The 95651-nt window shown below is 40.4% G+C and carries 89 protein-coding genes and 2 riboswitches; of the genes, 43 read left to right on the top strand and 46 right to left on the bottom strand.

What is annotated here, in order from left to right; genetic code table 11:
• Positions 1-189: 189 nt before the first annotated feature.
• Together H9631_RS22590 and H9631_RS10415 are read left to right on the top strand one after the other, a co-directional pair.
• Positions 190-312, top strand: coding sequence for a hypothetical protein (locus H9631_RS22590; protein WP_263600711.1), 123 nt, complete (start codon positions 190-192; stop codon positions 310-312).
• A 114-nt stretch (positions 313-426) separates the two neighbouring features.
• Entirely contained in the window at positions 427-549 is a 123-nt protein-coding gene (locus H9631_RS10415) for a small acid-soluble spore protein P (RefSeq protein WP_191812508.1), read from the top strand.
• A gap of 497 nt (positions 550-1046) precedes the next feature.
• Here the strand turns inward: H9631_RS10415 and H9631_RS10410 are convergent, their stop codons facing one another.
• The gene (locus H9631_RS10410; protein ID WP_191812506.1) at positions 1047-1859 is read right to left on the bottom strand and encodes an arylamine N-acetyltransferase family protein; all 813 of its coding nucleotides are present in this window, start codon (positions 1857-1859) and stop codon (positions 1047-1049) included.
• Between the two features lie 265 nt (positions 1860-2124).
• On the opposite strand from H9631_RS10410, the gene ectA reads away from it, so the two are divergent.
• The 6 genes from ectA (at position 2125) to H9631_RS10380 (ending at position 7355) form a co-directional block, all read left to right on the top strand.
• Positions 2125-2652, top strand: coding sequence for a diaminobutyrate acetyltransferase (gene ectA, locus H9631_RS10405; RefSeq protein ID WP_191812516.1), 528 nt, complete (start codon positions 2125-2127; stop codon positions 2650-2652).
• A gap of 28 nt (positions 2653-2680) precedes the next feature.
• Positions 2681-3961, top strand: a complete 1281-nt coding sequence (gene ectB, locus H9631_RS10400) for a diaminobutyrate--2-oxoglutarate transaminase (protein WP_191812504.1) — start codon at positions 2681-2683, stop codon at positions 3959-3961.
• Positions 3962-3977: 16 nt separating this feature from the next.
• On the top strand, positions 3978-4364 hold the full coding sequence (locus H9631_RS10395; RefSeq protein ID WP_191812502.1) for an ectoine synthase: 387 nt from the start codon (positions 3978-3980) through the stop codon (positions 4362-4364).
• Between the two features lie 134 nt (positions 4365-4498).
• Entirely contained in the window at positions 4499-5527 is a 1029-nt protein-coding gene (locus H9631_RS10390) for a LytTR family transcriptional regulator DNA-binding domain-containing protein (RefSeq protein ID WP_191812499.1), read from the top strand.
• Between the two features lie 275 nt (positions 5528-5802).
• Positions 5803-6651 carry an ABC transporter ATP-binding protein gene (locus H9631_RS10385; protein WP_191812497.1) on the top strand — a complete coding sequence of 283 codons (849 nt, stop codon included), beginning with the start codon at positions 5803-5805 and terminating at the stop codon, positions 6649-6651.
• A complete protein-coding gene (locus H9631_RS10380) occupies positions 6648-7355 on the top strand; it encodes an ABC transporter permease (RefSeq protein WP_191812495.1) in 708 nt (235 codons plus the stop codon). Before H9631_RS10385 ends, H9631_RS10380 begins: the two co-directional genes overlap by 4 nt.
• A gap of 157 nt (positions 7356-7512) precedes the next feature.
• On the opposite strand, the gene H9631_RS10375 is transcribed toward H9631_RS10380, so the two are convergent.
• A complete protein-coding gene (locus tag H9631_RS10375) occupies positions 7513-8787 on the bottom strand; it encodes an ArgE/DapE family deacylase (RefSeq protein WP_191812493.1) in 1275 nt (424 codons plus the stop codon).
• Positions 8788-9067: 280 nt separating this feature from the next.
• On the opposite strand from H9631_RS10375, the gene H9631_RS10370 reads away from it, so the two are divergent.
• The 5 genes from H9631_RS10370 to H9631_RS10350 all read left to right on the top strand — a co-directional run bounded on the left by H9631_RS10370 (position 9068) and on the right by H9631_RS10350 (position 14258).
• Positions 9068-9859: a hypothetical protein gene (locus H9631_RS10370; RefSeq protein WP_191812491.1), complete on the top strand. Its 792-nt coding sequence runs from the start codon at positions 9068-9070 to the stop codon at positions 9857-9859.
• 57 nt (positions 9860-9916) lie between these two features.
• Positions 9917-10034, top strand: a riboswitch (SAM riboswitch).
• A gap of 198 nt (positions 10035-10232) precedes the next feature.
• Positions 10233-11069: a MetQ/NlpA family ABC transporter substrate-binding protein gene (locus H9631_RS10365; protein WP_191812490.1), complete on the top strand. Its 837-nt coding sequence runs from the start codon at positions 10233-10235 to the stop codon at positions 11067-11069.
• Positions 11070-11649: 580 nt separating this feature from the next.
• A complete protein-coding gene (locus H9631_RS10360) occupies positions 11650-12687 on the top strand; it encodes a methionine ABC transporter ATP-binding protein (protein ID WP_191812488.1) in 1038 nt (345 codons plus the stop codon).
• Positions 12662-13333, top strand: a complete 672-nt coding sequence (locus H9631_RS10355) for a methionine ABC transporter permease (protein ID WP_191812486.1) — start codon at positions 12662-12664, stop codon at positions 13331-13333. The genes H9631_RS10360 and H9631_RS10355 overlap by 26 nt, the downstream gene beginning before the upstream one ends.
• An 85-nt stretch (positions 13334-13418) precedes the next feature.
• A complete protein-coding gene (locus H9631_RS10350) occupies positions 13419-14258 on the top strand; it encodes a MetQ/NlpA family ABC transporter substrate-binding protein (protein WP_191812484.1) in 840 nt (279 codons plus the stop codon).
• Positions 14259-14478: 220 nt separating this feature from the next.
• On the opposite strand, the gene H9631_RS10345 is transcribed toward H9631_RS10350, so the two are convergent.
• The 4 genes from H9631_RS10345 to H9631_RS10330 all read right to left on the bottom strand — a co-directional run bounded on the left by H9631_RS10345 (position 14479) and on the right by H9631_RS10330 (position 19626).
• A complete protein-coding gene (locus tag H9631_RS10345) occupies positions 14479-15258 on the bottom strand; it encodes an IclR family transcriptional regulator (RefSeq protein WP_191812482.1) in 780 nt (259 codons plus the stop codon).
• 150 nt (positions 15259-15408) lie between these two features.
• Positions 15409-17061 carry a thiamine pyrophosphate-dependent enzyme gene (locus tag H9631_RS10340; protein ID WP_191812479.1) on the bottom strand — a complete coding sequence of 551 codons (1653 nt, stop codon included), beginning with the start codon at positions 17059-17061 and terminating at the stop codon, positions 15409-15411.
• A gap of 58 nt (positions 17062-17119) precedes the next feature.
• Positions 17120-18283 carry an aminotransferase A gene (locus tag H9631_RS10335; RefSeq protein ID WP_191812477.1) on the bottom strand — a complete coding sequence of 388 codons (1164 nt, stop codon included), beginning with the start codon at positions 18281-18283 and terminating at the stop codon, positions 17120-17122.
• A gap of 83 nt (positions 18284-18366) precedes the next feature.
• Positions 18367-19626 carry a dicarboxylate/amino acid:cation symporter gene (locus H9631_RS10330; protein WP_191812476.1) on the bottom strand — a complete coding sequence of 420 codons (1260 nt, stop codon included), beginning with the start codon at positions 19624-19626 and terminating at the stop codon, positions 18367-18369.
• 741 nt (positions 19627-20367) lie between these two features.
• Here H9631_RS10330 and H9631_RS10325 point away from each other — a divergent pair.
• A complete protein-coding gene (locus H9631_RS10325; protein WP_191812474.1) occupies positions 20368-21270 on the top strand; it encodes an acetamidase/formamidase family protein in 903 nt (300 codons plus the stop codon).
• A 90-nt stretch (positions 21271-21360) separates the two neighbouring features.
• Positions 21361-22704 carry an APC family permease gene (locus H9631_RS10320; RefSeq protein ID WP_191812514.1) on the top strand — a complete coding sequence of 448 codons (1344 nt, stop codon included), beginning with the start codon at positions 21361-21363 and terminating at the stop codon, positions 22702-22704.
• A 42-nt stretch (positions 22705-22746) separates the two neighbouring features.
• Here H9631_RS10320 and H9631_RS10315 read toward each other — a convergent pair whose 3' ends face one another.
• The gene (locus H9631_RS10315; RefSeq protein ID WP_191812472.1) at positions 22747-24090 is read right to left on the bottom strand and encodes a DUF4910 domain-containing protein; all 1344 of its coding nucleotides are present in this window, start codon (positions 24088-24090) and stop codon (positions 22747-22749) included.
• A gap of 247 nt (positions 24091-24337) precedes the next feature.
• On the opposite strand from H9631_RS10315, the gene H9631_RS10310 reads away from it, so the two are divergent.
• Complete coding sequence (locus tag H9631_RS10310; RefSeq protein WP_191812470.1) at positions 24338-24907, top strand: biotin transporter BioY; 570 nt, start codon at positions 24338-24340, stop codon at positions 24905-24907.
• Positions 24908-25110: 203 nt separating this feature from the next.
• Here H9631_RS10310 and H9631_RS10305 read toward each other — a convergent pair whose 3' ends face one another.
• Positions 25111-26514, bottom strand: coding sequence for a vWA domain-containing protein (locus tag H9631_RS10305; protein WP_191812468.1), 1404 nt, complete (start codon positions 26512-26514; stop codon positions 25111-25113).
• A gap of 118 nt (positions 26515-26632) precedes the next feature.
• Here H9631_RS10305 and H9631_RS10300 point away from each other — a divergent pair, with 118 nt between their 5' ends.
• Together H9631_RS10300 and H9631_RS10295 are read left to right on the top strand one after the other, a co-directional pair.
• Positions 26633-27058: a protein-tyrosine phosphatase family protein gene (locus H9631_RS10300; RefSeq protein ID WP_191812466.1), complete on the top strand. Its 426-nt coding sequence runs from the start codon at positions 26633-26635 to the stop codon at positions 27056-27058.
• A 236-nt stretch (positions 27059-27294) separates the two neighbouring features.
• Positions 27295-28149 carry a LysR family transcriptional regulator gene (locus tag H9631_RS10295; RefSeq protein WP_191812464.1) on the top strand — a complete coding sequence of 285 codons (855 nt, stop codon included), beginning with the start codon at positions 27295-27297 and terminating at the stop codon, positions 28147-28149.
• A 39-nt stretch (positions 28150-28188) separates the two neighbouring features.
• Here H9631_RS10295 and H9631_RS10290 read toward each other — a convergent pair whose 3' ends face one another.
• The 8 genes from H9631_RS10290 to H9631_RS10255 form a co-directional block, all read right to left on the bottom strand.
• On the bottom strand, positions 28189-29211 hold the full coding sequence (locus H9631_RS10290) for an ABC transporter ATP-binding protein (RefSeq protein WP_191812462.1): 1023 nt from the start codon (positions 29209-29211) through the stop codon (positions 28189-28191).
• A complete protein-coding gene (locus H9631_RS10285; RefSeq protein ID WP_191812460.1) occupies positions 29189-30208 on the bottom strand; it encodes an ABC transporter ATP-binding protein in 1020 nt (339 codons plus the stop codon). The genes H9631_RS10290 and H9631_RS10285 overlap by 23 nt, the downstream gene beginning before the upstream one ends.
• A complete protein-coding gene (locus tag H9631_RS10280) occupies positions 30201-31121 on the bottom strand; it encodes an ABC transporter permease (RefSeq protein WP_191812512.1) in 921 nt (306 codons plus the stop codon). The genes H9631_RS10285 and H9631_RS10280 overlap by 8 nt, the downstream gene beginning before the upstream one ends.
• A gap of 54 nt (positions 31122-31175) precedes the next feature.
• On the bottom strand, positions 31176-32126 hold the full coding sequence (locus tag H9631_RS10275; protein WP_191812458.1) for an ABC transporter permease: 951 nt from the start codon (positions 32124-32126) through the stop codon (positions 31176-31178).
• Positions 32127-32301: 175 nt separating this feature from the next.
• Positions 32302-33867, bottom strand: a complete 1566-nt coding sequence (locus H9631_RS10270) for an ABC transporter substrate-binding protein (RefSeq protein WP_191812456.1) — start codon at positions 33865-33867, stop codon at positions 32302-32304.
• 116 nt (positions 33868-33983) lie between these two features.
• Entirely contained in the window at positions 33984-35105 is a 1122-nt protein-coding gene (locus tag H9631_RS10265; protein ID WP_191812455.1) for a C45 family autoproteolytic acyltransferase/hydolase, read from the bottom strand.
• A gap of 222 nt (positions 35106-35327) precedes the next feature.
• Positions 35328-35888, bottom strand: a complete 561-nt coding sequence (locus tag H9631_RS10260; RefSeq protein ID WP_404801729.1) for a hypothetical protein — start codon at positions 35886-35888, stop codon at positions 35328-35330.
• Positions 35889-35915: 27 nt separating this feature from the next.
• Positions 35916-37091: a ParM/StbA family protein gene (locus H9631_RS10255; RefSeq protein WP_191812451.1), complete on the bottom strand. Its 1176-nt coding sequence runs from the start codon at positions 37089-37091 to the stop codon at positions 35916-35918.
• Positions 37092-38260: 1169 nt separating this feature from the next.
• On the opposite strand from H9631_RS10255, the gene H9631_RS10250 reads away from it, so the two are divergent.
• From H9631_RS10250 to H9631_RS10235, 4 genes are all read left to right on the top strand, one after another.
• Positions 38261-38947 (top strand): Crp/Fnr family transcriptional regulator, encoded by a 687-nt coding sequence (locus tag H9631_RS10250; protein WP_191812449.1) that lies wholly within the window; start codon positions 38261-38263, stop codon positions 38945-38947.
• 355 nt (positions 38948-39302) lie between these two features.
• Complete coding sequence (locus H9631_RS10245; protein ID WP_191812447.1) at positions 39303-39425, top strand: cytochrome C oxidase subunit II; 123 nt, start codon at positions 39303-39305, stop codon at positions 39423-39425.
• 22 nt (positions 39426-39447) lie between these two features.
• A complete protein-coding gene (locus tag H9631_RS10240; protein WP_191812445.1) occupies positions 39448-39936 on the top strand; it encodes a cytochrome c oxidase subunit II in 489 nt (162 codons plus the stop codon).
• Positions 39933-41585: a b(o/a)3-type cytochrome-c oxidase subunit 1 gene (locus H9631_RS10235; RefSeq protein WP_191812443.1), complete on the top strand. Its 1653-nt coding sequence runs from the start codon at positions 39933-39935 to the stop codon at positions 41583-41585. Before H9631_RS10240 ends, H9631_RS10235 begins: the two co-directional genes overlap by 4 nt.
• 173 nt (positions 41586-41758) lie before the next feature.
• Here H9631_RS10235 and hprK read toward each other — a convergent pair whose 3' ends face one another.
• Complete coding sequence (gene hprK / locus H9631_RS10230) at positions 41759-42673, bottom strand: HPr(Ser) kinase/phosphatase (protein WP_191812441.1); 915 nt, start codon at positions 42671-42673, stop codon at positions 41759-41761.
• Between the two features lie 803 nt (positions 42674-43476).
• Here hprK and H9631_RS10225 point away from each other — a divergent pair.
• A complete protein-coding gene (locus H9631_RS10225; protein WP_191812439.1) occupies positions 43477-43935 on the top strand; it encodes a DinB family protein in 459 nt (152 codons plus the stop codon).
• A gap of 129 nt (positions 43936-44064) precedes the next feature.
• Here H9631_RS10225 and H9631_RS10220 read toward each other — a convergent pair whose 3' ends face one another.
• Together H9631_RS10220 and H9631_RS10215 are read right to left on the bottom strand one after the other, a co-directional pair.
• Positions 44065-45915: an SLC13 family permease gene (locus H9631_RS10220; RefSeq protein ID WP_191812436.1), complete on the bottom strand. Its 1851-nt coding sequence runs from the start codon at positions 45913-45915 to the stop codon at positions 44065-44067.
• A 158-nt stretch (positions 45916-46073) separates the two neighbouring features.
• Positions 46074-46781, bottom strand: coding sequence for an MOSC domain-containing protein (locus H9631_RS10215; RefSeq protein ID WP_191812434.1), 708 nt, complete (start codon positions 46779-46781; stop codon positions 46074-46076).
• 176 nt (positions 46782-46957) lie between these two features.
• On the opposite strand from H9631_RS10215, the gene H9631_RS10210 reads away from it, so the two are divergent.
• Positions 46958-47167: a hypothetical protein gene (locus H9631_RS10210; protein WP_191812432.1), complete on the top strand. Its 210-nt coding sequence runs from the start codon at positions 46958-46960 to the stop codon at positions 47165-47167.
• A 751-nt stretch (positions 47168-47918) separates the two neighbouring features.
• Entirely contained in the window at positions 47919-48206 is a 288-nt protein-coding gene (locus H9631_RS10205) for a hypothetical protein (RefSeq protein ID WP_191812430.1), read from the top strand.
• Positions 48207-48248: 42 nt separating this feature from the next.
• Here H9631_RS10205 and H9631_RS10200 read toward each other — a convergent pair whose 3' ends face one another.
• The 5 genes from H9631_RS10200 to H9631_RS10185 all read right to left on the bottom strand — a co-directional run bounded on the left by H9631_RS10200 (position 48249) and on the right by H9631_RS10185 (position 52358).
• The gene (locus tag H9631_RS10200; RefSeq protein WP_191812428.1) at positions 48249-48731 is read right to left on the bottom strand and encodes a hypothetical protein; all 483 of its coding nucleotides are present in this window, start codon (positions 48729-48731) and stop codon (positions 48249-48251) included.
• Positions 48732-48749: 18 nt separating this feature from the next.
• Positions 48750-48884: a hypothetical protein gene (locus H9631_RS22585; RefSeq protein ID WP_263600710.1), complete on the bottom strand. Its 135-nt coding sequence runs from the start codon at positions 48882-48884 to the stop codon at positions 48750-48752.
• A 101-nt stretch (positions 48885-48985) separates the two neighbouring features.
• Positions 48986-49585 carry a class I SAM-dependent methyltransferase gene (locus H9631_RS10195; protein WP_191812426.1) on the bottom strand — a complete coding sequence of 200 codons (600 nt, stop codon included), beginning with the start codon at positions 49583-49585 and terminating at the stop codon, positions 48986-48988.
• Between the two features lies 1 nt (position 49586).
• Entirely contained in the window at positions 49587-50204 is a 618-nt protein-coding gene (locus H9631_RS10190; RefSeq protein WP_191812424.1) for a class I SAM-dependent methyltransferase, read from the bottom strand.
• 93 nt (positions 50205-50297) lie between these two features.
• On the bottom strand, positions 50298-52358 hold the full coding sequence (locus H9631_RS10185) for an ATP-binding protein (RefSeq protein ID WP_191812422.1): 2061 nt from the start codon (positions 52356-52358) through the stop codon (positions 50298-50300).
• A 231-nt stretch (positions 52359-52589) separates the two neighbouring features.
• On the opposite strand from H9631_RS10185, the gene H9631_RS10180 reads away from it, so the two are divergent.
• Positions 52590-53294 carry a response regulator transcription factor gene (locus H9631_RS10180; RefSeq protein ID WP_191812421.1) on the top strand — a complete coding sequence of 235 codons (705 nt, stop codon included), beginning with the start codon at positions 52590-52592 and terminating at the stop codon, positions 53292-53294.
• A gap of 198 nt (positions 53295-53492) precedes the next feature.
• Positions 53493-53630 (top strand): anti-repressor SinI family protein, encoded by a 138-nt coding sequence (locus H9631_RS10175; RefSeq protein WP_404801731.1) that lies wholly within the window; start codon positions 53493-53495, stop codon positions 53628-53630.
• Positions 53631-53749: 119 nt separating this feature from the next.
• Here H9631_RS10175 and psiE read toward each other — a convergent pair whose 3' ends face one another.
• Positions 53750-54211: a phosphate-starvation-inducible protein PsiE gene (psiE, locus tag H9631_RS10170; RefSeq protein WP_191812417.1), complete on the bottom strand. Its 462-nt coding sequence runs from the start codon at positions 54209-54211 to the stop codon at positions 53750-53752.
• Positions 54212-54541: 330 nt separating this feature from the next.
• Between psiE and H9631_RS10165 the strand changes: the two genes are divergently transcribed.
• A complete protein-coding gene (locus H9631_RS10165) occupies positions 54542-55156 on the top strand; it encodes a superoxide dismutase (RefSeq protein WP_191812415.1) in 615 nt (204 codons plus the stop codon).
• A gap of 126 nt (positions 55157-55282) precedes the next feature.
• Here H9631_RS10165 and H9631_RS10160 read toward each other — a convergent pair whose 3' ends face one another.
• The 3 genes from H9631_RS10160 to H9631_RS10150 all read right to left on the bottom strand — a co-directional run bounded on the left by H9631_RS10160 (position 55283) and on the right by H9631_RS10150 (position 58598).
• The gene (locus tag H9631_RS10160) at positions 55283-56734 is read right to left on the bottom strand and encodes an alanine/glycine:cation symporter family protein (RefSeq protein ID WP_191812413.1); all 1452 of its coding nucleotides are present in this window, start codon (positions 56732-56734) and stop codon (positions 55283-55285) included.
• 211 nt (positions 56735-56945) lie between these two features.
• Positions 56946-58307 carry a PFL family protein gene (locus H9631_RS10155; protein WP_191812411.1) on the bottom strand — a complete coding sequence of 454 codons (1362 nt, stop codon included), beginning with the start codon at positions 58305-58307 and terminating at the stop codon, positions 56946-56948.
• A 15-nt stretch (positions 58308-58322) separates the two neighbouring features.
• Positions 58323-58598, bottom strand: coding sequence for an ACT domain-containing protein (locus tag H9631_RS10150; RefSeq protein ID WP_191812409.1), 276 nt, complete (start codon positions 58596-58598; stop codon positions 58323-58325).
• Between the two features lie 99 nt (positions 58599-58697).
• A riboswitch (glycine riboswitch) is annotated at positions 58698-58776 on the bottom strand.
• 484 nt (positions 58777-59260) lie between these two features.
• On the opposite strand from H9631_RS10150, the gene H9631_RS10145 reads away from it, so the two are divergent.
• Complete coding sequence (locus H9631_RS10145; RefSeq protein ID WP_191812407.1) at positions 59261-59905, top strand: 3D domain-containing protein; 645 nt, start codon at positions 59261-59263, stop codon at positions 59903-59905.
• 370 nt (positions 59906-60275) lie between these two features.
• On the opposite strand, the gene H9631_RS10140 is transcribed toward H9631_RS10145, so the two are convergent.
• The 7 genes from H9631_RS10140 to H9631_RS10110 all read right to left on the bottom strand — a co-directional run bounded on the left by H9631_RS10140 (position 60276) and on the right by H9631_RS10110 (position 69054).
• Positions 60276-61037 carry an SDR family oxidoreductase gene (locus tag H9631_RS10140; RefSeq protein WP_191812405.1) on the bottom strand — a complete coding sequence of 254 codons (762 nt, stop codon included), beginning with the start codon at positions 61035-61037 and terminating at the stop codon, positions 60276-60278.
• Between the two features lie 38 nt (positions 61038-61075).
• Positions 61076-61612, bottom strand: a complete 537-nt coding sequence (folE, locus tag H9631_RS10135) for a GTP cyclohydrolase I FolE (protein WP_404801730.1) — start codon at positions 61610-61612, stop codon at positions 61076-61078.
• 219 nt (positions 61613-61831) lie between these two features.
• Positions 61832-62704 carry an agmatinase gene (gene speB, locus H9631_RS10130; RefSeq protein WP_191812510.1) on the bottom strand — a complete coding sequence of 291 codons (873 nt, stop codon included), beginning with the start codon at positions 62702-62704 and terminating at the stop codon, positions 61832-61834.
• Positions 62705-63126: 422 nt separating this feature from the next.
• Positions 63127-65004 (bottom strand): molecular chaperone HtpG, encoded by a 1878-nt coding sequence (gene htpG / locus H9631_RS10125; protein WP_191812401.1) that lies wholly within the window; start codon positions 65002-65004, stop codon positions 63127-63129.
• A 357-nt stretch (positions 65005-65361) separates the two neighbouring features.
• Positions 65362-66801: a polysaccharide deacetylase family protein gene (locus H9631_RS10120; protein ID WP_191812399.1), complete on the bottom strand. Its 1440-nt coding sequence runs from the start codon at positions 66799-66801 to the stop codon at positions 65362-65364.
• A gap of 269 nt (positions 66802-67070) precedes the next feature.
• A complete protein-coding gene (locus tag H9631_RS10115) occupies positions 67071-67574 on the bottom strand; it encodes a DinB family protein (RefSeq protein WP_191812397.1) in 504 nt (167 codons plus the stop codon).
• 52 nt (positions 67575-67626) lie between these two features.
• A complete protein-coding gene (locus tag H9631_RS10110) occupies positions 67627-69054 on the bottom strand; it encodes a S8 family peptidase (RefSeq protein ID WP_191812395.1) in 1428 nt (475 codons plus the stop codon).
• Positions 69055-69241: 187 nt separating this feature from the next.
• Here H9631_RS10110 and H9631_RS10105 point away from each other — a divergent pair, with 187 nt between their 5' ends.
• The gene (locus H9631_RS10105; RefSeq protein ID WP_191812393.1) at positions 69242-69664 is read left to right on the top strand and encodes a DUF1801 domain-containing protein; all 423 of its coding nucleotides are present in this window, start codon (positions 69242-69244) and stop codon (positions 69662-69664) included.
• A 40-nt stretch (positions 69665-69704) separates the two neighbouring features.
• Here H9631_RS10105 and H9631_RS10100 read toward each other — a convergent pair whose 3' ends face one another.
• The 4 genes from H9631_RS10100 to codB all read right to left on the bottom strand — a co-directional run bounded on the left by H9631_RS10100 (position 69705) and on the right by codB (position 73661).
• Positions 69705-70319, bottom strand: coding sequence for a hypothetical protein (locus tag H9631_RS10100; protein ID WP_191812391.1), 615 nt, complete (start codon positions 70317-70319; stop codon positions 69705-69707).
• Positions 70320-70441: 122 nt separating this feature from the next.
• On the bottom strand, positions 70442-70735 hold the full coding sequence (locus tag H9631_RS10095) for a hypothetical protein (RefSeq protein ID WP_191812389.1): 294 nt from the start codon (positions 70733-70735) through the stop codon (positions 70442-70444).
• Positions 70736-71129: 394 nt separating this feature from the next.
• A complete protein-coding gene (locus H9631_RS10090; protein ID WP_191812387.1) occupies positions 71130-72398 on the bottom strand; it encodes a cytosine deaminase in 1269 nt (422 codons plus the stop codon).
• 3 nt (positions 72399-72401) lie between these two features.
• Entirely contained in the window at positions 72402-73661 is a 1260-nt protein-coding gene (gene codB, locus H9631_RS10085) for a cytosine permease (RefSeq protein WP_191812385.1), read from the bottom strand.
• Positions 73662-73978: 317 nt separating this feature from the next.
• Here codB and H9631_RS10080 point away from each other — a divergent pair, with 317 nt between their 5' ends.
• The 4 genes from H9631_RS10080 (at position 73979) to H9631_RS10065 (ending at position 78562) form a co-directional block, all read left to right on the top strand.
• Positions 73979-74665: a response regulator transcription factor gene (locus H9631_RS10080; RefSeq protein WP_191812384.1), complete on the top strand. Its 687-nt coding sequence runs from the start codon at positions 73979-73981 to the stop codon at positions 74663-74665.
• The gene (locus H9631_RS10075) at positions 74666-75667 is read left to right on the top strand and encodes a sensor histidine kinase (RefSeq protein ID WP_191812382.1); all 1002 of its coding nucleotides are present in this window, start codon (positions 74666-74668) and stop codon (positions 75665-75667) included.
• 200 nt (positions 75668-75867) lie between these two features.
• Complete coding sequence (locus H9631_RS10070; protein ID WP_191812380.1) at positions 75868-76629, top strand: ABC transporter ATP-binding protein; 762 nt, start codon at positions 75868-75870, stop codon at positions 76627-76629.
• On the top strand, positions 76619-78562 hold the full coding sequence (locus H9631_RS10065) for an ABC transporter permease (RefSeq protein WP_191812378.1): 1944 nt from the start codon (positions 76619-76621) through the stop codon (positions 78560-78562). Before H9631_RS10070 ends, H9631_RS10065 begins: the two co-directional genes overlap by 11 nt.
• A 48-nt stretch (positions 78563-78610) precedes the next feature.
• Here H9631_RS10065 and H9631_RS10060 read toward each other — a convergent pair whose 3' ends face one another.
• From H9631_RS10060 to H9631_RS10045, 4 genes are all read right to left on the bottom strand, one after another.
• Positions 78611-80386: a sodium:solute symporter family protein gene (locus tag H9631_RS10060; protein ID WP_191812376.1), complete on the bottom strand. Its 1776-nt coding sequence runs from the start codon at positions 80384-80386 to the stop codon at positions 78611-78613.
• Positions 80386-81249, bottom strand: coding sequence for an alpha/beta fold hydrolase (locus H9631_RS10055; protein WP_191812368.1), 864 nt, complete (start codon positions 81247-81249; stop codon positions 80386-80388). Before H9631_RS10055 ends, H9631_RS10060 begins: the two co-directional genes overlap by 1 nt.
• A 122-nt stretch (positions 81250-81371) precedes the next feature.
• Positions 81372-82541 (bottom strand): TraB/GumN family protein, encoded by a 1170-nt coding sequence (locus tag H9631_RS10050; protein ID WP_191812366.1) that lies wholly within the window; start codon positions 82539-82541, stop codon positions 81372-81374.
• A 35-nt stretch (positions 82542-82576) separates the two neighbouring features.
• Positions 82577-83302 carry a Fic family protein gene (locus H9631_RS10045; protein WP_191812364.1) on the bottom strand — a complete coding sequence of 242 codons (726 nt, stop codon included), beginning with the start codon at positions 83300-83302 and terminating at the stop codon, positions 82577-82579.
• Positions 83303-83497: 195 nt separating this feature from the next.
• On the opposite strand from H9631_RS10045, the gene H9631_RS10040 reads away from it, so the two are divergent.
• The 8 genes from H9631_RS10040 to H9631_RS10005 all read left to right on the top strand — a co-directional run bounded on the left by H9631_RS10040 (position 83498) and on the right by H9631_RS10005 (position 90625).
• Positions 83498-83932, top strand: coding sequence for a hypothetical protein (locus H9631_RS10040; RefSeq protein ID WP_191812362.1), 435 nt, complete (start codon positions 83498-83500; stop codon positions 83930-83932).
• On the top strand, positions 83920-84216 hold the full coding sequence (locus H9631_RS10035) for a DUF2653 family protein (protein ID WP_191812360.1): 297 nt from the start codon (positions 83920-83922) through the stop codon (positions 84214-84216). Before H9631_RS10040 ends, H9631_RS10035 begins: the two co-directional genes overlap by 13 nt.
• A gap of 397 nt (positions 84217-84613) precedes the next feature.
• Positions 84614-85459 carry an ABC transporter ATP-binding protein gene (locus tag H9631_RS10030; protein WP_191812358.1) on the top strand — a complete coding sequence of 282 codons (846 nt, stop codon included), beginning with the start codon at positions 84614-84616 and terminating at the stop codon, positions 85457-85459.
• The gene (locus H9631_RS10025; protein WP_191812356.1) at positions 85410-86327 is read left to right on the top strand and encodes an iron-hydroxamate ABC transporter substrate-binding protein; all 918 of its coding nucleotides are present in this window, start codon (positions 85410-85412) and stop codon (positions 86325-86327) included. The genes H9631_RS10030 and H9631_RS10025 overlap by 50 nt, the downstream gene beginning before the upstream one ends.
• Positions 86328-86394: 67 nt before the next feature.
• On the top strand, positions 86395-87402 hold the full coding sequence (locus H9631_RS10020) for a FecCD family ABC transporter permease (RefSeq protein WP_191812355.1): 1008 nt from the start codon (positions 86395-86397) through the stop codon (positions 87400-87402).
• Entirely contained in the window at positions 87399-88409 is a 1011-nt protein-coding gene (locus H9631_RS10015; protein WP_191812353.1) for a FecCD family ABC transporter permease, read from the top strand. Before H9631_RS10020 ends, H9631_RS10015 begins: the two co-directional genes overlap by 4 nt.
• A gap of 193 nt (positions 88410-88602) precedes the next feature.
• Positions 88603-89925: a sodium-dependent transporter gene (locus H9631_RS10010; protein WP_191812351.1), complete on the top strand. Its 1323-nt coding sequence runs from the start codon at positions 88603-88605 to the stop codon at positions 89923-89925.
• Between the two features lie 76 nt (positions 89926-90001).
• Positions 90002-90625 carry a DUF1269 domain-containing protein gene (locus H9631_RS10005; protein ID WP_191812349.1) on the top strand — a complete coding sequence of 208 codons (624 nt, stop codon included), beginning with the start codon at positions 90002-90004 and terminating at the stop codon, positions 90623-90625.
• A gap of 220 nt (positions 90626-90845) precedes the next feature.
• Here the strand turns inward: H9631_RS10005 and pdxS are convergent, their stop codons facing one another.
• Positions 90846-91730: a pyridoxal 5'-phosphate synthase lyase subunit PdxS gene (pdxS, locus tag H9631_RS10000; protein WP_191812347.1), complete on the bottom strand. Its 885-nt coding sequence runs from the start codon at positions 91728-91730 to the stop codon at positions 90846-90848.
• Positions 91731-91851: 121 nt separating this feature from the next.
• Between pdxS and pdxR the strand changes: the two genes are divergently transcribed.
• Positions 91852-93255 carry a MocR-like pyridoxine biosynthesis transcription factor PdxR gene (pdxR, locus tag H9631_RS09995; protein ID WP_191812345.1) on the top strand — a complete coding sequence of 468 codons (1404 nt, stop codon included), beginning with the start codon at positions 91852-91854 and terminating at the stop codon, positions 93253-93255.
• Between the two features lie 56 nt (positions 93256-93311).
• Here the strand turns inward: pdxR and nhaC are convergent, their stop codons facing one another.
• Entirely contained in the window at positions 93312-94721 is a 1410-nt protein-coding gene (nhaC, locus tag H9631_RS09990; protein ID WP_191812343.1) for a Na+/H+ antiporter NhaC, read from the bottom strand.
• Positions 94722-94762: 41 nt separating this feature from the next.
• Entirely contained in the window at positions 94763-95446 is a 684-nt protein-coding gene (locus H9631_RS09985; protein WP_191812341.1) for a GntR family transcriptional regulator, read from the bottom strand.
• Positions 95447-95651 lie beyond the last annotated feature (205 nt).

The following is a 95651-nucleotide window of genomic DNA, read 5'->3' as shown; positions in this document are numbered from 1 at the left end:
TGCATAAGGTAAGAATCAGTTTTCATTCTAGACGGTGGCGACGAGAAACGTCGCCCGATTGTTTCCTCTGAAAATCTTTGGCATCCGCCGGAGGCTTTAACTTTATTCAGCCGGGGTTTGAACACCCACTGAATGGAATACCAATAGGCATTCATCTCACCACTTACAGAAGTGGGAGACTTCTGCTGAATGAAGTTAAAACTAGCAATAACATTTGAAAGCGCTTTGTATAACAGTCTACGTGAACTAGTTGTGAGGTTCAAACAGCATATAATTGATTTAATTACGGTTATGCGGGCTCTCGTTGCATGAGGCTGATTTAGCACATGAGATACTCAACATTCATAGAATATGCTCCCATTTCCTAGTAGATATCCCAGATTAAAAACAGCCTAAGCAGACATACTAATGAATGGAGGTGTCACAATGGGAAAAGAATCAAAAGAAAAGAAACAGGAAACAAACCAGCCCAAACCATTAAGCGGCTCTCATAAAGTAAAAAACAGAAACCATTCGAGACAAAACAAAAATCCCGGACATGGAATGTAAAAAGGCGGGGGCCCGATTCGATGAGGGTAGCTCCTCATCCGGATAACATCTCGTACGTTATGTGAGAAAAGCGACAGGCGCGAGACAAATTTCGAAAAGGCGGTTCTCCAGCCATCATAGCAAAGCTACTCATTTCAATTCATCGTAAAAAGCTTCCTTAAGTCGCTTCATGCAGCTTTGCAACGAGGGATATATATGCTTTCTTGAATAGGCTGTGCCGCCAAGGGCATATCTTCCTGAACCAACTTTCGTGTGACTTGATCCTGGCACCGCCGGCAAAAATACTTCCTGTATGTCGTAACTGAATAAAGTTAAAGCTGCCTTTGATTAAAATCTTTCATCATTCACTAAAAGCCACGCTCGTCCAAAAAGATCGTGGCTCTCTTTTTATCAGTCACCCTAGAGATTAATAATATTTGATTATTTCAAAAATATTAGAGTGTTCACCTCCTCGTTTCAGGAGAATCAACGAAAAACTCTTATACAACAATTCGAATTTATTTCGAGTTTTGAAAACCTTTTCTCTGTACATATTGAACAGCCGCTTGGTAAATTGGCTCATTAAAGTTGCTTTTAATATTTTTCAGCATCTCTTGATCCGTGCTAAACAAAATTCTTTGGTCTTCTCCTTCAATTCTCTTTATTTGAAGACGCTCTTCATTCACGGAAAGCGTTGCCTTCGGCAGTAGTCGAGCTATCAATAATTCCCGATTAAATGCAGATTTTGAACTCGTATGAATTTCTTTTTTTATTCGGTCCAAATCATCCCATTCAGCCTTCTCAGGAAAAAAAGCATAACGTGTATTCCATCCTTTATTTATTTTCGTCTGAAGTACAATAGTGCCTTTTTCAGTTTCACTTGTTCGAAGTCGAAAGCTCCCGGCCGGCGAAGTCACAGATGGCCCGTCCAATTCTACAGGCTGAAGCGGCAGGTTACTCCCAAATCCGCTGTCAATTAAGTAAAGCTTTCCTTCCTTCCAGAAAAGATTCATTACATGGGTACGATCCGTTGCCCAGCCAGTTTCAGCTGCAACAGTGGCAGATGTCAAATATACATTAAAGCCAAGTTCTTTTAAAAGAAGATGCTGCAGCGCATTCAATTCATAGCATAACCCCCCACGCCCCTTTAACAGCATTTTTTCTTCAATGAATTCAGGCGTAATGGAGTCCTCCACTTTTAACAGAACATCCAGATTTTCGAATACAAACCGGTCAGCCAAAAACTCTTGAACTTGCTTTATACGATGCAAATCATCTTCAGCTGAAAAATAATCCTTTTCTTTTAAAAGCTTAGCTATTCCACCACTCAATACGCTTCTCTCCTTTCCATTTTAACTCATCATACTATTCCTAAGACTTTATGGGGAGAGAATTGTTTCTGCATTTGAAATCAATTCTGATTGGGGACTATATCAGACCATATGGAAGGAATTTGCAGGAAACCGGTCATTATTTCCAGCAGTCCGTGACTCATTACAAATAAATCGTTTACAACATGCCTGGCTGGCTTTGATTTTACATAATGCTCCCGATATGATTATATACATCTTGCGAAAGTGAGGAGGTGAACAAACAATCGGTAAGGTAAAAGAAAAACCTTCTGTCAGGGATAGGAAAGCAGCCACGATTTACTTTCGGGAACCTACTGCCGATGATGGCAGTGAGATATTTGAGCTTGTCAAAAAGTCAAAGGTTCTCGATGTTAATTCATCTTACAGTTATTTAATGTGGGGCAAATATTTTAATAAAACATCCATCGTAGCAGTGGTCGACCGTAAAATTGTTGGCTTCATATCCGGATTTCTCCAGCCAACCGCGCCAGACACATTGTTTATATGGCAGGTCGTTGTTGACCAGTCCCAAAGAGGTAAAGGATTGGCTACAACATTATTGCTGAAACTAATTAAAAGGCTTGAAAATACAAACATCCGTTTCTTGGAGGCTACTGTCACTCCTACAAACAAGCCCTCCAATAACCTGTTTAAAGGACTGGCAAACAAACTAGAAACTGAGTATACGAAGTATGAATGCTTCAGCGAAGATCAATTTCCAGATCCTTCCCATGAAGCAGAAATTGCATATCGAATTGGGCCATTGAAATAAAAAAATTTCTGGAGGTATGTGTAGATTTATGTCGACTATTACTGACAAGCCCGCTATTGCCATGGATGTTTTTGAACTATTTGAATCGAAAGTCCGAAGCTACAGCCGAAGCTTTCCCACCGTCTTTAAAAAAGCTAAGAACTACAAATTATGGGATATCAATGATAAGGAATATATCGACTTTTTTGCTGGTGCAGGTGCCCTCAACTATGGACATAATAATAAAAAAATGAAAAAGCTCCTTATTCATTATCTTGAAGAGGACGCCATCACACACAGCCTGGATATGGCTACGGTTGCTCGGGGAGAATTTCTTCAAAAATTTAATGAGATCATTTTAAAACCGAGAAACCTAGATTATAAAATAATGTTTCCTGGCCCAACAGGGACCAATACCGTAGAGAGCGCATTAAAAATTGCAAGAAAAGTTACTGGCCGGAATACAGTCATCAGTTTTACAAACGGATTCCACGGGATGACTATCGGTTCCCTGTCTGTGACAGGAAATGCGTCGAAAAGAAACGGAGCTGGCATACCACTAAACAATACTGTTTTCATGCCATTCGACAATTATGTGGATAACACTAGCTCTATCGACTATATTAAAGCCTTTTTGAAAAATAGCAGCAGCGGTGTCGACCTTCCAGCAGCCATAATTTTAGAGACTGTACAAGGCGAAGGCGGAATCAATGCTGCAAGCTATGAATGGCTGAGAAGTATAGCGAAAATATGCAGAGAATTCGATATATTGTTGATCATTGATGATGTGCAAGCAGGCTGCGGCAGAACTGGAACTTTCTTTAGTTTCGAACCTGCGGAAATCACTCCAGACATCGTCTGCCTGTCGAAATCTATAAGCGGCTATGGTCTGCCCATGGCTTTGACCCTTATCAAAAGTGACTACGATATTTGGGAGCCTGGCGAACATAACGGAACTTTCCGCGGAAACAATCTGGCTTTTATCGCGGCCACAGAAGCATTGAAATACTGGGAAACAAACAAATTCTCTCAAGAAATAGCCCAAAAAGCGGAAATGGTCACCTCATTCCTAGACTACATCATCCATGAATACCCTAAACTGAATGCTGAAAAAAGAGGACGTGGCCTGATGCAAGGGGCAGCATGTGAAAATGCGGAAATTTCGGAACTTATATGCCAAGAGGCGTTTAAAAGAGGATTGCTTATGGAAACTTCAGGACCTGTAGGAGAGGTATTCAAGTTTCTGCCTCCTCTAATCATTGACCAGGAAGGACTCGAAAAAGGCTTTCATATCGTAGAGGACAGTATTAAAGCTGCTCTAAATAATTAAAACAGGGTGATAGAGAATGATTGTTAGAACATTGGAAGAAATAATTGGAACAGATAATGAAGTTAAGGCTGATAACTGGGTAAGTCGCCGCCTGCTGTTAAAAGATGACAACATGGGCTTCTCCTATCATGACACAATTATATACGCTGGAACGGAAACACATATTTGGTATAAAAACCACCTGGAAGCCGTCTATTGTGTCGGTGGCGAAGGTGAAATTGAAACCATTTCAGACGGAAAAGTATATCCGATCAAAGATGGAACAATGTATGCTCTTGATAAAAATGATGAGCATTATTTAAGAGCAACAAAAGACATGAGAATGATCTGCGTGTTCAATCCACCGCTTACTGGAAGAGAAACTCATGATAAGGATGGAGTATATCCTTTAGTAGAAGATTAATAGAAAAGTGACAGCGCCGTTTATCGATATCAAATTTCCACATCTTTTACAGTCCAAGCTGAATCTATCGGCTTGGGCTGTTTCTTTTTTTGATATAATGCGATGTATATAGTTTGAAGAAATGAGGATTTGTAATGAAATTACAATTTATGGATGCTGAAAAAAGAGTGAATGATACAATCATCTTTCCTTCCTTTAACTTGTTAGTCACTCCAGGTCAAGTCACTGCCCTCTATTCCAGCGTGAATGTAAGAGAACAGATAATCAATCTGCTGCTTGGCAAAACGGTGCTTTCTCATGGAGAAATCCACATTGATCAACATCCTTTGAAGCATCCCTCCAAGGATATCGGTTTTTTATTTTTAAATGTGGCATTGTATGAACGTCTTTCAATTGAAGAAATGCTCCATTTTATAAAAAATTTATATGCATCGAATCAAAACATTGACCAAGCAATAAAAGCAGTTCATCTTGACCATAAAAGGAAATTAAAGATTGATAAATTATCATATTCAGAGAGCAGAAGAGTTCAGTTTGCCTGCCTCCTCTTGCAAAACCCTGCCATTTATATTTTGGAAGAGCCCGATCAAAACCTGGATTTGGAATCAAAACAAATATTTCTTTCTCTCCTTCAAAAGCTCCGACACTTAGGCAAAGCAGTCCTGATTCTAACTGGCAATATGGAAAATGCAGTTACGGCTGCAGACGAGGTGTATAAACTTGACGGTAGCGGATTATCCCCCATTCAAATCGAAAGCGATGACTCCAAAACCTCTGAGTACCACCTTGAAGAGGAACAACAAACGGATATGGAGCAGCCCGTTCAGTTCAAAAAAATCCCAACGAAAGTCAAAGATAAAATCGTTCTCTTCAATCCCCCTGAGATTGATTATATAGAAAGTAGGGAAGGACAATCCTTTATACATATAAAAGGCGAAGCATTCCCAAACGACTTTACTCTTCAGGAATTGGAAAATCGATTATTACCTTTTGGCTTTTTTCGTTGTCATCGTTCCTATATCGTCAACCTGCAAAAAGTTCGTGAAGTGATTACTTGGACAAGGAACAGCTATAGCCTTGTTTTGGAGGACACCAACAAAACAAGCATTCCCCTTTCGAAGTCAAAAATGGCTGTATTGAAAGAAATGCTCGGACTCAAATAATGTAGAAATACTTATTATTTCTCGGGAAATATGTCGATTCACTTTTCTATTGAACTGTCATTTTAGCTTCATCCAGCAGCAGTGTCCTACTTCTGTAAGTAGGGAAATGAATGCATATTCTTCAGCTAAACTCACAAAGGAGAAAAATTTTAACATCCTTTTTGCTCCACTCACCTCATTTATAACTCCTTTCATCCGTTTTTTAATGCTTGGTGCAATATTTCCTTGTAACCTGAATATAGCAAACGGATGAAATTACGTTTTGAGGTGAAAATATGGAAAATATTATCGAAGTAAAGAATCTGGTTAAAACTTTCTCAGATCAACCTGCTCTTGAAGGTGTCGATTTTCAAGTAAGAAAGGGAGAAATTTTCGGCTTTTTAGGTCCAAGTGGATCGGGAAAAACTACAACCATTAAAATTTTGACAGGACAAATGAATTCTACCAGTGGGTCGGCGACAGTGTTCGGCCAACCTGTCTCTAAATTGAAGCTATCAGACTATCGAAAACGATTTGGTGTATTGACTGACAACAGCGGTTTGTATGATAGATTATCAATCAACGATAATTTACAGCTTTATTGTGATTTATATGATGTTAACCGTTCAAGAATTGAAGAAGCTCTTGCAACTGTTAATCTGACACAGGATCAAAAGAAAATAGTTTCTACATTATCCAAAGGAATGAAACAACGTGTTATTTTGGCACGTGCGCTTCTTCATGAACCAGAACTTCTTTTTCTGGATGAACCAACTTCAGCCTTGGACCCTACAAATACACTTCATATATATGAGGGCTTGCGAGCGCTAAATGCCAAGGGAACAACTATATTTTTAACCACTCATGATATGTATGAAGCCGATACCCTTTGTGATCGCGTTGCATTTTTAAATAAAGGGAAAATTCAGTTACTTGATACACCTGATAGCTTAAAAAGGAAATATGCTAATGGAACAATAACAGTAGAGATGTCAAATGAGCAGAAGATCATTGTTCCGATAGGTGCAGAAGGTGCACAACAACTATATGAATTAATGAAAACAGAGAAAGTGGCAAGGATTCATTCAAACGAACCCACTTTGGGAGATATTTTCATACAAGTGACAGGGAGGAAATTGGCATGACCTTTTCATGGAGGCGTGTAAACGCAATTTTAAAAAAGGACTACAAGGATTTTTCTCGGAATTATGCTGTATCCATCGTTATATTTTTGCCACCGATCCTTGCAGCACTTTATGGTCGCATGGGTATTGACTCAATTGAAGTACATTATATGATTTTCAATATGGCATTTGCAATGGTTGGAGCCTTTGTTCAATGCTGTCTGATTGCTGAAGAAAAAGAGAAAAATACATTAAGAGGATTAATGTTGTCACCAGCAACCACCGCAGAGATTTTAAGCGGAAAAAGCTTATTATCTTTCTTTTCAACCATTTTAGTGATCACATTAAGTGCTTTCTTTGTAGATTATTATCCAAAGAGCATTGGAATTATAGCAGTCGCATTTATACTATCGACTCTTTTTTATCTTGGCTTAGGGACATTATTAGGTCTGTATGCAAAATCAGTTATGGAAGCTTCCGTCCTGATACTTCCATTCATCGTCATTTTTTCAGCAGGAACATTTGTCACTTCATTGGCGAAAACCTATCCGATATTAAAAGTGGCTAAATACCTTCCGAACACCCAACTCTTAGAAGTTGCGACAAAAGTGGAGAACAACGCTGGTTTTGCAGATGTCATTTTAAACTTAGGGATTATCTTTGTTTGGATTATCATAATCTCCGCTTTGGCTGTGATCGTCTTTCGCAAGCGGATGGTAGACTAAATAATGAGGGGGACTTTATGATGAAACAATTGCGAAGTTTTGTAGTAGCTGTGGCCCTTGGAGCCACAGTGGTCTTCGTCCTTAAAACATTTCTTATTTAAGCCGGCTCCTTCCCCTTTAAATAGCCCCTGACAAAAAAGTCAGGGGCTATGCTACATCAATCTTCTTCCACGCCGCACCAATCAATGATGTGAGCAGCGAATACTTTGGCTGTGTCGATGACACTGTCAATTTCAACATACTCGTCTGGACCATGCATATTGGAGCATCTTGGGCCAAAAACAAGTCCAGGTTTATCAAAATATGGAGTAAAACGGGCATCGTTTCCGGCAGCTCTTCCGCCAATTTCAACTTCTCTATCCAATACACCTTCGGCAGTCTTTTTAAAGGCTTGTACATAAGGGGCTTCCGGATCCTGATTCCAGGCCTCTGTCGTCCAGCCGTACCACTCTATTTCCGGAGGATGCTGTTCAAGCCATTCATCGCCCTTTATCGCATCCTGTACCGTCTTTTCAATTAGTTCTTTAATTCCGGCACGTGTTTCAGACGGAATAAAGCCGATCCTGCACTCAAGCACTGCTTCACCAGGAACATTAGATACCCAGTCTCCTCCAACCAGCGTTCCAAGGTTCATGTGGACAGATTGCCCTGAGCCTTTATGGAAAAGCTCAAAATAGACCTCTTTCGCCCTCTTTTCCGAGAGCTGTTCAAGAGCATTGTAGACCTTATACATTTTGCTGATGGCATTCACTCCTAAATGTGCCATGCCCGCATGAGCTGTTTTTCCAACCACTTTCACCCGAAAATACAACACACCCGCATGAGCCACGGTCAGTCTTAAAGAGTGAGGCTCAGTCGCGATGAAACCGTCAGTCAAAAAGCCGGCCTCCAAACACGAAAGTGTTCCACCTGCGCCTCCTGCTTCTTCCTCTAACACGCTCTGCAGCAGAACTTTGCCTTTTGGCTTGATGCCTATGTCTAATAACGCTTTCAAAGCGAACCAATTAGCCATAAGCCCAGCTTTCATATCACCTGAACCGCGCCCATACAATTTATTCCCTTCGATTTCGCCGCCCCATGGATCTTTCGTCCAGTTTTCGACTGGTTCTGGTGAAACAACATCCATATGACCATTTAATGTTAATGAAGGAGCATCTTCATTACCTTCCCAAACCCCAATAATGTTTTTTCTGCCTTCGAATGGAAGTCCAGAGCTGCAGAATGCTGGATGGTCTTGAACCTTTTCATATTCAGGTTGAACCTCGACAACCTTCAAACCGATTTCTTCATACTTTTTCTTCATATATTCTGCCATGGCATTTTCATCGCCAATGACGCTCGGAATTTGAACCGCTTTGACAATGGCCTCGATGAGTTCATCTTTGTTTTCTTCAATGTAGTCTTGAACTTTCTTCTTAGTATCAGTTATCAATTTGGTACTCCTTCCTACAATGATGTATATAAAAATAAAATCAAATTAAATATATCCATATACATTATAAATCAAAATACAAAAATTAGTTAGGAATTTTTCTGTATGCCAACCGGTCGGTTCAGTAAAAACCACTGACTTATAAGCAATTTCAAAAAAGGAAACAAATCATTTTTAGTCAAAAACGGTTATTTTGAGTCATTTTTGACTGGAAATTGGCTCCAAAACTTATAATTGGGTAAAATCATTTTTATATAGTCGAAACGTGGTGCACATATATATGGTAAATATCAAATTGTTTAATGATTATTTTCTCGCTTCACATATCGCTGTTCCCTTGCTAACCGTCAATAACCAAGACACTCATGATATCATCCGGATGTTTTTTGAAACATATAATTTTAATGTTGTCGGCTTCAAAGAAGAGAATAAAGTAATTGGCTATTTGGATCGTGAACAATATGATTACAACTCAAATACCATTGAAGAAAGCCTTATTAGCATCAATACTAGTGACATAGTCGCTGCAAATACTCCGTTAGTCGATATATTCGCATTGATGGAGGGTAAAGAGCGTCTTTTTTTAATGTCGGATTCTACAATTGACTTACTTATCACGAAGGCTGATTTGCAAAAACCGCCTGTCCGAATGTTACTCTTCGGCTTGGTAACCCTTTTGGAAAGCGAAATGGCAGATGTTATTCGAGTACATCATCCGTCAGGAGAGTGGAAAAACCTATTAACAGAAGGACGCGTAAAGAAGATAGAGGCCCTTTATGAGAAGCGCAAAGAAAAAAATATAGAGATAGACTCAATAGATTGCACGCAATTTGCGGACAAGAAAACAGTAGTCTTGGAAGATACTTCTCTAAGAGAAAATTTATTTACATCCTCCAAAAAATCAGCAGAGAAATGGATGCGGAAAGTGGAGCTGCTACGAGATGACCTTGCACATGCACAGTCATTGACCAATTGGTTTGAAACAGAAAATACCGTTTTGTTGGTTATTGAAATCCAGAAAATGATCCATAAATTAGGACTGCAAAAGTTCGAAAAAATTATTTCGAAATAGCATTGACAATTCTTAAGTATGGGTATATTATCATTGATAACAATTTCATTTGGAAATCTCTTATTAAGAGCGGTGGAGGGACTGGCCCTGAGAAACCCGGCAACCATTCTTGTTTATACTAAACAGGAACAGGTGCTAAATCCTGCAAAATACGTTGTATTTTGAAAAATAAGAGAGTGCGTGAATGCTTTCGTGTCTATCCATGCCTCTCTATGCGAGAGGCATTTTTTTAATTCACAGAGATTTCCACTCGAAACACTGAAGGGAGGAGCATGGAAGCACGAAAGATCATATGAATTGGAATCAAAAATGTTTTCGGATTGAAATAAACTTGATTAAAGAGATTAGTATACAATGAAAAGAGGAAATCAATATGAAAAAGTGGTTATTATCCAGTTTACTGATATTGGCAATCGCCGCTCTTGCAGCCTGCGGCGGAGGCAATAAAGAAGAAGCTAGCGGAGACAAAAAAGCGGAAGGCCTTCTCAGCGACGGAAAGCTGACCATAGGGGTTACAGCCGGGCCGCATGAGCAAATCCTGGAAAAGGTAAAAGAGCTTGCAGCGGAAAAAGATTTGGACATTGACGTTAAAGTTTTCACTGACTATCCAATTGTCAACGAAGCCTTGGCACAAAAAGAATTAGATCTGAACGTTTTCCAACATGTTCCTTATTTAGACCAATTTAAAAAAGACCGCGATTTAGACCTTGTTGATGTTGGAAATGCTGTAAACTTCCCAATGGGAATCTATTCTTCAAAAGTAAAAGATGTAAAAGAGTTGGAAAAAGGTGCTAAAATCGGTTTGCCTAACGACCCAACAAATGGTGCACGTGCCCTTATTTTGTTTGAACAAGCAGGCTTGATTAAATTGAAAGACGGCGTCGGCGTTTCTGCCACCGTCAAAGATATCGACGAAAACAAAAATGACTATGAATTTATCGAACTTGAAGCAGCACAAATTCCAGTTCAATTGGACGAGCTTGATGCTGCTGCGATCAATACAAACTTTGCCATTGAAAAAGGCTTCACACCATCTGAAGATTCAATTTTTATCGAACCTAAAGATTCCCCATGGGTGAATGTTGTAGCTGTAAGAACAGAAGATAAAGATGATGAAGCAATCAAGAAATTTCTAGATGTGTATCAGTCTGATGAAGTGAAAGAATTCATTGATGAAACATTCAAAGGTTCAGTAATTCCAGGGTGGTAATTAGAAAAGCGGAAGCGCCTTGATCAGCCCCGACAAGCACAGGTCGATTCCCGAGGAGGCAGTACTTCAGCCACCACAGGGAAGCGGCTTGTGACCTCGAGGGGCTAGGCGCTGAAGCTGGACATGTGAAATGTGAAAGCGCCTGTTTATCGACGTACAGACTGGAGTGCCTTCGACGAGATAAAGGAAACACGCGGAACGAAGTGGAGCGATGTTGACTTATCGTAGGAGGAGGTGCGAAGTCTGCTAGGCGATAGGCGCTGGAACTGGACATTAGAAAAGCGGAAGCGACTGTTTAGCGTCGTACAGACTGGAGTGCCTTCGACTTATGATTCCAAAGGCTAGACGTTTTAGCTAGACATAGAGCGACTCCTGACGTGATAATAGAGAAGGAAGCTTGATGGATCGCTAAAGCCCAGGGTGGGAAAGTATCCTTTTATACCTGCCTAAAAGTGTCACGGATGATGCTGTATCATAGCAACACCGCCTTTTTATAAGGCTTTGGGATTACACTAGAATCAAGACTATCCATCAGATGATACTTTTTTTCGTTGATTTTAATGAAAGGAGCAAGACCAAAATGATTGAACTAGTGGGGATCTCAAAGACTTTTAACGGTAAACAGGGAGCTATTCATGCATTGAAAGATGTATCCCTCTCCGTAAAAAAAGGTGAAATATATGGCGTAATCGGTTATAGCGGCGCTGGAAAAAGTACACTGATCCGTTGTGTGAATTTGTTAGAAAAGCCTGATATAGGATCAGTTTTTGTAAAAGATGTTGATCTGACAAAGCTATCAACAAGTAATCTCCGCAAAGCACGCGGTGATATCGGAATGATTTTCCAAGGCTTTAATCTTTTAAAAACAGCTACCGTGTATGATAACATCGCCCTACCATTGAAGCTTACCGGCCTAAGCAAAAAAGAAGTGGCAGAGCGCGTTGAAAAATACTTAAAAATCGTCGGCTTGGATCAAAAGCACAAAGCCTACCCCTCTGAATTGTCTGGGGGACAGAAACAGAGGGTAGCTATTGCAAGAGCCCTTTCCCACGAACCAGAAATTCTTTTAAGTGATGAAGCGACAAGTGCCCTTGATCCTGATACAACAGAATCCATTCTGGATTTGTTGCTAAAAATCAACAAAGAACTCAGAATCACTATTTTATTGATTACACATGAAATGAATGTCATTCAGCGAATTTGTGACCATGTTGCAGTGATGGAAAACGGAGAAGTGATTGAAGAAGGAAAGACAAAAGATATTTTCACAGCTCCGAAACATGCAACAACAAAGAAATTTGTTAATAGCCTGTTTTCCCATAAGATTCCTGCTGATATCCTTGTAAACTTAAATAAAACCGGCCAGGTTGCCACTCTCTCCTTCTTTGGAGAGTCATCTGGAGAACCTGCGCTTGCTCTGGTAAGCAAAAAATTCGACATTTATCCAAACATCTTATCAGGGAATATTACTCAACTGAAAAACGAAGCGTTCGGACAACTTATGGTCCACTTTAAAGGGGATCCCGATGAAATTAAAAAGGCCATTCAGTTTTTGGAAAATGATCAAGTGAGAGTGGAAGGTGTGAAGATCAGTGACGCAGATACAAGAGTTTCTTGATAATTGGGGAGAAGATATTTGGGTAGCCATCATTCAAACCTTCCAAATGACTGGAATCTCGCTTGGAATTGCGATTTTGATTGGCCTTCCTTTGGGAATCCTCCTGGTCTTGACAAGACCAGGTAAAGCGTTAAGCAATAAATTTGTTTTCGGACTTTTGAATATCATTATTAACATCATCAGGTCCGTCCCATTTATTATTTTATTATTTTTCATCCTTCCTTTTACGAAGTTTTTAGTTGGCACTTCAATCGGTGTAAAAGGTGTGATCGTTCCACTAGTCATTTACACAGCACCATATATCGCCAGATTAATGGAAACTGCCTTGCTAGAGGTTGACCGAGGTGTGATCGAAGCATATGAAGCGATGGGAATCAAAACGCGGCATATCATCTGGCACGTACTTGTGAGAGAGTCTCGCTCTTCTATAGTTCTTGGCCTAACAATTGCGACAATCTCCCTGATTGGTGCAACAGCAATGGCAGGACTTGTCGGTGGAGGCGGACTTGGTGACCTGGCATATCGATACGGACACCTTCGTTACGAAGTCGATGTCATGTATGTAACAGTTATTCTTTTAATCATTCTTGTACAAGGATTGCAGTCTTTAGGCAACCGATTGGCTGCTTCCATGAAAAAGGACTAAAAAAGGAAAGCACCTGTATTATCTCTATATGCTATTATGTTTCATTGAAAATAGATCATCATACTAAGAAAAGAGGAATTGAATCATGAAAAAGTGGGTATTATCCAGCTTATTTATTTTATTGATCGCAGCTCTTGCTGCATGTGGCGGAAGCAAAAACGAATCTGCTGATAAAGACAAAAAAGCCGCCGAAGGATTGCTTAGTGACGGAAAACTGACAGTAGGTGTAACAGCCGGCGAGCATGAAGAGATTATGGAACAAGTGAAAGAACTGGCTGCAAAAAAAGATTTAGATATTGAAATTAAAACTTTCTCTGACTATCTAATCGTAAATGAAGCATTGTCTCAAGGAGACCTTGATCTAAACGTATTCCAACACGAACCTTATTTGAACGAGCAGAAAAAAGACCGTAACTATGATATTGTTCCAGTCGGAAACACAATTACTAGCCCAATGGGTATTTACTCCAACAAGGTAAAAGATTTAAGCGACCTTAAAAAAGGTGCAAAGCTAGGACTTCCAAACGATCCCTCAAACGGTGGTCGTGCCCTTCTTTTATTTGAAAAAGCAGGTTTGATTAAACTTAAAGAAGACGTTGGAGTAGCACCAACTGTCAAAGATGTTGTAGAGAACAAAAACGACTATAAGTTTGTAGAATTGGAAGCCGCACAAATTACGCACCAATTAGATGATTTGGATGCTGCTGCCATCAACTCCAACTATGTAATTGACAGTGGACTTGTTCCTACTGAAGATTCCATCTTTATCGAAGAAAAGGACTCTCCATGGGTTAACGTTGTCGCTGCTAGGGCAGAAAACAAAGACGATGAAGCAATCAAAAAATTCGTAGATACTTACCAATCAGATGAAATCAAGAAGTTCATCGAAGATAAATACGAGGGTTCTGTCATCCCTGGGTGGTAATTAGAAAAGCGGAAGCGATCGTTTAGCGACGTACAAACTGGAGTGCCTTTGACTTATTGTAGGAAGAGGTGCGAAGTTTCCTAGTCGCTGAGCTGGAGCTAGACAATTAGAAATGTGGGAGCTCTCGTTTAGCGACTGACATACAAAAAGCATGGTCCATTCTTTTATAGAATGTGCCATGCTTTTTCTTGGTTCATCCTAATTTTATAAGTGCTTTTCCTCATGTCTTATATTCCCTATTCAGCATATGACCAAGATCAGTTGAAATTTTCGTTGCTGCTTCTTTCGTTTTTACTTTCATATGCTTCCTGCTGGCTCCATGAAATCGCGATGCTGGGCCACTTACATTTAAAGCTGCTACTACACGATCCGTATGGTCATAAACCGGATAGGAAATACCAAATGTTTCGGCATCCTGTTCACTATAACTTAGAGAGTAGCCCTGTTCTCTAATGTCTTCAATTTTCTCATACAGGTCTTTCTTATTCATGATTGTATTTTCAGCCACTTGGTGAAAGTTCATTTTATTAATGATTTCTTCACGTTCCGACTTTGATAAATAAGCCAGCAGCAGCTGCGGGCCAGAGCCAAGATACAAGGGTGACCTTCTTCCTACCCGTGTATATAGTCGTACAGCTTGATTACTCTCCACTTTTTCAATATAAACGGCTTCATCTCCATCTCGAATAACGAGATGGACTGTTTCATTAATCTCGGATTGCAGCAATTGCATATGTGGAAGAGCACTCTTTCTTAACTCCAACCCATCCGCAACAAGCCCTCCTAATTCTAAAAGCTTGATTCCCAACTGATACCGTACATCATGTATACTGTTCTTACTTTTCGTTAAAAAGCCCATATATTCTAAAGACGATAGCAAACGGTATACTGTCGGTTTCGGCATTCCAGACCTTTCTGCAAGTTCATTTAAAGTTAGTTCCAAGTCATTCTCAGAAAATAAATCCAGTAATGTTAAAGCCTTCACTACGCTTTGATTCATGAAACCCCTCCTTCTGAAAACAGTAATAACGTTCATAAAGTCAGTTTAATAATTATATCACGAAAAACAGGCAATACAGTTTCCAACCAATACTAAAAACACCAAGTGGACTTTTATTTTTCCACTTGGTGTATCTTTGTTGTAAAAATCTTATTGAGTTGCTTGCGTTTTTTGCATTGCATCACTTGCTGATAGCAGTTTTGGATCTGTAATAACTTCAATTAATGCGGGCTTCCCGCTGTCAACAGCTCTTCTAAACGCAGGAAGAAAATCCTCATTGATTCGAACCTGTTCTCCATGACAGCCGAAAAGTTTTGCCATGTCTGCAAAATTCGGATTTGTTAGCCCTGTAGCCACAACCCTTTGCGGAAAATGCTTTTCTTGGTGAGCACGTATGGTTCCGTACATATTGTTGTTTACTACAATTGCTATGACAGGGATATTGTTGCGGACAGCTGTTTCGAGCTCTTGCATTGTCATCATGAATCCGCCATCACCAGAAAATGAAATCACTCTTTTATCAGGACATGCTACTTTAGCTCCAATGGCACCCGGAAGACCGTAGCCCATAGCACCTGAGGTAGGACCGATATATCTATTTCCATTTGTGAAACGGAAATATTTAGAAATCCATCCGAAAAAGTTTCCAGCATCACTTGTAATAATAGTGTTTTCCGTCGCTTCCCCCAACAATTCAGCTACAACTGCATTCATTTCTGCATAGCTTGCGCTCTCTGTTGACTTCGGAGGGGTAGAAGAAAGCAAATAAGCTTCGTGACAATCTTTCACCATCTTTTCTCTCATCTCATCTTCCACAGACTCTATGAGATCCAAACATTTTTGCAAAAACCGTTTGGCATCAGAAATAATGCCCAGCTTCGCAGGATATGCCTTACCAATTATACTTTGATCTATATCAACCTGAATAATCTCTGCCTGATCCCCAATCAATGTATAATCTTGGGTTGTCACCTGAGAGAAGCGGTTTCCAATAGACAGGACAACATCCGCATTCTTAATATAGTTCATAAGCTTTTTATCTGACCCAAACCCAAGCCAGCCAGCATAGTTTGCATGATCATTAGGAAATGCATCGAACCTGCGGAAAGCTGTGGCTACAGGTACATTCATCAACTCAGCAAAACGAGCAAGTTCTCCCGATGATTTTGATGCAATCACGCCGCCGCCCGCGATAACGATCGGTTGCTTAGCATCGTTAAGCTTCTCGATTACTCTTTTGACAACTTCTTCTCTTGCCTCTGGAGCTTCATAATCATATACAGTCCCTTCTGCATATTCCATCGTATCTTCTAACATATCATGTGGGAGCGATACAACCACAGGGCCTGGACGGCCGGAACGGGCAGTATAAAAAGCCCGATGGAGTATCTCAGGAATCCTCTCCACAGAATCAATTTCCACGGCCCATTTGCAGAGATGGCTGAAATACTCGGAGAATTCAACCTCCTGAAAGGCCTCCTTCCCTTTAAACGGACGTTCTACTTGACCAATTAACGCAACAAGAGGAGTAGAATCCTGCATAGCTGTATGAAGGCCGATTGATAGGTTCGTTGCACCAGGCCCCCTTGTCGCCATACAAACCCCTACTTTTCCGGAGGCTTTCGCATAAGCTTCCGCCATGAATGACGCGCCTCCCTCGTGACGGGTAGAAATAAGCTCAATTTCCGGATGCTCATAAAGCGCATCAATCACACCTAAATAACTCTCTCCTGGTACACAAAATGCTTTTTTCACGCCTTCTTTTTTCATTACCTCAACAACTATTTGACCACCTGATAGCATGGATTTTTCACTCTTTTCTTCATAATATTAACCATCATTTTCGCAACCCTATCGAACATTATCTATTGTTAATCTTTGTTATAAAAGCTTCCATCCGATCAAGTCCTTTTTCCAAATGCTCCATCGAATACGCATAGGAGATTCTGACATACCCCTCTCCATATTTGGAGAAGGCATTTCCCGGAACAACCCCTACCTTCGCCTCGTCTATCATTTTGACAGCAAAGTCATAAGAGTTCATTTTTAAATGTTTAATAGATGGAAACATATAGAAGGCACCTTCTGGATGTACGGTTTCAAGGCCCATGTCTGTCAGCCGCTTAAACGTGTATTCTTTTCTTTTTTCATATTCATTCCTCATCTCAATTGCATCATCTATTCCATCTGTCAAAGCTTTTAAAGCTCCATATTGGCTAATTGTGCTGGCGCAAACTGTATTAAAGTAGTGAACCTTTACCATTTGTTCTGTTAAATATGAAGGCGCATATGTGAATCCGACTCTCCAACCAGTCATCGCATGGGATTTAGACAGTCCATTAATTGCAATTGTCCTCTCTCGCATATGGGGCAATGTCGCAAAGGAGACAAAATGATCGCCATATGTTAATTCACTGTAGATTTCATCAGTAATGACAAAAATATCTTTATCTCTGATATAAGCAGCTATTTCCTTTAATTCCTCTTCCTTTAGCAATACACCCGTCGGGTTAGATGGATTTGTTAGAACAAGACATCTCGTTTTGTCTGTTATATGCTTTTTCAGTAACTCTGGCGTAACCTTAAAATCATATGGGGAGGTATCCATAAAAACCGGAACAGCACCACTTAATGTAACCAATGCTTCGTAACCCGGGTATACCGGAGCTGGCAGAAGAACTCCACTGCCTTCATCCAATATCGTTCTAAAGCTGATATCTAGAGCCTCACTCGCTCCATTCGTAATGATAATTTCACTTTGAGGATCATAATCCAATCCATATTTAATCCTGCCATAATCACTGGCAGCTTTCCTTAATTCAAGTATACCTGCCTGATTCGTGTAAGTTGTTTTATTATGATCGATGGCTTCCTTACCAGCTTCCTTAATATGCGCTGGCGTTAGAAAATCAGGCAGCCCCACTGTAAGATTTATCACCTCCGGATAATCTGACAACATGTTAAAAAATTTTCTGAGCGTAGGTATCTCCACATTTTTTACTTTTTTACTTAATAAAGATTCCACTTATTGAACCCTCTTTCCCCATTTAAATATAAATTCAGTTGGGTAAAACTTATCAATGCATTTTTATTTCATCAAAGATTTCATTATGATACGTCTTGAAAAGTAGTAATATCTGCATCTTCACTTTTGCTTTCGGATTGGTCAACAACAGCTGCTCCAACAAGGTCACCCGTGACATTACACATTGTAAAAACCATATCAGTTATAACATTTACACCGGCGGTCAGCCCTACAATTTCAATAGGAAGACCCGCTTGGGTGAAGACAATGGACATCCCGATCAACCCTGCCCCTGGAACGCCTGCTGTTCCTACAGATGCCAATGTACCTGTCAATATGATGGCTACAATTGCTCCCATGGTCAGATCATAACCAACGATTTCGGCAGCTAATACAACGCCTACACCAAAGTGAATGGCTGATCCATTCATATTAATGGTTGCACCAATCGGTAAAGTGAAGTTGGCCACCCTGTGGCTGATCCCTGCGTTTAATGCAGATTTAATCGTGATAGGCAATGTTCCCAAACTACTGCAAGTGACAAAAGCAGTCATGATCGCTTCGCGTGTTTTTATGAAAAATTTCAATACAGGTACTCTGAACAGTAATAATAAGATCGGGAAGACAATAAACATTTGTATTGCTACTCCTAGGTAGGAAGCACCTACATATTTTGCAAGGGAACTAAGCGTTTCCATTCCTTGATTTCCTATGGAGTTAGCTGTGATACCAAGTACACCTATTGGGGCATATTGCAAAATACCATTTAAGATACGGAATGTAACCTCACTTCCAGCCTCCGTGAACTTTAACAGCATGTTTCCCCAGTCTTTCATTTGTGACTCAGCTGAATTTCGCATAAATGAAATAGCAAAACCAGTAATGAGAGCCACAAACACGATGCTCAAAATATCGCCATTTGCCAATGATTCAAAAATATTGGATGGAACGATTTGCAATAATACATCTATCATGGATGGGGCTTCAGGTACATCTAGCGTCGCGTTTTCGGGCATTTTTAAGCCTTTGCCCGGATTGATCAGCTTCGCAATCGCAATTCCAATAAACACTGCGATAGCGGTTGATAATAGATAGTAAGGAAAAATCTTACCGCCAATCCTTCCCAATTCCTTTGGATTGGAGTGATTTACAGACACGATTAATGTAAACAAGATTAACGGAACAACAATCATTTTAAGCAACCTTAGGAATAAGTCACCCAAAGGCGATAATATACCTGCTGCGGGTCCAAAAATAAGCCCAATGATAATCCCTAATATAAAACCAACAGTTATTTTTAATATAAATGACTTTTCATAATACCACTTCCATAGCCTTAACATAAATGCCCCCCTGATTCTTAGGTTGTTGTAAACAAAATTTTGGTTAAGAAGGGACAAAACTAAGAATCCCTATCAATTCAAGCTCTATAATTGCCCTTATAACCCATATTCTTAGGTGGATCCTTTTTGTTTCATTAAATGAAACGTCATTTCAATTATTCGCTTTAAAATTAACTTCAATAAAAATTGAAGTTGAAAAACAGCTTTTGCTATAAATTAAATAAGATGAACAACATTCATTGAGATCGTTTACATATTCCAACAACCGAAACCTTGCTACCGCTTTCAAAATTAATTCGTATTGTTCTTTGACCACCTCGACCTTAGTTATGTAGACATGATATTTATATATGTTATTACAGCAGTCCCCATTCAGTCAACACGTTTTTTATAAAACTTTTTTCAATGTGAATTTAAATACCCTTCTACGCTTTTATTGGCAGGAGCAAGGATTACATGAAAAAAATACTGGGAATACAACACCAGCCTTATGGTGTCTGTTCCCTATATATTAAAGAGGGTTCCATTTTTTGAGTCCTTGTACGGCTTGAAAATAGCTAAAATAAATCATTAGACCTACACGACAGAAGATTTCCAACAAAAAATCATTTACATCTATAATTAATCTAAGTATAATTGTTTCATTATTTTAAAGAGTTCAAGTAAGTTGATTGGTATCAAAATAGTTACATGTTACTATTGGTCCTAGTATCACATTATGTAGAGAAAGGCAGGAAAAAAATGACTCAAATTATACCATTGGGTAACCCTATCTACTCTTTCAGTAAAGAACACGAACCTATTGCTAAGGTAGAAGCGGGAAGCCGCTTGCTCGTTGAATCTTATGATTGCTTTGAGAACCAAATAAAAACAGATGATACGACAATGAACAGCATCGACTGGGAAAGAATAAATCCAGCCACCGGACCTATCTTTGTTAAATCTGCACAGCCAGGTGATATTTTAGCAGTCACTATCCATGGACTTGACATTGGTGAACAAGGGGTGCTGGCCACTGGGCCGGATTTGGGAATCATGGGCCACAGAATTGATGAATTTACAGTAAAAGTGCTCCCCATTCAAGGTAAAGAAGCTGTTTTTAATGAAAAGGTTCGAATTCCACTCAACAAAATGATTGGAGTCATAGGAGTTGCTCCCGAAAATGAAGCTATTTCTTGTGGAACTCCAGGAAACCATGGCGGAAACCTTGATACGCTTCTCATTGCTGAGGGCGCTACCATTTATTTCCCTGTATTCCATGAAGGGGCATTGTTTGGGCTTGGAGACATGCACGCAGCAATGGGAGATGGAGAAATTGGGGTATCAGGGATAGAAGTTGCCGGAAAAGCCGATTTAACTTTGGACGTTTTGAAAGGTAGGAGCATCTACCACCCAATCGTTAAAAATAAAGATGGATTATACATTCTTGTTTCCGCCAAAACTCTTGATGAGGCTGCTAAAATGGCTGTTGAAGAAATGGTCGACCTTCTTCTGCCTCATACGGACCTTGAACTTAGTGAGTTAACTATGTTGTTGAGCGCGATTGGACATGCTCAAATATCACAGATTGTCGATCCGATGTTAACAGCAAGATTCTTTGTACCACAATGGTTTTTAGACACATATAATATTGACATTTTTTGATAAGTTGCTGGGGGGACTTCCCCCATCCCTTAACAAATGTCTGATAAATCTAAAAATAAATAAATGGAGGGATAATGTTTGAAAGAAGAAATGAAATCGAGCGGCTCAGCACCTGAATATAAGCAGGAGCTCAAGCGCGCCCTTACTTTTTGGGACTTAATCATCTATGGATTAATATTCATGGTTCCAATTGCACCATTTGGAATATATGGTGAAGTTGCAACCGGAGCAAACGGAATGGTAGCCCTTGCCTACATGATAGGTATGGTAGGGATGATTTTTACCGCACTCAGTTATGCCCGCATGTCCGAAGCTATTCCGTACTCTGGATCAGTCTATGCATACGCTCAGTATGGAATAAATGAAACAGCCGGATTTTTTGGAGGATGGCTTATCTTACTTGATTATATTTTTGTACCTGCCCTTCTGTACCTGGTGAGTGCCGCAGCTTTGGCAGATATCGTTCCTCAAGTACCGATCATTGTTTGGCTGATAATCTTTATCGGCATCAATACCGTAATCAATATAATGGGAATTGAATTTACGGCAAAAACGAATAAAATTATACTTGTTTTTGAACTGATTGTTTTAGTCATATTCGTTGTTGCTGGTATTATGGCAGTGGCTCAGCACGTAAATGGTGCAGAATTCACCTTCAAGCCTCTCTATGATCAGAATAACTTCTCCATGGCGACTGTCATGGGAGCCGTTTCAATTGCTGTTTTAAGCTTTCTTGGATTTGATGCAGTATCCACTCTTGCCGAGGAGTCCAAAGGAGGCAGCAAAGCCATTGGACATGCCATCATAGGTTCGCTACTTGTAGTAGGAGTTTTATTCATTATCCAAACTTGGATAGCTGCTCTTATCTGGCCTGATTATACAACGTTTGAAAATGTGGATACCGCCTTTTATCAAATAGCCGAAATTGCAGGAGGACCTTGGCTGAAATGGTTAACAATCATTGCCACGGTCATTGCATGGGGGATTGCGGACGCTCTAGTAGCCCAGGCAGCTATTTCCCGCATTCTATTTAGTATGGCGCGTGACCGTAAACTTCCACACATTTTATCCAAAGTACATCCTAAATTTAAAACGCCGCACGTAGCCACGTTTGTTGTCGCTGTCGTTTCGTTTATTGTTACTATGTTCTTTGCTGCTCAGATTGGACAATTGGCATCTGTCGTAAACTTTGGTGCACTTTCTGCTTTCTTGATTTTACATGTATCCGTCATCAATTTTTATATCCGAAAGAAGAAAAGTACTAATTATTTCAGTCACTTGGTTCTACCTGCCATCGGTTTTCTGATTATTGGGTATGTATGGATTAATCTAGATTCCATGGCAAAAACTCTCGGATTCACCTGGCTCGGAATCGGTATTCTTTATTATCTTTATTTGAAATTTATCCGAAAAGATATCGGTTTATCAGAATAGTAACTGAAGCAGAAACCGCCCAAAATAGCGGTTTCTGCTCATTTATTTTCTTACTAAGCTATAAATGGATGCTCCAACCAGTTCTCCTGCCTCTTGAAGGCGTTTCTTGCTAATATGTTCAACGGTATCTTGCGGCGTGTGGTAATACGGTTCTAGATTAGCCGTTCCCGGCTCCCTCCTAATAAAGTTAATCGCCGGTATACCCGCATCATGAAAAGAAACATGATCTGACGATCCTCTCTGATACAATATCAGCTCGGAAGGTGTTCCTATTCTTCTCGCTGTTGCCAAAGCCGTGTCACTTACTATATTTGCCTTACCGTCCACCGCGTTTAAAAAGATGGCAGTAGCTTTTTCCCAGTCCGTTCCGACCATATCCATATTGACATTCGCTATGCTCCGTTTAATCTCATTTTGACTCAGTTCGCTAACATAATATGCTGAACCGACGAGACCAATTTCCTCTGCACCAACAAATACAAAGCGCAGTTCCTTATCAATAGGATAGCTTTTCAGAATACGAGCTATTTCCAAGGCAACCGCAGTTCCTGAAGCGTTATCATTCGCACCCGGGGAAAACGGAACGCTGTCCATGTGAGCCGATACATGAACGATTTCATGCTCCGATCCTTTTTTAGGCGCCCTTGTTGCAATAATATTTTGCGATGTAGCACTTCCTAGCTTTTCAACCGTTAATGTTACTGTTTTTCCCTGCAAAGCAATATCATTCAGCAAAGAAATCCCGCTTGCTTTCGATATTCCGCCTACTGGAACCGTTGTTTCCCCGCCGATGGATGGGTTTAAAGGAGCTGACTGATCACTATTATCATAAATAAGCACACCTATGGCACCCGCCGCCACTGCATTTGCAACTTTTTCTTGGAAAGTAAATTCTCCTCTGGAAATAAGAGCAATTTTACCGGCTGCTTCCGCTGTAAAATCTTCTGGACTCCCCAGCTTTGCATCATATAATTCTGCGATCAGTCCCTTTTTCGCCGTTGCAGCAGAACCCGCTGGGATATTAATGTCAATTTGATTTCCACCTGCCGTTAAATGACCGATCATTTGATCAGGAATACTGAATTTCTGCGTTTCGACCTTGTATCCATACGATTTGAGTCGCTTCTTAATAAACTCTGCTGCCTGCTTCTCCTGTTTCGTTCCAGTTACCCTTGGCCCAATGGTTTCAGAGAGATAATGAATATCCTTATATATTCGTTTTGAGTCAACTCTTGCGATGACTTTTTGATCAAATGCTTTGGAGCTGGAAGCCGCTTTTTCCGGCGCTGTCTGAGCATGCGCAGCTTCTGTAGAAAAAAAATAAAAACTAGAGGCTAATAAAAGTACTGAGAGGAAAAGGGAAATTCTCTTTCTTCCTTTTTTCAAATCTATTACCTCCTTGGCTTTTTCAATTCACAACAACTATATTCTCTCTTTGCGCTTTCTTTCCTTTTCCTTACTAGTAAAATGAATCCATTCACCTATTAACTCTTAAAAAAAGCGTGACATACCTCTCACTGATTTCCCTCGCCTCCTACAAAAGCATCGGAAAAATAGTTTGACAAATCGGCCATTTAATAATAAATTAATATTGTTAACTACATTAAATAAAAGTTAACAAATGGAGGTCAATATGCTTCAAGAACAGCAAAAACTAAGAATGATGATTATAACTGCGCTGTTTGCAGCCATTATCGGTATATTGGCTCAAGTCACCATTCCATTACCTCTCGTTCCAATTACGGGACAGACGCTGGCTATCGGATTAGCCGCAACAATTTTGGGATCGACTTATGGTACAATCTCTGTTCTTCTTTACATATTGCTTGGTGCAGTCGGCATTCCTGTATTTGCCGGACTTTCTGCAGGAGTTTCCGTCATTATTGGACCAACAGGAGGGTTTATCGTCGGGTTCATCCCAACTGCATTGTTCATCGGATGGTATTTAGAGAAAACATCCTTTAACTTTGTCAGTGCCATGGTGGCCAATACAATAGGTATGCTGATTACATTGAGCTTCGGAGCGGCTTGGTTAAAGGTCGCTGCTGACTTGAGCTGGGGCGCAGCCCTTCTCGGAGGATTTGCTCCTCAATTCATCGTTGTAGGGTTGATTAAAGCGGCACTTGCTTCATGGATTGGGGTATTAGTACGGAATCGGTTGGCTAGCGCCAATATTTTATTTACAGAAAAAAAGTCAGCATAAGACGCTGGCTTTTTTCTATTACTTAGAAAAGCACTGTCAATATTTTGCGAAATGTCTCCAAGATGTTTCTCAGCTCTGCCTGAGAGTTCTTTTTCTATGCACGCCAAAGTGTCATTTTGCGCAGTCATTCCATGCCTCTAATATCCCAGTTTGTTGGCGTTAAGTGGCGATAGATAAAAAACAAAGGGATTCCCCCTTTGTTTTTATAGATCCAAATCCTTGGTTACATGGTCAACTTTCTCTTTCAAACTGTCCGCTGTATCAAAAATTTCATTATGTTTTTCTGATATAACCTCATTTGCATAATCTTTGATGGCAGCTGTCCGTTCATATAGAATATCCGAGATGGCAGTCTCCGTGTCAAAGTCAATCAAATCATTGCTCAACAATAAGGTCAAGGCAGCATTCATACGATCAAGCTCCCTGTTGCGCGAAGTGATATGATCGTTCTCCAGGTCTCGGAGTTCATTGGACATTCCAACAGATGCCCAGTTGATGTGATTGATATTACCTGCCAACCAAAAGCGCCAGGTGGTTTTGCTCAGGCGCTCTTTCCAATTTTTCGTGATTTCTTCGTCCAGTTCCTGCTTATTCTTCACTGATGTATACTCTCCGCCGCCTGCACTTGCCACTTCTTTTAACTGGCGGTCAGCTTCGTTATCAACATCAAAACCGATGATATTAATTTGCAAGTCTGTCATTGCTTTCTTGGCGTCCTTCGCCACTTGAACAGGATCTCCATCACAAGTTTCCACACCATCACTTACAACATATATAAGTGTTTTTGTCTGCTCACTGCTTGCAGCTTTCAGCTCTTTTTCTGCATGCTGTATGGCTGATGCAAGCGGCGTCCATCCACTTGCATTGAATTGATCCAATGCCTCAGTAAATTTCTTTTGATTAAAAGGCTGTAATGAGTATACCGTTTCAATATTTCCACATGACAGCTTTTTGTCCTGATCTGAACCTGTCCCTTTATGCCCAAAAACAGACAGGGATACATTGACATTGTCGGCTAGGCTTTCGGAGAATTGTTTGATACTTGATTTTGCCAAGGCCATTTTATTTCCACCCGGAACATCAGCATTCATGCTTCCGCTGGCATCAATCAATACAGCAACGTTAACTTCCTCAGCCTCTTCGTTAAGCTCTTCTTCACTGACATCCTGGAGAAGCCTTCCGTCAGGCAACTTAAGTTCGTTATACTTTACTTTAAAATCTTTAACCGGCTGTAGGGTTTCCTTTACATCAGTACGAAGATTCACAATGATTGATTGTGCCCACTCCTCGGCGCTCCACTCTTTTGTATCCTGACTTTTTATTCCTTTTATATATTCGGCGACGGCTTCATCGGCCGCTTTAGAATACTCATTGTCATCACTCAATTCTTTTTTGCCTATATGCTTTTGAAATAATTCCCCAGCCGGCTCTTCTTCTATTTCCTTACCAATTAAGCTGTAGGATGGTTCAGTTTTTTCTGTAGGTTTCTTAGCGGTTGTTTCAACAATTTTTTCTTCCTTCTTTTGTTCACTCTTTTTCTCGGTCTGTTGACAGCCTGCTATTGTCATAGAGATTATAAATAGCAAGATAAAAGCCTTTTTAGTCATTATTATTCACTTCCTTCTCTTGAATAGTATAATGATTTCTATAAGAAGCCGCATTAGACTTTTATCCCATCTGAAACAACTACCGTAAGCTGGTATACTTTTAAACGAGGTGATTGATATGGCAGAAAAGAAATATGAAGAACTCATCCCAGGCAGGATTTTTATTGGCGGAGTAGACGCAATTGAAGAGCTACTAGAAAATGAAAAGATCGACATCATCTATGATTTACGAGCCAAGCTGAAGGACGGGCTTCCCAGCGAATTGAGTGTCCATCAACCAATCGTGGATGAAGTAGAAAACCAAGCGGAATCTATTAAAGCAGCCATCAATGCAGTGATAGATTCCTATGAAAATGGAAAAAATGTTTATTTCCATTGCAATACCGGGCGCGGAAGAGCAGGAACCATTGCAACAGCAACATTACTTGAATTAGGCCTAGCCAGTACGGTCGATGAAGCGGAAGAAAAGGCGAAAGCTATCCGTCCAAATATTAATGTTAGGCCACAATTTAAAGATGCGTTAAAACACATATACGAACAATAATACTCGAAAACACAGCACCAGTATTCTACCAAAGCAGCAGCGATGATACCTGCGACTTCTATATCCACTTCCTATAAGAAGTCTGTTAAAAAATTTGATGACCTGTACATATCTTATTAAAAGGAATCTCTTAGTCTCAGGTATACTCTCGTGGCCTAACGCGATGATTGTATTTGAAATGTAAGCTCTTGATGATAAGGTAATCATATAAGAATAACAGAAAAAGAGTGATGTGAATGGATGAAAAAGATTGCTATTTATTAAAGTATGTACATGAAGAAATGAATTTAGGACGGGCGGCTTCAAGATTGTTTATTACGCCGCCCGCCCTTACTTACCGAATTCAGCAATTAGAACAAAAATTTGGCGTTCCTCTCTTAAGAAAGAATGGTAAACAAATATACTTCACTCCTGAAGGTGAACATTTAGTTCAATATGCCAATAAAAAAATTACAGAATTACAATTACTTAAAGATTACCTTTTGGATATCAATGCAACTTTAAGAATCGGCGCTTCCACAATTTACGCAAGATATCGGCTTCCTGAAGTTTTGAAATATTTCTTAAATATGTACCCTCAAGTAAAAATACATCTAAATGCGGGACTAACAAAAGAGATCTTCCAACTGCTGTCTGCTGAGAAAATCCACCTTGGTATTGTACGCGGTGAATTTAACTGGCCGGGATACAAATACCTTATTGAAACTGAGAATATTTGCATCATCTCAAAAGACAAAATTCATTTCGACGATTTGCCGAAAGTCCCTCGGATTCACTATAAGTATCCCTCAAATTTTAACCGAAGAATCGAGTCATGGTGGTATGAGAATTTTGAGACACCGCCACTTATAAATACAGAAATCGATGATTATGAAACGGTCAAAGCTCTCGCTAAGGTCGGATATGGGTACGCAATCATTCCTAGCATCTTCCTTAATGATCAGGATGACTTTCATCAGCAAAACATCGTGTTTAAAGACGGCACTCCCATGACAATCAACACATGGCTTATGTGCAGTAATGAATCCAAAGAACTTGTTATCGTAAAAAAACTGATTGAATATTTCCAATCAGCTCCACCGTTGTTATAAAATGTGGTTTAAAATAGGTGGTGTTAAGAGTTTTCGTTGCTATTCTTTATATAGGTGACATGCTACATAGTGACCTTCGGTGATCTTATGCTTTTCAGGAGCACTTTGTTTGCATTCCTTTTGGGCAAACGGACATCTAGTATGGAATTTGCAGCCTGCTGGCGGGTTCATCGGGGAAGGCAGCTCCCCCTTAAGCACAATTTCTTCTTTTTTCCTTTCAATATCTGGAGAGGGGACTGCTGAAAGAAGGGCTTTGGTGTATGGATGCATTGGGTTGGCAAATAGTTCTTCTGTTGACGCTTCTTCCACCAATTCTCCCAGGTACATCACACCAATCCGATCAGCCATATATCGAACCACACTCATATCATGTGAAATAAACAAATAGCCCAAGGACATATCCTTTTGTAATTTTTTCAGTAAGTTAATGACTTGTGATTGAATAGAAACATCTAGCGCCGAAACAGGCTCATCCATTATTAACAATTTTGGATTCAGCACTAATGCTCTAGCAAGTCCGATTCTCTGCCTTTGCCCACCTGAGAATTCATGCGGATACCGATAATAATGCTCTAATTGGAGGCCCACTTTACTTAAGGTGTCCATCACGATATCAGAACGCTCGTTAGCGATGCCCATTTTGTGAATAATCAAAGGCTCTTCTATAATTTTCCCAATTCTTTTCCTGGGATTAAGAGAAGAATAAGGGTCTTGAAATACCATTTGGATTTTCTGACGAATATCCAGCATATCTTTTCTAGATGCATTTAAAATATCCTGGCCATTATAAAGAACCTGCCCATCAGTAGGCTCTATTAATCTTAATAATGTTCGTCCGACTGTACTTTTTCCACATCCCGATTCACCAACTAAACCGTATGTTTCACCCTCATAAATGTCAAAGGTAACATTATTTACGGCTTTTACTGACATCTGCTTCTTTCCAATATTTAAAAACCCTTGTTTCACGGGAAAATGTTTCTTTAAATTTTTTACTTCCAGCAGTTTATTCTTCTTATTTATAACTCTTTCTTTATACTCATTTTGCATTTTCAATTTCATGAGGAGCCACCTCCTTCATTTCCTGGATCTCCTTATAGCGCCAGCATTTCACTTTTTGTGAATTGGTCTCTGTGTATGTAGGAGGAGGAGCATCAAAGCATTTTGTACTCGCATATAAACAGCGGTTTGCAAAACGGCAACCTTCAGGAACCTGAGATAATGAAGGTACAGTCCCTTTAATGACATGTAATTCCTCAGAGCGGTCACCGTCAATTTTCGGTATAGATTGGATTAAGCCTTGTGTATATGGATGTAAAGGGCGGGTAAACAATTCCTGAACACTTGCTTCTTCTACAACTTCCCCCAAATACATAACAATGACCCTTGAACATAGTTCTGCGACCACTCCAAGGTCATGAGTAATAAAAATGATTCCCATATGCAGATCCTCATTTAGATCTTTCATTAGCTTCAATATTTGGGATTGTATCGTAACATCCAACGCAGTAGTTGGTTCATCAGCCAGCAAAAGCGAAGGCTTACATGCGAGGGCAACTGCTATCATGGCTCTTTGCCGCATACCACCTGAAAGCTGATGCGGATATTCATTGATCCTCGCTTCTGGATTAGGGATTCCAACCAATCGCAATAAATTTACAGCTTCCTCTTTTGCCACCTTTTTAGATACTTTTTGATGAATCATTATGGGCTCCGAGATTTGTCGGCCAATAGTTTGTACAGGATTTAATGAACTTAATGGATCTTGAAAAATCATAGAGACTTCATTGCCTCGGATCTGTTGCATTTCCCTTTTGTTACAATTCAACAGATTCTTTTCCTTATAGTTCACTTCCCCTTCATATACGACTGACCTTTCGTCCAATAATCTGAGAATGGATTGTATCGTCACGCTTTTTCCACAACCTGATTCACCAACTAAACCGACGATTTCTCCTTTACCTACTTCAAAGGTAATCCCGTCAACAGCCGTTACCATGCCTCTCTCTGTATGAAAATGGGTTTTTAATTTGTCCAGCTTCAAAAGAATATCAGTCATTCTTTTCTCCCCTATTAAGCTTTAATCTAAATGCCTTTTTGAATCTAATTTTTTTATAATGCGGGTCCATGATGTCTCTTATTCCATCGCCTAAAAGATTCAGCCCTATTACAGCCATAATAATCATAATCCCTGGAAAAACTGTCATCCACCATGCATTAAATATGACAAGTTTCCCATCATACAATATATTTCCCCAGCTTGGATTTGGTGTTGGAACGCCAGCTCCTAGAAAGCTTAATCCCGCCTCTGTTATAATCGTATCTGCAAAAATGAATGTTGCCTGCACGATAAGCGGAGATAATACATTTGGCGCAATATGCCTCCAAATAATACGTGTTGAGCTAGCACCTTGAGCTTTCATTGCTTCAATATACGTTTGTTCCTTGACAACTAGGGCCGCCGATCGGACAACCCGTGCTACATAAGGTGTAAATACAATGCTTAAGGCTAAAACAACGTTTTCTGTACGAGGGCCCAAAGCCGCCATTAAGGCAATGGCGAATAAAATACCTGGTATAGCTATCAAACCGTCACTGATTCTCATAAGGATGTGATCCAGTGTCTTATAATAGCTGGCATACAGGCCCATAACTACCCCTAGCATAGAGGTGATGAAAGCTACCAGAAAACCTACTCCCATTGAAACGCGAGCTCCATAAATAATCCTGGTCAATAAATCTCTGCCATAATTATCAGTACCAAGCAAATAGATGGAATTTGGGCCATCTAACCTCTTCTCCACGTCCATTTCAAATGGAGTATAGTTTGTAATAGCAGGGCCGACCAAACAAATAGTGATTAAAAAGCTTAAAATAATTAAACCTATCATCATGGAGTTATTTGAAAAAAACCGTCTTTTTAAAAGAGACCGTTGTTCATTGATCAATTTTTTCTTTGTTGCTGTTAGCATTTCCTTTGCTTCAGATCCATTCAAAACTCACGCCCCCTCTTACAAAAATAAATATTATTTTTCATCCAAGCGAACTCGTGGATCCACAACACCATATAGCAAATCAATTAATAAATTCAGCATGACGTATATAAAAGTCACAAATAGAACGATTCCTTGGATGACAGTGTAGTCTCTTCTCTCTACTGAGTTAATGATCAGTTGGCCTAATCCAGGAATATTAAAAATGGTTTCCGTGATAACTGCTCCGGTTACCAATGCACCAAATGTCTGTCCGATTACAGTTAAGATAGGGAGAAACGCATTATGAAGAGCATGGTTATAGATAACTTTTCTCTCACTAACTCCTTTTGAACGCGCCATATTAATATAGTTGTTGTTCAATACCTCAAGCATAGAGGAGCGTGTCATCCTAGCAATAAGGGCCGCTTGAATAGAACCTAATGATATTGCAGGTAAGATTAAGTATTTTAGGTGATTCCATACCCCGCTGCTGAGAGGCTGATATCCTGCTATGGGAAGCCATTGCAAATGAACTCCGATCAACAAAACTAGAAAGAGAGCCAATAAAAAACTTGGCACAGCCATACCTAGTAGTGATAATCCCATCACTGCCTGATCCACAATCGTTCCCCGCTTAATAGCGGCGATAATTCCAAGTGGAATGGCAATGAACAATGCAATCACCTGGGCAAAAATTGCAAGAGACAAAGTAGGAGTAACATGGGAAAAGATAGCTTCTAAAACGGTTGTATTCATATGAAACGAGACCCCAAAGTCTCCTTTCAGTACATTTGTAATCCAATGAAAATATTGCTGATAGATAGGTTGGTTTAACCCCATCTCTTCACGTACATTATTAATCTGTTCTTCAGTCGCTTCATCTCCCAACATATAGGAAACAGGATCACCCGGTGTTAAATGTATAATGAAAAATATCACTAGGGACACGATGAACAGTATTGGGATTAAGGATAAAGTTCTTTTTAATATATATGACCACAAAGTCTGTCCCCCCAAATCTTTAATAAAGCACCCCGATCATTCCATTTAAATCGGTGATCGGGGACTCTCTCTTTTTCAATAGAGTGGCATATGAAGCACGTATCAAAAGAAAAGCTGTAACTATTCTGGTAAATTATCCAGCGCTTGAAACTACATATATTTTATAAAAAAGTAATTATTTGGATTTCGTGACATTCCAGTAAATAGCCCCATCCACATATTCGATTTCTGAAATATTATCCCTCGAAGCATAGATAGAATTTACATCGCCAATTTTAATGATTGGGATATAGTCGATAAACCAGGCCTGTAAGTCATTATATTTTTTTTGGGCCTCCTCCAATGATGGAGCCCTGCGAAACTCCTCCAAAATCTCATTCAATTCTTCACTGTCTGTCCAACCAGTAAAATCAGATCTCATAAACGCAAGAGAAGATGGCTCCGGCTTCGCAGTATTAGGAATGATCGTAATATCATAATTATCCGGGTTGTCCCGTTTATCTACAAAAGTAGGCCAATCATAGACTTCCACTTCAGCGTTAATTCCCATTTGGTTTAATTGTTCCTGCAAAACAACGGCGGAGCTATACACATATTCATAATCTCTGGTAGCCATTATTTTAAGAGTTTCCCCATTGTACCCAGCCTTTTTAAATAGTTCCTTGGCCTTTTCTGCATCATGAATGTTGTATTCTTCTTTCCCGATATCGCTGGACCACTGACCTTCTTGATGGTACATCATCATATGATGAGTTTTTTCGTAATTTTCCGAATTACCAAAGGAAGCCTTTAAAATAGCCTCTTTGTTTATACCAGTGGCAAGCGCTTTCCTTGCGCTTAAATCTGAAAACAAGCCCTTCTTTTTATTCAAGTAAATGTTCAATATTGTATTTGGCGAAGAATATAATTTGACGTTAGGATTGCTCTTAAGTTGATCCGTGCTATCATACGGAATACTATGTGCCACATCGTATTCTCCGGACTGTATTCCAGCAAGTCTAGTAGAGGAATCGGCTACAAAATTAAAATACAAATCATCAACTAGAGCTTCCTTCTTTCCTGACAATCCATCAGATGCTTCCTCTCGACTTGAATAATCTTTAAACTTCTTCAAATGAATCTGTTGATCCTGTTGCCAAGACTCAAGTTGAAAAGGCCCAGTCCCTATAAATTCAGTTAATTTGTCCCCTTTAATGTTTTCAATAACAGACGCTGGCATAATACTCGCTAACTCGCCTCCAGAATAAGCAAGTACAACTAAAGCAGTTGAGGTCGGCTGTGACATTTCTAACTTAACTGTATAATCATCAATCTCTGAGAAGGAGGCATCATCAAATGTTTCTTCCGCTGAACTAGAATTTTCAAGCCACCGGTTCATTGAGGCAACAACATCTTTAGCTGTCATTGTTTCCCCATTATGAAATTTGACATCCTTACGCAGTTTAAATTCGATAACGCGTCCATCCTCTTTTAATTCCCATGAATCAGCAAGCATTGGCTGCACACCATAATTAGAATCCATAGTAACTAATGATTCGAAAATATTCTTTCCTATATTTGACGTTGCAGTTGTCGTATTGGTATGAGTATCCAAGGATGGCGGCTGGCTAGGATAGGCCACAATTAATTCTTTATCCATATCGAAATCCGAGTTTGAATTTGTGTTGGTTGATTTACAGCCGGCGACCAAAGCAATAATGGATAATATACATACCATCCATACCATTTTACTTGCTCTCATTACTTCATCCCCTTTTCATTTAATTGCAAGCGAATACATTTTTAAATAAACTTGGCATACTGCTTTTATTTAGAGAAAGTGGTAAACTTCACCACCTCCATATAGCAACTATTTATTCAACGTGTAAAGGAATAAAGATGGTACTCATATTCATTTGGCGGCCCCATTGCAACCCACATTCTTCCCGCCTCAGGTTCAGCAATTACTGATGCAAATGTAACAATATCCCCTCCGTTGTCTCCAGGTGCCTGCATGCTCTCATCCCCAGGAGCTTGACATAAACAGTTCGGATAGTTCTCTCTGTCCCGCATGATCTCTTTCATTATCTCCACAGTTATTTCGCCTTTTTTCTCTAGCAATAATTGCTCCATTCGCTGTTGCCGTATTTTAGAGTTATTCAAAAGGTAACCTTTAGACCGTTCTTCGTTCAACAATTCCTTAGAGAGATAATGATTGGCATGTGCCAGAATCCCGTCCTTTGGCTTTAATAGAGCATCATCCGTAACCGTTGTTTCCATATTTGCTATTACTCCATTTTTATCGGACATGATTAAATTACGTGATGAGGCACGAGGAAGACTTCGAAGGTCCTTTACTGCTTCTTCTACGCAGTCATGTGTCAATGCAAACCTAGAGAACAGGTAGCGTGGATAGCCTTCTCTCCATCCCTCACATTCTAGAAAATTTGCAAAAACACCCATCCCAGCATTATTAATGCCTATGTAAGACACTTGGCCCGCGGGAGTCAACATTAATGTGGCTTTTCCTTCTTCCGGCTCTACTTCTTTTATAATGGATATAGAAGAATAAAATTCCGGAAGATCAGCGTTTTGACCAATAATGGTAGTACCTTCTTTTGTAGATTCAGGAGCCGCTGCAAAAGTTGTACACTCATTGTCTGTCTTGAAACAACGATTAATTTCTGCTCGTACCTGAAGCAAATAGGCTTCTTCAATGGAAATATTTGCTCCTTTAGCAATCCCGACAATCTCATCATCCAAAAAAGGAGAGTGCTCCTTTACGTATTTTCTATATTTCAGTGTCTCCTCCAATATTTTTGGCAAAGCTATATCATGCTGCCTTTGAAGCCTTTCAACTGCCAGATATAGATGGCGCTCAATTAAGCCCCTGCATGCTTCACCATGCTGTAAGCCAATTTCATGGTGAGTTCCCTTAAATCTATAAAAAGGGAACCTTTGATTGGACCTTTTATTGACTACCGCTTCTTTGTTGTTCATGAAAACCTCCTGTATTTAGCTAACTTATTATTTATAAAAAAATTATAACCAGCTAAACACGTTAAGTACATTTGAAGTATTTTAAGAATATGTTCAATTTTTTTTAATGAACAAACAAGAAGAGGAACTTGCCTTCTATTTTTCGTATAAGTAATGAAAGAAATATAAAGAAGGCTGCCGAAATATTCGACAGCCTAACAAGAGAATGATCTTCATTTTCTCTCATTTATTCATCTGCGCCAGAAAATCCGCCAATGGATCATCTTCTAACTCGTCTTCCTCCGCATCCTGGGATTCTTCATCCATTTTGATTTGACCCCAATCAAGATCATCTAAATCGTCCACATCAGATGAGTGGCTGTTACTGACTGTAAACTGATCTTCCTCAGGATATTCCATTTCACCATGTTCTTCTATCGTTGCTGCTTCCTCCTGCAAGTACAGAGCATCGTCGATTTCCAGCGCATTGCTGTTGAGTGATGCAAGGATGGATACAGCTCTAACAGGATCGGATAATAATTGGTAAACGATATTTCCGAGCAACGCTTCCGAATGCTCGTGCTTTAGCCAGTCGCGCTGTTCCTTCGTCAGCCCTCGTGGCAGCGGAATCGTGAGCGTCTCCCTTTGCTTTGTCAAAGTTTCGCTGACTCCACTCATTACGATGGAAGCAATTTTGCTCGAGAAGTTTCTCCGCTCTGTCTCTTTTAATCTTTGCAGCTGCTTCAAAATGTGGTCAGGCGTATCGGAAGGGATCCTGAATGTGATTGGTTGCCCCCTCTTCATCCCCGTTTCCTTCATGGTATCACCCTATTAATTTTTAACCGCTTTTTTCTCTTCTTTTATCTCTTTTTGATTCTTTTTAGCAAAATCGGCGATCAGCTTATAGTATGCATTTGCCATCATCCAAACACTTTCTTTTTCATCTTCAAAAAAGTCAATATTGTACCCATCTAGATTATTGTTTAATGCCTTCAAATAATCTTTCAAAACGATGGAACCCCCGCCAATAAAGTAAGCAATCTCTGTTTGAGAGTTTCTTTGCCAAACATTTCTTAAGTGGCGGTATTGTTTTTTAGCCAGTTCCAAGAGAATGCGGTCAACAATCTCATGGACGCTCGTCCGGCTACCTTTGACCATGATGTGGTTTCTATCATTCTTTTTCGTGATGACCTCTACAACATCCCTCCGGCTGTCGAGTTCAACACCATATTTTGAACGAATCTCCTCCCGAATTGCATCAAGGGATTCAGATACACCAAGGTTGAAGCCCTGCGCACGGTCATCATCCACTTTCCTATTCTTAATGACAGCAATATCTGTTGATAAGCCGCCAATATCTTGGATGATGATTCTTTTGTCAATCAAGTCCTTGTTGATGATTTTTAAATCATTATCCATGACTAAGTTGATGAAGGCAGCAAAACCTTCAGGGTATATCTTTACTTCTTCGAATTTAATATTGACTTTGATCCCCTGATATTTTGGAGTGACCAAAAACTCTATCTGGTGTACAGAACCCAGCAATTTAGAGCGGTAACCCACGTCTTTTCCTTCCTTCACTTCTCTTAAAGGAAGCCCAGTGCCTAAACTGTAAGTTGCTTCAACAACATTGTTACTGCGTTTGAACACCTTCTTATTCTCTTCACGCACCGCGTCAAGAGCCAGCGCTGCAAACAACATAACCAGTGTCTGATCTTCTTCCGATTTACTACTTCCCGGATCTAACTCTGTAGCATTCCCGCTCCGCGTCGCCAAATGTCCTACACGGTAAACTGCTCCATTGTCTTGTAATGAAGGGGAGTGTAAACGTATATGTAATCCATCTAATGGTTCTTGATTGTCCAACTCTTCCAATCCAATAATCGGACGGTCTTCTACATCTCTTGCAATGATATTGGGGATATTGATCTCATGCTCCATTTCACCAAAGATACCTTTTAAGGAATCATTTCCAACATCAATCGCTGCAAGTCTTGTTTTTTCCATATATAACTATCATCCTTTCTTTTGCGAAACTACCAATTGGAAATTTCTATAAGTATGATTAAAGATTACCTGAATTTCTTATTGCGGTCAATAATGCTTTCATTATTGTTTTTCTGTACACGTGTATCGTTTACTTGTATACCTGTTTACTTAAATTGTACACATCCTGTTAAATCAATATGTTTACTGTTTTGTATACATGTATACGTGTGAAGTAAACAAGATGCTTTTATTTGTGTACATGTATACAAATTTGTTTTCTTTCCATTTTCGACATTATTTCAAGAGAATCTATCGCCAGTAAAACAATTAAAAACTAGACGGGCTAAACTACTATTCATTCCCTTATGAAGAGTACAAACAGTAAATTGAACTTTTAGATTCTACGTTAAACCGCCAATGAAAATTGAGCCCATTTTATAGCAAAACTCGCGAAACTAGCCTAAAAAGAGGGAGTAAATCCTGACGAAAATAGTAGGAATTTGTCGAGTTTTACTTTTCAAAACAAACAAAAAATTTTGGATAACCCGACATTAATATTTCATTTTTAAAAATCCTATCCTTCCTCATTAATAAAGACAAACACTCTCCATAGGCATCATTCCAGCGCAATATAATATAACAACTATTCCACTGAATTTTTCAAGGTCACCGTTCTTTAGGGATTATCATACGGGCAGTAAGATTTCCTTTAACTGATTCAGTTGAAATTCATTCACATGATATTTTCACCTCAAATTTTAAATCCAAGAAGCTATTTATATCTTTTTTTCTCATAAATAGCTTCTACAGTCACTTACTAAAAAGTATGTGGTTCTTTGACCAATAACTACCCTACCCCCAGCATTGAAATCCTCTTATTTTATATGCGACTTCTTACTTCAGAGCCTCACCAAGCCCCAGTACCAAGGGAAACTGAACTATAGCCAGTAAAGCCTCTCTTGTGAATTTTATCACAAAAATCTTCTGCGGAAACGTCCCTCCCTTTATACTTAGTCGAGCTGATTGTAATACAGAGTATTCTGGTATTTTCATCCCCTTCATGGCAATCTAGATGTTTTATCATTCTTGGTATGGCTAAAGTACAGATTCAATATGGATTCTTCCGCCTGCATGTTATAATTAACATAAATGAAACGCATTTTTTAAATGATAGAAGGAGGACCTCCATGAACGGCGATTATTCAGAAGATCTGAAGGATCTCCTTTTGATTGAACATAAAGAAAAAGTGATTAAAAAAGGCAGCTTTTTGTTCCGCGAAGGTGATCTTGCCGATAGTATTTTCTATATCCGTTCCGGAAGGGTCCAAATTGGAAAAATTACCCCAGACGGGCGGGAAATCACCTTTCGTATTTGCAGTGAAGGAGATTATATAAGCGAAATCCGTCTATTTTGCGGGCTTTCCACCTATAGAGTCCAAGCGAAAGTAATTGAAGACTGCTCCGTTGTAAAAATTGGAAAAAAAGATTTGGAGGAGAAGCTCCTTCTTGACACGGGCCTTACCGTTGGTTTTTTAAAAATGATGGGCACTCAACAGCAACAAACTCAGTCCAAATTCCGTGATCTGGTTTTGCATGGAAAAAAAGGAGCTCTTTATTCAACCTTGATCCGTATGACTAACAGTTATGGGATTGAAAAAAATGATGGTATCCTGATTGATCTTCCGCTTACAAACCAAGAATTAGCCAACTTTTGCGGAATGAGCCGCGAGGTTGTCAACCGTTTGTTAAATAGCTTAAAGAATGATGGAATTATTAAAATGGATAACGGAAAAATTTTTATCCACAACCTTCAATACCTAAAGGACGAAATTCATTGTGAAAACTGTCCTGTGGACATTTGCAGGATGGATTAGCGAATTAAATTAGCATGAAAACAGAGGCTTCCCCGCGAATCTGGACTTTCTGCAATCGTTTTGAATATCTTACAATATTTTGTTTTTCACATAATAGGAATTGCCCTAATATCAAAGCCACGACACATGTCGTGGCCTTTTTTATTTGCAGCAAGTTTATTTGAGCAGATATCCGGTTACTAAAAAGCACCAAATAAGGCAACTCAACGATAGTCTGCTCTTTCTTTTTGTCTAAATTTTGAAGTACTTATGAAGGTCCTGTGAAAATGGGTTGAAGTGTGACTTTTATCACAGTGACAAAATATCAGTGGGAGTACGATTTAAGTAAATAATGAGCACATTGGAGGGTGTCAATATGGCTAAAAACAAACATAGTGCGGAGCCAAATCTGAAAGGAACGCTTGTCAGTGTTTTTGGCGTTGGAATTATAATTATCGTTATGTGGTTTGCGACATATTTCCTTTATGTTGCCAGATAAAAAGAGAAGAAGGTGAGTCTTTATGCATTTTCATAAGTATGAGAAAGTTTGGTTGATTTTCGGTATTTTATCACTTGCCGTGTTTTTAAGCATCGTCGGGTTCACCGCCTTTGCGGAGGGAAAGGATTCCGTTTTATGCCTGCCTGCAGGTGGTATGGACACGGTTGATCCGGAGAAAGTCACTGAACAGGCTCCTTTTAACAAACCTGGTGTACGACAGATTGATGAAGACAGGTATGAAGTCGTAGTGGTTGCTCAAGCGTTCGGCTATGATCCTCCAGATATAAAAGTTCCTGTAGGAAAAGAAATCATTTTTACCTTAACGAGTACAGATGTAGTACACAGCTTTACCATTGACAACACGAAAGTGAATATGATGGCCGTACCAGGAAGAATTACCTATAAAAGCTATATTTTTGATAAACCTGGAAAATACTTAGTTCTTTGCAATGAGTATTGCGGATCTGGCCATCATTATATGTCTACAGAGATTGAGGTGTATGAACCATGATTGCAGTAAAAGACAGAAAGCTTGCATTATGGAATATCGGGATTGCTTATATTGCTTTTATCATCGGAACCTTTTGTGGTTTGCTTCAAGTTTTCGTCAGAAATGACTCCTTGCAACTTCCCAAGTTCCTGGATTACTACCAAATCTTGACAGCACATGGCGTTTTATTAGCTCTTATTTTTACTGCTTTCTTTATCTTTGCCTTCCTGATTGCCGGCATGAGTAAAACACTGGGTGCCTTTGGTCCGAAAGTAAGTCTATTTGCTTGGATTGGCCTTTGGACTACAGCAATTGGAACTACAATGGCAACGGTAATGATCATTTCAGGAAAAGCATCAGTACTTTATACATTCTATGCTCCGCTGAAAGCAAGCGGCTGGTATTACTTAGGATTGGCCTTATTCATTATCGGTACTTGGTTTACCAGCTTTGCACTTCTTGGACATTTTTTCGCTTGGAAGAAAAAGAACAAAGGACAATTCAGCCCGCTGTTCGCTTATATGACTACGGCAACCCTGCTTCTGTGGATCATTGCATGTCTAGGTGTAGTTGCAACAGTTGTCTTCCAGTACCTTCCATGGGCATTTGGATTGACAGATACGATCAACGTTGAATTGAGCCGTTCTTTATTCTGGTATTTCGGCCATCCGCTCGTATACTTCTGGCTGCTGCCAGCCTATATGGCTTGGTATGTCGTTATGCCAAAAATTATTGGTACAAAAGTTTTCAGTGACTCACTTGCAAGATTTTCATTTATTTTGTTCATTTTATTCTCATTCCCTGTTGGCTTCCACCATCAGTTGACTGAGCCAGGGATCGACAGTTTCTGGAAGTTTCTACAGGTCGTATTGACATTTATGGTGGTTATTCCAACATTGATGACTGCCTTTTCTATGTTCGCTACATTTGAAATCTCCGGAAGAAATAAAGGCGGAAAAGGATTATTTGGTTGGTTAAGAAAGCTTCCTTGGAAAGATGTACGATTCTCTTCCCTCTTTATCGCCATGCTGTTCTTTATTCCCGGCGGTGCAGGCGGAATTATCAATGCCAGCTTCCAATTGAATGAGCTTGTGCACAACACACTTTGGGTTGTAGGACATTTCCATATTACAGTAGGAACGCCAGTTGCTATGACATTTATGAGTGTAACCTTCTGGCTGATCCCCTATTTAACAGGTAGGGAGTTTCCAAAGCATCTGCAAAAACTTGCCCATATTCAAATCGGTACTTGGGCAATAGGAATGTTGCTCATGTCTACTGCTCAACATTTACTGGGATTACTCGGGGCACCACGTAGAACAGCCTACGCTGGATACAACGGCAACGAATCTGCAGCCGAATGGTTCCAGGGAATTCTATCAAATCATGTCACAATGGCTGTTGGCGGAACAATATTATTCTTTTCTGCCATGCTATTAGTTTATATTGTTGCGAATTTGATGTTTGTAGCTCCAAAAGTACAAGATGAAAAAGATCTTGTTGAATTTCCAATCGCGGAAAGTGATACTTCCCATACTGCTAAGTTCTTGGAAAACTGGGGATTATGGGTCTGTATTGCATTGGCTCTCATAGTCATGGCCTATGCCTTGCCACTCTTCGACATGATCCAGAATTCACCACCAGGATCCAGAGGATTCATCACTTGGTAAGGAGTTGATTCCATATGTTCATGGTTATATCTTCCATGTTGATCGTCACAATGGTTACTATGGTGATTGTAGTAGAAATCAAAAATGCAACAGATTGATTTGGCTTTGGGGTCTGACCCCAATAAACAATAAAGAAAGGCGAGGCGGAGCAATGCTCCACCTCGCCTTTCTTATTAATGATCAATTCCCAACCGCTTTGAAAATTCCTCTGCCGCACTATAGCCTTCCCGTTGAAGATACCAGTTATTGGCGGCTGCTTCTATGAGACCTGCCACATCACGTCCTGGCTGGAGCTGAATCTCAATATGAGGAATTTTGACCCCCATATAATCCGTGAACTGGGATTCAAGCTCCAATTCATTGTTTAGAGAGTCCTCTTCCCATTTCGTCAATTCAATATCCAAGACGATTCTGGACTGGTCCTGGAACGCCTCTCTCCCGTACAATCGGACTACGTTGACCAGACCGATACTTCTTAATGCGAGCAGTTCCCTTGTACTATTATCGTGCGTTCCGAGGAGCGTCTGAGGACCGAGCTTTTTCAACGTAACAATGTCATCCGCTACAAGGCGATGCCCCCTGCGGATTAAAGTATGGGCAGTCTCGCTTTTTCCGATGCCTGATTTTCCACGAAGCAGGACCCCTATACCTGAAACATTCACACAAACACCATGGATAGCCATTTCAGGAGCCAACGTCTTCAACAAATAAGCATCCATTTTCCTGATAAATTCTGATGTTGGATCATCATCCGTACGGAGCAAAGGAATTCCTTCCTGGATGCAGTATTCCATCAAATAACGTAAGGGTTCCTGCTGCGCCGTGATGATGAAGCATGGGGGATGATAATTCACGATGTTCCCTATCCTCAGCTTCTGTTCCTCATCACTTAACCTTTTTAAAAAGGTCAGCTCTTTTACCCCGAGTACCTGAACGAGCTCGGTAGGGAAGAAGTCGAAATACCCGACAAACTCCAGGCCCGGTCGATGTGCTCGGTTCGTTGTAATTTTTCGGTCCAGGTGCTCCTCCCCTGCCAAAACCTCCAACGAAAATCTATTGATCAAGTCTTTTACTGTTATCGTTTTCACGTCGATGCACTCTCCATATCTGAATACCTTATGATTCAGGATTATACTTGAAAAAAGAGGAAACGTCATCCTAATTTTTCCCTATTTAAAGCGCTTACATGCTTTTGTCGAAAAATCTCTAAATAATTGTCATATCTATCCTCCGGTGAATCCACATCCAATCAGAAAAAGCAGGCTGGAAGAAACCCTCAAATATGATAGTATTCCTTGCCTAAATCGATGCTGAATCCACAACACCACTGGCAACGTATTGCTTTTTAAGCTCTTTTCATTCAGGTGTGTTCATATATACGATCAACTTACTCTAAGGTTTCAGATTCATTCATGCGTTTAAACAAAGTAATGTCATCCTCCATCCCTTCCACATTTCCGGTACCGCTGCAGCCTAACCATCTGTCCACAGAAGCCTTTGTCGATTTTTACCGGATTTTTTACATTCTTTGGGAACAAACGAAAAATATGCGGAAACCTTTCTCACAGAAATTTTAATAAACTAGGTCCCTAGACTTATCCTTCACTAAGTTATATCGGTAGACTTAGCCTTTCAAAGAAAGACACTGTGCCAAAGCACCCATCCAATTGCTTCCCTCCTACTGCTTCATATAGTCTTAGAGAGCTTTTAAGCGACAGCTAATGCCTATACAAGACTTGGCTCGCTAGAACAACAGTACAGAGCTCTCCACGTTAATGATTATATTTAGCATCGGCAACCTCTATGATTGATAAAAAGATCGAATAATTGGAAGTCCCTGTACTACTCGAATATAATGGTGTAGAACAAGGATAAAGGGTGTTGAATAGAGATGGAAACATTAAACATGTTCGCATATTCTCGCGCCGCTTTATTGATTGCGTTGAGGAATACAAAGGACAACACTTGGGATGAACGAATTGATGGCTTTCCAAACACGATCCGGTGGAATGTTGGACACGTATATGTTACGGCTGAAGAATACCTAAACAAAGCCGATCATCATTATGACATCATTCATCCTGAATGGTTCGACTTTTTTCTTGATGGGACAAGCCCATTTAAATGGGAACAAGAGCCTCCAACAATTGAGGAAATCTTAGAAGCTTTGACAAAGCAGAAAGGGCGCATCATTGAGTTTTTCAATGGAAAATTGGATATTGCAGCATCTGAAACAGTTGACATCCGCTATCTAAAACTGGATACGGCTGATGCGGCCCTGCAATTCGTCACTTGGCATGACGGTATTCATCTAGGAATCATCAAATCTATGCAATATGTCATGAACTGAGAACAACCTCCCCTTTATCGTGGGGAGGTTCTTTTGGCTGCTTATATTAAGATTTTTTAAGGGGTCTGGCCCCCACTGCATTAACGCGTTAACGCAGTGGGGGCCAGACCCCTTTTTTGTTCCTTTCCCTTACAACGGGAAGAAAAACGGAATCGCAAACATCATCACAACAAAAACCACCGCCATTAATGGCACTCCGATTTTGACGAAGTCAGAGACCTTATAGCCCCCCGCTGTCATTACCATGGCGTTTGTAGGTGATGCAACAGGTGTTGCAAAAGCCATGTTGGATGCAACGGCGACGCCAATTAAAAACGTGTAGGGATTGGCATCGATGGTCAGTGCCGCGTTCATCGCAATAGGCGCAAACAGAACGGCCGTCGCCGTATTACTAATAAATTGCCCGAACGTCATAGCCAGCAGATAAATGCCGGCGAATACACCCAAGCTTCCTAAACCGCCAAGCGCCTTGATGATTCCTTCCGACAGAATCATGATACCTCCTGTCTTTTCCAAAGCTGTAGCGATTGGAAGCATGGCGGCAACAAGTACAATAGTCTCGAAGTTGACCTGGCCATATGCATCATCCATATTCCGGAGACAGCCAGTCAAAATCATTAATACCGCTCCGATTAACACCGAAATCACTGTAGGGAAAATATCAAAGACCATTAGAAAAACCATCAATAAAACTATTCCCGCCGCAATCGGCGCCTTGCCGCTTGCAGCAGCCGCACTGGCATGCTCTTGCGGCTGCCCCACAACGACTACGTCGTTCGTTTCTCGCGCCAGTAGTTCTATTGAAGACCAAGACCCTTGAACAAGCAACGCATCCCCGAACCGAAGCTTCTGTTTTGACGGCTCTTTCAAAACATATTGTCCCTGGCGGTTGATGCCAAGGATATTCAGATTATACTTTTCCCTAAACCCGATGCTTTTTGCTGTCTGATTAATTAATGTTGAATGCGGGGTCAGTAAGACTTCCGCGATTCCGAGCTGTTTTGACACCAGCTCATCGGCCTCGGACTCCTCTTCTTCAAACATTAAACCGAAGTCCTCCACCATTCTTTCCACGTTTTCCAACGTTCCCTGCAAATAAAGAATATCCTTCGGCTGGATGACACTACTCGGACCGGCCATTTCATGGTAGGTCATTGGCAATAAATTCAGACCCTCTGCCGATTTTCTCACGATTTTTAAAATATATACTTGATAGCTAGCCGGCGTTCCCAATTCCGTCAGCTTCTTGTCGACCATTTCCGAGTCTTCCGGTACCCTTACTCGGAACAGTTTTCCTCCGAGCTGATAGTCATCCGCAAGCTGTTCCGGGGATAACTGATACTCGTCTTCCGAATTCCCTCTGTTCTTCCCCTTCGGAAGCAACTTATTGCGAACCAAATATAAATAAATAATGCCTGTAATGACACCAACAAGCCCCACTGGTGTAATGTCAAAGAAGCTTAGCTTTTCAAATCCGTTTTCAGCAAGCGTCTCGCTGGCAATCAGGTTGGCAGGCGACGCAATGAGCGTCAACAGTCCGGAAAAGCTTGCCACATACGACAGCGGAATTAAAAATTTAGATGGTGTACTTTTTATGCTAATAGCAATACTCACGACAATTGGCAGCATGATGGCAACCGTACCTGTATTACTCATAAATGTTCCGATAAACGCTACAATAATCAGCAGAATAACGAACAGTTTATTCTCATTATCTCCTGCAGAACGAAGCACGAAGTTACTGGCCATTTGTGCAAGCCCTGTTCGTAAAATTCCCGCCCCAATAATAAATAATCCGGCAACCATGATAACAACCGAGTTTGAAAAACCAACAAGGGCTTCTGTCGGACTTAATATTCCCGTCAGAACAAATGCCAACAAGGCCATGACCGCCACTAAATCTGCTCGTATCCGGTTGGACATGAATAAAATGATTGTGATAGCCAAAATAATGAATGTCAAAATAAGGTCCAAAGTCATCTGAATCCTTTCTTAGAAGCTTATTGTCAATTGTATAGCAAAATGTCACAAAGTCCCCGGAAATTTGTGATAAATTCGTGTAATCAACCGCAGGCTAGACTCAAGCCATTTGGGTAACAAATTGACGCAGGATGTAACACCCTTCAATTTACAATTTCTTATTCGTTCGGCCCAATCACTCTTCTTCTAACATCCGGGGCCTCCCCTTTTTCAATCCGCTTCGCCAAAGTGGTTCTCCAATTCAGCGAGAGAGCTTCACATTGAGACAGTAATCTTGCCTCTTCTACATTATCTTTTTCCACATGCATGATTCTATTACATTTTTCAATCGTCCACTGAGGATATGGTTGCTCGACCAGTACCAGCTCCTGACCAGCTTTAATGCTCCCCTCTTTCAATACACGGTAATACCAGCCAGTTCGTCCTGAATTTTGCAATAGTAATGCCAGATTCTTAACTTTGAACCGACGAGCAGGTTTCCAACATGGTTGCCTCGGCTGTGATACCTGAATTACAGCATCGCCAATTCCGTAAATATCTCCGATTGAAACTGAGCTTTCAAGCTGATTTATCAAAGAAAAGTTTTCTCCCATCCCACCAGGAAAAATCTTTGTATCCGGAAGCTCTTTTCTCCAATATAAATAGTGTTCTGAAGGGTAAGCAAATACAGCCTTTTCAGGTCCTCCGTGATGCTTTAAATCTGCCTGTCCATCTCCGTCCAAATTTGTTTTCGCTAGCCACGTGGGACCTTCGACAGGCTCTTTAAAGATTCCACTCTTCCATTCACGATCCATTGGAAGAGCAGCACCCCTTTCTCCGACAGTCTTCGGCTGTCCGACATAAATTCTTTCCAGCAATATACCCATTTTAGTATCCCCACCTATAGTTATATTTTAGCTTTCTTTTGACATCATTGCCAAAAAAAGAGCAAAGCACCTTATTAGTAGTAGGTAGGATAAAACCAAAAGGGATAGTGAAGCAAAAAAAGAACACGTATAGTACAATAACAAGGAATCTGAAAATAAAAAGGGATGGGGACTCAATGGGGCTGAAAAAATTAACTATTCCACAACGATTACTCATTATAGTTGCATTATTTATCATAGTCGAATCGTTCTTAATTTCTTCTAAAATTTATTTTAATAGCATGGAAATTAGGGCTCTTTCTGAAGGCTGCCTTGATTTAGAAGGTAAAATAGCCGTAGAGAAGACATTTTTTAACTTAGATTACTCTTTTTCTTGTGAAAAATAATTAAAAGCCTCGCTTTGTAAAAAGTGTTTTTTTTCAAACTCGATTGCTATGCACCTGGCAGGAAAGTTTTGATCCATGGGAGTCTTTTTCCTATAACAAAACTTAAAAATCCAAATATAAAATAAAAAAAGCTTGTAGAGAAAAGTACATGCCTTCCCTACAAGTTGGCCACTCTTTATAGTGGCTTAAGTGTTTACACCAGCTATTACTTATCAGCATATTTTGATATAAATTTGTCAACTTCACTTTTTTTATCCCCGTTTAAAAGATGCGAATAGCCTTGTACGATCCATCGCTTTAGAAGGCTCGTCCCACTCTGTATGAGATTGGGTATCCGAATCAGATGAATTAAAAAACTATACTATTTTTTGTTAACTTTTTATTTATAGTTGCCTCTAAAAGAGGCCTCTGCTGAAAGTACATATAATATAAAATTGTATAGTTAAAAATGGTGGTGAGACAATTGAGATTAAAAACCTCTACTTTTAGAGATAAAGTATGTTTGATCTTACTGATAGTTTCAGCATTATATATAATAATAAGATTAACAATGGTTATCCTAACTCAAGCATTTGAGCTTGTAATCTACTCAAGAACTTTCGGAATAAACTTATGGAATTTAGCTTGGACCACTGACATAATAGTTGCATTTTTTTGCCACATAGCTTCGTTTCTTTATTTTCGTAGAAAGGCGTTTTCCTTTCTTATTTTTGTAATATTGCTATGTTCTATTATAATCTGGTGGCCGGCGATGATCTTTTCAAAGGAAATCGTTGCAATTAACAACCCTTCATTGAAAGATAACTATGCAATCTCTCAAAATTTAACGGACAGCGCTTCCCCTGAAAAATTTGTCATTAGCGTTAGAGTATACAAAGAGGTTTATCCTCTACTCTATAAATATCATGGAATGGAAATGGAATTGGTTTCCCGGAAAGAGGATGCAGAAACAATCTCTCTTTTCAACAAAAAGATGTATACCATCAGCGAGGATGGGAAAACCCTCTCTTATGGGAAACTAATCGTACCTTTAGAGTAAGAATGAATGCCTCTATTTTATACAACTACAAAATAGTGGAGTTTATTCATTTAAAACATCGGTATATAACTTATCTGCCCAAGCTTTAGCCAAAGCCCTTCCTTCTTCATCTGTATAATGCGGTACTGGCAAATTTGGGTTCCTTAACATAGCCCTTGCGATTGCAATATCTGCATTTGCTACTGAATTCAAATATACAATAGCATCGTCTTCCGCTATCGCTTTGCCTGATTTGAATTTCGTTTCAAAAAAGTCCGCAATTCTTGTCATGACTCCATTTCCTCTAAAGTATTCTACAAACGCATCATAGATACTCAGAGTGATATCTCCATCAAGCTGCTTTCCGATATTTAAAGCATCAATATCGGAAAGGTAATCATCATAGGAGAAGTGGGAGCCTATGTCCCGCGCTCCAATTACCTTTAAGCCTGCATAAGTTACATCGTAAGACTCGTTTTCTTGGATCTCATAGACTTCAATCATCGAGCCTGCCCATCCCGCAAAATCCCTAATGTGCTCACCCACAAGATGCGCATCCAGGGATTATAGTAGCAGACACGGTTCTATTCCGATCACTTCTCTAGTAAGTGGATCAACCAAGTTTTTAAACTCAGTTACACCTTTATAGTTTGCAGTAACAAATTTGACAGAATCTTGGTCTATTGGTCCAGATATCATTCTCTAAATACCTTCATCATAATCACGTTTCTATAATTTAAGCTTGTAGGATTAACCATTTGCTTTTTGATAACTATTCTTTAGTAGGTAATAACATGCACTCAGTTCTTTTTTAACACCAATTGAATGACATGTGCTTTGCCTGTATGGAGTATTCCTTCCTCTCTGATTTGTTCTCCATAAAAAAAGTGTATAATGCGGTGGCCGCGGTACCATTCAAGCATATCTTGAGGATCATACAGCATCTCCACATCACGAGGGCCGCCTGTCTCATATTCAATCTGCTCTTTTGAGTACACTTCTAACATAATGATGCCGCCAGGCTTGACCACAGTCAGTAGTTTTTCAAAGACATTCTTTTGATCTCGTCTATAAAAATGGCCAAATACCATGACTGCCGCATCAAATTGGGAAGCTTCAGGCTCGTATTCTAAGAGGTTCGCCCTCTGGGTCTCCACTTTCACCTGATTTTTTTCAGCAAGCTGCCGCGTTTTCTGAAGACCGCTCTCCGCATAATCCAGAGCCGTCACTTTATGCCCTTCTTGGGCTAAAAAAACAGCATTCCGCCCTTCTCCTTCAGCAAAACAAACTATCGCCGAGCAATCCTTCAGGCGGCCCGCTTCGCTTTTGATAAAAGAGTTTGGTTCCTCACCATAAATATATTCTTCCGTATCAAATCGTTCATGCCACTTATTCCCCATTTTAAGATCCTCCTTTATCCATTCGATAAATCAAAATGCGTTCATGGTCATTACGTTCATAAAAATAATTCAGCCTGATTTCCTCAATAAGCTTAAACTGAGTGTGATTCAGCAAATAATATACATATTCGTTGGAAGGATAGTACAAAATCAGGTCAATTGTGCGAGGATGTTTTTCAACGGATTCCAAAATATGCTGTACGATCGTCATAAAAATCTGTGCAGAAAATGGATTAAAAAAGAAAAATACGTTGTCTCTCGGTTGTATATCATATTCCTGTGCCAGTATACATTGAAATTCAACGCTTCCTCTTTTACGCTTTGCCTTTTTGCTATAACTTGCTTTATTCTTAAGCGCATCCTCATACAAAGCAGGATTCATCTCGATTCCAACGGCAGAGGCTTGGAAATGATAATGAACATAAAAGGGGACCCTTCCCTTTCCACAACCCATATCCACAAGGCAGGCATCCGATGTCAGCCTGTACCGCGAAAACAGTTGATCCAATGCCGCGTAAGGGGTTGGTTCATAAGGGTTATAATGTGGTTCGGCTGGAAATATCCGCTGTTCCTCAGTGGTCTTTATAGATAGAAGTTTATCTTGCTTATAATCAATCATCAAACAACTCCCGAAAACATTTTATTCTTAAATCTTACTATATTCAAAGACGAAAAAATAATTAAAGGTCCCATTCAAAAACTCCCGAACTCCTTATTTTCCATGTGTCTTTGTAACAGCGGAAACAATTGGAAGCTTAAAATAAAAGCAGCTTCCCTCCCCTTCTTTGCTTGTAGCACCTATCGTTCCCCCATGATAATCAATAATTTCCTTTGCGATCGCCAAACCTAATCCAGATCCGTTATCTATATCATCATGGCGCCTGCTTCGAAAGAAGCGTTCAAATACAAGATTGATTTCTTTTTCATTTATACCTGCTCCATTATCCTCGACTTTGATCACGAGCTGTTGACCTTCCTCTTCCGTAACCCCTAATTTGATAACTCCGCCATGCTCAACGAATCTTTGAGCATTTTTCAGGAAATTGACAAGAACTTGTTCAATCCTGTGTTTATCTATCAACACAAACAGATCATCATCTTCGGAAATGAATTCTTCATATAGAAATAAAACCCCCTGTTTTTCTATATCGATCTTCTGTTTATCATAAATTTTTCTCAAATACTCGCGTATGTTGACTTTCTTCCTGTTAAAAACAATCTCTCTATTCTCTATTTCCGTCATGTCCTGCAAATCATTCAGCATTCGGGAAAGGTACAAGCTTTGTTCATGAACAAGCTGGATGAACTTCCTATCGGGGTTAATAACGCCATCCAATATTCCTTTCGTATAAGCCCGTATAGTTGTCAAAGGAGTTGCAATTTCATGGTAAATATTTCGTATCCATTTGCTTCTTGATTGGTGGGCTTCGTTTAATTTTTGATTGGCCGTTTGAAGCTCCCTATTCATTTGCTGAAGCTCCATCGTCCGATCCTGTACTTGCTGTTCCAGCGATGCGTTCAATTTCACCAAATCACGTGATAGCTTTTCAGTGTGCTTAAAGGATTTTGAATACTGACGAGAAATAATAATAGCCTGTGTGAATAAAAAGAAAAACAGCCCGACAGATGCCAGCTCAGTCGTTTTGATTAAATGATTATAAAACAGGACATCGTTTATAATCGCCAGAAAGAATAATAGATTGGCCATAGCATTCAATAAGGCACTTTCTCGTTTTTTTATAAGCGCCCTCATATCGACATAGATTAAATAGATCAATATAACCACGATAAATAGTTGAAGAAGCTTCATTGTATTTGTAAACACAATGGGCGGCGTCAAGATAACGAAAAGACCGTAAAACGCCAGCGTAGCAACAATAATATTTCTTATCCTCCGACTCATATCTTTAGGGAACTGCGTATATGTATACAAGACAAAAAATAGTATAGCTAGGGCTGCTCCCAGATATTCGAGCTTTTTGCCCCATTCCCAGCTTAAAAATGGCAGCATATAGTGGGCTAGAATCCCATCCAAACGCACCGCTCTCATTGACACGAACAAACAAACCAGGCCGAAAAAAATCAGCGGCAGTTCACTTCTTCTCAAAACAAATAAAGCCACATGATACAGTCCCATCACCACCAAACACATCACAATCAGCGACCGAAACAAAAGTTTCTTTTCCCGATATTGGGCAATGGCCTCGGGCTCTCCGATTAAAATAGAGTCAACAACCCCCGCTTTCCATTGATAATAGTTAGATACTTGCATCACAAGTTCAACTTTCTGGTCATCTACCTGAAATTGAACCGTTTTGGGGATGTTTTGTGGCTTCATTGAATTTCTGCTTTTCCCAACCTTTCCATTTCCAACCTTAGGTTCCCCGTCAATCCACAGTTTAAAAGCTGAAGAAATTTCTGGTACATAAAGGGCTTTGACTGTTCCCACCTCATTTTGCGGAAATACTATTTGCAGGCGGTAGGTCGCATATCCCTGTTGGGGCAGCCGTTCTCCATCCAACTCATAGCTGCTCCATGGATTAGGCACCTTCATTACATCGGGCGCTGGTTGACCCCCACTTTTAAAGTCATCAGGTGAAAGCAGGTTATGCCAGTAGAATTCCCACTCCCCATTCAATTTTTCCGTTTCGGCCTTTGAAAAGTGGTTCATGATATATGCTCCATACTCTGCATCATTTCTATCCTCTTTCGCTGAACAAGCTACCAAAAAGAAAGTTATAGCGAAAAAAAGGGTTGTTTGTTTTATTTTCATCACGAACTCCCTATCATATCCAAACTTTAGTCCCAATTTTACCCGAGGAACTCCCGCTTTTTTCAGAAATCGTTCGACAATATTTGTAAAGTTATGAATAGAGGGAACTAAATTGATATAATAATTAAACACTAATTTAATTGTTTTTTTGTAACCCTTCCCCAAAACTCTTTCATGCTTTTATCTCATAGAGAAGGGTTCTCTCGTAGCTGAATCAGGAAGGGGATTGCCATGAATACAATTAAAATATTAATTGTTGAAGACGAGCACTCCATTATCACTATTCTCCGTCTTTATCTAGAGAAGGAAGGGTTTATCGTCCTTTCATCAGCAAGCGCATCTGAGGGGATGCGTTTAATTGATGAAGCGGCGCCTGACATTCTCTTGCTAGATATTCACCTTCCGGACCAAAATGGCTTTGATGTTGCCCGGAAGTTCAGAGAAAAGTCCGATGGCATTCTCATCTTTATTACTGGAGAAAAGTCAAAAAGTATCGTACTTGAGGGTTTCGAGATCGGTTGTGACGACTTTATTATTAAACCATTCGACCCTGTTGAGTTGATTGCCAGAGTTAAAGCAAATATTAGAAGAACCGGTTTGGCAGCTTCCGAAGTTTTAAGGTTGGGAGATTTAACAATCAACCTTATGAATAAGACTGTTTATAAAAATAACCAGAAAGTCGACCTGTTTACCAAAGAAAAGATGCTTCTCTTCCACCTGGCCCAAAATCCAAACCAAGTATTCAGTGCAGAACAGCTTTATGATCGTATATGGGGAATGGATTCAAATGCAGATTTGAAAACAGTCCAGGTCAATTTAAGCACCTTGAGAAAAAAGATTGAGGATAACCCTAAAAAGCCAAAATACATTCAGACAGAGAGAGGATTCGGTTATAAACTCTCCGTAGGAAATCATCAAATAAAGCATTACCTCTAAAATTTTCCCAATAAAAAAATCTCAATTTCCCCGAATTAAGGCCGTCTAGCTCTTATTAAAACCTTAGACGGTCTTTTATTTTTTAAAAAACAAATTAATTTTCCCAACATTTTATTTTTTTAACTTGATTTTAACCTTTGTACGGTAAAATGTTTTTAATTGCTACAGATACATAAGGAGGGGGCCCTTATTTTGAAAGTGGCATTAGATCAAGAGTGGGTGGAGTTGATTACACTAGCTAGGCAGATGGGATTGACATTAGAAGAAATCAGGGAGTTTTTCATCTCCCAGCAGAAGACTCCTGCTTCAAGGAATGTGAAGGGTGTAGCTCAATGAATAAGTGGGAGTGGCTCAATCAAAGGGCAGATAAGGAAAGAAACACGGGTTAATTGATTAGGATCGATCTAATCAATTAACCCGTGTTTTTTATCTATCTATAATCGACACTATGATAATCATGTTCCCGGAGATCCATCGTTTTTCTTTTTAAAAAACCACTTGCTGTCAGGCCTCTCACGTGGAGTAATATTCATAATGAAATAACCGATGATCAGAATAAGAATGACGAGCGAATAAAGCAAAGTATTGATGGGATGGTCGTGATCGACGATGATCAATCTGATCATCGCTGTGATACCGATGTAAAGAAAGTATCTCAGGGGAAAATGATAATCCTCTTTAAAATACTTGACGATCATGGTGATGAACTCAAAGTAAAGAAAGAAAAGAAGGATATTTGCCAAGAAAAGCTTATAATCATTGTTTTCTTTTTCTAGCAGAATTTGGCCGAAAATGAACAGCTCTTGAACAAGTAGCGCGGATAAGATAATTGCTAGGAAAATGAGTGAAATATTGAGCACGGCCTGTAGTACTTTCGGAATCAACTGTTCCAAAGTTAAATTCTTTAGTTTATTCATCTGCGCCTCCTCTGACTTTTCTACTTTTATTTTAAACGATACCTCCTTTGAGATTGATTTAAAAAATGATCGATTGTATGACAAATTAAGATCGCTTAAAGCCGGGATAGGCTCTGGCCCCTTCATGTGAAAGTGCTCTTAAAATCAAGAACTTCGTGCTTTTTAACAGTACGGCTCACTTTTTAAATACGCCAGCCCTATTTAAACGTCATACTAAATTCCTATTTTTTCACAAGCCAATTGACTTTTGAATATAGATATTGTAAATTTTGCATAAGGTAAACTTTTTTTACCTAAGTAAACTTAATTGAGAAAGAAGGAGATAACGGAATGTCTTCATTTGTTTTGCCTGCGCTAAGCTATGATTATGATGAACTGGAGCCATATATTGACGCACGTACACTGGAGATTCACCATGATAAACATCATGCTACATACGTCAAGAATTTAAATAATGTATTAGCGGGGCACGATGATTTAAAAAGTAAATCTGTTGAATACTTACTCAGTAATTTGAACTCTTTGCCCGAAGAAGTGCAAACAGGTGTAAGAAATAACGGTGGAGGGCATTATTGCCATAGCTTATTTTGGGAAGTGATGAGTCCTAAAGGAGGTGATGAACCAAAGGGAGATATAGCCAAAGCCATCGACCTTTACTTTAAAACTTTTGATGACTTTAAAGATAAGCTGTCCAAAGCAGCCGTTTCCCGGTTTGGTAGTGGATACGGCTGGCTAGTACTTAATGGGAATGAATTAGAAGTCATAAGTACAGCAAATCAGGACACACCATTAATGGCCGGGAAAAAACCGCTGCTTGTCATTGATGTCTGGGAGCATGCTTATTATTTAAAGTATCAGAACAGGCGACCGGAATTCGTCACGAATTGGTGGAACACTGTGAATTGGGATAAAGTGAATGAATTGTATTTAGAAGCGTTGAAGTAAGTTAATAGTTGAAGTCATTCGTATGCCATTTAGCTCCCGGACTGGTAACCCGGGAGCTTTTTTTTATAAAATCCTCCCCTGAACATAGAAAGTGGCCGGTTTGCCCTAAAAAATGCATTTTACAAATTAGCTAACATCACGTTTATCAAAATCCTCGCTTTCCCAAAAGTCCGCATTTTTAATTCCTATTTTTTCCGGGTCAAAAACAGGATCCTTTCCTTCTTTACGTTGCTGTTCATAATCTTTTAAAGCGAGCATAGCCGGTTTATAAAGAATCAGGATGGCTATTAAGTTTAGCCAAACCATCATTCCAAGACCAATATCTCCGAGATCCCACGCAACCTTTGCTGTTTTTACACTTCCATAAAAAGAGGCAGCTAATAGAACAATCTTAACAACAAACATAGCTAACCGTCCGTCTCTTTCCCGGGTGAGATAAGCTATATTTGTTTCGGCAATGTAGTAATAGGCCATGATTGTTGTAAATGCAAAGAAGAAGAGAGCAATTGCAACAAAACCTGCACCAAAGCCGGGCAAGACGGTTTCAACAGCAGCTTGAGTATAAATAGGGCCTGGCTCGACATCGCCCAATCGCTTCACGATGAATGTATTATCCGGCCGAACTGTATTGTACATCCCTGTGATAATAATCATGAAAGCAGTCGCAGAACAGACGATAAGTGTATCAATATAAACAGAAAAGGCTTGAACTAGCCCTTGTTTTGCTGGATGAGATACTTCTGCTGCCCCTGCAGCATGTGCTCCTGATCCTTGGCCTGCTTCGTTCGAATAGATTCCGCGTTTCACTCCCCAAGAGATTGCCATTCCAATAATTCCTCCGAAGGCAGCATCAAAGCCGAAAGCACTTTTAAAAATCAATACAAAGATTGCTGGTAATTCCGTTATGTTAAAAGCAATGACAATTAAAGAAACAAGGACATATCCGACTGCCATGAAAGGAACAATTAATTGTGCAGCATGTGCAATGCGTTTAATACCACCAAAAATGATAAATCCCAATAATAATACGATGATGATACCTGTAATCAATTTACTTAAACCAAATGCATTATCAAGTCCCATCGCAATTGAATTCGCCTGGACACCCGGCATGAGCAGCGACATGGCTATTGCTGAAGCCACCGCAAAAATTATCGCGTACCACTTCTTCCCCATCCCTTTTTCAATATAATAAGCTGGTCCACCGCGGTATTGACCATCCTGCTTCACTTTATATATTTGCGCTAACGTTGATTCAACATAGGCCGTGCTTGCACCAAGGAATGCAATAGCCCACATCCAAAAAATAGCGCCAGGGCCGCCAAAGGCAATTGCAGTTGCCGTACCGGCTATATTACCAGTTCCGACACGACCGGAAAGTGCAACAGACATTGCCTGAAAAGATGAAATTCCTGCGTCCGAGCTTTTTCCTGAGAAGAGCTGAATTACCATATCTTTAATCAGCCGAAGTTGCAAGAACCGAGTCATAATTGAAAAAAGAACCCCTATTCCTAGTGACAAATAAATGATTGGAGAACTCCATAACACACCATTAAGCCATTCAACAAACAGTGCCATTCCTTCCCCCTCCTCGGATTTTGTTATTTTAAAATAATGTAAGCGTTTACCAAATTATACAACCAACATCCCTGAATCTCAATACAATTATTTAAAAATTAAAAAAATACGGAGTTTAATTTAGCTAACTTTTATAAAAAAATCGGAACTGCCGGCTTTAACCAGCAATCCCGATGAGGATATTTCATATAAGCTTTGAAAAGTTTTCATTTTAATTAATTAATGACTGCAATGGTGCAGGAATACGTCCACCTCTGCGAATGAACTTTTCCGAACTAAAATTGTTGACTCCCAATACAGGTGCCCGCCCTAGCAGTCCGCCGAATTCTACCATGTCCCCCTCTTCTTTGCCCGGAACGGGGATAACACGAACGGCTGTCGTCTTTTTGTTAATCATGCCAATAGCCGCTTCATCAGCTATAATGGCAGCTAAGGTTTCCGGGGAAGCATCTCCGGATAATGCAATCATATCTAAACCAACAGAACAGACGCACGTCATGGCTTCAAGCTTGGATAAGGTTAGTGCATTATCCATGATCCCGCGGATCATCCCTTCATCCTCACTAACAGGAATGAAAGCACCGCTCAAACCGCCAACATAAGAGCTCGCCATTGCGCCTCCTTTTTTAACTGCATCATTCATCAAAGCAAGCGCTGCAATCGTTCCGTGGGTTCCAACTCGCTCCAATCCAATTTCTTCAAGGATTTCCGCCACACTGTCGTTTAGTGCATTTGTTGGTGCGAGTGATAAATCCATGATTCCGAAAGGCACGTCCAAACGATCTGCCACTACCCTTCCAATTAATTCGCCGGCACGTGTTATCTTGAAGACGGTTTTTTTGATGACATCCGCCACCTGACCAAGATCCGCATCAGGATGACGCCTTAAAGCATTCAGAACAACCCCAGGTCCGCTGACCCCAACATTTAAGACAACCTCCCCTTCGCCTGTACCATGGAAGGCACCCGCCATAAAAGGGTTATCCTCAACCGGGTTGCTAAATACAACTAGCTTCGCGCAGGCTAGTCCGTTTTGATCTTTTGTCCTATCTGCTGCTTCCTTAATGATGTTCCCCATTAAACCTACAGCATCCATATTGATACCTGTCCTCGTTGTAGCAACAGAAACCGACGAACAGACCCGCTCAGTCACGCTTAGTGCCTCCGGAAGCGCATCAAGCAGCGTTTGATCTCCTTTGGTGATTCCTTTATGTACAAGAGCCGAATATCCACCAATAAAATCAACGCCGAGGGTCTTGGCTGCTTTATCAAGCGTTTTGGCCAGCTCAATCGCCTGCTCTTTTGTAGCATTTCCTAAAATTTCCGCAATAGGTGTCACAGAAATTCGTTTGTTGACAATCGGAATCCCATATTCTTTTTCCACTTCTTCAGCAACACTTTTTAGGCGGCCGGCATAGCCTGTAATCTTGTCATAAACCTGTTTATTCATTTTTTCAAAATCAGAATCTGCACAATCTAACAAACTGATCCCCATTGTGACTGTACGTATATCCAGATTTTCCATCTGAACCATTCTAATTGTTTCCATCATTTCAGTCAAAGCTATATTCATGATCAAACCCCCTTCTTAAATCCGGTGCATGGATTGAAATATTTCTTCTTGCTGAATATTGATCTTCTGTCCAATCCTATCTCCAAGCTCATCAAATTGCTTCTGCAAAGAGTGCAGGTTTTCTATTTCAGATACATCAACTACCATCATCATCGTAAAAAAGTCCTGCAAAATCGTCTGGCTTATATCGAGGACATTCACCTGATTGTCAGCAAGTATTTTCGTAACACTCGCAATAATACCAACCTGATCTTTTCCCACTACGCTTACTACCGCACGTCTCTTCTCCATTTGCACGTCACCTCAAAAATATTTTTTATAAAACAAAAAAAAGATTGGAGCTGCTCCAATCTCAAAGATAGTAGAATAACATACAAAAAAACGTTCGTAGGTTACTCTTCTGTCCTTTTGCCTGAGATTGTGAATCCTTCGGCGCCGCGCTTTGCACGGTCTCTCCAGAAGCTGCTCTTGTTATAGTGTTACCCATAACCCTCATCGCTTATTTTTTTAGATGTTAAGTTATTTTATCAATCATTATAATGGAAGGTCAATAGTTGTTTTCAGCTTAATAAAGCATAAATCAAATGCGCCTTGGCATATTTGCGCCAAGCTTCTATCTTGCCACTTACAGAAGTGGGACACTTCTACTGAATGAAGTTAAAACTGGTTTTTATCAACTTAAATGCTCACCCTATATATGATAATGAATTTGAAAATGGATTATAATCGTAAAAGTCTCAACACCCTCAGCAAAGAGAAACTTCCTTGAAAAAAATGATAGAGTACCAATAATATACGCTTGATATCTAGTAAGATACATTATTACCATTCAAATCTTCTTGGAAAAAAAACCATAATTCACCATTTGTAACATAAATACTATACCTTTGAAACATTCTTGTTACATTTGATTGTTATACTGAGCCTACCAAGAACAAAAGGGGTTCATTATTTTGAAGAAAATCGTAATATCAGCCTTAACCGCTTTATTTCTAGTATTTGGTTTCACAGGAGCCTCCTCAGCCGCCAGCACTACATATAAAGTACAAAAAGGCGATTCATTATGGAAAATCGCAAACAAACATAAGGTAACCGTTAAACAGATTAAAAGCTGGAACGGCCTGAAAAGTGATAACATCAGAATAAACCAAGTTTTGAAGATTACTAAACCTGCAGCAAAATCTAAAGCCAAAAAGGCAACTGTTAAAAAAACTACTGCTAAGAAAGTTGCTAAGAAAGCCCCAGCAAAAAAGGCAGTAGCTAAGAAAACTACAGCGAAGAAAAAAACAACTAAGAAAAAAGCTGCCTATAAAACGATGACAGTAAAAGCAACCGCCTATACTGCGAAATGCAAAGGTTGCAGCGGTATTACAGCTACTGGCATCAACCTAAATAAAAACCCAAATGCTAAAGTTATTTCTGTTGATCCAAAGCAAATTCCACTCGGTTCCAAAGTATATGTTGAAGGATACGGGATGGCAGTTGCAGGAGATACTGGCGGAGCCATTAAGAAAAACAAAATCGATCTTCATATGCCTACCAAAAAGAAAGCTTTAAACTGGGGCGTAAGAACGGTAAAAATCAAAGTCTATTATTAAAACTTCTAAACCCGAATGCTCTGAAAGCATTCGGGTTTTTATCTGCCACCATCCGACAATTCCTGTTAACATTCCCCAGGAAATGACAAATTTAATAAATAAAGGCTTTTAATAGATAGGATATGCTTGATGACGGAAGGATTTTCTCCAAAAAATAATTCAGAAACCTGGTTTGATACCGCCTTTGCTTCGTTGAAACATTGACCAAACCCTATAATTTATTGGAAGTTTTACAGCATGCCCATTAGTCGCTCCCATAGGTGTAACAAAACTGGTTAAAACCTAATAAGCGCGAGGAATCAATTTTAAAACATTGATTCCTCGCGCTTTTCTGATGTGATTTTTTAAGAAATATACTACTTATTCAGCCTTATTTTTTATATCGGTTGACAACATTAATTCCGCCTGAAGCAGAAATAATACTGCCAGTAATCAAATCTGAATCTTTATCGCAAATAAAACAAATCAGCCGAGCAATATCTTCCCCTGTACCAGATCTGCCAATCGGTGTCTGCTCATGTTTTATTTCTCTAGCCGCTTCAATACCAGCTTCTTTCATTTCTCCGACAATATCCCCTGGACAGACCATATTAGCTGTAATTCCGTATTCTGCTTCTTCAAAAGCAATGGTCTTCGTCAGTGAGGCCAGCCCCACTTTGGCTGCACTGAAAGCGGAACGGTACATCCATCCTGGTGAATGTTCAGCATCCTGAAAGCCGTAGGTGATAATTCTTCCAAACCTTTGCTTTCTCATCACCGGAATGGTTAGTTTTAAAAAGTGGTAAACGGCGTTTAAATTCCCGTCAATCATCTCGTACCATTCACTATCTTCATAATCCACCAGTTTTTTTCTCTCGAAAATATACGGACCAGCATTATTAATCAAATAATCGATTCTGCCAAATCTGCTCATCGCCTGCTCAACAATGTTAGTAATATCTTCTTTCCGAGTTACATTCCCCTGAACAAACTGCAACCGGTCTTGATAAGGCTCCCATTCCTCGATAAGTTCCTTGATTCTGTCTTCGTCGCTATAATAATTCACAGTCACACTACAGCCCTTCTGAAGAAATGCCTCGGTAACTTTACGGCCAATTCCTTTTGAGCCTGCCGTGATAATTGCATGTCTCATTTCACTCACCTCTTCACCCTTTCAGAGCACTGTGACGATTACCGATTGATCAGAGATAAAAATTCCATGCGTGCATCAGATCTTTCCTCAAACAAACCTCTAACAGCCGTTGTTGTTGTCGAAGAGTTGGACTTTTTTATCCCTCTTCCACACATGCACATATGTTTCGCCTCAATCACAACCATTGTCCCTTGAGGCTCTAAAATATCCGTTATGGCATTCGCAATCTCATTTGTTAGTCTTTCCTGAACTTGGAAACGTTTAGCATATCCTTCAACCATCCGGCCAATTTTTGATAAACCTGTAATTTTAGCATCAGGCATGTATCCAACATGAGCCACACCAAAAAACGGTGCAAAATGATGCTCGCACATAGAATAAAACTCAATATTTTTAACCAAAACTAGCTCTTTATGTTGTACATCAAAGGTTTTCTCCAAGTGAACAGCAGGATTCTCCTTATATCCTTCCGTATATTCAAGGAACGCTTTTAAAACCCTGAATGGCGTTTCTTCAAGGCCTTCCCGATTAGGATCATCTCCACAAAGCTCAATAAGATTTCTGACACCTTCCATATAGTCCTGAGATTTGTCTATTTTTCGTGCTATATCATCCGAATCCCCTGAAAAAAGATCCGGAAGTTTTTCAGAAATTAATTTAATATCAGCAGGCATACTTTTTGACCTCCTTTTTTACATACAATTCTATTATACATGAACAAGCTATTTTGTTCTTTTCCTAAAATAGGCCCATTCAACTCATTTTAAAAACCGCTCAGCATGGAGCGGTTTCATTTATTTTATTCCTTCTTTATTTACTCGAACAGCAGCGAGACTTCCAAAGTTATGAACAAGGGTCGCAGCCAACAGGGCTGTTATTTGGGTTGGATCGAATGAAGGCAATACTTCAACTAGGTCAAATCCAATGAAATTCATATCCGTCAGAGAACGGACCATTTTTAAAGCTTCATAGCTACTAAATCCTCCGACCTCTGGAGTTCCGGTACCTGGTGCATAAGCAGGGTCAACAAAATCAATATCAAATGTCAAAAAACAAGGTGTGTCACCAATTACTTCTTTTACCTGCTGAACAACATCGTCAATTCCCCGGTTGAACAGCTCATCCTGTGTAACCACATTGTATCCCAACTCCAAACTGGAATCTATATCCCAACCGCGCATACCTATTTGGACAACTTTATCCGGTTGTACAAGCCCCTCTTCATAAGCTCGTATAAAAGGGGAGCCATGCCAGTATTTTTCATCCATATATGTATCCCACGTATCTGTATGAGAATCAAATTGAAGCAAAGCCACCGGCCCATGTACTTTGGCTGCAGCACGCAGGCTTGCCAATGTGATGGAGTGATCCCCTCCCAGTCCAATAGGAATGATGTTTTTCTCCATCAATTCCAACATAGCTTTTTCCATAATATCATAACTTTTATGAATATTTTGGGTGATCACAGGCAAATCCCCTATATCAATTGCCCGCGTATCTTCAAAAGGAGAAACCTTTAGCGATTCATTCTGCGGCGATAAAGTCACAGATGCCTGCCGAATGGCCTGTGGGCCAAACCGCGCGCCTGCCCTATAGGAAGCTGCCGTATCAAAAGGCATCCCTAGTATAGCTACTTTCGGGTCTTCCCTTTCAGAGGGCAGCCTCATAAAAGTACCTGACGTACAAAAATCTGGAGTAAAATGTTCAAACGGATTCGACAATGTGCATACCTCCAAGTTTTCAATCCAATACGCCTTGGCGTATTTGCGCCCAGATTTTATCGAGCTTTAGGCTCGATCCGCCGGTGGCTTAACTTTATTCAGCCTAAGTTTGAACCCCCGCTGAAATGAATACCACTAAGCATTCATTTCACCACTTACAGAAGTGGGAGACTTCTGCTGAATAAAGTTAAAATGGAGCTGCCACCTCATGATGTGGCAGCTCTTAAATAGCCAATTGGCCTGATCATTGGACCTTTTATTAAAATCTTAAGTGCTTTTGCGAAACATTCTTCGCTTTGCAGAAATGCCAGCTGATTTTGGGAGATACTAGCCAAGTCCACGCATGACTCGCCCATTATGCCAAAGAATTACACCATGACTTTGCAAATATCGTTTGTAAATTCTATTGGGTCTTCAATAGGCAATCCTTCAATCAAGAGAGCCTGGTTATAAAGGAGGTTGGTGTAAAGGCCGACTTTATCTATGTCTTGTTCGTAGGCAGCTTTCAATGATGTAAACACATCATGATCTGCGTTAATTTCCAGGATTTTATCGGCTTTTACTTCTTGATTATTCGGCATGGCACTGAGGATTTTTTCCATTTCAATGGATACTTCCCCTTCAGTGGTCAAGCATACTGGATAATTTTTAAGGCGTGTTGAAATTTTGACGTCCTTCACTTTTCCGGAAAGAGTCTCCTTCATATAATCCAGAAGATCTTTATTTTCCTTTTCTTCCGCCTCTATCTTCTCCTTGCTTTCTTCATCAATGCCCAAGTCGCCGCTTGCCACTGATTTAAATTCTTTATCCTTATAGGACATCAGCATTTTTATCGCAAATTCATCGACATCTTCCGTGAAGTATAGAATCTCATACCCCTTGTCTGCCACAAGCTCAGTCTGTGGCATCCGGGCGATTCTTTCATTTGTTTCACCAGTTGCATAGTAAATGTACTTCTGGTCTTCTGGCATTCTGGAAACATACTCATCGAGCGTGACAAGCTTTTCCTCTTTGGAAGAATAGAACAATAACAGATCCTTCAATACGTCTTTATCCTGCCCAAAATTGTTATAGACGCCAAATTTAAGCTGGCGGCCGAAAGATTTGTAGAACAGTTCATATTTCTCCCTGTCGTTCTTTAAAAAGTTCTCTAATTCACGTTTGATTTTACTTTGGATATTTTTTGCGATAAATTTCAATTGACGGTCTTGCTGTAAAATTTCCCTTGAAATATTCAGAGACAAGTCTTCGGAATCAACCATCCCTTTGACAAAGCTGAAATAGTCTGGCAGTAGGTCTGCGCATTTTTCCATAATGAGCACACCGCTCGAATACAGCTCTAGCCCTTTTTCAAATTCTTTTGAGTAATAATCAAAAGGAATATTTTCTGGAATAAACAAGATAGCATTATACCTTACAGTGCCATCTACTTTTATATGGATATGTTTGAGCGGCTTGTCAAAACCATAATGTTTCTCCTGATAAAAATTCACGTAGTCTTCGTCAGTCAGTTCGCTTTTGTTCTTTCTCCAAATCGGAACCATGCTATTGATTGTCTGTTCCTCTTTGTATTCCTCAAATTCGTTTTCGCTATCTTCTTTCAGTCTGCTTTCTGTGACTTCCATCTTGATTGGATAGCGGATAAAATCAGAGTATTTTTTAATGATTGATCTTAAACGATACTCTTCCAAATACTCATCATAATTTTCATCCTCAGTGTTTTCCTTGATCTTTAAAATGATTTCGGTTCCCACATTCTCTTTCTCATAAGGTTCAATTGTATAACCGTCAGCGCCAGTAGATTCCCATTTAAAGGCCTGATCATTGCCAAATGCCTTTGTTAAAACCGTCACCTTATCCGCTACCATAAAAGCAGAATAAAAGCCCACACCGAATTGGCCGATAATATCGTGGCCATCTTTGATCTCATTTTCACTTTTAAAAGCCAGCGAGCCGCTCTTCGCAATTACGCCAAGATTATTTTCGAGCTCCTCTTCCGTCATTCCGATTCCGGTATCCGTCACTTTCAAGGTTCGGCTCTCTTTATCAACATCGACTCTTATGTAATAGTCCTCACGATTAAACGCCAAGGAATCATCCGTCAGCGCCTTATAATACATCTTGTCAATCGCATCACTTGCGTTGGAAATCAATTCCCTCAAAAAAATCTCACGATTGGAGTAAATGGAATTGATCATCATATCGAGCAATCTTTTCGACTCTGCTTTGAAAGCCTGCTTTGCCATTTAAATATCCCCTTTCTATTAATCCTTGGCACTCTATCCACACGAGTGCTAATAACTAATTTAATAACATACAGAACGAAGACATGTCAACACATAAGAAAAACGGAAGGCGCGCACAGCACAAGGCGAATTTTGATGTGGGAGTTCCCCAGCCACCACAACAATTTGACTTGTGAGCTGCCTGGTGGCGTCGGCGGGCTCAGTTCAGCGGCGTCCTGTCGCTTCGCTCGCACTAGTACATCCTGTGCGTCGTAGCTATGCGTAGAAAAACTTAATTCTAACTAAATATTTCATTTGATTTTATACTTTCTTACCGAAAAACAAAAGGAACAGCTTGCGCTGCTCCCCTCAAATCTGTTATTTCAAGCTTCCAAAATGCGGTCCGATTCCTTGCTCTTTTTTCCAATTGAGCAGCTGGGACACCGTGACAAATTGGTAACCTTCCTTTTCCAACTGAGTCAAAAGAGACGGCAATGCATCTGCTGTTGAGGGATGGATATCATGCATTAGAACAATCCCCCCCGGAGCAACGCTGCTTTCAACTTTCTTTTTTACCGAAAAAGCATTTCGACTCTTCCAATCCAGAGAATCAACAGACCAAAGAATGATAGAGTCACCGTTGTCTTTTGCGTATGTAAGAAAATGGTCGTTATAGGCTCCATAAGGAGGACGGAGTAGACGAGGAGTAATCCCAGTAGCTTCTACAATCTTCTCCTTCGTATAGTTCATTTCTTCTTTTATTTTCTCCAACCCTAATTTTGATAGGTTCGGGTGGCTCTTAGAATGATTCCCGATCTCATGACCATCCTCCGCTACCTTTCGGGCAAGCTCTGGATAGAAATCCACTTGGTTTCCAAGCATGAAGAAAGTGGCCTTGGCATTGTGTTCCTTCAATGTTTTCAATACTCTCGGTGTTACATCTGCGCTTGGTCCATCATCGAAAGTCAACGCCACATATTTCCCATCCGGATCCAACTTCAACTGTTCCTTTTGGATAATTTTTTCTTTTTCAAGCCGCTGCTCTTTAGGCATTTTTAAAAATGAATCAACGTCTTCCTGCAGATAGATATACATCTTTTCAACAGGGATATCAATTTCAATAGCGCCAGCGGCTCCCTCAGCAATTTGATATTCATCTATGTATAAGGAAAAGTTCTTCCGATCGATAGACCATTCCCAATCTTCCGGATGCTTCACCCACTGATTAAACTCCTCAACCAACAAATAGGGCTGAATATCCTTCTGATTATGAAGCTCCTTCCAAATAGTCTTTTGAATACCTTCCAAATGATCTTGATTCAGATCCAAAATATCCCTGATTTTCAGAAAACGGTCATGTTCAATATCGATGTTGAATACTTTCACTGTATTCTGTCCGTTTGCTCCCCCGTTTATCATATACGTTCTGAAAACTAGGCTATAATAATGTTCGGTAATACGGTGGGTCTCCATCTGAATGTTAAGATCGGCGCGCATACCGTCTGACATCCCGGTTTCGTTTTGTTCAGCTTCTTTTACAAACCTCTTCTTTTGTCCCTTGATCCATTTATTAATAGATTGATTGACTTTCTCACTATCGATATCAGGTTCATTGATCGAATATGTATATGTATCCGTTTGTTTTGTTACAGTTTTCAAGTTGATTTTTGGATACTTGCTGATCACTTTCTCATCTTGGATTTCTTCCTGGCTTTTCGCCTTGATTGAACCATTTACCAGTTTATCAACTCCTCCGATTATAAGAAAAATCACCAAAAACAAAAGAATCCAACCAAATAATTTAGTCCGCCCAGCCACTTGAAAAATTCTCCTTTTTATCAAGATTTACCCGTACAAAATATAATTCTGCTACTCTCTTAAGTTTACACCGATGTATCAATTATTACAATTGGATTACAAGAATTCTTGATAAAAAAAGAAGAGGATAGAACACAAGTGTATTTTTTAAGTAAAATTAAGATTTTCAGCTCTGAAAAGCGCGAGAAATCAGTTTTAGAAACGTTGATTTCTCGCGCCGTTTAAGATTTTGATCAGTTTTTTCTCTAGCCTCTGTGCAATCGGCCATATCATCTCATTAAAAAAAACACATAATCTGTTGGAACACCTCGTTCACCTTGTTGGTGGAGCATAGCAGTCACATTTCCCCGATGATACGTCCCGTGATTAACAACATGCTGGATAAGATCCGCAAGTTTAAATTCACATTGTCCATACCGAGGGTGCTCTGCAACAATGACCTGTTCAAAATCGTCCTGCTCGCTTAAAAATTGATAAAACTCTTTTGAGAGTTCTTCATATAGCACCTCGAATTTATCTATGGATGCTCCCGTTATTTCTGACTTTCGCCGCTCAACTTCTTCTATGGTATCTTGAAAGTTGTTTCCTTTCATCGTCCCCAGCCAAACAATGTCTACTGTATAAAGATGGACCAGAACGTCATGGATGGATCGAAATATGCTTTGAACCGTGCTGTTTAAAATGCTTTCGGGCATTTGTGTTAAATGCTGAATCACTTGTTTATTAGCCCAGACATGATAGTCATACAACTTTTTTGATTGATTTTGTTCCATAAGAGCTCCCTTTATATGAATTCATATGTTTATTTTGCAGATCCGAAGTTCTTTATCTTAAAGCTTTATAAGCATTCAAATGCCCGTTTCCAAAGTTCTTTTTATCAGTACCCTTTACCGGGTCCACCGCAGTTTTGTATAACAGATCCTCCAGTTTTTTCGGCGTCATTTTTCCATGTTTGTCTATTAGCAGTGCTGCCACAGCTGATACCTTTGGAGCCGCCATAGATGTACCAATGGACCAATAATACCCGCCATCCTGACTTGTGCTCAGATTGAACTCTTGTTCAAACAGGCCATAGCTGATATATTCATCAAGTCTTCCTTCTGCTTCATACTGATCATACATCCTGGCATCGCCGCCCACTGCGGCAACGTCTATAAAGCCAGGTCCGTAGTTTGAGTAGTTTGCCAGAACGTCTTTCGGTCCTGTGGCAGAAACTGTCACCACACCCGGAATAATACCCGGCACTTCAAACCCGGCGCCAACAGCATAAAGTCCATATTCGGCAAGTTCTAAGTTGATATAATCCAAAACCGTTTTTTTATTCGTTGCATTCAGACTCTCATTTCCTGCGGCCACAACTACAAGGGACCCTTTGCTTGTCGCATATTCCACAGCACGTTTGTAAGCATTAAAATCCGCTACGTCATTTCCAAGGTTTTCTTTTTTCCCTGTTTCTGGGTCAACATAAAAAATTTGTCCTTTGACGTCAAATCCGCCTAAACTCATGGAAATGACATCTACCCCATCGTTGGCAGCCGCAACCATGGCTGCAATAATCCATGAAGTTTCAGCAGAGCTAGTGCCAAATACACGATAAGACCGGATTCCCACATCTGGTGCCACCCCCAGCATGGCTCCATTTGCAGCGATAGAACCCGCAACATGGCTTCCATGTCCATGAAAGTCATCGAAGGCATTAGGATCTCCATTTTCATAAGGTTCCGCACCTTGGTACCCACCAACCGGAACAAAGTTTTTGGAGCCAGGCATCAGGTTTTTCACCAAATCTGGATGATTTCGATCGATTCCTGTATCAATAATTCCCACAACAACATCATGGGAACCTGTCCCAAGCTTGTAGCTTTCCCCATTATGAGTGATGCGCTGAATATCCCATTGCTTGTCCCAAAGAGCAGCATTGTCTGGATTTACATGGCTGGCCTCGATCTTGTGAGCCATAGGAATGTTCCATTTGATTGAAGGATTAGCTGCGCTTACACCGGAAATCCCTTTCAATTTGCTAAATGCCTTTGACGGAACCTTCACTTCTGCAAAGCCAATTTCTGGAACTGTATAGGTGACTTCTCCACCCAACGTTTTTATCTGCTGTTCAAATTCGGAAGGAACGGCTTTCTTATTAAACAGAACCGAATAGTGCTGTTCCTTCGGACCACTTACTTCTGCATGACCAACCGAAAGTGGGAAGCTCAATAATAAAATAACGACGGCAATGACGGCAAAGAGCTTTTTCATTATCCCCCTCCTCAACAAAGTAATCTCTTTCATAAATTAAATTTCGCCGGGAAGCTCGGGATTTCCTTTGATTCTTTTGACCCAAGTTATGAAAGTCTTCTGCAATCCCCAACATAGTTATAGCCAACAACACTCTTCTAATATAGACTAGCCTTAATTGAGTTATTGAAAGAAGGAGGCTCCAGACATGTATGAGTTAAAAACAAAGCAAAATGATAACGATGTGATTGAGTTCATAGAAAAGGTTGATAGCCTCAAGAAACGAGAAGATGCTTATCAATTGCTTGATATTTTTACGGAAGTGACTGGATACGAAGCAAAAATGTGGGGCCCTAGCATTATCGGGTTCGGTTCCTACCATTACAAATACGAGTCCGGTCATGAAGGAGACGCTCCGCTTGTCGGCTTTTCACCCCGGAAAGCAAAGCTGAGTCTTTACCTCTCTGCATGTGATCCAGCAAAGGAAGAATTATTGAATGAATTAGGCAAACATACTGCCGGTAAATCCTGCGTTTACATTAACAAATTGGCAGATATTGATGTGTCTGTTTTAAAAAAATTAATTGAACAGTCCGTCACATTTCTTCAAAAAACATATCCGGATCAATGACGAATAGGAGCAGTGGAGGCTGCTCCCTTCTATTATTTCATCAGTTCTGTTCTTGACCTTCCTCTTCCTCTAAATCATCCGGGTAAACCAGTGTATTGAAAACTTCACCACTATCGGCATTTTTTAGAGTGATTGTCACTTTGGCTTTCTCTCCTGAGGTCCCAGCAAATACTTGGTAATATAGACCTGTCATACCCAACCCTAATGCTGCAAAACCATCGAAGCCACTCTCAAAAGCTTCTTGGTCCACTGAAAGTGTGAATTCGGAAAAGGACTTGTTATGAATAACTTCTTTGATAGATGGAAAATCTTCGCTGGTTTTAATTTCGTCGATATATTCAAGAGCGTTCTTATCTATTTCCTTCATCATCTCTTTATAATCGGACTTGGACATTTTATAGGTAATTGACCCATCCTCATTCTTTATTGCTTCTTTTACTCCATCTTCTTTTGCTTGAGCAATCATTTCGTCCACATCTTCTTCTTTAAAAAAATCCTTCGGAAGTGTCACTTCAACATTCAACAAGCCTTTATCAATTTCCACTCCCTGCTCTTCCTCTTCTTTTTCTACGTTTTCATTTGATGACATGTCCTTACCACATGCAGAAACCATTAATAACATGGCAAATGTTATTAACATAATGAGCTTTTTCAACGAAATTCCCCTTCCCATTTAAAAAACAAATCGTTTTATTGCGACCTTTTCTTCACCGAAAACCCTTCAAAATTAGCTTGAGATACACAGTAGGAAGGCGGATAATCAGCGCTTCCACTAGCTTAAAAGTATTCTTTCTTTATATGAATCCTGAAAGCTTTTATAAAAGACTCTGGTGAAGAGGGCACGGTATAAGAAAATATTCCTCTACTCGTATGTACATATAGCAACCCGCCTTCATCACCCATTTTTCGGAATGACAAATCGGATATGTCGCTTATTGGAAACTCACGGTACTTTGTCACTAGACGGTCTTGATAAAGATGAATTTGACGGTTTTCTTCTTTATACACAATTTCAGCATCAATGATTTGCTTCTGGACTTTTACATATGACTGAACGGCTAATAAACGCATAAAGTACCTCAATGTACCATACTTTCCTTTCGTTTTGATAATTCACTGTTAAGAAAAGTGAGCAAGTAAATTTGGATGCGGGGGTTCACAACGATTGAACTTAATCCTTGCACCGGTGGCGCCATCCACTTCAGACTGCGATATGCTTGTTTTTCGCAATGTCGAATTCCAATCATGAATGTTTGATCTATCATTGTCATATCTTTTTATTATTTTGTTTATAACCTTCATGATCGTCCTCTTTGGTTCTAAAGAGTTCTTTTATCTGCGGTGATTGGACACCTCTTATCATACCAAGAGGACTTTTTTGTATAATCTCTATTTTTGCTTAAAGCAGGATTACTTTTTTCTCTCCAAAAAAACCCAAAGAGCACCGCCCTTTGAGGTTAAGTTCTTATGGCCTTACAAAGTCAACTTTTTCTTCCGCCCCTAGGTTGACGATTGTTTCACTTGGCTTCGTTTTAGATATGATGCGGCCGTTTCGAATAGAGTATTTGACAATCGCCTGTCTTCGAATCGCTTCATATTCATTTTCAGCGGAAAGAACGATCAAGTTGGCAGGCTTACCTTTTTCGATTCCGTAGCTGTCTTCTATATTTAGTGTCTTAGCGCTGTTTTCAGTAATCAGATCGATAGAATTGACGATCTGTTCATAGCCCATTAACTGCGAAGCGTGGATACCCATATGAAGCACTTGTAGCATATTTCCTGTACCAAGCGGATACCATGGGTCGAAAATGTCATCATGTCCGAAGCAGACATTCATTCCTGCTTCCAACAGCTCTTTTACGCGTGTCAGCCCCCGCCTTTTCGGATATGTGTCGAATCTCCCTTGCAGATGGATATTGACAAGCGGATTGGACACAAAGTTGATTCCGGATAGCTTTAAAAGCCTGAACAGCTTGTACGTATAGGAATCATTATAAGACCCCATTGCTGTTGTATGACTTGCGGTGACTCGGCTACCAAGTCCTCTTTCATATGTTTCTGCGGCCACCACTTCAACAAAGCGGGACTGCTCATCATCAATTTCATCACAGTGGATATCAACAAGGCGGTCATATTTTTCCGCCAAGTCAAATGCTGATTTTAATGAATCGACTCCATACTCTCTTGTGAATTCAAAATGGGGAATTCCGCCGACAACATTAGCACCCATTTTCAAGGACTCTTCCAACAACTCCACACCGCTGGGATAGGAGAGAATTCCTTCCTGTGGAAAAGCAACGAGCTGCAAATCCACATACGGAGACATTTCTTCTTTCACTTCCAGCATTGCCTTCATTGCTGTTAAATCGGGATCCGTTACATCCACATGAGTACGAACATATTGTATCCCTTGGGCAATCTGCCACTTCAATGCCGTTTTAGCCCTTGTTTTGACATCATCCAAAGTAAGACTTTCTTTTCTTTGCGCCCATCTTTGAATACCTTCAAATAATGTACCGCTTTGATTCCATTCCGGCTCTCCGGCCGTCAATGTTGTGTCTAAATGGATATGGGGCTCAATAAAAGGCGGAAGGACAAGAGATCCATCCACGTCTAGTATCTCTTGATCCGTTTGTTCAACAGCACCTTGTGAAATCTCTGCAATTTTATTGTCATGAATGACGATGTTCCACAAACCGTCTTTGCCCCGGAGTTTTGCGTTTTGGATGATCATGGATCAGCCCACCTTTTCTGTAACGATTTTTTCTTCACTCTGTTTTTTGCTAAACAGCTTGGAAAGGATAACAAACGTAATGACTGAACCCAGCAGCGAATTGATCGGCGGGATACCCGGAACGAATTCTGCAATGGCCACCCCTGCCGCCCATGCAACAATGGCTACCCAATTGACCGCTTTAAAAGTCATTTTGTCGAAGCTTTTGTACTTGCCGCGGTTCACGATGAAAAAGTCTGCCAATATGATGGCACCAATTGAAGGCAATGTCGACCCTAAAATGGTCAACCAGTTTACAAAATGATTGTAAAGCCACATTGCCAGCACTGTACCGACAATTCCGTTAAAGATAACCACTTTGCTTCTAGGTATTTTTGTGATATTGGAAAATCCCAAGCCTGATGCATACAAAGCATTGTCATTCGTTGTCCAGATATTCAATCCCAACACAATAATGGCTGGAACAATCAGATTTTGCAAGAACATAACCTCTGAAATATCCGATTGCCCTGTTGCAATGGCTCCGACAGCTCCGAACAGGAACATAAGTGAATTCCCGATGAAAAAGGCGACAACAGTTGAAACGACCGCCGAACGCTTCGTTCTCGCAAACCGGGTAAAATCAGGTGTTAATGTCCCTGCGCTGATGAACGAACCTACACATATAGTCAAAGCGGCCGCCAGCCCAATCGCTTCTGTCGGCTGGTATTCGAACAGCCCCTGCATACCCCCAACTGACTCTGTCGCTTTAAACACGGAAAAGCTGCCAAGGACCGTGATAAGCGGAACGGCAATAAAACCGAGGATGGTCAAAGCTTTCATTCCGAAAAACGCTGTGACTGTCATTAATATTCCTGCAATTCCAATCAAAAGGTACGTATCCAAGCCTGTCACTTTTTGAACCGGAACAGCAAACATCGCTACCCCTACGCCGAACCAGCCGACCTGTGTCGCGGAAAGGAGGAATGATGATAAGTAAGAGCCTTTTTCACCGAACGCATAGCGGGCAAGTAAGTGGGTAGATAGACCAGTCTTTGCCGCGATATATGCGAGCGCTCCAGTATAAGCGCCAAGGATCATGTTTCCAGCTAGAGTAATCCCGATAAATTGCATGAAGGTCAGGCCTTTGCCCAGAGTGCCTCCCGACCACATGCTGGCGGAGAAAAACGTGAGCCCTAACATGACGACTAGAATCTGCCAAAAGTTATTGCGGTGTGATTGAGGTACTGCCTCGAGTGAAAAATCCTTATCTATTTTTTCCATACCAATTCCTCCTAAATTAAAATTGAACTGGTACTAAGAAGGATTTTTAGGATAAGAAAACAGGCTTCCTGCCATTTTCTGACAAGAAGCCTGTCTCCAAGCAGAACAATGAGCGAAGCTTGACCTCCTCGCTACTGTTCATTGATCCGTTGTCCTTGTCAGCCTCACGGGACTGAATTAAAGGTACCAGTATTAAACTGGATATATTATTTCAAAAAAAATTAAGGGAGTCAACACAAAATCACAGGAATTTTTTTCAATTAACCTTCTTTTCATATACAATAACTATAGAATATGCAAAAAAGAACGGTGATCCTATGTTTAAAATCTTTCTCATAGAAGACGATATGACTTTATTTAATGAAATCAAAGAGCGGCTTTCGCAATGGTCCTATGATGTATATGGTGTAACAAACTTCGAACGAGTACTTCAAGAATTTACCACCATCAATCCCGATTTGGTTGTGATTGATATCCAGCTTCCAAAGTTTGATGGATTCCATTGGTGTCGGATGATCCGCTCCCATTCCAACGTACCAATCATTTTTTTATCATCCAGAGACCATCCCACAGATATGGTCATGTCCATGCAGCTAGGGGCCGATGATTTTATCCAAAAGCCTTTCCATTTTGACGTGTTAATTGCAAAAATCCAAGCTATTCTGCGCCGCGTCTATAACTACAATACGGAGTCTTTGGATTTGAAAAGCTGGTGTGGAGCAACTATTGATTATGCCAAAAATACAGTTACAAATGAGAACGGAACAGTCGAATTGACGAAAAATGAAATGTTTATCTTGAAGGTGCTCATTGAGAGGAAAAACAGTATTGTCAGCCGTTCGGATCTGATTAAAAGCTTGTGGGATGACGAAAGGTTTGTCAGTGACAACACGTTGACAGTCAATGTGAATCGTTTAAGAAAGAGCCTTGATGAAATCGGGATCGGCAAATTTATCGAAACAAAAGTGGGCCAGGGCTATATGGCGAAAGAAGAGGAACAATAGATGTTCAAAAAATTTTTGATTGAAAGGCGCAGCTGGATTTTGCTGTTTTTATTTATCCAGCTCCTCTTCCTTTTTATCGCCTATATAGATTTGTCTATTCCTTTCACGCCGGTTGCCTATATTGTGTTTTTATCGCTTATCATCTTCATCGTTTTTCTAGCGGTTCGTTACAACAAAGAAGCACCTTTTTACAAAGCTCTGGAGGAATGGGAAAGCGGCCTTGATTTATTGGGAATCATGGATGCTAATTCCCCATTTGAGATAATAGTGGATGAGAGCATCATAGAGCAAACAAAAAAACTGAAGCGGACAGCCACCGAAAATCGCTTAATTCTCGAACAGGAACGAGACGATTTATTATCCTGGATCCACGAAGTGAAGACTCCTTTAACGGCCATGCATTTAATGATTGAACGGTTAGAAGACGAAAAGATGAAAGCACAATTGACATATGAATGGCTACGGATACACCTTTTACTTGACCATCAGCTTCATGAAAAGAGGATTTCATTCATTGAAAACGACTTGCATATTGAAAAAATCGACTTGCAACCTTTGGTTTTTAAAGAGATCAAGAATCTCCAGTCATGGTGCATACAAAAAGGCATTGGCTTTGAAGTCGATTTGAATGCGGATGAGATCCTTAGCGATGAGAAGTGGCTTGCTTTTATCCTGAGGCAGCTCCTGACGAACGCGGTTAAATACAGTGTTGCTTCCGATATTATCATTCGGAGTACAGCGGAAAACGATCATACAGTTCTGGAAGTCAAGGACTTTGGAAGAGGCATTAATGCAAAGGATCTCCCTCGCATCTTTGATAAAGGCTTCACTTCGACAACCCATCCAGATCAGGCCGCCACAGGCATGGGACTCTATTTGGCCAAAAAAGCTGCCACTTCCTTGATGATCCAAATCCAGGTGAGTTCAAGACCTGGAACGGGTACCACGTTCATACTTACCTTCCCCAAATCAAACGATTTTGTAAATCTCACACGCATGTGACATGATTGTCACATGCTTTTATCATTTGTTCGGCCAATCGAAGGAAAAAGCCATTCAATCCTTTTATGATAAAAATAACGAAAAAAAGCAAAAGCGCCTTGGTCAGTATGGACAAACAAACTCTAAGTCACTATAGGAAATTGTCTTGGGACCTCAAGGGCTAGGCGCTGAAGCTGGACATCAGTAAAGGAGCGAACAAAATGAGCATTCTTGCAGCACAAAAAATTTATAAAAGCTACGGGAATAAATTCAATAAACAGGAAGTTTTAAAAGGGATAGACATCGAAGTGGAAAAAGGTGATTTTGTCAGTATCATGGGTGCTTCCGGATCTGGAAAAACGACATTGTTGAATGTCCTTTCCTCCATCGACAGGGTCAGCCAGGGCATCATCAAAATTAATGGCAAGGACATTGTCGGCATGAAGGAAAAGCAACTTGCCGAATTCCGGAAAAATCATCTTGGCTTCATTTTCCAGGACTATAATTTGCTCGATACATTGACGGTGAAAGAAAATATCCTTCTTCCATTGTCCATTACAAAGACGCCTAAAAAGGAAGCTGAACAAAAATTTCATCAGTTGGCAACTGAGCTTGGCATCGCCGAAATAAAAGATAAATACCCGAATGAAATTTCCGGCGGGCAGAAGCAGCGAACTTCAGCAGCAAGGGCCTTCATCCACAATCCAAGCATCATTTTTGCAGACGAGCCGACAGGCGCGTTGGATTCCAAATCCGCTTCGGATCTTTTAAATAAACTGAGCGGCTTAAACGAAAAGCTGGGTGCGACGATTATCATGGTCACGCATGACCCCGTGGCTGCAAGTTTTTCAAAAAGTGTGATATTCATCAAAGACGGACAAATGTATACACAGTTGAACAAAGGCGAAGAGACGAGACAGACGTTCCTGAAGGATATCATGAAAACCCAAGGCGTACTGGGCGGTGTCCACGATGAACGTTAATCAGATCATTTTTCGCAACTTGAAAAAGAACATCAAGAATTACTATCTCTATGTTTTTGCGTTGATTTTCAGTGTTGCCCTTTATTTCGCTTTTGTCACTTTGCAATATGATCCTTCGATGGACGAAGTAAAAGGCTCCATCAAAGGCGGGGCCGCTATCAGAGCTGCATCCGTTATGCTTGTGGCTATTGTTTCCGTCTTTCTTTTATATGCCAATCAGCTTTTTATTAAAAGAAGGAGCAAAGAAATAGGCTTGTTTCAGCTCATAGGAATGACTAAAAATAAAATTTTTCGGCTTTTAAGTGCTGAAAATTTTATTCTTTATTACAGTTCTATGATTCTGGGAATATTTATTGGCTTCTCCGTCTCTAAGTTAATCATCATGATCCTGTTTAAAATAACAGGCGTGGATGCAATTGCCACTTTAACGTTTTCATCCAAAGCGCTGATCCAGACAGTGATCGTTTTTTCTGTCATCTATCTGTTCATCCTAATGATGAATTACCTTTTTATCAAGCGGCAAAGCATCTTGTCATTATTCCGGGTTCTTTCTTCCACTGAATCAAAAGTGAAAAAGCTATCCAAATTTCAAGTGGTTATCGGAATCCTTGGAATCATCTTGATTATTACAGGCTACTATGTATCTTCAAAGCTGTTTAGCGGTGATTTTACAACGATGCCGCAATTATTCGGGGCGATGCTGTTTATTCTGGCTACCGTCATAATTGGAACGTACCTTTTTTACAAAGGCTCTGTCAGTTTCCTTTTCCACCTCATCCGGAAAAGGAAGAAGGGATATTTAAATATTAACGAAGTCCTTTCGCTTTCTTCCATCATGTTCCGGATGAAATCGAATGCGTTATTGCTCACCGTCATTACAACAGTATCGGCTTTGGCAGTAGGACTTTTATCTCTCAGCTATATTTCGTACTATTCGGCGGAAAAATCAGCTCGGGACAATGTTCCAGCGGACTTCACCTTAACGGACATAAAAGATGCAAATGAGCTGAAAGACTCTTTTAAAAGAAATCAAATTGCCTTCAGTGAAACAAAAATCAACGTTATCCAAGTAGAGGCCAATGTAAAAGACATTCTGGACAGTGATCTGGAAGGAATAAATTTTGATCCCAATGTCATAGATATGGCTGTCGTCAGTGACAAAGACATTGATGGCATCGATGTTTCTCCTAACGATACGATATTTACCGGATATTCCGATCTGATGAAGAAGTTTATTTCTTTTAAAGATCAAGGGACAATCAAGTGGAAAACACAAAACGAAACAATTATGCAAAATTATAAAGGCATGCGGAAGGAACGGATCATTTCCTGGACTTTTACAAGCGGTGGACTTCCAGTTGCAATTGTAGACGATACCGTGTTTAACCGTCTAAAGAAGGATTTGAATCCTAAGATTCAGAAAGAGCCGGTTTACATCGGAGTTGACCTTAAGGATGACAAGGACATTGAAAAAGCGAACGACATCTTTAAAACACTTGGCTTTGATGAGATTGGGACTTACCATTCTCTTTATGAAATGATCAGCACACAAAAACAATTATTCGGCCTCACCATGTTTATCGTCGGCTTCTTGGGGCTCACCTTCTTGATTACATCAGGCTGTATCCTTTATTTTAAACAGATGGATGAAGGTGAAGACGAAAAACCAAACTACACCATTTTGAGAAAGCTCGGATACACACAGAATGACCTGTTGCGTGGTATCCAAGCGAAACAATTATTCAATTTCGGCATCCCGCTTGGCATCGGATTGCTTCATGGGTATTTCGCTGTCAAATCCGGATGGTTCTTATTTGGGACAGAACTGTGGACGCCAATGTTTATCGTAATGCTCCTTTACACTGCACTGTATTCCGTCTTCGGCCTGCTGTCTGTCTTTTATTATAAAAAGGTGATCAGAGAGGCTTTGTAATACATCACTCAAGCCCCCCGCTAATCCAGCGGGGGGCTTGCTGATGCTTTATAGCTCTTTCTTCTGCATAAAGTCCTCTTTTACATATTTGAATACACGGATAATGATGTAAATCCCAAAACCGGATGTCAAAAGGGCGATCAGTGAAAAAACAATATTAGTTACTGTGCCGCCAAACCCTGACAGAAACGGGAAGGCAAACAAATTGCCGCTGAAATGGCGATAGAGCCCCAAGATAATCAAAGCTCCCCAAATCACTGAGAGTACAACCAAGTCCTTATTATTTGATATCGTTTTTCTATTATTAAACATATTGATGCAGTCCGGCGACATTTGGTCTTCTCCCCTGCTGGCATCAACTAGACTGATGGATACATAAAGAATGACAGCCAAGGCAACACCCCAAATAATAACGGGAATGCCCAGATAACCTTCTCCGCCAAATGCAGCGTATGGTCCTCCTACTTGAATCATCATAAAAAGAGTAGCAGCCACTGTAAGGATACAGCCCCAAAACGCCGCTTTCTCAGTCATCTTTCTCCAATATAGTGAAAGCAAGACAAGCGGTGTTAAAGCTGAAATAAGGATGATCTGAATACCTACAGCAGCAATAACGATACCATTGGCTGAAATAAACGGGGCAAAAACAATGGCTGTTAACCCAATAATGACCGTAAACATCCTAGTTAACCGAATTTGCATTTGATCACTGAGATCAGACTTTATCTTTAAAATAATATTTTTAACGATGATACCACTGCCCGCATTCAAGTAAGTCGAAATCGTGGACATAGCAGCAGCGGCCACAGCCGTTACTACCAAAGCCGCTCCAAATAACGGCAAAGTTTCTCTGACAAGTCGGATAACGACCTCGTCTGTATTCACTAACCCAGGCAGCAAGACTACCCCATAGGCCCCAATAATCACAAGAATCCAGGCATTCAGCCAATCCAATAAAAAGAAGCTATAAACTCCTTTCCGGCTCTCTCTAAAGCTTTTCGCAGCCAGAGCACGTTGGATAAAGCCAAGGTCTACTGGAATCCAGAAAGAAGTCGCTAATATAAACGCAATCAGACTGAACACTGTCACTTCCGGAGGAAGAGTGAACAAGTCAGTAAACCCGGCAAACAGTGTTGTTCCATCTGCCCCTGCCTGAAGATCAAAGCCAGATTTTCCAACATATTCAGTGATAAAGTTGGTGAAAAATCCGTATTTTAAACTTAGCATATAAAACAAAGCACTAACGCCCAGTAAAATGATGACCATTTGGACGGCATCTGTAAGAACGACTGCTTTTAATCCACCTGTCATTGTATAAAGAATTGTTACTACAGCGATCGGACCAATGCTCCATGCCCAGGATACGCCTGTGATAACCTCAATGATCAAAGCGACCCCAAAAAGAGACATTCCTATTAAAAAAATACTCCAAGCCACCTGGATAACGGATAATAAAATCTCTAGGCGCCTGCTTTTTCCAAAACGGGCATCGGCCAGATCCCCCACTGTTGATAAATTCATGAGGCGCAGACGAGAGCCGAACCTGCTTAATAGAATCGTTCCAATTGTTGAGGAGGACAAGGCTGCCCAAAATACATAAGTAAACCCTGTTGAATAGGCAAAGCCCGGCTGCCCCATGACAGTTGCTGTATTAGCCACAGTTGCTGCGAATGTCAAAGTCAGTACATACCAGGGTAAATTTCTTCCTCCAAGAATATAATCATCTAATGAATGCAATTGTTTTGAAACCTTATACCCTATATATAGCATTCCCAGCAGGTAGATGGCGCCGACTGTTAAAATGACAATGCTCTCTCCGTTCATCACTTGTTCCCCTTGTCTACAAAATCAACGACAGTACGAATAAATGATTCCCGTTCTTCTATGAACGGCATATGACCGCTTTTTTCAAAAACGCTTAGAATGGCATCTGGCAGGAGTCCCTTCATTTCTTCCGCTTGTGAAACGGAGGTAATCCAATCATGTCGGCCCGCTACTATCAGTACTGGCATAGTTAATTCCGGTAATTGTGCCCGGACATCATAATGTGGCATGAAATGTTTAAATGTATAATTACACACTTCCAGCGAACCAATCGGGCGATTCCCCGTCTCATACATCAGCTGTTCATCCTTTTTATAAAAATACAGGGCAAAACATTCATCCCACCAGGCTTCCAATTCTTCATCACCCTGGATTTTCCCCTCAAAAAGCCTTGGAATCAGCTCTAATTGCCGGGGTGTTGCAATCTTCTTTGCAAAGCTTTTGGCATCTTCATAAAAATCCTTACTTGGAGCCGTGCAGATGAGCAGCAGCTTTTCAACAGATGACGGATATTTAATGGCATATGTTTGTGCTACCATGCCGCCAAAAGAATGGCCCAGCACATGCACTTTATCTAAACCGAGGTATTTCCGGAAAGCTTCAATATCATCCGCTAATTGTTCCAGCGTGCAAGTCGCTGGATCAACCCGCTCAGACTGTCCGTTGGCCCGGTGATCCAGGTAAATAAGCTGCATATGCTCGGTTAGCGGATCAAACCACGGCTTGAAATCGGAATGATCACTTCCCGGCCCTCCATGCAAAACAATACAGGCCGAACGGTGTTTCATTTTGGGGCCGTCAGGTATATAGCCTGAGCCGTCGATATCGAAGAATAATTTTACTCCATTAACGTGTGCGTACAAAAATAACCTCTCCTCGCGCTTTTTATTCACATCGATTTAGTTGGAAATATGCATACCGTATTATAACAATAACCTGCACAAAAAAAGAAGAAAAAACTCCAGATCTTCTGGAGTCTTAACATTCATTTCATATTTTCGAAGAATAGACGGATGACATCCGCTCCGCCGACAAAAGTACCGATGGAACTCCCCAAATTAGCCAGGACGACAACCAGCAGTATACGAGTTACCTTATTATGCCAAAAACCCTTGAAACTGAAAACATCTTGCGAAAGGTTTTCAAAATCTCTTACATGCGGCCTGCGCATATAGGCCTGAACGGCGCCCGCAAACCACCCAGCCGCAAGAAGTGGGTTCAAAGAAGTAATCGGGGCGGCAACGAACGCTGTTAGAATGGCCAAGGGATGTCCAAAAGCAAGTGCTGTTCCAAGGGCCGATAAAGACCCATTCCATAGTATCCAGCTGATCGTTTGTTGCCAGCCCGCAGATGGATTAGCATAAAACGTATAAGCAATCAAAGCAAAAATGAGAATGGGAATGGCCCAACCAATGACTTTAGGGACTTTTGACTTTGGAGGGCGTTCGGATAAACGCTTAAGATCGTGTTCCTTTTTTATTTCCTCCGTAATACCAGGAACATGAGCAGCCCCCAGAACCGCTACGATTTTCTTTCCTGGAGCTTCTTTAATTTTCTGCGACAAATACTGATCACGCTCATCAATCAATGGAACCTTCAACTTAGGAAAACCTTCAGTAAATTCCTTTAAAATAACGTTAATCGTATCCTGATTCTTCATCTTTTCAAGCTCTTCTTCTGAGATCTCCTCATTGCTAAAGATACTGAATACAACCTGCGAAAGCAGCTGCGCCTTCCCCCAAAACCCTACATTGTTCCAAATACGTGCAAACGTGATTTGAATATTCCTGTCAGCCAAAACAAGGTCAGCACCAATTTCCTTGGCTGATTCAATACCTTGGATCATCTCCTGCCCCGCCTGAATGCCAAACTGCTTGGCCATCCGCTTTTGAAAGGAGGAAATCGCCAGATTCATTAATAATAGAGTTGCTTTCTTTTCCTTGATGACCTTAAAAATATCCATGTCTTTCCATTGATTTTTATTCTGGATCGCTTCGTATCTTTGTTCATCCAGCTCCACACAAACAGAGTCCGGCCGCTCGGCTTCGATGACCTCTTTTACCTGTTCCGCACTCTGCTTAGAAACATGGGCTGTCCCAATCAATATGAGTTCCTTGCCATTTAGTTCAATTCTTGTAATATTTTCTTCTGACATAAGTACCTTCCTCTGAAAACGCGGTATTTTGACTCTTATAAGCTTTCCAAATACAAATCCAGCGTATCAGCCAACTCATCTTTCACTAATTCAATAAAATCATCGAACATTTCTTTTGTATGAGCTTTATCCAATGCTTCATAATAGGCAAGTCTATGTTTTGCCTTGATGACTACTGGCGGATATCCATCCTTCATCAAATCCAAATTTAACAGCAGCCTTGATGTCCGGCCGTTACCATCAATAAATGGATGAATCCCTACAAAAAAGACATGAAGCATCGCGGCTTTTTCCACTGGATGCAGGACTTGGGCCGGTCCATTATGCCAAGCAATCAGCTCTTCCATCTTTTCATCTATGAGATAGTGGCCAGGTGGTATGTGCTCCGCGCCGGAAATAAATACCTGCCCCTTGCGATATTGGCCGGCATTTTCGTCATCAATGCCTTTTAACACAAGTCTATGAATATTTTTGATTTGCCACTCAGAGAGCTCCTCATTTTTCTTAACAATTTCTTCTACATACAAAATCGCAGCACTGTGATTAATGATTTCAAGATGCTCACGCATTGTTTTTCCACCGACAGTAATTCCTTCAAGGACAACCTTGGTCTCTTTCAACGTCAACGTATTGCCTTCAATTGCGTTGGAATTGTATGTCCATTCAAGTAGCAACTTTTCTCTTAATGTTTTTAAAGTAGATACCGGCAAAGGCCGTTTATTGTCTAATAGTCGTTTTTTTTGATCAATTTCTTCGAACATCCTTCTCCCCTCCCGCATCAGACTCTTATCAGTATCGTCATATTTCAAAATAAAAAATCTATTCTTTCAAAAACCTTATATACTATCTATTATACACTCCCTATTGAAATCGTTTTAGCCCCAAATCATTTTCATGTGAAAAAAATAAGGATAAGGTATAATAATACTGTTGCACTAAATCAACGGAGGTTGAAAATGAAAAAAATAATAACAGCATTGCTCACGGCAACACTTCTATTATCTCCAGTCGGAAACTTGGTATTTCAGGATCATGTAACGACAGTCGAAGCAAAAGGTTATAAATCTGGTAAAAGAAGCTTCAACATGAAAAATAACCAGTCGAATTTCCAACAGAAACAAAAGCAAGAATCCCCAAAAACGAATTCAACTAAGCAGCAAACCAATCCCAAAGGTGGGTTCTTTTCAGGCGGCCTGATGAAAGGCTTGATGTTTGGTGGATTGGCCGGATTGCTGTTCGGAAGTCTTTTCGCAAATATGGGCGCTTTGGGGTCACTATTGGGATTAATAGTCAACCTGGCTGCCATCTATATACTCTTTGTCGTCATTCGTAAAGTATTCACAGCCTTGACCCGTCAAAGAAGAGAGGATACAGGTCCGTGGGGCAGATAATCATCTCTGAGCAGGATATAATCAATGCTACTTGTATTGATCAATCTAGGAAAAGGTATGTTCAACCTGAAGACGTGGAAGTTGAATTAATGTATGACGATGAAACTGGGTTTACTGCTGAGGCATATATTAGCGGAATGAAATATGAACTTCAAACCATCCATTTAATTGAAGCGCTCCGTTTATGGATCGAGGAAATTTTAGGTAAAAATCCATATGCAGGAATAGAACTTGTTCTCGATGATGAGGAAGGGATTATTGCGGTTATAAATGGAGAAGACTAAAAAGTAGGGCTGGCTCTCTTGCTGTAAACACAGTAAGGAGCCGCCCTTTTTTCGTTATGCCGAAAAAAATATAAGCCGCTATGTGATCCCTTATCAGCACCTGGACTAGCCTTTTACTGAAAACAGCAATCTATGATATACAGATTCTTGGCCCTCACTCAAATCTATCGATCAAATTACTCACCCCATCATTTATAAAGCAAATAAGACCTCTCATTTTTTTCAATTCCCTTAATATCCCACTATGTAGATGCTGTTAACTTCACGTAGAACAATCCAATCCCACTCCTTAAATGGCCATCTCAATTTTATATTGACTTCATTAAAACAAACTAATATAGTTAAATCATGCAACTGATAATCATTATCATTTGAACTTAAACTAGGAGGTGTAACATTGATTCGCCTTTATACAGATAATTTAGATATAAGCTATGGGGAACGGCTCATTGTTAAAAACTTGAGGGTGGAAATTCCCGATAAAAAAATTACTACAATCATCGGTCCAAATGGCTGTGGCAAGTCAACCCTATTGAAAGCAATCACCCGAATTATTCCACCTCAGTCAGGGACAGTTGTTTTAGATGGGAAAAACACCGCAAAGGAAAAAACAAAAGTTCTTGCCCGAAAGATTGCGATCCTTCCGCAAACCCCTGAAAGTGTCAATGGATTAACTGCTGGTGAACTCGTATCCTATGGTCGTTTCCCGTATCAGAAAGGATTTGGACGTTTAACACCTAAAGATATTGAAGTGATTGACTGGGCTCTTGATGTGACTGGAACGAGCGAATTTAAACACCGTTCCGTAGACGCATTATCAGGCGGCCAGCGTCAGCGTGTTTGGATTGCTATGGCTTTAGCTCAGGAAACAGAGATTATATTTTTAGATGAACCTACCACCTATTTGGATATGGCACATCAACTAGAGGTATTGGAGCTATTACAAAGGCTTAATAAAGAAGAGAATCGCACCATTATCATGGTTCTTCATGACCTAAATCAAGCTGCCCGCTTTGCAGATTATATCGTCGCCTTGAAAGATGGTGAAGTTGTCAAAGCTGGAGGCTGTGAAGAAGTCATCAACAAGCAGGTCCTAAAAAAAGTGTTTCATATCGATGCTGAAATCGGACGGGATCCGCGTACAAACAAACCCATGTGCATCACGTATAACTTAATCAAAGGAGAACAAAGAAATGAAAAAGATTTTGATCCCATCCCTGCTGTTGCTCATGCTGCTCATTAGTGGCTGCAGCTCATCCGAACAAAAAAGCAACTCCGCCTCCAAAGAGGAAAAATCAGAGACAAGGACATATGAATCTGAAAATGGGCCTATAGAGGTTCCCGCTAATCCTAAACGAGTAGTCGTACTAGCTAGTTTTACAGGAAACGTTATGGCTTTAGGTGTCAATTTAGCAGGGACGGATTCTTGGTCTAAAATGAACCCCCGCTTTGAAGAAGATCTGAAAGATGTCGAGGAAATTTCTGACGAGAATTTGGAAAAAATTATTGAACTAGAGCCTGACCTAATTATTGGTTTATCCACTAGTAAAAACATTGATAAATTAAGTGAAATTGCTCCTACTGTCACATATACGTATGGCAAGGTGGACTACCTCACACAACACTTAGAGATTGGCAAGCTATTGAATAAAGAAAAAGAGGCACAAGAATGGGTAGATGATTTTAAAAAACGCGCCCAAGAGACTGGCCAAGAAATCAAAGCAAAAATAGGTGAGGATTCAACTGTTTCCGTTATTGAGAACTGGGACAAACAGCTTTATGTATATGGAGACAACTGGGGGCGCGGCACTGAAATTTTATACCAAGAGATGAAATTAGCTATGCCTGAGAAAGTAAAAGAAATGGCACTCAAAGACGGATATTATGCACTCTCTATAGAAGTGCTTCCGGAATTTGCTGGTGACTATGTGGTACTCAGCAAGAACCTTGATACAGACAATGGATTCCAGGAAACTGACACATATAAAAACTTACCCGCTGTTAAGAATGATCGTGTTTTTGAAGTAAATGCAAAAGAGTTTTATTTCAATGACCCCCTCACTCTGGAACTGCAGTTGGACTTTTTCAAAAAAAGCTTTCTTGGCAAATGATTTTTCGGGAAAGGATTTGTTTCAATCATTCCTTTCCTTTGATTTTTTAAAAGAAAAGTGAGAAAAAATGACAAAAGAACAGCATAAAATCCCATTTTTATACAAGCTTATTGCAGGAATTTTAATCTTTGTTGGTGTATTTCTTGTTTCGATGGTGCTTGGTGCAGCTGACACAACCGTTTCTGATGTTTGGCTCGCATTGACTACAGAAACCGCCGGGGAAAAACTGTCAATGATCCGCGAAATTCGATTCCCGCGTGAAGTGGCAGCTATTTTCGTTGGAGCTGCTCTTTCTGTTTCTGGTGCCATTATTCAAGGTATGACGAAAAACCCTCTTGCCGATCCGGGCCTGCTCGGATTAACTGCCGGAGCAAATGCCGCATTAGCATTTGTACTGGCTTTTATACCGGCAACCAATTATCTAGGTATTACGATTGCCTGCTTCATTGGAGCAGCGATTGGGACCATTATGGTCTTTGGGATTAGTTCCATGAAAAAAGGCGGTTTCTCTCCCCTGCGACTTGTCTTAGCTGGCGCAGCTGTTTCCGCTTTCCTGTACGCCATTGCTGAAGGTATAAGCATTTATTTCAAAATTTCTAAGGATGTATCCATGTGGACAGCAGGAGGCCTTATCGGCACTTCCTGGAAACAGCTTCAAGTGATCATTCCTTTTATTTTAATCGGAATAGTCATTGCTATTCTTCTTTCAAAACAGCTCACGATTCTCAGTTTGAATGAGGAAGTAGCCATTGGCTTAGGTCAAAAGACAACGCAGGTAAAGACCATTTTGTTCATTGTCGTCATTTTGCTTGCTGGAGCTTCTGTTGCACTTGTTGGTAATCTGGTGTTCATCGGACTCATGGTACCTCATATAGTACGTTTCATCGTTGGAACCGACTATCGTCTAATCATTCCGATGTCTGCTATTTTTGGAGCCACTTTCATGCTTTTAGCGGACACAGTAGGTCGTACGATCAATGCTCCGTACGAAACACCTGTAGCAGCCATTATTGCCATCATAGGCCTGCCTTTCTTTTTATTAATTGTTCACAAAGGAGGCAGCGCGTTTTCATGATTCATCCATCATTACTCAAAAAACAAAGATTCATTCTCTTATTGTTGCTGTTACTCATTCCAATTACGATTATCATTGGACTCGGCAGTGGCTACTCCGCCTTATCTTTTGACAGACTGATTCCAACCTTCCTTGGTCAAGGTACATTTAAGGAAGAGTTTGTTCTGTTCTCTATTCGACTACCTAGAATCATCATTGTTCTTTTAGCCGGAATGGGATTGGCTTTATCTGGAGCTATTTTACAAGGAATTACACGAAATGACCTAGCTGATCCAGGTATAATAGGAATCAATTCTGGAGCAGGTGTTGCAATTGCTGTATTCTTTTTGTATTTCCCTATAAAAGCAGGCTCTTTTATTTACTTATTGCCTGTGGTTGCTTTTATTGGGGCACTCTTAACAGCTGTCCTTATTTACATTTTCTCATATAAAAAAATTCTTGGGGTCCAGCCTATAAAACTGGTCCTAGTGGGAATCGGTTTTTCGATGGCTCTATCTGGGGCAATGATCGTCCTCATTTCATCAGCTGAGCGTTCAAAAGTAGACTTCATTGCAAAATGGTTAGCCGGGAATATATGGGGTACGGATTGGCCTTTTATTTTGGCCATCCTCCCATGGCTGGCCATCCTTATCCCCTTTACACTGTTCAAGGCGAATCAGTTAAATCTTTTGGGATTGAGTGAGCCAGTAGCTACTGGTGTTGGAGTCTCTATTGAGAAAGAACGTATTATACTCATGTTCACTGCAGTGGCATTAGCGGCTGCCTCCGTCTCTGTCACCGGGGGGATATCTTTTATTGGACTAATGGCTCCACATATTGCCAAAGCGCTCGTAGGAGCAAGAAATCAATTATTCATTCCAATTGCCATTTTAGTGGGGGGCTGGCTATTATTAGTGGCAGACACGATCGGGCGAAATATAGGAAGCACTGATGGTCTACCAGCTGGAATTGTCGTCGCGTTGATTGGCGCTCCCTATTTTATGTACCTGCTTTTTAAAAAGAATTGAGAAGTTTCCTTATCAAATCCCGGTCTCATGGTGGATTCTAATGAGGCCGGATTTGAGTTTATTTCAATCACCTCACTCCCACATATTCATCACCTCTTCGTCTAATCTCCTGCAAAACCTCCAATATTAGCGGTTTGTTTTTCTGTTAGATAAAGCTATAATAAGGACATTGTTAACGAAGCGAGTGATTTTCTTGAAACAACGAGAGCAATGGACATCGAAGATTGGTTTTATATTGGCGGCTGCCGGAAGCGCAATTGGCTTGGGAGCAATTTGGAAGTTTCCATACATGGCTGGTACTAATGGCGGCAGTGTTTTCTTGTTTTTATTTATTTTGTCGACGCTGACAATAGGGCTTCCTATTCTGTTGGCAGAGTTTGTGATCGGGCGAAGAGGACAGCGCGATGCTGTCTCGTCTCTAAAGCTACTTGCCCCAAGAGGGAAATGGCACTGGATTGGATGGATGGGATTAGTTACATCCTTCATCCTTTTATCTTTTTACAGTGTAGTCGGAGGATGGATTCTTTCCTACTTGGCAAGAGCATTGATCTTCCAATTAAATAATACGGATTACGGAGAACTGTTCGGATCGGTCATATCCAATCCTGTTGAAGTTCTAATCGCGCAGGCAGCCTTCATGTTTTTAACAATTTGGATTGTCCAAGGTGGGATCAAGGGAGGGATAGAACGCGCAAGCCGATGGATGATGCCGTTATTATTCATCTTTTTTATCGTCTTAGCCATCCGATCCCTGACATTGGAAGGGGCTATGGAAGGAGTACGATTCCTGTTCGTTCCTGATTGGTCTTTTTTGACAGGAAAAACCTTTCTATTGGCGCTTGGACAGGCTTTCTTCTCGCTAAGTGTCGGTGTTACAGCGATGATGACTTACGCGTCTTACCTGCCAAAAGAGGAACGCCTTGGTCAATCTGCCTTAAATGTATCGTTATTAAATATATTCATTTCCTTACTGGCTGGAATTGTCATTTTTCCCGCGGTTTTTGCGCTCGGACATTCACCCGAAGAAGGCCCCGGCTTAATCTTTGTAGTCCTGCCCGCCATCTTTAATGAAATTCCACTTGGCGGTCTATTTATGATTATTTTCTTTATTTTATTGTTGTTTGCTACATTAACATCCGCTATCGCGATGTTAGAAATTGTCGTATCAACGGGTATCCAAAGCAGATATGACCGCCGAAAGAAAATGGCTTGGGTATTTGGCTTGCTCATTTTCCTCGTCGGTATACCAAGTGCATTATCGTTTGGAACATTATCAGATCTGCATCTTCCTGGCGGCACCGTCTTTGATTTTGCCGACATTTTGACAAGCAGAATAGGCATGCCCATCAATGCTCTGCTCGTATCACTGTTCGCAGGTCATGTGCTGACTAAGGCAGACACTGCTGATGAGCTGAGAATGAACCCTACCATCCATTCCATATGGAAGGCTATTGTCCGGTATGCCGCTCCAGCAGCAATCATCACGATCTTTCTGGCTTACTTCATTAATGGTTAACAGATTATCATGTTTTAATCTGTTAATAACGGGAATTAGAACAGAAACGACTAATTTCTGAAAGGGAGTTTGCTTTATGGAGAATGTGATTGTAACCTTTTTTGATGTGGAAAGCGAAGCTTTTCAAGCACTAGCGGAGTTGAAGCAAAAGCAATTTCAGCGTAATGACTTTGTATTATCACAGGTGGCGATTTTAAAAAAAGAAAATGGAAAGCTTGTCTTTAAGGATGGCTTCGATACAGGCATTAAGACGCGAAATGATACGTTAATTGGCGGCCTAGTCGGTTCGCTAATCGGGATTTTAGGTGGACCGCTGGGTATTCTTCTAGGCTTTGGTGTAGGGACTTCCATCGGAGCCATAACTGATATAGATGAGCTTCAAGAGGAATCCAGTCTGATTTCAGCTGTGGCCTCCCGCCTACAAGAAAATGATGTAGCAATCGTCTCTGTTATATCTGACGAATATGATGCTGTGTATGATGAGTTGATAGGAAAATTTGCTACAGAAACCCGGCGATACGAAGCAAGCGTGATTCAAGAAGAAGTGGACCATGCACGCGAGGTGGAAAAAGCGTTACAAGAACAAGCACGTGAGAAGATACGCGAAGAGCGTTCGGCTGAACGCAAAGCAAAAGTACAAGCATACAAGGAACGCATTCGCTCAGAAATGGAAGAGTTGAAAGTTAAATTCAAATCATAAGAGATTTAAGAACAAAAGCGCAAGCGCCTGTTCATAGATGTACAGACTGAGCTGGACACAGCTTATCTGAAAACAAGTTATACACAAGCATAGAATTTTACAATTTCCTATACATTGAAAAACCCGAAGGCGAAAATCTCATAGTTGTCGCTTTCGGGTTTTATATGTTTGGTAACCCAGGCTCCTATTACCTGAAAATCATGCAGGGTTCCACCCTCGCTTACCAGCCGCGTTCTGCCATTCTTTCTTCCAGACTAAGCTGATTTATGTCAATCCCTTTCATCGCTGCTCCCAGTTCTTTTGAAAGCTTGCCAATTAAATCGTAGTCTTTATAATGAGCCGTCGCTTGAACGATTGCTTTTGCAAACTTTTCCGGGCTTTCGGATTTGAAGATTCCGGATCCGACAAATACACCATCGGCGCCTAGCTCCATCATCAATGCCGCGTCAGCAGGTGTTGCTACGCCGCCGGCTGCAAAGTTAACAACTGGAAGTCTCCCCAGTTCTTTGATCTGCTTTAAAATTTCATACGGTGCACCAAGGTTTTTGGCCTCTGTCATCAACTCATCGGCATTCATTCTTGTGATGCTCCGCACTTGAGCATTCACTTTACGAATATGCCGAACAGCCTCTACAATGTTCCCTGTTCCAGGCTCGCCTTTTGTCCGAAGCATCGCAGTACCTTCACCGATCCGACGAGCTGCCTCTCCTAAATCACGGCATCCGCATACAAATGGCACGGTAAAGTCGCTTTTTAGCAGGTGATACTCTTCGTCTGCCGGAGTCAGGACTTCACTTTCATCGATAAAGTCAACACCCATAGCCTCAAGTACTCTGGCTTCAACGATATGACCGATACGTGCTTTCGCCATGACAGGAATGGAAACCGCACTTACTACTTCTTCAATAATTCTCGGATCAGCCATTCTGGCCACTCCGCCAGCCGCGCGAATATCAGAAGGCACCCTTTCCAAAGCCATGACTGCCACGGCACCAGAATCCTCTGCAACCCTTGCTTGTTCAGCGTTTACTACGTCCATGATAACGCCGCCATTAATTTTTTCCAGAACACTTTTTGCTGCTTCACTTACTGTTTGTGTCATCATTACCCCTCCAATAGATATTGTTTTTTCTTTCATTTGCCATTATTATAGAAATAAGTTGACTCTGTTAAAAGTACCAGTTTTCAATAAAATGAAAGGGTCAGTTTTATTGGAGGTTAGAAGAATGGACATGTTGTCATGCAATTTAAACCGTTCCATCGATGTTCCGTTGTATGAACAGCTCTATTTATATATAAAAAAAGAGATAACAGAAGGCCGCCTAAAATACGGCTCCAAGCTGCCATCCAAGCGGAAGCTTTCCGAATTTCTAAAGGTCAGCCAGAATACAGTGGAAACAGCCTATGATCAACTGATGGCAGAAGGTTACATTGAAGGCCTGCCCAGAAAGGGTTATTTTGTTCTGGCTTATGAAGATTTGGAATATGTCCAAAATGAAGCTGCCGTAACAGATGAATTAATCGAAGAAAAAAAATGGGTGAAGTATCATTTTCATCCTGGATGGATTGATACGGAAAATTTTCCTTTTCACAAATGGAGAAAATATGCCAGAGACACGATTGACCAACACAATCACTCATTGCTCCTACTTGGTGATAAACAAGGAGAATTAGAACTTAGAAGAGAAATAGCCCGTTATCTATATCATGCAAGAGGTGTACAATGCGTCCCTGAGCAAATTATCATTGGTGCTGGAAGTGATAATCTATTGCAGCAGCTTATTCTACTGTTTGACAAAGAAACAATATACGGGGTGGAGGACCCCGGTTATCACGTCATATCGCATATACTGAAAAGCTCACAGCATAAAATACATCCTCTGGAAGTGGATGACGAAGGTGTAAAAACAGACTCCGTCGAGAATACGAACATCAATGTCATTTACGTTACACCATCACACCACTTTCCATATGGCTCTGTACTTTCAGTCAACCGTCGGGTCAAGCTATTGAATTGGGCAGCAGGCGGTAATCACCGCTACATCATCGAAGATGATTACGACAGTGAATTCCGTTATAGCGGTAAATCTATCCCTTCATTGCAAAGCATGGATCACAGCGAAAAAGTCATTTTTTTAGGGAGCTTTTCAAAATCCCTAATCCCATCACTTCGGATCAGCTATATGGTTGTTCCAAAATCTTTATTGAAAAAATATAAAGAAGAGGCGCTATCTTTCTATCATTGTTCTGTTTCAAGGATTGACCAGCGAATATTAACGCAATTTATGAAAGAGGGAGACTTTGAGAGGCATCTAAACAGAATGCGGAAAATCTACCGAAAAAAACTGGAAAAAACCCTGGAAGTGTTAAAACCTTACCAGAAAAAGGTGGAAGTAATTGGAGAGCATTCCGGCTTGCACATGTTACTCGCCATAAAAAATGGCATGAACGAGGATGAGCTTGTTCTGAAAGCTTTGGAGAATCAGGTGAAGATCCATCCGCTTTCCAATTACACCTTGGAGAAAAAAGTTGATTTTCCTCCGAAAATCATACTAGGATTTGCGGGAATACCAGAGAATGAGCTGGAGCCCGCAATCAATCTGTTGTTAAAGAGCTGGGGGATCGCTTAGGCAGATAGCAAATGAAAAGTCCTGATGCCCTATGCGGGTTCAGGACTTTTACTAGTTCAGGAGACTTCTTGTTTCGCGCTTTTTTCGCTTGAGTCAATGTTAATCTTGGCAATGCCGAAACCAGTATAAATATAGATCAGAGCGAAGACAATGCCCAAATAAACCATTGGAGCAAATAAGATGAATTGCCCTGTGGGGACCTGTAATGTAGAGGCGATAAAAGCTCCGGTCACGCTCCAGGGAATCATTGGAGCAAGAGCTGTCCCTGTGTCCTCCAGCGTTCTGGAAAGATTTTTTCTGTGCATTCCATAGTCAGTATATAACGGCTTTAGCATGGGGCCCAAAACGGAATATGTTACATAGTAACTTCCAATAATGGTAAACAGCCCCGCATGCATCGTAAGACAGGAAGTCATCATAGAGCGGCTTGTTGTTGCAAACTGCTTAATTTTATCTAAAAGTACATCAACAACCCCTGCTGTCTGCAATGGGGCGCCAAAAACGGCAGCAGCAATCAAAATAGCAACAGTACTCAGCATGCTGGAGAGGCCGCCTTGCTGGACAATTTGATTCACAATATCGACTCCGGTATCAAGAGTGTATCCGCTATTCAAAGCCCCGGCAATATCTAATAAACTTTGCTTTTGCAGAAAACCTGCTATTAAGCATCCAAGGAAAATCCCTATTCCATAAACAGGCAGGGCAGGAAGTCCTCTAGAGATCAAAATTAAAACGGCTATAGGTGGAATTAAAACGATTGGATTTAAATTGAAATGATCAAGAATTGTATTTTGAATAATTGAGATCGTTTCACTGTTAGCGGTTACATTTTTAAACTGTAAACCAATCACCAAGTATAAAACCAATGAAATGACAAGTCCGGGAACCGTTGTATATAAGAGATGTTTTACGTGCTCCATTAAATCTACATCAACGATTGAAGAGGCAAGGATAGTGGAATCCGACAACGGAGACACTTTATCTCCAAAGATAGCCCCTACAACAACGGCGGCAGCAGTATAATACAATGGCACTTCAAGTCCCATGGAAATCCCCATAAATGCGACTCCGATCGTTCCTATAGTCGCCCAGGAGCTCCCACACATCAGCGTCATGATGGCACATATTAAACATACCGCAAATAAAAATATCGAGGGCTTTAGTAAAACCAAACCGTAATAAACAAAGAAGGGAATTGTGCCGGATAAGATCCAGGATCCGATCAACATACCGACAGCTAATAAGATCAAAATAGGCAGCAGCATATGCCCTATATTCTTCATAATATCCCGCTCAATATCTTGCCATTTAATTCCCCAAATCAAAGAAAGAAAAATAATTGCGGCACCGCCAGTCATGAGTACAATGGAAGTCGGTGCTTTAATGACGACAATCCCGCCGATGACGATGGCAATAGAAACAAGAGCAAGAATGAGCGTTTTGATAGCAGATAAAGCCGATTTCATATTGGGAGCCCCTTTCAAAATGCCGAAGACATGGATTTTAATTACTTATACTTTGATAAAACGCTTTCAATATTGGCAGAGCTGCGCTCAATTTTCTCGAAATTAAGTCTAGATATAATACCATTGATATGCTCCTTCATCCGTTTACGGGCCGTCTCCTCATCACTGACTTTGATTGCCTCCAAAATGTCCAAATGCTCTTTAGGAGAAATTGGATCATAGAGACTTTCACTGTAAAAAGTCAAATATATATTCGTCAAGGATATCAACTCTCGCAATTGTTTAATTAAGATTTCATTTTTTGAAAGCTTCGCTATTTCAATATGGATGTCATAGACGTTTTCCAAAACACCTCCGATGCTCTTAAGCTCATAAGCTTTTTTCTCCTTTTGAATCAGGTCCTCTATTTTTTCAAAAACTGGTTTAAACTTCGCATGATTCCGGCAGGCTTTAGTAACTGCGTAATCTTCCAATAATAATCTCATTTCAAAAACATCTTCAACTTCTTGTGGCGTAGGCTCATTTACAAAAGCGCCTCTGCGCGGAAGAATTTTTACATACATATCATAGGAAAGCCTCCGCAATGCAGATCGTATAGGAGTCCTGCTTACACTAAGTGCATGCGCCAAAGTCTCTTCTGAAAGCTTCATTCCTGGTGTCAATTCGCGATTGATAATAGCACTCTTAAGCATTATGTATATCTTATTCTCTAAATTGCTATCCATAAGAACCTCCTTTTACTCATATTGTATTTTTGATTGTATACAATTAAGGTACAATATCACTAGCGTTGCATTAATTAAAAATATCAATTCAAAATACTAAAAAGATTCAAAGTTTATCAGTTTAGACAAAAAAATCCTTTACAATGGAGAGGTCAGGTGGTTCCTGTCCAAATCCAACGTAAAGGATCACAACTATGGACAAGAA

It is taken from the genome of Bacillus norwichensis (genome assembly GCF_014836955.1).
Classification (GTDB): Bacteria; Bacillota; Bacilli; order Bacillales; family Bacillaceae_C; genus Siminovitchia; species Siminovitchia norwichensis.
The sequence above is the reverse complement of the archived record's forward strand: the minus strand, read 5'-3'. Positions and strand labels throughout refer to the sequence as shown.

Coding starts and splice junctions, on each gene's coding strand:
- H9631_RS22590 (WP_263600711.1), top strand. CDS start 190: ATGAAGTTAAAACTAGCAATAACATTTGAAAGCGCTTTGTATAACAGT.
- H9631_RS10415 (WP_191812508.1), top strand. CDS start 427: ATGGGAAAAGAATCAAAAGAAAAGAAACAGGAAACAAACCAGCCCAAA.
- ectB (WP_191812504.1), top strand. CDS start 2,681: ATGTCGACTATTACTGACAAGCCCGCTATTGCCATGGATGTTTTTGAA.
- H9631_RS10395 (WP_191812502.1), top strand. CDS start 3,978: ATGATTGTTAGAACATTGGAAGAAATAATTGGAACAGATAATGAAGTT.
- H9631_RS10390 (WP_191812499.1), top strand. CDS start 4,499: ATGAAATTACAATTTATGGATGCTGAAAAAAGAGTGAATGATACAATC.
- H9631_RS10385 (WP_191812497.1), top strand. CDS start 5,803: ATGGAAAATATTATCGAAGTAAAGAATCTGGTTAAAACTTTCTCAGAT.
- H9631_RS10380 (WP_191812495.1), top strand. CDS start 6,648: ATGACCTTTTCATGGAGGCGTGTAAACGCAATTTTAAAAAAGGACTAC.
- H9631_RS10370 (WP_191812491.1), top strand. CDS start 9,068: ATGGTAAATATCAAATTGTTTAATGATTATTTTCTCGCTTCACATATC.
- H9631_RS10365 (WP_191812490.1), top strand. CDS start 10,233: ATGAAAAAGTGGTTATTATCCAGTTTACTGATATTGGCAATCGCCGCT.
- H9631_RS10360 (WP_191812488.1), top strand. CDS start 11,650: ATGATTGAACTAGTGGGGATCTCAAAGACTTTTAACGGTAAACAGGGA.
- H9631_RS10350 (WP_191812484.1), top strand. CDS start 13,419: ATGAAAAAGTGGGTATTATCCAGCTTATTTATTTTATTGATCGCAGCT.
- H9631_RS10345 (WP_191812482.1), bottom strand. CDS start 15,258: ATGAATCAAAGCGTAGTGAAGGCTTTAACATTACTGGATTTATTTTCT.
- H9631_RS10340 (WP_191812479.1), bottom strand. CDS start 17,061: ATGCTATCAGGTGGTCAAATAGTTGTTGAGGTAATGAAAAAAGAAGGC.
- H9631_RS10330 (WP_191812476.1), bottom strand. CDS start 19,626: ATGTTAAGGCTATGGAAGTGGTATTATGAAAAGTCATTTATATTAAAA.
- H9631_RS10325 (WP_191812474.1), top strand. CDS start 20,368: ATGACTCAAATTATACCATTGGGTAACCCTATCTACTCTTTCAGTAAA.
- H9631_RS10320 (WP_191812514.1), top strand. CDS start 21,361: ATGAAATCGAGCGGCTCAGCACCTGAATATAAGCAGGAGCTCAAGCGC.
- H9631_RS10310 (WP_191812470.1), top strand. CDS start 24,338: ATGCTTCAAGAACAGCAAAAACTAAGAATGATGATTATAACTGCGCTG.
- H9631_RS10305 (WP_191812468.1), bottom strand. CDS start 26,514: ATGACTAAAAAGGCTTTTATCTTGCTATTTATAATCTCTATGACAATA.
- H9631_RS10300 (WP_191812466.1), top strand. CDS start 26,633: ATGGCAGAAAAGAAATATGAAGAACTCATCCCAGGCAGGATTTTTATT.
- H9631_RS10295 (WP_191812464.1), top strand. CDS start 27,295: ATGGATGAAAAAGATTGCTATTTATTAAAGTATGTACATGAAGAAATG.
- H9631_RS10290 (WP_191812462.1), bottom strand. CDS start 29,211: ATGAAATTGAAAATGCAAAATGAGTATAAAGAAAGAGTTATAAATAAG.
- H9631_RS10285 (WP_191812460.1), bottom strand. CDS start 30,208: ATGACTGATATTCTTTTGAAGCTGGACAAATTAAAAACCCATTTTCAT.
- H9631_RS10280 (WP_191812512.1), bottom strand. CDS start 31,121: ATGCTAACAGCAACAAAGAAAAAATTGATCAATGAACAACGGTCTCTT.
- H9631_RS10270 (WP_191812456.1), bottom strand. CDS start 33,867: ATGAGAGCAAGTAAAATGGTATGGATGGTATGTATATTATCCATTATT.
- H9631_RS10265 (WP_191812455.1), bottom strand. CDS start 35,105: ATGAACAACAAAGAAGCGGTAGTCAATAAAAGGTCCAATCAAAGGTTC.
- H9631_RS10260 (WP_404801729.1), bottom strand. CDS start 35,888: ATGAAGAGGGGGCAACCAATCACATTCAGGATCCCTTCCGATACGCCT.
- H9631_RS10255 (WP_191812451.1), bottom strand. CDS start 37,091: ATGGAAAAAACAAGACTTGCAGCGATTGATGTTGGAAATGATTCCTTA.
- H9631_RS10250 (WP_191812449.1), top strand. CDS start 38,261: ATGAACGGCGATTATTCAGAAGATCTGAAGGATCTCCTTTTGATTGAA.
- H9631_RS10245 (WP_191812447.1), top strand. CDS start 39,303: ATGGCTAAAAACAAACATAGTGCGGAGCCAAATCTGAAAGGAACGCTT.
- H9631_RS10240 (WP_191812445.1), top strand. CDS start 39,448: ATGCATTTTCATAAGTATGAGAAAGTTTGGTTGATTTTCGGTATTTTA.
- H9631_RS10235 (WP_191812443.1), top strand. CDS start 39,933: ATGATTGCAGTAAAAGACAGAAAGCTTGCATTATGGAATATCGGGATT.
- H9631_RS10225 (WP_191812439.1), top strand. CDS start 43,477: ATGGAAACATTAAACATGTTCGCATATTCTCGCGCCGCTTTATTGATT.
- H9631_RS10220 (WP_191812436.1), bottom strand. CDS start 45,915: ATGACTTTGGACCTTATTTTGACATTCATTATTTTGGCTATCACAATC.
- H9631_RS10215 (WP_191812434.1), bottom strand. CDS start 46,781: ATGGGTATATTGCTGGAAAGAATTTATGTCGGACAGCCGAAGACTGTC.
- H9631_RS10210 (WP_191812432.1), top strand. CDS start 46,958: ATGGGGCTGAAAAAATTAACTATTCCACAACGATTACTCATTATAGTT.
- H9631_RS10205 (WP_191812430.1), top strand. CDS start 47,919: ATGATCTTTTCAAAGGAAATCGTTGCAATTAACAACCCTTCATTGAAA.
- H9631_RS22585 (WP_263600710.1), bottom strand. CDS start 48,884: ATGATATCTGGACCAATAGACCAAGATTCTGTCAAATTTGTTACTGCA.
- H9631_RS10195 (WP_191812426.1), bottom strand. CDS start 49,585: ATGGGGAATAAGTGGCATGAACGATTTGATACGGAAGAATATATTTAT.
- H9631_RS10190 (WP_191812424.1), bottom strand. CDS start 50,204: ATGATTGATTATAAGCAAGATAAACTTCTATCTATAAAGACCACTGAG.
- H9631_RS10185 (WP_191812422.1), bottom strand. CDS start 52,358: ATGAAAATAAAACAAACAACCCTTTTTTTCGCTATAACTTTCTTTTTG.
- H9631_RS10180 (WP_191812421.1), top strand. CDS start 52,590: ATGAATACAATTAAAATATTAATTGTTGAAGACGAGCACTCCATTATC.
- psiE (WP_191812417.1), bottom strand. CDS start 54,211: ATGAATAAACTAAAGAATTTAACTTTGGAACAGTTGATTCCGAAAGTA.
- H9631_RS10165 (WP_191812415.1), top strand. CDS start 54,542: ATGTCTTCATTTGTTTTGCCTGCGCTAAGCTATGATTATGATGAACTG.
- H9631_RS10160 (WP_191812413.1), bottom strand. CDS start 56,734: ATGGCACTGTTTGTTGAATGGCTTAATGGTGTGTTATGGAGTTCTCCA.
- H9631_RS10155 (WP_191812411.1), bottom strand. CDS start 58,307: ATGAATATAGCTTTGACTGAAATGATGGAAACAATTAGAATGGTTCAG.
- H9631_RS10150 (WP_191812409.1), bottom strand. CDS start 58,598: ATGGAGAAGAGACGTGCGGTAGTAAGCGTAGTGGGAAAAGATCAGGTT.
- H9631_RS10140 (WP_191812405.1), bottom strand. CDS start 61,037: ATGAGACATGCAATTATCACGGCAGGCTCAAAAGGAATTGGCCGTAAA.
- folE (WP_404801730.1), bottom strand. CDS start 61,612: ATGGAAGGTGTCAGAAATCTTATTGAGCTTTGTGGAGATGATCCTAAT.
- speB (WP_191812510.1), bottom strand. CDS start 62,704: ATGAGGCTGCCCTCTGAAAGGGAAGACCCGAAAGTAGCTATACTAGGG.
- htpG (WP_191812401.1), bottom strand. CDS start 65,004: ATGGCAAAGCAGGCTTTCAAAGCAGAGTCGAAAAGATTGCTCGATATG.
- H9631_RS10115 (WP_191812397.1), bottom strand. CDS start 67,574: ATGGAACAAAATCAATCAAAAAAGTTGTATGACTATCATGTCTGGGCT.
- H9631_RS10110 (WP_191812395.1), bottom strand. CDS start 69,054: ATGAAAAAGCTCTTTGCCGTCATTGCCGTCGTTATTTTATTATTGAGC.
- H9631_RS10105 (WP_191812393.1), top strand. CDS start 69,242: ATGTATGAGTTAAAAACAAAGCAAAATGATAACGATGTGATTGAGTTC.
- H9631_RS10095 (WP_191812389.1), bottom strand. CDS start 70,735: ATGCGTTTATTAGCCGTTCAGTCATATGTAAAAGTCCAGAAGCAAATC.
- H9631_RS10090 (WP_191812387.1), bottom strand. CDS start 72,398: ATGATCATCCAAAACGCAAAACTCCGGGGCAAAGACGGTTTGTGGAAC.
- codB (WP_191812385.1), bottom strand. CDS start 73,661: ATGGAAAAAATAGATAAGGATTTTTCACTCGAGGCAGTACCTCAATCA.
- H9631_RS10080 (WP_191812384.1), top strand. CDS start 73,979: ATGTTTAAAATCTTTCTCATAGAAGACGATATGACTTTATTTAATGAA.
- H9631_RS10075 (WP_191812382.1), top strand. CDS start 74,666: ATGTTCAAAAAATTTTTGATTGAAAGGCGCAGCTGGATTTTGCTGTTT.
- H9631_RS10070 (WP_191812380.1), top strand. CDS start 75,868: ATGAGCATTCTTGCAGCACAAAAAATTTATAAAAGCTACGGGAATAAA.
- H9631_RS10065 (WP_191812378.1), top strand. CDS start 76,619: ATGAACGTTAATCAGATCATTTTTCGCAACTTGAAAAAGAACATCAAG.
- H9631_RS10060 (WP_191812376.1), bottom strand. CDS start 80,386: ATGAACGGAGAGAGCATTGTCATTTTAACAGTCGGCGCCATCTACCTG.
- H9631_RS10050 (WP_191812366.1), bottom strand. CDS start 82,541: ATGTCAGAAGAAAATATTACAAGAATTGAACTAAATGGCAAGGAACTC.
- H9631_RS10045 (WP_191812364.1), bottom strand. CDS start 83,302: ATGTTCGAAGAAATTGATCAAAAAAAACGACTATTAGACAATAAACGG.
- H9631_RS10040 (WP_191812362.1), top strand. CDS start 83,498: ATGAAAAAAATAATAACAGCATTGCTCACGGCAACACTTCTATTATCT.
- H9631_RS10025 (WP_191812356.1), top strand. CDS start 85,410: ATGAAAAAGATTTTGATCCCATCCCTGCTGTTGCTCATGCTGCTCATT.
- H9631_RS10020 (WP_191812355.1), top strand. CDS start 86,395: ATGACAAAAGAACAGCATAAAATCCCATTTTTATACAAGCTTATTGCA.
- H9631_RS10015 (WP_191812353.1), top strand. CDS start 87,399: ATGATTCATCCATCATTACTCAAAAAACAAAGATTCATTCTCTTATTG.
- H9631_RS10005 (WP_191812349.1), top strand. CDS start 90,002: ATGGAGAATGTGATTGTAACCTTTTTTGATGTGGAAAGCGAAGCTTTT.
- pdxS (WP_191812347.1), bottom strand. CDS start 91,730: ATGATGACACAAACAGTAAGTGAAGCAGCAAAAAGTGTTCTGGAAAAA.
- pdxR (WP_191812345.1), top strand. CDS start 91,852: ATGGACATGTTGTCATGCAATTTAAACCGTTCCATCGATGTTCCGTTG.
- nhaC (WP_191812343.1), bottom strand. CDS start 94,721: ATGAAATCGGCTTTATCTGCTATCAAAACGCTCATTCTTGCTCTTGTT.
- H9631_RS09985 (WP_191812341.1), bottom strand. CDS start 95,446: ATGGATAGCAATTTAGAGAATAAGATATACATAATGCTTAAGAGTGCT.